The sequence below is a fragment of the Kocuria salsicia genome (assembly GCF_007681555.1).
In the GTDB taxonomy this organism is placed as follows: Bacteria; Actinomycetota; Actinomycetes; order Actinomycetales; family Micrococcaceae; genus Kocuria; species Kocuria salsicia.
Genome location: NZ_VELE01000005.1, coordinates 57672 through 150020 on the forward strand (window position 1 = coordinate 57672; position 92349 = coordinate 150020).

Below are 92349 nucleotides of genomic sequence, written 5' to 3' on the forward strand. Positions count from 1 at the left end.
CTGCTCTCGGTGCTGGGCGGCTCGGTGGGGGTGCTGCTGCTGGGCGATCCGTGGGTGGTCGTGATCGGTGCCTCGGGCGGCATCTTCGGACTCTTCGGGGCGATGTTCGTGTTCATGCGCCACTTCAAGAGCGACATGACACCGATCGTGGTGCTGATCGTGATCAACCTGGTCTTCGGCTTCGTGGTGGGGGGCGTCGCCTGGCAGGCCCACGTGGGTGGTCTGGTGGTGGGCGGTCTCGTGGCGCTCGCCATGCTCCCGGGGCTGCGGCGCAGCCCCCTCGCCTGACTGTCCACAGGGGTTGTCCACACCTGTTAACAACTTACACACCTGTAATTCCACAGCTGTGAACACCCCTGTGGACAGCGGTATCCCGGGCGTCCTGGCCTCATCCGCACACATGTTAATCGAGATATGCACAATCTTCTCCACACCTGTGGAAAACCTTCGTGCACCGCATGGGGAGAACCGGGTTCGCGTGTGACATCCACAACTCGTGTGCGGGAGCGCGAATAAACTGTGCGGCGGGGGCGTTCCATGGATTCAGGCCCCAGGCCAGTCACGCCTCGACGACGCGGCACCCCGGAACCCACTCCTCCCCGACATCCAGCCGGCACGGCAGTGCCGCAGGAGGGCCCAGGCTCCGGTCGGCGTGCACTGCTCAGCCCCTTCCTCAGTGCGCGCCCAGTCCCGATCCCCGCGGCGTCCCGATCGCCCGGGTCACCTCGAGAACCCCGGAAAGGCCGCGTCTCCATGACCCAGCTGACTCCTGCCCGCCGCCGACTCGCCCTCTTCGCCCTCGCACTGGGCGGCTTCGGCATCGGCTGCACGGAATTCGCCTCCATGGGCCTGCTCCCGCAGATCGCCCAGAACCTCCTGCCCGACCTCTACGGATCCTCCCCCGAGACCGGCATTGCCCACGCCGGATGGCTCGTGAGCGCGTACGCCGTGGGCGTGGTGGTGGGTGCCCCCGTGATCTCCTTCCTGGGGGCGAAGTCCTCCCGCACCGTGATGCTGCTCGTGATGGCCTCCGCCCTGCTGGCGGGCAGCCTGGCCTCCGCGCTCGCGCCGTCCTTCGCGGGGCTGCTGGTGATCCGCTTCCTCGCGGGACTGCCCCACGGGGCGTACTTCGGCCTCGCGTCCCTCGTCGCGGCCACCGTGATGGGCCCGGGCAACCAGGCCAAGGGTGTGGCGCTGGCACTGTCGGGCCTCACGGTCGCCAACGTGGTGGGCGTGCCCGTGATGACGGCGATCGGCCAGGCCTACGGCTGGCGCGCCGCGTACGGGGTGGTGAGCGTGGTCTTCGCCGTGACCGTGATCGGCCTGTGGCTGACGGTCCCGCGGCAGGCCCCGCTGCCCGGTGCCACCCGCCGCGGTGAGCTGAAGGCCTTCACCCTCCCCCAGGTCTGGATCGTCATGGGCGTGGCCGGTGTGGGCTTCGGCGGCTTCTTCGCGATCTACAGCTACCTCTCCCAGATGGGCCGCGAGCTCGCGGGACTGCCCGCGGGTGCCATCCCGTGGCTGCTGGCCGTGGTGGGCGTGGGCATGACGATCGGCAACATCGTGGGCGGCATCAGCGCCGACCGCAGCGCCCGCCGCACGATGGCCGTGGGGTTCCCGGCGCTCGCCGTGGTGCTGCTGCTGATGGGCGCGCTGGGCGGCTCGCCCGTGGGGATCTTCGTGGCGGGGTTCCTGATGTCCCTGGTCAACTCCTACATCATGCCGAGCATCCAGAGCTGGCTGATCACCGCCGCACGCGGCGCGCAGCTGATGGGTGCGTCCCTGAACCACGCGGCGTTCAACGTGGCCAACTCGATCGGCGCGCTGCTCGGCGGCGCCGTGATCTCGGCCGGGTTCGGCTACCGCTCCCCGGCGCTCGTCGCGTGCGCGCTGTCGATCGTGGGCGGGCTGCTGGCGCTGGCGGGCGTCCAGCGGCAGAAGCGGGACCGGCGGCGCCGCGTGGAGTCCGGTTTTCCCGTGACCTCCTCGCAGCAAGCGGTCTGAGCAGGTTTGGACGGCGACGCCGCTCGGCCCCCGTGGTCCCGCGCGGCGGGTGACCGGAGGGGCGGGCTACCGCACGGCGGGTGGCCGGAGGGCGGACTTCCGCACGCCGAACGGCGGGTGATCTGACCCCGGGTGGTCGTAGGGGCGGCGGTCGTGTGTGCCCTGGCTGGACGAAGGTCGGCGGCACGCCGGGGGACGGACCAGCGCACGCCGGGCGGCCGCAGGGATAGTGGCCGTGCGCCCGCTGGCCGGACAGAGGGCGGCGGTACGCAGGGGTGACCCCAGGCAGGGTGGCGGCGCGGCGGCGTCGTCGTGACGTGGCTCAGCGGACCAGGAAGTGCCCCGCGAGTAGGTAGGCGCCCGAGTCCAGGGCCATCAGCAGCGCCGCGAGAGCGAGCAGCCACGTGACGAGCAGGTTCACCCACGGGGAGACCGTGTCCCACGCGCGGCGCATGATCCGGGAGAAACGCTCCTGCCTGCCGACCGCCGTGAGCGCCACGAGCAGGGTCAGGGGCAGCTGGCTCAGCAGGGCCCAGACGATCCATCCGACGACTGCCCAGGTGAGCGGACGCGCGGAGGCGACCGCCACGTGGACGTCGAACGGGAGATCGAGGACCACGATGGCCACGAAGACGCACGCCGTGGCGTAGAGGGCCCACAGAGTGGTGGCCGGTTTCTTCTCGGGGGCCGGTGCGCCACGGGCACGACGGCGGGCGAGCGCCCGCCACACGGCGTAGCCACCGACCACGACCGCGAGGCCGAGCTCGATCCTCGCGGAGATGCTGCCCTGCCGGATCAGGTGCCACCAGTCGACCTCCTGCAGCCGCGGGCCCATCACCAGGGTGAGGGTCAGACCCCACGCCGCGGTGCCACCGAGCAGCAGCAGCGAGGACCCCACCATGTGCCGGCGCCGGACACCGGCGCCGAGAGCCGCGGCCATGATCACCATGGGTGCTGGGTCGAAGCCGGCCACGGCGGTTCCGAGGACGGTCAGGGTGTATTCCCACACGGTCATATTCGCGGGCCGCCGGTCAGCTCGCCACCGGTGCGAAGGCCGGGGAGGTCTTGCCCAGCCACGTCAGCCCCGGGTCCAGCTGGGCCTCCCACAGGGCCACGCGGTGCCCTCCGGTCTGCGAGATGTTGCTGGAGAGCCCCGTGGGCGCGGAGACGGAGCCCTCAAAGCCGCGGACCGCCTTCACAGAGATCGAGTCCTCGCCGCCCGAGAAGAACCAGATGCCCACGTCTGGCTTCTCGCGCGCCACGACCTTCGCAAGGTCGTACGAGGCGGGGTTCGCCGTCTTCCACTCCTGGCCCCTGGTGTACATGGGCGCGAAGTATCCCGCGAGGTTCACGCTGCGGGACCAGATCTCCGGGTGGCGCACGGTGAACATGGAGGAGCACCAGCCGCCCGCGCTGTAGCCCAGAGTGGCCCACGCGTCCCGGTCCGTGGAGACCCGCAGATTGCCGCGGATCCAGGAGACGACGTCCGTGCTCACGTAGGTCTCCCACTTGCCGTGGGTGCTGTCCACGCACTCGGTGTCGTTGTTGCCGGGGTAGACGTCCGGGATCACGACGATCGACTCTCGCAGGGTGGAGTCGCCCACGTTCGCCTTGATGTGGTGGGCGATGTCCATGGCCTGGGTGTAGGTCCGCACGTCCCCCGGGAAGCCGGTGAACGCCGTGATCACCGGATAGGTTCGCTGGGGCTCATGCATGTAGGAGGGCGGCAGCCACACCGTGGCGTCCTCGGTGATCCCGGACTGCCTGCCTGCGATCTTCAGGTAGACCCACTGGCCCGAGGTGTTGGAGGGATCCAGCTGGGAACCGAAGGACGCGTTGCGGGTGGGCTGGCTCTGTCCCGTGCTGTAGACCGCGTGCGGGAGCTCCTTGACCGCCTTCACGGCCACCATGGCGGCCCCGGCGTCCGTGGTGGTCACCGGGCCCCCGCCGCTGGAGAGCAGGTCCCCCCAGCTGGAGTACCACTGGTTGTCCATGTTCAGCTTCAGGAAGCAGACTGCGAGCACCAGCAGGCACACGAGCACCAGGCACACGAGCTGCAGGACGTACTTGAGGACCCCGGGGCGGCGCTGGCGTGGCAGCACCAGGACGGTGACGGCCACCAGCACCACCGCGACCGCGGTGACCGTGATGAACAGGGGCCACCCGTTCAGTTCGAAGAACGCCATTGCGAAGTGCTCGTTTCCAGTGGTTTCCCACGTATCTTGTCAGCAGTGCCGAGCCGCCGGACGTACTCAGCGGTGCCGGTTCGGCACACAGCATAGGGACAACCGACCCGGCCGGAACGCTCTGCCGGGCCCTCGAAGGGGAGTTGATGGGTAACACCCAGGTGGTACGCGGCAGGCGCACACGGGACGTCAGGACCGCCACGGCCCGGCAGGAGCGCTGGGCACGAATCCTTATCTGGATCTTCGCGCTGGCCACGGCGGCGGGTGTGGTGCTGCTGCTGCTGCACTGGGTCACCCGGGTCAACCCGCTGCCGAGCATCCTCTTCGGAACCCTCAACCTCCCCGTGGCGCCGTCCCTGGTCTCCGTGGTGGTGCTCGGGCTGCTGACGGGCGCGCTCGTGCGGCGCAAGCGGATCGCCCTGGTACTGGTGGGCACCACCCAGGTGGTGGGTGTCACCTGGTCGGTGCTCATGCTGGTGCTGCGCGCCGTGGTCCCGGACCTGCCGCACCACGGCCCCTTCCCGGTGTGGGTCAGTCCCATGCTCGACGCGGTCGCCGTGGCGGTGGGCATCGCCGCACTGGGCCTGCTGTGGTGGCTGCGCCCCGCGTTCCCTGCCCGCACCGAGTCCCGGGGTGCACTCGCCGCGCTGGCGATGCTGGTGGGCGGCGTGGTCCTCACGGTCGCGGCCACGCACGCGCTGCTGCTCGCGACCACCAGCTCGGCCATCGACGACTGGAACGTCCTGGGGGAGGCGCTCGTGCGCAGCCTCGGGTGGGCGGGCCCGCGACGTCGCTACCTCAGCACCGTGCCACCCTGGCTCCCCGAGCTCACCTCGGCCCTGCTGGCCCTGACCATCGTGCTTGCCGTGCTGATCTTCCTGCGCTCCAGCTCCCGCTCGGCCGCGTGGCGGCCCGAGGACGAGGTGGCGGTGCGCTCGCTGCTGCGCGAGTTCGGGGGTGAGGACTCCCTGGGGTACTTCGCCACGCGGCGGGACAAGTCCGCAGTGTTCTCCGCGGACGGCCGGGCCTGCGTGACGTTCCGGGTAGTCGGGCAGGTCTCGATCGCCTCCGGAGACCCGGTGGGCGATCCCGCGGTGTGGCCGGACGCCATCCGGCGTTGGCTCGACCGTGCCCACCACTACGGTCTGCTGCCCGCGGTCACCTCCGCCTCGGAACGTGCGGCACGGGCATATGCGGAAGCGGGCCTCAGCGTGCTCGTCATGGGGGACGAGGCCGTCCTGCACCCGGACCGCTACTCCCTGGCCAACTCGTCCATGACGCCGGTGCGCCGGGCCGTTCGGCGAGCGCGCCGTGCCGGGCTGGTCACGGAGATCGCCCGCCACCAGGACTTCCCGCCGGAGGAGCTGACGCGGCTGGGTGTGCTCGCGGACCAGTGGCGTGGCGATGAGCCGGACCGCGGGTTCTCCATGGCCCTGAACAGGTGGGGGGATTCGGCTGACGGGCAGTGCCTGCTGGTGGTGGCCCGGGACGAGCACGGGGCCGAGCAGGGGCTGCTCTCCTTCGTGCCGTGGGGCCGCGGCGGGCTGTCCCTGGACGTGATGCGCCGGGCACCGCACACCCCGAACGGCGTCACCGAGCTGATGGTCACGGACCTGATGGAGCACTGCGCATCGCACGGGATCAGACGGGTCTCCCTGAACTTCGCGATGTTCCGCGGGGTCTTCGAGGACTCCGAGAAACTGGGTGCGGGCGTGATCACCCGGTTCAACTCCTCGGTGCTGGGCTACATGGACCGCTTCTTCCAGCTGGAGAGCCTCTACCGCTCCAACGCCAAGTACCTGCCCGAGTGGGTACCGCGCTACGCGTGCTTCGACGGTGTCCTGGCCCTGCCCCGCATGGCCGTGGCGACCGCCCAGGTGGAGGGCTTCCTGCCCGCGGTGTTCGTGCGCACGCCCCCGCAGCCGGAGCTCGACGCGGGGACGCTCGAGCAGATCCTGGAGATCCAGCACGAGCCGGCGCCCATGCGGGTGCTCGCGCCCCGGCGCTCGCAGCAGACGCGCCACCGCATGCGCCACGCCCGTGCCCTGGCCCGCGACGGGGTCAACCCGTACCCCGTGGGGCTGGCCCCTGCGGAGACCGTCGCGCACACGCAGGCCGCGCGCCTGCGAGGCGACGCGGCGTCGTCGTCGGAGGTGCGGACCAGCGGGCGGGTGCGGCGGTTCCGCGACTTCGGCGGCGTGGGCTTCGTGGACCTCACCGACGGCGGCGTGACCGTCCAGGTGCTCGTGGACCGCGCACGCGTGGACTCCACGTGGTCCACGATCCGGCGCAACCTGGACGTGGGGGACCTTCTAGTGGTGGACGGTCGGTGGGGGAACTCTCGCACGGGGACGGAGTCCATTCTCGCGCGGCGCGTGACCGTGGCGGCGAAGGCCCTGCAACCGGTGTCCTACAGCGGTTTCGAGAACCCCGAGCAGCGGCTGCGCAGACGCTCCCTGGACCTGCTGGTGCACCCGCACGGGATGGACCTGCTGCGGCAGCGCTCGCAGGCCGTGGACACCGTCCGCCGGCTGCTGCAGGAGGAGGGGTACCGGGAGGTCGAGACGCCCGTGCTGAACACCGTGCACGGCGGCGCCTCCGCCCGGCCGTTCCGCACGTTCATCAACGCGTACGGCATGGACCTCACACTGCGCATCGCCCCGGAGCTGTACCTGAAGCGGCTGCTCGTGGCGGGAAGCGGGCCGATCTTCGAGGTGGCCCGCAACTTCCGCAACGAGGGCGCGGACGCCACCCACAACCCCGAGTTCACGGCGCTGGAGGCGTACCACCCGTACGCGGACTACACGGTCATGCGGCAGCTGACCGAGCGCCTGGTCAAGGCCGTGGCCACGGCACTGCACGGTGCGCCCGTACTGCCGCTGCGGGACGTCCACGCCCCGGACGCCGAGCCCACCCCCACGGACGTCTCCGGGCCGTGGCCCGTGGTCACCGTGACGGACGCCGTGAGCCGGGCCGTGGGGCGCGAGATCTCGATCCGAACGGACTTCGAGGTGCTGCTGCAGGCGGCGGCGGCGCATGACGTGGAGATCGGCCCGGGCATGGGTCCCGGCGCCGTGCTCGAGGCCCTCTACGAGGAGCTCGTGGAGCCGCTCACGGTGTTCCCCACGTTCTACTGCGACTTCCCCGAGGAGACCTCGCCGCTGACCGCGCCGCACCGCAGCGAGCCGGGGCTCGTGGAGCGCTGGGACCTGGTGGTCAACGGGATGGAGCTGGGCACCGCGTACTCGGAGCTGACCGACCCCGTGGTGCAGCGCCACCGGCTCACGGAGCAGTCCCTCAAGGCCACGGCGGGGGATCCGGAGGCCATGGAGGTGGACGACGACTTCCTGGACGCCCTCGAGGTGGGCATGCCACCCGCCGGCGGGCTGGGGATCGGACTAGACCGGCTGGTCATGCTCATGACGGCCACCTCCATCCGGGAGGTGCTGGGGTTCCCGTTCGTGAAGCCGCAGAAGAACTGAGGGATCCTGCGTGCGGGGGCGACTCACCCGCACGGCCCGGCGAGGGAAGGCATACTAGGACACCATGACCCCTGAACTGATGCACACGGCGGGGCTGCTCACCCCGGAACTGCTCCCCCTGGGGGATCCAGCCCAGCTGCTCGAACAACTGGGCCCGTGGGCGCTCGCGGGGACTGCCCTGATGGTGTTCATCGAGTCCGGCCTGCTGTTCCCCTTCCTGCCCGGCGACTCGCTGCTCTTCGCGTGCGGGCTGCTGCACCAGGCGCTGCACATCCCGCTGTGGCTCATGATCCTCGTGCCGTTCCTCGCGGCCGTGGCCGGTGACCAGGTGGGCTACTACCTGGGCCACAGGTTCGGACGGCGGTTCTTCTCCGACGACGCCCGGTTCCTGAAGACCAAGTACCTCACCCAGACCGAGGACTTCTTCCTGAAGTACGGCGGCCGGGCGATCGTGCTCGCGCGCTTCGTGCCGATCGTGCGCACGTACGTCCCCCTGGTGGCCGGCACCGCGCGGCACCCGTACCGCCAGTTCGTGGGGTGGAACATCCTGGGAGGCTTCCTGTGGGTGACCATCATGGTGGTGGCCGGCTCCCTGCTGGGCGGCATCCCCTTCATCCGGGACAACGTGGACCTGATCGCCGTGCTGATCGTGGCGCTGTCCCTGATCCCGGTGGGGCTGCAGATCCTCACGAGCCTGCGGGAACGGCGTCGGGAGCAGGACGCTACGGAGTGATCGTGAACTTCACGTTCCCGTCACCGCCGCGCTCCGCGATCCGCAGCACCTGGCCCGTCTCCTCGAGGGTGTGCACGGGGCCCAGGCAGTAGTCCACGTCCACCTCGCCGTCCCGGATGCGGCGCACGGCCTCGTGGAAGGACACCAGTCCGGGCTCGGACTGAGCCGCGACCGAGCCCTGCAGGCGCACGCACTTGCGGAAGACCTCGTAGATGGGGACGGGGGCGGGATCGAAGTTCTCGTACAGCCCGAACCACCCCACGATGCCGCGGTGGGCAACGACCTCCACAGCCTCCGCCCGCAGCGCGTCCGACCCTACGGCCTCGATCACGAGGTCCGCCCCCGCGTTGCCAGTGAGCTCGGAGACGACCTCCGGCAGGCTCTCGTCCGGCACCAGGACCGTGCGGGCGCCGAGTCGGCGGGCGATGTCCAGGCGGTGCTGCTGGGTGTCCGAGACGATCACCTGCTCGAAGCCGCGCAGCAGGGCGTCCTGCAGGAAGAAGAGGCCGGCCGAGCCCGCGCCCATGATCACGCACGTGCCCGCGTGGCGCTCGGGGACCTCGCGGGGCCAGTAGAGGTTCATCGCGTAGAGGCACGTGCCCATCTGCTGCGCCATCATGTACCGGCGCATGGTGGTGAGGTCCTCCGGGTCCACCTCCGGGGGCAGCGCGACCGCGTGGTCCTCGTCCAGCAGGATGAACTCGGCGAATGTGCCGCCCAGCTCACCCGGCGGCACGCACAGCACCGGTGTGCCCACGGGGAACTTCTCCGAACGGGAGGACACGACCACGCCCACCCCTTCGTGGCCGGGATAGCCCGCGAGCTCCGGGCCGCGGGGGTGCAGCGTCCCGTGCAGGGCGGAGTGCAGGTCCGAGCCGCACACAGAGGCCGCCACCACGCGGGCCACGAACTCTCCGTCCCGCGTGGCCTCCGGTTCGGGCCACTGTTCGACGTTGACAATCCCGGTGGCCGGGACATGGGTTGCGCGCACGGTGTGCTCCTCGGGGCAGTGGGGCGGGTTCTCGGTCCCACGGTAGGCCATGGTGTGGGCCCTGCCCACGAGGTGCCGCGCCCGGCCGGTAGCCTGTGACGGTGCCTCTGCCCCGAGCCCTCAGACCATTCTCCTCCCGGGCCTACACCGTGCTGGTGCTGGCCATGTGCGTGAGCGTCTTCGGCTCCGGGCTCTGGGCCGTGGCACTCGTGGCCCGCGTGATGGCCCTCGGGGGCTCGGCGGTGGACCTCTCCGTCGTCACCTCGGCCGGTGCGGTCGGTGCGGTGGTCTTCGTGCTCGTGGGCGGGGTGGCCGCGGACCGCTTCCCGCTGCCCGTGATCCTGCGCTGCGTGGAGCTCGCCAACCTCACCACCGCCCTGGCCATCGTCGTGCTGACCTGGACTGACACCCTCGCCCTGTGGCACCTGGCGCTCGCCGCGTTCGTGTTCTCGGGCGCCGTGGGCTTCTTCTACCCCGCCTACTCGGCCGCCCTTCCCCGCGTCCTGCCCCCGGAGCAGCTGCTCGCGGCCAACGGTGTGGAGGGCACAGCCCGCCCGCTGCTGCAGCTCGCCGCTGGCCCCGCGGTGGGCGGAGTCCTCACGGGGCTCGCCCTGCCGGGTGCCCCGGTGCTGGCGATCGCGGTGGCCCACGGGATCGCACTCTTCTTCATGCTGCGGCTGCGGCTCCCGGAGCGCGACGTCGCTCCCGTGGACGACGGCGCGCCCGCCCGGTCCTCCGCCCTGCGGGACCTCGTGGAGGGGTTCCGCTACTGCCTGCGCACGCCCTGGCTGCTGTGGACGCTGCTGTGGGCCATGAGCGCCGTGTTCCTCTTCACGGGCCCCCTGGAGGTGCTCGTGCCGTTCCTGGTGGTGGATCGCCTGGGCGGCACGGTGGCGGGCTACGGTGCGATGCTCGGGCTCTACGGGGTCTCCACGGCCGTGGGCGCGAGCATCATGGCGTCCTTCCAGCTGCCGCGCAAGTACCTGACCACCATGATCTGGCTCTGGGGCTTCGGCACGCTGCCGTTCGGACTCGTGGGCAGCACGCACTCGTGGTGGGTCATGGCACTCGCGCTGTGCGTGTTCGGGGCCACCGGTGGAGCGGGCCAGGTGATCTGGGGGACACTGCTGCAGCGCCGGGTTCCGGGGCACATGCTGGGTCGAATCTCCTCCCTGGACTTCTTCGTCTCGCTCTCCCTCATGCCGGTCTCCATGGCCTTGGCCGGCCCGGTGTCCCAGGTGCTGCCGCCCGAGGCGGTGTTCTGGGGCGTCGCGGTGCTCACCCCCGCGCTGGGTGTTGCCGCGGTGCTGGTGGGGCGCATGCATCGGGACCAGCTCGAGCACCCCCTGCGCTGAGGCCGCGCCCCTTCCCAGGGACGACGACATCGCGGTGCCCCTCCCGTCGAAGGGGGCGCCGCGGCGGCGTCATCGTCCGGGATGAACCCAACACGAACAGTCAGTATGCTTTGCGGCGCTGCTCCACAATGAGGTGGATCAGGGCGAAGATGTGCTCCTCGTCGATCGCGCGGCAGGCCTGCTCGAGGGCCGCGGGGATCTCCGACTCCCGCTCCACGCGCACCCCGAAGCCGTGGAAGGCGCGGGCCATGGCTGCGAAGTCCGGGTTCTTCAGCTGCGTGCCGGAGACGTGCCCCGGGTACTGCACCTCCTGGTGGGTGCGGATGGTGCCGTACTCCTGGTTGTCCATCACGATCACGAGCGGGGTGGCACCGTACTGCGCGGCGGTAGCGATCTCCTGGCCGTTCATCAGGAACTCCCCGTCCCCGGCGATCGAGACCACCCGGCGCCCGGGGTGGTTGAGGGAGGCGGCGACTGCGGAGGGTATCGAGTAGCCCATGGAACCATTGCGGGCCGAGATCATCGACGCGTAACCGTTGGTGGGGAAGTAGCGGTGCGCCCAGTTGGTGTGCTCACCTGCCCCGAACGTGACCATGGCATCCTCGGGAAGCGTGGCCACGAGGTTCGCCATCATGGTGTCCATCCTGGCCGGGCCGTCCTCGGGGTGGGTCTCGGTGGGCGCGGAGAACTTCTCCTGCTGGCGCCGCATACGGGAGCACCAGTCCCGCCACACGTCCTTGACCGGCAGCTCCATGCGCACGAGGTCTCGCACGAAGACATCCGGTTTGGCCACGATCTGGTAGGTCACGGGCCCGGACCGGCCGCGCATGGAGGGGTCCATGGTCACGATGAAGTTGTGCTTGGACCAGTCCTGGCGCACCAGGAAGCCGTTCGTGATCACGTCGCCGGGGACGGTTCCCACGAAGACCAGCAGGTCCGTCTCCTCCAGGAGGTCCACGGTGGGCTTGGGGCGCCCGTAGCCGATCGGCCCCACGTAGGAGGGGGAGCCGAACGGCACGGTCCCCTCGCAGCGCCACTCCGCGGCAGCCGGGATGTGGTGCTGCTCCAGCCAACCGGTGAACTTCTCCGCGCCCTCCGTGGTCCAGTCGTTGCCGCCGAAGACGAACAGCGGCTTGCTGGACTCCTGGAGGGCCGTCTCCAGGGCCTTCCAGTCCTCCACGGTCATGCCCCCGCCCGCCACGGGGATCTCGGGGTGCAGCGCAGGGTCGATCTTCCGCGTGATGATGTCCTCCGGCAGCCCCACCACCACGGGTCCGGGGCGTCCGGAGCGCGCCGCGAACATGGCCTCCGCCACGTACTCGGACGCGCGCTCCGCGTGGTCCAGGACCATCACCCGCTTGGCGCCGGACGCGAACCACGAGTGGGGGTCGAATTCCTGGAAGGCCTCCTTCTCCCGGTGCTCGAACGGGATGAGACCCACGAAGAGCACCATGGGGGTGGAGTCCTGCCACGCCGTGTGCAGCCCCACATGCGCGTTGGCCGCACCCGGGCCGCGGGTCACCATGGCCACGCCCGGCACGGTGTTCATCTTCCCGTCCGCCTCCGCCATGTACGCGGCACCGCCCTCCTGGCGGCACACCACTGTCTCGATGGGTGAATTGTGCAGCCCGTCCAGCACGTCCAGATAGCTCTCGCCCGGGACCACGTAGGCCCGTTGCACCCCGTGGGCTGCGAGGGAGTCGACGATCACGTGGCCCGCGGACTTGCGGTCCGTGGAACGTGTGGCTGTGGGATGCGTCATGGGATGCTCTCTTTTCGCCGTTGAAGTTCGAGTGATCACCACGGGGGCGATCCCTGTGAGGTGTGTCTCATGAGATGTGTCTCGAAAATACCCGAACCCGGCGGTAACTACGTCATTGTGGCGCCGCCCATGACGATGCCCCGGTCCGCGTGGCGGATCCGGGGCATCGTGGTGGTGCTGGGGAAGGGGATCAGGCCCGCATGTCCTCGAGCTCCACGTTGTTGGTCTCCCGCACCATCTTCACGGTGAAGACCAGGGACACCAGCGCGAAGAACGCGTAGATGCCGTAGGTCAGGCCCAGCGAGTAGTTGGACAGGGACGGGAAGGAGACAGTGACGCCCCAGTTGGCGATCCACTGCACGGCCCCGGCGACCGCCAGGGCGGCACCGCGGATGTGGTTGGGGAACATCTCGCCCAGCAGGACCCACATGAGCGGACCCCACGAGACGCCGAAGAACACCACGAAGAGGTTGGCGGCGATCAGCGCGAGCGGGCCGGCCACGGGGCCGAGGTCCGGGGTGAGCTGGCCGTCCACCATGACCTTGTTGGCCGTGGCGAAGACGACCGCGAGGACCGCCAGGGAGGCGGTCATCCCGGCCGAGCCCACGAGCAGCAGGGGACGGCGGCCGATGCGGTCGACCAGGAAGATGGCCACGATCGTGACCAGCACGTTGACCACGGAGGTGGCCACCGAGATGGTGAAGGAGTCCGACTCCTTGAAGCCCACGGACTCCCACAGCACGTTGGAGTAGTAGAAGATCACGTTGATGCCCACGAACTGCTGCAGCGCGGCGAGGCCGATGCCCACCCACACCACGGGCTTGAGCCCGGCCAGGGAACCGCGCAGGTCCGCGAAGCGGGGCTTGCGCTCGTTGTTGACGGTGCTCTCGATCTTCGCCACTCGGGAGTCCACGGCCTCGTCGCCGTGGATGCGGGAGAGAACGGCGCGCGCCTCGTCCGGGCGGCCCGCGGAGACCAGGTACCGCGGGGACTCGGGGATCATGAACGCACCCACGCCGTAGCCGACGGCGGGCACGGCCATGACGAGGAACATCCATCGCCAGGCTGCGAGACCGAACCACAGCTCCTGGGCGGCGCCGCCCGCCCAGTTGGCGAGCAGGGCGTCGATCAACAGGGACAGAAAGATGCCGAGCACGATGCCCATCTGCTGCAGCGAGCCGAGTCGCCCGCGCAGGTGGGCCGGTGCGACTTCCGCGATGTACGCCGGGGCGATCACCGAAGCCACGCCCACGCCGATGCCGCCCACCACTCGCCAGAAGACGAGCCACTCGATGGACTGGGTGAGGGCGCAGCCGATCGCGGAGAGCAGGAACAGCAGCGCCGCGACCTTCATGATCGGGATGCGCCCCGTGCGGTCTGCGATGCGCGAGCCGAAGAACGCGCCGACCGCCGCACCAAGCAGCGCCGCGGCAACCGCAAAGCCGAGGGGGCCGGGGCCGACGTCGAACGTGGACTGGATGGAGGAGACCGCGCCGTTGATCACGGCGGAGTCGTACCCGAAGAGGAGACCACCGAAGGCGGCCACGGTCGTGATGCGGATGACCGCGCCGGTGTTCGTCTGATGACGTTCCGGCTGATGTGCTTGCCCTGGATGACTCATCCCGCAGCTCCCTTGCTGTGCAGTGTCGAACCCTCATGAGAGTCCCACGCCCGGGAAGACGCCGTGCCTCCGGAGAGTCACCGGGGGCGAGGGCGCGTCGCTGCGGGTCTCCCGGGCCTGATCGGCCCGGATGGAGCGGCTGCCGGGGAAGGACAGTGTCCCAAGAGTAGGACGGGCACAGGGGAAAGTAAACAAACCCCGCAGTGGGCTCCTGCCGTGGCGCACACAGCATGCGTGATGCGTGGCCGGAAAACATTCTGGCTGTAGAATAAAAACTCTATAAATTGTTTATTAATCACGTGTTTCACGTGAAACATCATGTTCCGTCATGTTTTTGTTCCCTGCTCGTCACGACACGCCGTGATCAGGGTTCACTCGGTGTCCCGTGTCACCATTGGGTCATGACCAATCCGGCGCAGTACACTTCCCCCTCGCCGGGCGGGTCCCCGTGGCAGTTGCCGCAGTTGCGACACCGCGTGGCCGTACCTCTCGTCACCGTGCTTCTGACGGCGACGATCGGTCGGTTGCTGGTGTTGTCACCGCAGGTCACCGACGGGGAGACCGCGTTGCTCGAGGGGCTGTCCCAGCATCGCAACGTCCTCTTGGACACCCTGGCCACGGCGGTGACGTTCGCACTGTCCAACGGTGCAGTGGTGCTCATCGTGGCCGCCGTCATCGGGTGGCTCGCGGTCGTCCGACGACGCCCCCTGGACGCCACGGGTTTCGGCATCCTCGCCCTCGCGGGCTGGGGTGCGGTGGGCCTCGTGAAGGTCCTCGTGGAGCGCCCCCGCCCCACCTTCCTCACGGGCGACCCCCTGAGTCCCGTGACCGGCTCCCTGTCCTTCCCGTCCTCGCACACGGGCGCGGCGGTGGCCACCGTCCTCGCGCTGAGCCTGGTGGCGTCGAGTCGGCGCGCCCGTCGCAACCTCCTGCTGTGGGGTGGTCTCACCACGGCGCTCGTGGCCGCGGCCCGGGTGTACTCCGGGGCGCACTACCCCCTGGACGTCCTTGCGGCGCTGCCCGTGGCCGCCGCGGGTGTGATGGTCGGCGCCTCCGTGGCCAACACCGTGGTTCCCGCGCTCGCCTTCGGCTTCTCCTGGCAGCAGGCCGGGGTCACCCCGCGGCTGCCCGCCACGGCGCGCACTGCGGCCCGGCCCGCCGTGGCCACGGCTCGCGCAGGTGCTGAACCTCAGCGGGGCACCCGTTACACGGAGCAGCAGCCGGTGGTCACCGCAGCTCGCACGGCTCCATACGACGCCTCCGCCCACACCGGGCACCGATCGGACCGCGCGGCCTGAGACGCCTCCCACCATCCCCATCCACGAACGACGGCGGGCCGGACCTCGAAAGGTCCGGCCCGCCGTCGTTCGTGGGGTCTGTCGTCGTTGGCAGCCCCGGGGCTGCGTGCTCAGTCGGAGCCGTACCCGGCCTTGACGCACAGGACGGGGCAGCCCGCTTCGAGCAGCAGGCGCTGCGTGGTGGGTGCCATGATCAGCTTCCCCACGGGGGTGCGCCTGCGTGTGCCGATCACGAGAAGCTGGGTGTGGGTGCGGTCCGTGACGTCGAGGATGATGTCCGCAGGATCGGCGTCGTCCGCCACGGGCACGAGCTCGTACTTGAGGCCGCTCTCCTCCAGCGCCGCGCGGTCCTCGCGCAGTGCCGTCTCGGTCTCCTCGGGGCTGGTGTGGCGGCCCCAGCGCTTGGTGTGGTGCGCCTGGACCACCACGAGCTCCGCGGAGCGCAGGGTGGCCTCTGCCATGGCTGCGCGCAGGGCGGCTCGGCCGGCGGGGGTGGGAAGGTAGCCGACGACGATCTTCATGGCGTCTCCTGGTCGTGAGGGGTGTTCTGCGGGGGCACTTGCGCTCACCGGTCGATGTCCTCGAGGTGCGCGATGTCCTCCGGGTGCTGGAACCGCGTGCGGCGCCCGGTGACCAGGCGGCCGTAGAGGAAGTTCACGAGCCACAGCACCACGCCGAGTGCCAGCAGCACGACAGCGATCTGGTACTCGATGGTGTCCTGTGCCCACGGCCCGAGCAGGAACGCGCACGTGACGGCGCCGAGATAGGGCAGGATGCGCGGGGCGTGGAAGTACTCGTGGCCCTCCTGGGAGTGGTCACGGCGCAGGATGATCGCGGCGATGTTGACCACCGTGAAAACCCCCAGCAGCAGCAGCGCGGTGGTGCCACCGAGGGCGGAGGCCGTGCCCTTGCCCATGGCGTTGTTCACCAGAATGATCAGCACCATCCCGAGCGCGGTGGTGAAGATGATGGCCGTCCACGGGGTCCGGCGGCGCGGGAGGACCTTGCCCAGGAACCCGGGGATCACACCCTGCTTGGCCATGCCGTACAGCAGTCGGGAGGCCATGAGCATGTTGATCAGCGCCGTGTTCGCCACCGCGAAGATGGTGAGGAACGGGTAGATGGTGTCGATGGGAACGCCCGGCGCACCGATCTTCACCACGTCGAGCAGCGGGGTGGTGGACTCGCCGAGCTCACCGATGGGGACGATCGCCACGGTGAACAGGGACACCAGCACGTAGATGACGCCGGTGATGCACAGGCCCGTGAGCATGACGCGCGGGAAGTTGCGGGTGGGGTCCTTGGTCTCCTCGACCATGTTGACGGAGTCCTCGAAGCCCACGAAGGAGAAGAACGCCAGGGAGGTCACAGCGGTCAGGGCCATGAACATTCCCTTGTCGTCAGAGGTCTCGAACACCACCGTGCGGCTGAAGTCCGCGTTGCCCTGGAACGCGGCCCAGAAACCCACGAGGATCACGATGAGCAGGCCGGTGAGCTCGATGACCGTGAGCACCACGTTGAGCTTCACGGACTCGGAAACCCCGCGCAGGTTGATCAGCGCCAGCAGCGCCATGAAGCTCACGGCCACCACGGTGATGCCCAGGGGGCTCATGTCCAGGTGGAAGCCCTTGGCGAAGTTGGACGCCACGGTGCTGGAGGCGGTGGCAGCGGACGTCAGCCCGGAGCACAGCACGGCGAAGGTCACCAGGAACGTGAGGAAGTGCAGACCGAAGGCCTTGTGCGTGTAGAGCGCCGCACCGGAAGCCCCGGGGTACTTGGTCACCAGCTCCAGGTAGGAGAAGGCGGTGATCGTGGCGACGACGAAGGCCACGAGGATCGGGGCCCACGCAGCACCGCCGATCTCCCCGGCGATGTTTCCCGTGAGGGCATACACGCCCGTGCCCAGGATGTCCCCCACGATGAACAGCAGCAGCAGTCCCGGGCCCATGACCCGCTTGAGCTCGTGGCTCTGCCCACCGGAGTCGGTGCTGTCTCCCGCGGGTGCGGGGGTCGTGTCCCTCGACGCTGACGCCGAGGTGGCGCCCCGCGATGATGATGGATCGCTCATGGTCTCCTCCACGAAGGGACCCTGTGGGATCCACTCCGGATGTTTGGTCCGATCACACCGGGGTGTGACCTGCGGCTCATTCTTACAGGCAACCATAAGGGATGGGGAGTAGGGGCGGGGGTACCGGCGTGGAGCCGGGGGTGCGGTGTCATCGCCCCGGAGGAGGAGTGGCGTCCCCCAGGGAGTGAAGCGGTGCCGTCGTCCGGGACGTGAGCGGGCGTCGTCGGCGAGGAGAGAGACGCGCCCCGCGCCGTGGAAGCGGCGCGGGGCGCGGTGGTGCGGGAAGGGGTTCTCAGCGGATGCCGCGCATCAGCTTCAGGATGGGCTTGGACGCCAGGAGCATCACGACGCCGAGCACGATGGTGATCGCGCCCATGGTGCCGAAGTACCCCACCTCGTTGTCCGCGGAGTAGAACTCCGCGAGCGAGCCCGACAGCGCGGTGCCGAGGGCCACGGAGAGGTTGTACAGCGCGATCATCTGTACGGGGAACTTCCGCGGGGCGAGCTTGGTGGCCAGGGACAGGCCCACCGGGGAGAGGAACAGCTCGCCCAGGGTGGCGAAGAACAGCACGAGCACGATCCACCCGATGAACACGGACGGCGTGTGTGCCTGCGTCACGAAGGTGAGGAACGCCACGCCGATCAGCAGCAGCGCCACGCCGAACTTCACGGGGGTGCTCGGCTGGCGGGTGCCCAGCTTGGTCCACGCTGCCGCGAACACCATGCCCAGCAGGACGATGAAGACAGGGTTGATGGACTGGGTCAGCGAGGGCTTGAAATCGAAGCCCCACAGGTTGAGGTTCAGCCGGGTGTCCGCGTAGATGGCGAGCACGGTGAACTGCTGCTGGAACAGCGAGAAGAATGCCGCGGTGGCAATGAACAGGGGGATGAACGCGATCACCCGGGAGTGCTCGTCCGGGGAGAGCTCCTTGTCACGCAGCATGGTCACGAACAGCGCCACGGCGGAGACCACCACCACGAGGATCACGGCGTTGGAGAGGTTCGCGGGGTTGAGGACTCCGGTGAGCAGCAGCACCACCACGAGCACCACGGCCGCCAGGACGATGCCGATCCACTTGCCGTACTGCGAGCGGGGCAGCGGGTTGGCCACGGTGTGCACCGTGGCGGGCAGGCCCTTGCGGGTGAGGGTGTACTGCACCAGGCCGAAGGCCATGAAGATCGCGGCGAGACCGAAGCCCATGTGGAAGCCCCACTTGGCCCAGGCGAAGCCGGTGAGCAGGGGGCCGAACAGGCCGCCGATGTTCACACCCATGTAGTAGATGGAGAAGCCCGCGTCACGGCGGGGGTCGTCACGCTCGTAGAGGGTTCCCACGAGGTTCACGCACGTGGTCTTCAGACCGCCGGAGCCCACGGCGATGCACAGCAGGCCGATGGTCAGGCCGATCACACTCGGAATGAGGGCCAGGGCGATGTGGCCCGCCATGATGAGCACCGCCGAGGCGAGCATGGTGCGCTCGGAGCCCAGCAGCCGGTCCGCGATCCAGCCGCCCAGGATGGAGCACAGGTACACGGTGCCGCCGTAGGCACCCACGATCCCGGCGGCCACGCCCTTGTCGATGCCCAGACCGCCGTCCGAGACGGCGTAGTACATGTAGTACAGGACCAGAGCCTGCATGCCGTAGAAGGAGAAGCGCTCCCACATCTCCACCGAGAAGAGGTTGGCCAGCATTCCGGGCTGGCCGAAGAAGGTTTTCCTGCCCGCTGGGTTGTGCGGGTCGATGGCTGGCTGGGGTGTGGCCGCCGCGGTGTGCGCGTGGCTGCCGTCCGGGCTGTTCTGACTCATAACAGTCCATGATGCACCCCCGGGCTGGGTGCCCGGGCCTGCGACGCACCACGGGAACGGCCCCGGGGTCCTCCTGTGAGGGTCCCGGGGCCATCATTCCGCGCCGAACGGCGTGGTCGGCGCGTCAGGCGCGAGCGCCGGACGGGGGTGCCGACGGCGCCGCGTCACCTCGGGTGGGCGGCGGCTGGGCCGTGGGTGGTCACCCGGTCAGTCGTTGAAGTCGGCCGGGTCCGAGCCCAGTCGACCGTCCTCGCGGGTGAGACCGTTGATCTCCTCGATCTCCTCCGCTGTGAGGGTGACCTGCTGGGCGTCCCAGTTCTGCTGGATGCGCTCCGGGGTCACGGACTTGGGGAAGACCACGTTGCCGATGGCAAGGTGCCACGCGATGATGACCTGCGCGGGGGTGGCCCTGTGCGCCTCGGCGATCCGGCCGATGGTCTCGTCCTGCAGCTCCTCCTTGCCCTGTCCCAGCGGGGACCACGCCTCTGTGAGAATGCCGTTGCGGGCATCCATCTCGCGCATGTGCTGCTGGTTGAAGGAGGGGTGCAGCTCGATCTGGTGCACGGCGGGGACCACCCCGGTGTCCACGACGTCCTGCAGGGCCTTCGGCGTGAAGTTGGAGACGCCGATGGAGCGTGCCTTGCCGGAGTCCTTGATCTCCTGGAACGCCTTCCAGGTCTCCAGGTACTTGCCCTTATCCGGCTGCGACCAGTGGATGAGGTAGAGGTCCACGTAGTCCAGGCCGAGGCGTTCGAGGGACGCGTCGATGGCATGGAGGGCGGAGTCGTGGCCCTGGTTGTCGTTCCACAGCTTGGTGGTCACGAAGAGCTGCTCGCGGGGGATGCCGCTCTTGGCGATCGCGCGACCCACGCCCTCCTCGTTGCCGTAGATCTCGGCGGTGTCGATGTGGCGGAAGCCCACCTGCAGGGCCTTGGCCACCACGTCCTCCGCGACATCGGACTCCACCTGCCACACGCCGAAGCCGAGCTGCGGGATGGAGTGGCCGTCGTTGAGCTGAAGTGTCTGGTTCTTGGACATCCTGGTGGATCCTTTCTGTGACAACTACTCCCAGTGAACTGCTGTGCCGCGGATCTGACAAGCCGTTAAGTTCTCGGTGAAGTCCCTGGCCGGGGCCGGATCCAGCGCGGGGCGCCGGGGGAAACATGATCAAATAGGGGACATGAAGTTCAACTTCCGACGTGCCAAGACCCCCGCTTATCTCACGTCCCTCGTGCTCATCGTGCTCGGCCTGGTGTTCGCCGTGGCCTCGGTGGCCGCGCTCGCCTGGCTCCTCACCATCCTGGGCGTCGCGCTCAACGTGATGGCCGTGAGCATCACGGCGATCAACGAGGCCCCCTCCCGTGCCCGGGGCACCGGGACGCGCGTGGTCGAGGAGCCGGAGGCGGACACCGAGCAGCACGACGTCGTTCCCGCCGCCGGTTCTCGCCGGGTGGGCTCCTCCCCGCTGCGTCCCGCGGAGGGACGTCGTTCGGAGGAACGCGGTTCCGGGGCGCGGAAGCCCGTGGGAGACCGGGCGCGTTCGCCCCGCGAGTCCTCCATCGGCTGAGCAGCAACCACCGGACGACGACGCCGACGCGTGCCGAGAGCTCCGCTGCGGGGCCTCGTAGGGAATAAGGGGCTGGTCAGTTCATGGCCGCCGCGCGGTAGATCTGCTGGACCCGCTGCTCGTCCAGCCGGGTCTCGATGCTCACGGTGTGCTCCGGATCCGAGCGCAGGTAGCGCACCGGCCCGTGCGATCCCACGGTGAGCTTCTCGGCGTCAGCCAGTGCGTAGACCGCGTCCAGCACGGCGGTGAACGCCGGGCCCTGCGTGGGGTTCACGCGCAGGGTGAGGTGGGCGGTCACGGTGTCCGAGACGCCGTTCTCGTCGAAGGGGGACTCCACGTCCAGCTCGCGCACGATGCCCACACCGTGGCCGACGACGCCCGGCAGTCGTACGGACAGGTGGCGCTGGGCCCTGGCGAAACTGCGCCGCAGCACGGACACCCAGGACAGCGCGGCCAGCACGAGCACCACCGCGATGAGGCCCAGCCACCACCCGTTGTGGGCGTCCGCGAAGCGCAGGGCGCTGAGCACCACCACGAGCGCGGAGATCAGGGGGATCACGAGCAGCAGGGAGGCCGTGAGCTTCTCGCGCAGGGTGGGCCGGCCCGCGGCGGTGCGCTCCCCGGTGCCCGCGGGGTCCCGGGCGGGAACGGCGGCGGCGTCACCAGCGCCGGCGGAGTCCTGCGGAGCGGAGGCGTCCTGGAAACCGGGCCCGGCCACCTCGGGGGAGCCGACCGCCCGCTCCTCCGCCGGGGCTGCGGCGGGCTTCCTGCCCAGCTGACGCAGCACCGCGGCGTCGAACCCGCGGTCGTCGGAGGTCACGGGCGCGGGCCAGATGTCGAGGGAGTCCATGGCCCCATTATGGTGGCAGGACGTCGTCGAAAGGTGGTTGACCGGTGACCGCTGTCCGTGCCAGCACGCCTCCCTCAACGGTCGGGAGGGGCCCCCGAGCCGGACTGCTGCTGCTGGGGGTGCTCCTGCTGGGCGCCAACCTCCGGGCGGGCATCACCGCGGTGGGGCCTGTGCTGCCGCAGATCGAGGAGCAGGTGGGGCTCAGCGCGTTCCAGGCGTCCCTGCTCGTGAGCCTGCCGCTCGTGGCGTTCGCCGCGGTTTCCCCTTTCGCACCTCGGCTCGCGGAGAGGTGCGGACTCGAACGCACCCTGGGCAGCGCGCTCGCCGTCCTGGCCGTGGGCATCGTGCTGCGCTCCATCTCCGGGCCCGGACTGATCTGGGTGGGGACACTGCTGCTCGGCGCCGCGATCGCCGTCCTCAACGTGCTCATCCCGTCCCTCATCAAGCGCGACTGGCCGCAGCGCATCGGCCCTATGACCGGTCTCTACCAGTCCGTCACGGCGCTGGCCGCAGCCCTCGCCTCCGGACTGGTGGTGCCCATCGCCGGCGTGGTGCCCTCCGGGTGGCGCTTCGCCCTGGGCATCTGGGCGGGCCTCGCGGTGATCGGCGTGGCCACCCTGCTCCCCTGGATCCTGGGCACCGCTTCCGTCCGTGCGGCGACCCCGACGGCGACCGCACACGCATCCGGTCCCGACGCCGCGGCGTCGCCCTCCGCACCCGTGGCCCGCCCCGAACGCGCCCGGCTGCCCCTGCGTTCACCGCTCGCGTGGCAGGTGAGCCTGTTCATGGGGCTGCAGTCCACCATCTACTACACGATGATCACGTGGCTGCCAGCCATCCAGATCGCCAACGGGGCGAGTGCGGTGCAGGCCGGCTGGTTCCACTTCGCCTTCCAGGCGTGCGGGCTGGTGGGCACCTTGTTCTCCGCGTTCGTGATCCCCCGGCTGCGGGCCCAGTCAGGACTGGGGATCGTGCTCGCGGGCGCAGGGCTGGTGGGGGTGCTGGGAATGCTGCTCCTGCCCGGGCTGTCCCTGCTCTGGGCTCTGTGCGCGGGCTTCTGCACGGGCGGGGCGATCGTGCTGGCAATGGCCCTGTTCGGGCTGCGCACCGTCGACTACCACCAGGCGGCGGGACTGTCATCCATGGCACAGAGCCTGGGCTACGTGCTCGCGGCGCTCGGTCCGGTGGTGATCGGTCTGGTCAAGGACGCGACCGGCTCGTGGACTCTGCCGCTGCTGCTGCTCGCGGGGGTCGCGGTGGCGCAGGGGGTCTTCGTGGCGCTCGCCGGACGGCCGCGCACCATCGGCGGCTGAGGCGCGGCGCTCGGGGCGGTGTTCGCCCAGGGGCGGAAACATTTGCCGCGTAAATATATGCTGACTACACTGTTGGGCATGAGTGAGACGAACTGGCTGTCATCCGAGGAGCGGGAGGCCTGGCTCGCGCTCGTGTCCATCATGTTCAGGCTGCCGGGCGCCGTCGAGGGGCAGCTGCGCTCCGAGGAAGACATGTCCCTGGCGGAATACCTTGTGCTGGCCATGTTGAGCGAGGCTCCGGACCACCGGCACAAGATGTCCGCCCTGGCCACCGCCACCAACACCTCGCAGTCGCGGCTCTCGCGCATCGTCGCGCGAATGGAGAAGGACGGACTGGTCACTCGCGAGGGCCGCCAGGACGACCGCCGCGTGGTGATCGCGGAGATCACCCCCGCCGGGCTGCGGCGCGTGGAGGAGGCCGCACCGGCCCACGTTCGCCACGTCCGTGAGATCGTCTTCGACCGCCTCAGCGACGAGCAAGTGGGCCAGCTGCGGGAGATCGGCAGGGCGCTGAACTGCGGCTCCAGTGCCAAGGCCGCCCTGGGGGTGGACTACCCCGTCTGACGCACCGACCCCGGTGTCCGCCCCTGTGAGGGTCTGACGCCGGGTCTACAGTGACGGGCGTGAGTATGCAGAGCGCCCACATGGCCATGTGGCGGACTATGAAGGGCCAGGAGAACAAGGGGCGGAAGATCAGCCGGGACACCGTCCGGCGGATCCTGGACTTCGCACGGCCCCACCGCGGGGCCATCCTCGCGTTCGTCCTGGTCTCCGTGGTCCTTGCCGTGCTGGGCGTGATCACTCCGGTGCTCGCCGGGCGCGTGGTCAATGCGATCACCGGCGGCCACGACGTCGCGGTGGTGGTCTGGCTCGCCCTCGCCATCGCGGCGGTGGCCGTGGTGGACGCGGGGCTCTCCCTGCTGAACCGGTGGCAGTCCTCGCGGATCGGCGAGGGGCTGATCTACGACCTGCGCACCGCGGTCTACGACCACGTCCAGACCATGCCCCTGGCGTTCTTCACCCGCACCCGCACGGGCGCCCTGGTCTCGCGGCTGAACACGGACGTGATCGGGGCGCAGCGGGCCTTCGCGGGAACGCTCTCCGGGGTGGTCTCCAACCTGGTCTCGCTGCTGCTGACCGTAGGCGTGATGGCCACCATCTCGTGGCAGGTCACGGCGCTCTCCCTGCTCCTCCTGCCGATCTTCCTGATCCCAGCACGCGCCATGGGAGGCAGGCTGGCCGCACTGCAGCACCGCTCCGCGCAGTACAACGCGCAGATGTCCACGCGCATGACCGAGCGCTTCTCCGCCGGCGGCGCCACCCTGGTCAAGCTCTACGGGGACCCGGTCCAGGAGTCCCGGGAGTTCGCCGCCCGGGCGGACGACGTGCGCGGCGTCGGCATCCGCGCCACCATGCTCCAGACCACGTTCGTCACCGCCCTGACCCTGGTCTCCGCACTGGCGCTGGCCCTGGTCTACGGGGTGGGCGGCACACAGGCGCTGCTCGGCCACCTGGACGCCGGGTCCGTGGTGGCGCTGGGCATGCTCCTCACGCGGCTCTACACGCCCCTGACCATGCTGGCCAACGCCCACATGGACATCATGAGCGCGGTGGTGAGCTTCGAGCGGGTCTTCGAGGTGCTGGACATCAAGCCCCTGATCGTCGAGAGCACCACCGCCCGTGCCCTGCCGAATGGCCCCGTGGCCGTGGAGTTCGAGCACGTGGACTTCTCCTACCCCTCGGCGGAGCAGGTCTCGCTCGCGTCCCTGGAGGACGTCGCGGTGCTGGACTCCCGGGGCGGGGAACAGGTGCTGCACGACATCGACTTCCGGGCCGAGCCCGGACACACGGTGGCGCTGGTGGGCTCCTCCGGTGCGGGCAAGTCCACGATCGCGCAGCTCGTGGCGCGGCTGTACGACGTCGACTCCGGCGCCGTGCGCATCGGCGGGCAGGACGTGCGCGAGACCACCTTCGAGTCCCTGCGCCACACGGTGGGCATGGTCATGCAGGACGGCCACCTCTTCCACGACACCATCCGCGCGAACCTGGGCGTGGCGCGGGAGGGCGTCACGGACACCGAGCTGTGGGACGCCCTGGAGCGCTCCCGCCTGCGGCACGTGATCGAGTCCCTGCCGGACGGGCTGGACACCGTGGTGGGCGAGCGCGGCTACCGGCTCTCGGGCGGGGAGCGCCAGCGCCTGACCATCGCGCGGCTGCTGATCGCCCACCCGCGCGTGGTGATCCTGGACGAGGCCACCTCCGCCCTCGACTCCACCAACGAGGCGCACGTGCAGGCCGCCCTGGACGAGGCCATGAACGGGCGCACCGCCGTGGTGATCGCCCACCGCCTGTCCACCATCCGCCGGGCGGACCAGATCCTGGTGATCGAGGCCGGGCGGATCGTGGAGCGCGGAACCCATGCGGAGCTGCTGGCTCGCGGCGGGCGGTACGCGGAGCTGCACGAGACGCAGTTCGCTCCCCACGAGACGCCATCGGTGACGACGCCGTCGGCCGGGTCCTGCGACGCGTGCGGGCATCTCGATGCCCGGGGTGAGCGGGAGGACGGAGGCGATCCCACGGGGTGGGGGCCGGAGCGGACGGAAGCGGGGCGGGCCGCCGACCGCGGAGCGGAAGGTCACGCGTGAGCGGGTGGGAGGAGCTGTGGTCCGAGCTGGGCATCAGCGCGCCGCACGCCCTGGCCGTGGTGCTCTCCGCGGTGGGCATCTACCTGGTCTTCCTGGTCTTCGTGCGGCTGCTCGGCCAGCGGGTGCTCTCGGCCATGTCCACGTTCGACGTGGTGATCACGGTGATGCTGGGCGCCGTGGCGGGGCGCGTGATTCTGGGCCACCCGCCCACGTTCGCGAGCGGCGTCGTGGGCCTGAGCACCCTGTTCCTGCTGGAGGTGGTCTTCGGAAGCCTGGGGGCCCGGGACCGCTGGCGGAGAGTGCTCAACGCGCCAGCGCGCGTGCTCATGGCCGGTGACAGGGTGGATCCGAAGGCCCTGCGGCGGGCCCACATCACCCGCTCGGAGCTCAACGGCGCCCTGCGCAGGGCGGGGGTGCGCTCAGTGTCCGAGGTCGCGTGCGTGGTGCACGAGTCCGGCGGCGGGCTGAGCGTGCTGCGGCGGGGCGTCCCCATCGACCCTGAGCTGCTGTGGGACGTGGCGGGGGCGGAGGACATCCCGGCGGAGTTCCTGGCGGCACCGGAGGCAGCCGAGCGGGATCCGCACGGTGCGTCCCCGGACGAGGGCCCGTCACGCGACGAAAGAAAGCGCGCTCACTGATAGTTGCGGACGGCTAGAATATTCCCACGCCAACGAAGGGACTCGGACGCATGACCGACATGGCCATCCTGTACCGCGGAGTCAGCAAGGTCTACCCGGACGGCACCACGGCCGTGGACCACCTGGACCTGGACATCCCGGCGGGCTCCCTCACGGTCTTCGTGGGCCCCTCCGGTTGCGGCAAGACCACCTCCCTGCGCATGCTCAACCGCATGGTGGAACCCACGTCCGGCACGGTGGAGATCAACGGTCAGGACGTCTCGAGCATCCCCGCCGCCAAGCTGCGGCGCTCCATGGGCTACGTGATGCAGCAGTCCGGTCTGCTGCCGCACCGGACGGTCGAGGACAACATCGCCACCGTGCCGCGCCTGAACGGTGTTTCCAAGCGCACCGCCCGCGCGGACGCCCGCCAGCTGCTCGCCTCCGTGGGCCTGGACGAGTCCCTCGCCACCCGCTACCCGGCCCAGCTCTCCGGCGGTCAGCAGCAACGCGTGGGCGTGGCCCGGGCGCTCGCCGCAGACCCCCCGATCCTCCTCATGGACGAGCCGTTCTCGGCCGTGGACCCGGTGGTGCGCCAGGACCTGCAGCGGGAGCTGCTGGACCTGCAGAAGCGGCTGCACCGCACCATCGTCTTCGTCACCCACGACATCGACGAGGCCGTCCTGCTGGGCAACCGCGTGGCGGTCTTCGCGCGCGGCGGTCGACTGGCCCAGTACACGACCCCGGAGGAGCTGCTGCGCGCCCCGGCGGACGACTTCGTGGCGGACTTCATCGGCCGTGACCGCGGCTTCCGCTCCCTGGGCTTCGACAGCGCCACCGTGGCCCTGCAGCCCGTGGCGGCGATCGTCTCCGGCACGGGGGAGCGCATCCTGCTGGGGCCGGGCATGCGGGACGGCGCCACGGGCGACGGCGGCACGGACGACGGCGGCGCGGCGGCCGGTCGGGTGGCCCCGTGGCAATCCGCCGCAGCCACGGACCCGGACTGGCTGCTGGTGGTGGACGAGCGCCGCCACCCCCTGGGCTGGCTGCCGGTCTCTGCAACGGGAGAGCCCGCTCCCAGCGACCAGCTGCGCGTGGGCGGCACCCTCTGGCACGACGGCGACTCGCTGCGCACCGCGCTCGACGCCGCCCTCTCCTCACCCTCGGGGCAGGCCGTGGCCGTCAACGGGGACGGCTCCGTGGCCGGAGTGGTGCCCGGCGGGGACGTCATGCGCGCCATCGAGGAGCAGCGCTCCGCGCGCTACGACCGCCCGGAGCACCCGTGAACTGGCTGACGAACAACTGGCACACCGTCCTGGACCTCGCCGGGGCGCACCTCGTGCAGTCCGTGCTCCCCGTGGTGCTGGGGCTGCTGGTCAGCGTGCCCCTGGCCCGGCTGGCGGCGGGCAGCCGCTGGCTGCGCCCGCTGCTCGTCACGGGCTCCTCGCTGCTGTACACGATCCCCTCGCTGACCCTTTTCGTGGTGCTTCCCCTGGTCCTGGGGACCAGGATGACCTCGGTGGTCAACGTGATCGTGGCGCTGACCCTGTACGTGGTCGCCATCCTCGTGCGCTCGTGCGTGGACGCCTTCGAGTCCCTGGACCGGGACGTCCTGCAGGCCGCCACGGCCATGGGGTACCGGCCCGCGCGGCGCTTCTTCGGGGTGGAGCTGCCCCTGGCGGTGCCCGTGATGGTCGCCGGCCTGCGGGTGGCCACCGTCTCGAACATCTCCATGGTCTCGGTGGGCGCGGTGATCGGCATCCAGTCGCTGGGCACCCTGTTCACGGACGGGCTGCGCCGCTCGATCGTCGCGGAGATCCTCGTGGGCATCGTGGCCACCGTGCTGATCGCCGTGGTGCTGGACCAGCTGCTGCGGCTGCTGGGACAGGTGCTCACCCGCTGGCAGCGCCCGGGGACGGGCGCGCGGGAGGCCGGCGGGCGGCGTCGTCGTGACACCCGCGGCCCCGGCCGCACTGCGGGCGGCGCGCGTGATGCGACCGGAGCACTGGCCGCCGTGGAGTCCGGGGGTGCCCGCGCATGAGTCTCGTTGCCGACGCCGCACAGTTCCTTACGGACCCCGCCAGCTGGAGTGGGCCCTCCGGCATCCCCCAGCGCCTGCTCGAGCACGTGGGCTACAGCGCGCTGACCATGGTGATCGCGCTGGCCGTGGCCGTGCCGCTGGGCCTGTGGGTGGGGCACACCCGCCGCGGGGGCGGCGTGGTCGTGGGTCTGGCAGGTGCCCTGCGCGCTCTGCCCACGCTGGGCCTGCTGACCCTGTTCACGCTGCTCATGGGCCTGGGGCTGCTGCCGCCGATCCTCGCGCTGGTGCTGCTGGCCGTGCCGCCCATCCTCTCGGGGACGTACTCGGGGATCGCGGCGGTCTCGCCAGCGCTCGTGGACGCGGCCCGGTCCATGGGGATGACGGAGCGCCAGGTCCTCACGCGCGTCGAGATTCCCGTGGCGCTGCCCGTGATCCTGGGCGGGATCCGCAACGCCGCGCTGCAGGTGCTGGCCACGGTGACCATCGTGGCGTACATCAACCTGGGCGGCCTCGGCCGCTACCTGATCGACGGGCTCGCGGTGCGCGACTACGCGCGCATGCTCGGGTCCGTGGTGCTCGTGGCCGTGCTCGCACTGGCCGCGGACGCAGTGCTCGCCCTCGTACAACGCCTGGTGACGTCACCGGGTCTCGCAACGGCAGGAGATCGACCATGACCACCCCCACCTCCACCCGCCACGCAACCTGGCGCCCCGCAGCATGGGTCGCCGTGGCCTCCACGGCACTGCTCGCCCTCACCGCGTGCGGCGGCTCGGACCCCCTGGGCGGGGGCGACGACGCCGCGAGCGGCTCCTCCGACACCGTCACCGTGGGTTCGGCCGACTTCCCGGAGTCTCAGATCGTGGCGGAGCTCTACGCCGGCGTGCTGCGGGACGCCGGGGTCTCCGTGGAGACCAAGCCGGGCATCGGGGCCCGCGAGGCCTACGTGGGAGCGGTCAAGGACGGCTCCGTGGACGTTGTCCCGGACTACTCCGGCAACCTGCTGCTCTTCGCGGACAAGAACGCCACGGCCGCCTCCGCCGAGGACATCGTGAAGGCGCTGCCGGCAGCGCTCGAGGACCAGAAGCTCTCCGTGCTGGACGCCTCGAAGGCCGAGGACAAGGACGCCCTCGTGATCACGCAGGCCACCGCGGACAAGTACGGCCTGAAGAGCATCGAGGACCTCTCCTCGGTGTGCGGGGAGCTGGTCATGGCGGGGCCCCCGGAGTTCCAGGAGCGCGCCTACGGTACGAGCGGGCTCAAGAAGAAGTACGACTGCTCCTTCAAGTCCTTCCAGCCCATCAACGACGGCGGCGGGCCGCTCACCGTCCAGGCACTGACCAAGGGCGACGCCCAGGTGGCGGACATCTTCACCACCACCCCGGCCATCAAGGACCAGAAGCTCGTGGTGCTGGAGGACCCCAAGGACAACTTCATTGCCCAGCAGGTGCTACCGCTCACCGCCCCGGACCGGCTGCCGCAGAAGGCGGTGGACGCGCTCAACGAGTTCTCGTCCAAGCTGACCACGGAGGACCTCATCGACCTCAACCGCAAGGTCAGCGGGGACGAGCAGCAGAACCCCGCGGACGCCGCCAAGCAGTGGCTGGGCGACCACGGGTACGACAAGGCCTCCTGACCCGACCTCCCCTCTCGCGCCGTTCACGTACCACCGGGTACGTGGACGGGGCGGACCTGGTGGGAGGAGTTCTGCACAGGGTTGTCCACATACGGTGAGGATTTTCCCCACCGGCCTCTGACCTGCGGTGACACTGGTGTTTCCCCCGGTGGGGGCACCGGGGACACGCCGTGGTTTCCACACCTGTGGATAACTCTGTGCACAACCTGTGGGGTTAACGCCCGGTGCCGCCCGGGTCATCTGGCGGTCACCTCCAGGTCACCGCACTGCGCGTGTCTATGCTTGACGGGATCGTCCGCCGCCGCGCGGTGGCGGTCGGACAGAGCCCGGCATCAAGGGGGATCCCGGGCACCATGACTCCCCACGGTCGTGATGCGTGCCAACCGAGGAGGCCCCCACATGCAGCATGAGAACTCGATCCCCCAGGGCCTCGACGGTCAGGAGCAGGTGCTCCAGTTCGTCAGGGAGCACCTTCTGCGGGACACCCGGGTGGACCCCGAGGACCGCGCCGTGTTCACGGGCCGCCTCACCACCCACGTGCACCGCTTGGTCACCTCCCTCTACGCCGTCTACGGCTCGGGGCCGGGGTTCTGGGACACCGTGGCCCAGGCAGTGCTGACCGCGTGGGAGGCGTTCGTGGCCCGCCCTCGGGACCTCAAGGATCTCGACCGGCGCCGCGAGGACGCCCAGCCGTGGTTCACCTCCCGGGACGCCGTGGGCGGGGTCTGCTACGTGGACCGCTTCGGCGGGGACCTTGCCGGGCTGCGGGAGCGGATCCCGTACTTCAGGGAGCTCGGGCTCACCTACCTGCACCTGATGCCCCTCTACAAGGCCCCGGAAGGCAACTCGGACGGCGGGTACGCGGTCTCCTCCTACCGGCACGTGGACCCCGCACTGGGGACCATGGCGGAGCTCGCAGAGTTCGCCGCCCTGCTGCGGGCGCAGGGGATCGCGCTGGTGCTGGACTTCGTCTTCAACCACACGTCCAACGAGCACGCATGGGCCCGGGCTGCCGCCGCGGGGGACCCGTTCTACGAGCGCTTCTACTGGATCTACCCGGACCGCACCATGCCGGACGAGTTCGAGCTCACCGCGCGCGAGATCTTCCCGGACGACCACCCGGGGGTGTTCACCCGTGTGGACAGTACCGAGGTGGGTCGCACGCTGAGCCCGCTGCACCCGGATCCCCGCTGGGTGTGGACCACGTTCCACCGTTTCCAGTGGGACCTGAACTACTCCAACCCCCACGTCTTCCACGCGATGGCCGCGGAGATGCTCTTCCTGGCCAACCACGGCGCCCAGGTGCTGCGCCTGGATGCCGTCGCCTTCATCTGGAAGCAGCTGGGCACCTCCTGCGAGTCGCAGCCCCAGGTGCACGACCTGCTGCGCGCGTTCAACGTCGTCATGGCACTGGCCGCGCCCGCGGTGGAGTTCAAGTCCGAGGCCATCGTGCACCCGGACGAGGTCATCCGCTACATCCAGCCGGACCAGTGCGCCCTGTCCTACAACCCGCTGCAGATGGCGCTCACCTGGGATGCCCTGGCCACGCGGGACGTGCGGATGCTCTCAGCAGCGCTCGCGGAGCGCCACGCCACTCCGGAGGGCACCGCCTGGGTGAACTACGTGCGCAGCCACGACGACATCGGCTGGACCTTCTCGGACGAGGACGCCGCGCGGCTGGGGATCGCCGGCCACGACCACCGCCGCTTCCTCAACGCCTTCTACACCGGCCGCCACCCGGGCAGCTTCGCCCACGGCGTCGCCTTCCAGGACAACCCCCGCACCGGCGACTGCCGCATCTGCGGGACCACGGCGTCCCTGCTGGGCCTGGAGACCGAGCCTGGCCCAGCGGTGGACCGGATTTTGCTGGCCTACTCCCTGGCCATGAGCACGGGTGGCCTGCCGCTGATCTACCTGGGGGACGAGGTGGGCCAGCTCAACGACGCCCACTGGCAGGAGAACCCGGACAATGCGCACGATGCCCGGTGGGTGCACCGACCCCTGTACTCGGAGGCGGACTACGAGCGCCGTCACGACCTCTTCTCCGTCCAGGGGCGGATCTTCGGCGGGATCCGGGGGATGATCACGGTCCGTCGCAGCACCCCGGAGTTCGACGGCACCACCCTGATCCCGTTCGACACGCACAACGACCACGTGCTGGGCTACCAGCGCCCCGGTGGGCACAGCGTGGTGCTGTGCCTGGCCAACGTGAGCGACTGGTCCCAGTTCGTCACGGGCGAGACGCTGAGCGGGTTCCTGCCCACGGCCACGTCCCTGGGCGACGACGAACGGGTGGACCTGCGCGCCGGGATCCTCCTGGAGGCCCATGGCTTCCGGTGGCTGCGAGTGCTCCCCGCGGTCTAGGAACCGGTCCGGAAACGCCCCTCCACCCCTGTCCCCCCAAAAGGGGGTAGGTCTCCGCAGATGGGTGGACAACGCCGGTTATCCACATGATTTGTCCACAGCGTGGATAAGTCACACGAGTGGGATTCGAGCCGCTGTCCATACGTTTATCTGGTATCTCCCCTGGTGAGAGCGGGGTGCATCCCTGGGATGCGGCAGGGTGGCTCAGGACGTCGAAAACCTGTTCGAAAAACCCACAGCTTTTTCCACCCCTGTGGACAACTTTTATCCACCCCTGTGCACGCGTCATATGACCCCGCAGAGGGTGACGTGTCCACAAGTTTGCATCAGACTGGAAGTGCCTGGTCATCCAGGCGCACTGTCACAAGCGTGTGTCGCTGCTCGGTGGGACGAGCGGCGTGGGGAGGCGCACGCACCAAGGGGGAAACATGTCTGCACACATCACGCGCCTGGAGAAGGACGCGCACGGATTCACCATGCTGGCCGAGCAGGACGTCCCCGTGGAGGGCGACGTCGTGGACGAGGCGCTCAGCCGGCCGGCCGCACTGGGCAGGTGGTTCGATGTCCACTACGAGTGGCCAACGAGCATCGACGAGCCCCTGAACGTGGGGGCGGCACTGGAGTTCACCGCGGCCGTCGGGCCGCTGCGCTACGAGTTCATCATGATCGTGGCGGACCGCGTACCCGGGGAGTCGCTCATGCTGCGCACCACCAAGGGTCCGACCGACGCCACCGTGGAGATCACGTGGACAGAGGCCGACGGCGGTGTCCACGTGATCTTCGAGGGTGACTTCCGGCTGCGGGGTTCCCTGTGGTGGAAGTCGCCGTGGTCCCAGATGCTGGCCAGGCGCGCCGTGACCCGTGGTCTGGAGCGGATGCGGAAGGACCTGCTCTCGCATGCGCAGACACCCACGCCCGCCCTCCTCGGAAGGGCCGGCGGTGCTGCGGCCACGCCGCCGGCGGCGCAGGGCGGGTGCGTGGGGCGTGGCCGCGCGGCGCACAGGAAGCCGAGCGGGCGTCGTCGGGCGCAGAGCGTCTGAGGACACGAGCCGAGAGGCTCAGGGCAGCGGGCGTTCCATGCGCTGGACCGTGACCCAGAAGTCCGGGCCGGGCACGTGGAACGTGGCGGTGCCGCGCGGGGTGTACCCGAGGCCGGAGTAGAAGCGCTTGAGCGCGGGGTTGTTGTCGTCGCAGTCCAGGCGCGAGATGCGCCGGCCCGACGCCGCGATCACGGTCTCAGCCGCATGCAGCAGGCGTGTGCCCGTGCCGGTGCCGGTGAGGCTGCGGTCCACCGCCACGCCGTGGATGTACCCGGCGGGTTCGGGCTGCTCGCCCCAGATCTCCAGGTCCTCCCAGATCACGCGCACGCTGCCGAGCACCTCGCCGGGACGACTCTCGGGCTCCACCACCCACCACTGTCCCGCGGCGATCTCCTGTTCAACCTGCGCGGGGGTGAACTCGCCCTCCCGCCACTGGTCGATGCCGCGGGTCTGCATCCACCGGGCCAGCTCGTCCCTCAGCGCCACGATTCCCGGGGCGTGTGCGGGGGCGGCGGGAAGAACGTCTGTCATGGAGGAGACAGAGGGAACGGGTGTGGCGGACGTGCTGTGCGTGCGGGACATGACCCCAGCGTAGGGCGGTCCGTCACGGACGTACGCTGGTGGCTGAACGTCCTTGACCCCTCTCCGGTGCCGGACGGACAGTTGAAGCATCACGAATCCCCAGAAAGGATGATTTACCGTGGCTGAAAAGTTCACTCTCCCCGATCTTCCGTACGACTATGCAGCGCTCGAGCCGCACATCTCGGCGCAGATCATGCAGCTGCACCACGACAAGCACCACAACACGTACGTGACCGGTGCGAACACCGCGCTCGAGAAGATGGAGGAGGCCCGCGCCAACGGTGACGCCGCCGGTGCGGCGAAGCTCTCCAAGGACCTCCAGTTCAACCTGGGTGGCCACGTCAACCACTCCATCTTCTGGAAGAACATGTCCCCGGACGGCGGCGACAAGCCCACCGGCGAGCTCGCCGCGGCGATCGACGAGTTCTTCGGCTCGTTCGACAACTTCCGTGACCAGTTCACGGCCGTTGCCACCACCATTCAGGGTTCCGGCTGGGCCATCCTGGCCTACGAGCCGATCGCCGGGAACCTCGTCATCGAGCAGATGTACGACCAGCAGAACGGTGTCCCCGTGGCCACCATCCCGCTGCTGCAGCTCGACATGTGGGAGCACGCCTTCTACCTCGACTACCAGAACGTGAAGGCGGACTACGTCAAGGCGTTCTGGAACATCGTGAACTGGGCGGATGTCGCCGAGCGCTTCGGGAAGGCTCGCGCCGGGGGCAAGTCCATCATCTGATCCACCCGTGACGCGCTGCTCCGCGGCGCCCACGTCCCGCGAAACCCCGCTCGGTCCGCGCCGCGCGGGGTTTCGTGCTTCACAGTCACCCACGACCACGACCACGACCACGACAACGACGCCGCCGCCGTGCCCGCCTGTGTGCCGCGCCGTCCCTTTGCGGTTGGTTGCCTGCCGAGCCCCCTGCTGCCGCGCGGTGTCGCCCGCGCCCCACGCCCCGAGGAGTTGGTCCATGAGCACGCCCCGTTTTCTGGTGACCCAGGAGATCCCCGAGCCCGGTCCGAGCATCCTGCGCGAGGCCGGTGAGGTGGACGTGCGGCAGGGCATGAGCGCCCAAGAACTGGCAGCGGCGGTCACGAGCGGGGACTACGACGTCGTGCTGGCGCAGGTCTCCGACCGCTTCGACGCCCAGCTGCTCGCCGATGCCCGGATCAGGGGGATCGCCAACTACGGGGTGGGCTACAACAACGTGGACGTGCCCGCCGCAGCCGAGCACGGAATCGCGGTGGGCAACACCCCGGACGTGCTCAACGACGCCACCGCGAACGTGGCCATGCTGCTGCTCCTGGGCGCTGCCCGGCGGGCGCACGAGGGGTCCGCGTACCTGCGGGAGGGGCGATTCACGGGTCTGCAACCGAACCTGCTCGTGGGCCAGGACGTCACGGGCGCCACCCTCGGAATCGCCGGGATGGGGCGGATCGGCAAGGCTGTGGCCCACAGGGCACTCGGCTTTGGGATGCGCGTGGTGTTCACGCAGCGCCCGCCGCACGACCGCGAGGTCCCCCGGGATGAGCTCGGGGACCTGGCCGGAAGGGTGACCCAGGTGCCGTGGGACGAGCTCGTGGAGACGAGCGACTTCCTGTCCCTGCACGTGCCGCTCACCGAGGAGACCACCCACCTGGTGGATGCGGAGGTGCTGCGCCGCATGAAGTCCACGGCGGTGCTCGTGAACACGGCCCGCGGGCCCGTGGTGGACGAGAAGGCCCTGGCTCACGCCCTGCACGAGGACGAGATCTTCGCGGCCGGCCTGGACGTCTTCGAGAACGAGCCCGCCGTGGAGCCCGAGCTGCTCGAGCTGCCCAACGCGTTTCTGCTACCGCACGTGGGCTCGGCGGAGGTCGGCACCCGCGCCGGGATGGCGCAGATGGCGGCGGAGAACGCCGTCGCCATGGCCCGCGGAGAGAAGCCGCCGTACCCGGTGGAGGCGTAGGGGCGGGAGAACCGCGGGACCGACGACGTCGTCCTCGGCCTGTCGTTCAGACGCCGTCCAGCAGTGCGCCAACCACCTCTGCGGTCGCGAGCACGGCAGTGCCCACGGACTGCTCCGTCGTGTCCCTGCCCAGGCTGAAGCGCACCGCCGTGCCCGCGACCTCTGGGGAGAGTCCGAGGGCCGTGAGCACGTGGGACGGCTCCGTGGAGCCCGCCGAGCACGCGGAGCCGGAGGAGACCAGCACCCCCCGATTCTCCAGGTCCACGAGCACCGTCTCCCCGTTGACCCCGGGGAAGCAGAAGCTGGCGTTCGTGGCCAGCCTGTTCCCACCGCCTCTCGGATCCGGACCCGTGAGCAGGGCACCCGGAACGCGGCCGCGGATGCCCTCGATGAGCCTGTCCCGGAGGTCGACGGCGCGGCGCACGTAGTCCTCGCGCTCCGCCTCAGCGCGTTCCAGGGCCACGGCCAGGCCCACCGCGCCGGCCACGGTGGATGTTCCCGAACGGCGGCCGCGCTCGTGCCCCCCTCCGCTGAACAGAGGGCGCAGCGGCGTGCCGCGACGGAGCCACAGCAGCCCGATGCCGGGCGGCGTCCCGATCTTGTGCCCCGCGAGACTCAGCGCGCTCACCCCGAGGGCCCGCACGTCCAGGGGCAGCGTCCCCGCAGCCTGGACCGCGTCGGTGTGGAGGGGGACGTTGTACTCCGCGGCCATCTCCGCCAGGGTGGCCACGTCCTGTACCGATCCGACCTCGTTGTTCGCGAGCATCACGGAGGCCACGGCGACGTCGTCGTCACCGCTGAGGGCCGTCCGGAAGGCGTCCGGGGTGACTGTGCCGCTCGGATCCACCGGGACCTGCTGCGCGGTGAAGCCGTCGTAGCGGGCGAGGTCCGCGGCGGAGTCCAGCACGGCGTGGTGCTCGATGGCGCTCGTGACCACCCGGGTCCGCGATGCGCGGCGCTCGCGGCGGGCCAGGGCGATCCCCTTGACCGCGAGGTTGTCCGCCTCCGTGCCGCCTGACGTGAAGACGACCTCCCCGGGGCGGGCACGCAGCACGGCGGCCACGCGCTCGCGGGCGTCCTCCAGGGCCGCAGCGGCGCGGCGCCCGCGTTCATGGTGGCTGGACGCGTTGCCGAACTCGGAGGTCAGCCACGGCCACATGGCCTCGATGACCTCCCGCCGGGGAGCGGCGGTGGCCGCGTGGTCCAGGTAGATCATGGGGTGCCTTTCATAGCGGAACGGGAGGGCGGGATCAGCCGGTGGCGATGTCCAGTCCCAGGTCCAGCGCGCGTACCGAGTGGGTGAGGGCGCCCACGGAGATCACGTCCACGCCGGTGGCTGCCACCTCCCCTATGGTCTCCAGGGTGATGCCGCCGGAGGCTTCCACGGCGGCGCGGCCGTCGATCATGGCCACACCGCTGACAAGGTCCGCGCGGGAGAAGTTGTCCAGCATGACTACGTCCGCACCCCCGGTGAGGACGTCCTCGATCTGGTCCAGGCGGTCCACCTCCACCTCCATGCATGCCGTGTGGGGCATCTTCCGGCGGAGCTCCCGCAGGGCGTGGGGCAGGGAGACCCCGCTGGCCGTGAGGACGGCCAGGTGGTTGTCCTTGAGCATCACGGCGTCCGAGAGCCCGAAGCGGTGGTTGTGGCCGCCGCCGCAGGTCACGGCGTGCTTCTCGAGAGCTCGCAGCCCCGGGGTGGTCTTGCGGGTGTCGCACACGCGGGTCCGGGTGATGGTCCCGGCGGGGAGCTTGTTGGCCCGTTCGACCTCGGCGACCGACTTCTCCACCTCCGCGACGTAGCGCGCGGTGGTCGTCGCGATCCCGGACATGCGCTGCACCAGGTTCAGCACGGTGCGCTCGGCGCTCAGCAGGGGCCGGGCGGGTCCGGAGACCGTGGCCACCACCGTCCCGGGTTCGACGGCGTCCCCATCCGCCACGTGCAGCTGGACCGTGAGCCCGGGATCGGCGACGGCGAAGCCCGTGCGGATCACCTTCTCCCCGGCGAACACGCCGCTCTCGCGGGAGGTCATGGTGGCGGTGGCGTGCGCTTCCGCGGGAAGGGCGAGGTCCGAGGTGAGGTCACCCCACGGGGCATCCTCCGCCAGTCCGGCGCGGATCACGGCCTCAACGGCTGAGCGGTGCAGCATGCGCTGTCCTTTCGTGGTGGTCCTCGAGTGCCGATGCGGGTGCGGCTCCGGGCGTTGCGTCGTGTGCTTCCGCGCGATCCGCCCGATGGTGCGCGCCGCAGGACTCGGTGCGCAGCCGTGAGGCACGAACCACTTCTCGGGCCACGGCCAACAGGTTGCGGTCCTCGTACTCGGCCAGTGTGGCCGGGCGTTCGTCGCGGGGGCGAGCGGCGGCGCCGGAATCCTTCGCCCCTACCGTTGCCTCAGCCTCAGCCTCAGCCTCAGCCTCAGCCTCAGCCTCAGCCTCTGCCGCTCCCGTTGCGGCCGTTGACGACGGCGCCGCGAGCCACTGCTCCAGCAGTCGCTGGGTTCTTGCCAGCTCGGCCCCGGTGCGGACCACTCCCGCTCCGAGCCACAGGGTGGCCTGCAGGGCGGCACGACTGAAGGGAATGCCGAGCGTCCCGTGCATTCCGTGGGGGACATGCGCGGGGTCGGTGTCGTGCAGGGCCGAGGCCGTGCTGACCTCGACCGGCCACAAGGGGACGGGGTCCTGTGCGACGAGACGTCCAACGCGCTGGCCGAACACCACCGCCTCCAGCAGGGAGTTGGAAGCCAGCCGGTTGGCGCCGTGCAGCCCCGTGGCGGCGCACTCTCCGGCCGCCCACAGTCCAGGGACGCTCGTGCGCCCAGAGGCGTCCGTGGCGATTCCGCCCATGAGGTAGTGGGCCGCAGGGCCCACGGGCACGAGCTCGCGGGACCACTCGATCCCGTGCTCCCGCAGGGCGGCGTCGATGGTGGGGAAACGCCGGGCCAGGAAACTGGCCCGGTCCTCGCCGTCCGGCACGGGGATCTCAGAGCAGTCGAGGAAGACCCCGGCCCCGGGTTCGGCGGAGCGCTCGGCGGCGATGGCGCGGGCCACGACGTCGCGGGGAGCAAGCTCGGCGCGCGGGTCCGCGCGGAGCATGAAGCGCTCACCCCGGTGGTTGCGCAGCACGGCACCCTCGCCCCGCACGGCCTCGGAGATCAGGAAGGATCCCGGGGCGGTCAGCGCGGTGGGGTGGAACTGGACGAACTCCATCCCCCGCACCTCCGCTCCGGCCCGCAGGCCGAGGGCGATGCCGTCCCCGGTGGCCACCGCGGGATTCGTGGTGAACGGGTACAGTTGGCCCACGCCACCGGTGGCGAGCACCACGTGGTCGGCGGGGAGGTCAGAGGGTTCCCCGAGGAGACCGTTGGCATCGACGGGCCGCACCGTGACGCCGGTGATCCGACCGTCCCGCAGCCGCAGGTCGGTGGCCAGCATGTATTCCAACAGGGTGATGCTTTTTCGGGCGGCGGACTCCGTGACCCGCGCGGTCAGCGCCGCCTGGATCGCGTGGCCGGTGGCATCACCTCCCGCGTGCAGGATGCGGGGAACGCTGTGGGCGCCCTCCAGGCCCTGCACCCAGTCCGAAGCGGGCCCGGCCACCCGGTCGAAGCGGACCCCTGCGCCGGTGAGCGCGGTGACGGCCTCGGGGGAGTCCGCGACGACGCCGTGCACCACCTCCACGTCGCAGCACCCCGCCCCCGCGGCGAGGGTGTCGTGGACGTGCAGCTCAGCAGTGTCCCGCGGCTGGCCGCCGGGCAGGTCCCGGGTCATCGCGGCGATCCCGCCCTGGGCGCGGTCCGTGGCGGTGTGGGCGGCCGCGGACTTCGTGATCACGGTGACCCGGGCGCCGTCCGCCGCCGCACGCAGCGCGGCGGTGAGCCCCGCGGCACCGGAACCCACGATGAGGACGCGCGGTGCGGCGTCGTCGTGCCCGGGGATGGGCGGCGGCGCGTCACGCACGCGGCACCGCGGTGAGCATCCGTTCGAGGGCCACGGAGGCGTCCTCGGCCACGTCGGACGGCACGCTCACCTGGTTCACCACGCGACCCTCGACCAGCTCCTCCAGGACCCACGCGAGATAGCCCGGGTGGATCCGGTACATCGTGGAGCACGGGCAGATCACGGGGTCCAGGCAGAAGATGGTGTGCTCGGGGTACTCGGCGGCCAGCCGGTTGACCATGTTGATCTCGGTGCCGATCGCGAAGGTCTGCCCGGGCTCCGCTGCGGCCACGGCCTTGCGGATGTGGTCCGTGGACCCGGCAGAGTCCGCCGCGTCCACCACCTCCATGGGGCACTCCGGGTGAACGACGACGGTGCAGCCGGGGTGCTCGGCGCGCGCCTGGTCGATCTGCGCAACGGTGAAGCGGCGGTGCACGGAGCAGAAGCCGTGCCACAGGATCACGCGCGCATCCCGCAGCAGCTCGGGGGAGTTGCCGCCCAGGGGCCTGCGGGGGTTCCACAGGGGCATCTGCGTGAGCGGCACGCCCATGGCCTTGGCGGTGTTGCGCCCCAGGTGCTGGTCCGGGAAGAAGAGCACGCGCTGCCCGCGCGCGAAGGCCCACTCCAGGACCGTGGCGGCGTTCGAGGACGTGCACACGATCCCGCCGTTGCGTCCGCAGAACGCCTTCAGTGCCGCCGAGGAGTTCATGTAGGTCACGGGAACGACGGATGCGAGGGGCTCGCCGCGCTCGTCCGTGAGCACGGTGCCGTCCTCGGCCGTGGCATGCGGACCGAGGGCATCCACAAGGTCCGCCCAGCACTCCTCGACCGAGTCCTCGTCCGCCATGTCCGCCATGGAGCAGCCGGCGGCGGGGTTGGGCAGGATCACGGCCTGATCGGCGGTGGAGAGGATGTCCGCGGTCTCCGCCATGAAGTGCACGCCGCAGAACACGATGGCTTCCGCCTGCGGATGGGCCTTCGCCTGCTGCGCGAGCTGGAACGAGTCCCCGATGAAGTCCGCGTGCGCCACGATCTCGTCCCGCTGGTAGAAGTGGCCCATCACCACCGCGCGCTCGCCGAGGCTCTGCTTCGCCGCGCGGATCATGGCGTCCAGCTGCTCGGGGGTGGCATCCCGATAGCGCTGTGGGATGGTGGGCTGCGCGGGGGATCCGGCCGGCACGGTGTCATCCTGGGAGGCGCCGGGGCCGTAGCCCTGCGCGAGCGGGGCGGGGAAGTCCCACGGCTGCTCGGCCAGCGCCGAGCTGCACGAGGAACCCTGCGGTGATGACGTCGCGGCGTCCGGTCGGGAGGCCAGCAGGGTCAGGCGGGTGGCGACGGAGGTCATGGTGTCTCCTCGGTGGAGCGGGATCGGAAGAACTCGGGTGCGTCTTCGGTGGTGAAGTGGTACAGGGCCGGCGGGCGGTGCGGGGTGCCGGCCACGCGCTGGCCGGTGTCCTCCAGGCGTCCCGAGCGCAGCACGTGGCGGCGGAAGTTCGGGGGGTCCACCTTGTGGCCGAGGATCGCCTCGTGGACCTCCCGCAGCTGGGCGACGGTGAACGCGGCGGGCAGGAAGGAGCGGGCGACGGTGGGGTCCGCGATCCGGTCCCGCAGGCGCGCCAGGGCGTGGGAGACGATCAGTGAGTGGTCGAAGGCCAGCGGCGGGAGGTCGGTGGCCGGCAGCCAGGTGACGTTGAGGTCGCCGTCACCGGACGCGGCGTCGTGCGTGGGCAGGGCGGCCCAGTAGACCACGGTGACCACGCGCTCGTCGGCACCCTCGGAACGGGTGAGGCCCCCGAAGGTGGCGATCTGCTCGAGGTGCGCGGCGGTGAGTCCCGTGGTCAGGTGCAGGTAGCTCGCGGCCGCCGTCTCGAGGTCCTGGTCCTGGCCCAGTGGACCACCCGGCAGCGCCCACATCTGGCGGTAGGGCTCGCGGACCCGGCGCACCAGCGGCAACCACAACTCGTGGCTGCCGTCTGGGCCGGTGGGGCGCACCGTGAAGATCACCGTGGACACAGCGATGCTCGTGCACGCAGTGCCCATGGCCGCCGCCCATCGCCGAGGAGTCCGGGGGGATCCCCCGTAAGTGTCATGGAGACTCTAACACGTTAGTGTCAGAATGACACTAAGTGGCGGGGCGCCGTCACCCCCCGGAACCCGGTCCGCGGGAAACCTGCCCCGTGCGGACCCGGCCCCTCGCAGGCTGGACCGAACGCGCGGCCCCGCGACACGACGTCGTGCCCCCGAACCGCGCGCCACAATCGTCGCCCGCCCGTGTCCTCACCACTGCCGGCCCGCAGGTTGCGTACCTTGGGCTGAACCCTGCTCCGCCGGCAGAACGGAACACGCCATGTCCTCGAACGCGCCCAGCGCCCGCCCGCACGGCACCGAGAAGAGGGGAACCGGCGCCCTGCTCCGGGTCCTGAACTGGATCGAGTGGGTGGGCAACAAGCTTCCCGACCCGTTCTGGCTGTTCCTGCTGCTCGCCGGGATCGTGATCCTGCTCAGCTGGATCCTCTCCGCGGTGGGGCTCAGCGCTGTGAACCCGGCCACCGGGGAGACCGTTGCGGTCACCAGCCTTCTGGCCCCGGACGGTCTGCGCAAGATCGTGGCCGAGGCCGTGACCAACTTCGTGGAGTTCCCGCCGCTCGGGCTGGTGGTCGTGATCCTGCTCGGCGTGGCCGTGGCCGAGCAGTCCGGGATGCTCTCGGCGGCGCTGCGCGGCTCCGTGGCGCGGGTGGGGCCCAAGTGGCTCACCTTCGTGCTGGCACTGACCGGCATCACCGGCTCCATCGCCTCGGACGCCATGTACGTGGTGCTGATCCCCCTGGGCGCGCTCGCGTTCAAGGCCGCGGGGCGCTCGCCTGTGGTGGGGCTCATCGTGGCGTTCTGCTCCGTGGCGGCCGGGTTCAACGCGTCCCTGCTGCCCACGGCGTCGGACGCGCTGCTCGGCGGCATCACCACGGCGGCGGCCGGTCTGATCGACAAGAGCGTGCTCGTCACCCCGGTGTCCAACTACTTCTTCACGTTCGTCTCCTCGCTGGTACTTGCGGGCATCATCACCGTGGTCACGGAGACGGTGCTCGCCAAGCGCGGCGAGGCCATCGAGGAGGACACCGACACCAAGCAGCAGAACATGGGCGACTTCGAGGACATGCGCCTGAAGCCCCGCGAGAAGCGCGGCCTGCGCAACGCCGGGATCGCTTTCGCGCTCATGATGGTGGTCTACCTCCTGGCCCTGCTCATTCCCGGCTCTCCGCTGCGCGCGGAGGACGGCACCGTGCTGATGTCCCCGCTGCTGATCAACGTGGGCATCGTGATCGCGGTGATGTTCGCCGTCGTCGGCCGGGTCTACGGCCGCGCCGCCGGGACCATGACCCGCGCCCGTCAGGTGCCCGAGGCCATGGCCGAGGGCCTCACCAGCGTGACCCCGGTGCTCGTCCTCTTCTTCGCCGCCGCCCAGTTCACCGCGTACTTCCAGTGGTCCGGGATCGGCCCCGTGCTCGCCGTCTACGGCGCGGACTTCATCGGCTCCCTGGGACTGCCGCCGGTGGCGACCTTCACCGGGATCGTGCTGATCGTGGCAGTGATGAACCTGCTCATCACCTCCGGCTCCGCCCAGTGGACGCTGCTCGCGCCGGTGATGGTGCCCATGCTCATGCTGCTCAACGTGTCCCCGGAGATGACCCAGGCGCTGTTCCGCATCGGCGACTCGCCCACCAACGTGATCAGCCCCGTCAGCCCCTACTTCGCGCTCGTGCTCGGCTACCTGCGGCGCTACCAGAAGAACGCCGGGGTGGGCACGTTGATCTCGCTGGTGCTCCCGCTGTCCATCGCAATGCTCGTGGGCTGGTTCCTGCTCTTCATCGCCTGGTACCTCCTCGGCCTGCCGCTGGGTCCGCAGGACCTCTGAACGCGGCGGGGTTCGCCGGGGACGACGACGCCGCGCTGCCGCCCTCGCCCGGCACGCCGCCCCTCGCGGGGCGTGCAGCTCTGGGGTGGCCGGCCAAGGACCGCGAGCCCCCCACTGGAAACGACGAACGCCCCTCTCCGCCCGGTGACCAGGTCACTGAGCGGGGAGGGGCGTTCTCACCGTCCTCCGGTACCGGAAGCTGGCACCGGCGTCCGTCACCGGGGGAGCGGGTCAGTCGTTGGAGTCCACGGTGATCTTGTCCCCGGACACCGTCACGGTGCCGGAGGTGGAGATGCTCGTGGTGGTGTCCTCGTCGGACCAGTCGGCGGGCTCGTCGTCGTCGTACTCCTCGTTGTGCTGGTAGTTCAGACGCGCCTCCCCGGACTTGCTCGTGGAGAAGGAGATCTCACCGCTGCCGAACGGGGAGCGGGACACCGAATAGGTGGGGTAGCGCTCGATGCTCCACACCGGGTTCCGGTAGTCCTTCTCGTCCCCGAAGATCGAGTACCCGAAGGGGCAGCCGTCCGGCTCGAACTCGCCGGACTTGGCGCACGTGTCCAGCTTGGCGTTGAGCTGCTTGGTGAGGTCCTGCTCCAGCGCCGGGGTGAAGGACTGGCTGAAGGACATGCCCGAGTCCATCGACTCCGCCCCGGCGCGGATCTGCGCCACCTGGTTGCCGCCGTAGGTCACGTACTTGCTCGCGGAGGACACGCCCACGGCGTAGTCGCCCGGGAGCACGGTGAATTCCTGGGCGTGGGGGTCGTTCTGCTTGTCCACCGTGACCTTCTGGTCGTTCACGGTCAGCTCGTCCACACCCGCGGGAACCTCCACGCTGAACGTCTGGTAGAGCGAGGACCCGGCTGCGGTCTCGTCCACGCGCCAGGACTTGAACAGTCCGGCGCGCGAGTCGCTGACCATGGGCAGCGAGACCGGGGTGGTCACGCCGTCCTGGGTCACGGTGGCGTTGACCGTGGCGTGGTCGCCGTCGATCTGCGTGTCCTTGACCTCGTACGAGGACACCCGGTTCTCGGCGGCTCCGTAGATCTCGTCCGTGAGCAGCGCGCGCTCGCCGGTGGCCACGTTCGGGTCCGCGACCTTCGCCACGGCGGACGCCTTGCCGTCCTGCACGGACTGCAGCAGCTCCCCGGCCTGGTTGTCCGGGCCGAAGACAGTGCGGCTGAGCACCGAGAACACGATCACCGCGGCCACGGCCAGCAGCACCAGGGCGCCCACGATGATCGCGATCAACCGGATCCGCTTCTTCTTGGCCGGGTCCATGGGCGTGCGCTCGGGCTGCGCGGCGGCTGCCGGGCGGGCGTCGTCGTAGCTGGGCAGCACGCGGGTCTGCTCACCCGGGGTGAGCCCGGCGGTGTCACCGCGCTGGGCGGTCACCGTGTCCTCGGTGGGGCAGGCCGCGGGGGACGACGTCGCCGCGGGGGTCGCGGACGTCGTCGTGCCCGGTGCGGTGGCAGCGTGGTGCCCGGCGGTAGCCACCGCGCCACCGGCTCCACCCACTGCGGCGGCGGAGGCCACCACGGCGGCGCGGCCGCGGGAGCGCTCGGAACCGCGCAGACCGCGGGTGACCCCGGCGGGCAGGGAGTTCATGAACGCGGGTACCACGAAGCGGGCGAGCAGCTCGATCACCGCACCCCACAGCAGGAGCACCAGGCACGTCCACCCGGCGGGGCGCAGGCTGAAGCCCGCCCCCTGGGTCCGGCTGCCCGCCTCCGCGGCGAAACCGCTGACGTTGAGCAGCCACATGAGCAGGATGCCGAGCACGAAGTACGCGAGGGGCAGCACGGCCCACGCGAAGGGGTTGCGCGCCACGCGCTGGTCCATGGGACGCACGTGCCCCCAGGCGGTGGCCGCGCACAGCACGGAGACCAGCGCCAGCAGGATGCACAGCACCACAGCCCAGCCGGGCACGGTACCCTCGCTCCACAGGTAGAACGCGTGGGAGTTGCCGGTCAGGTCCGTGTAGGAGATCGCCGCGCCACCCGCGGTCAGCGCGGAGAGCAGGGAGAGCACGAACAGCCAGCCCACGGCCACGGGCAGCCAGAACAGGGCGGAGAAGCCCGCCACGGCGCCGTACTTCACGAAGGCCCAGATCAGAAGTCCCAGGCCCGCCACCACGGCGAACACGGTGAACTGAACAACGATGGGACGCAGCACCTGAAGCGCACCCGGCAGGGAGCGCTCGGCGCCGATCACCACGCGGCCCGGAGCGGCCTGGGTGGAGCGCACGTTCAGTGCGGAGGCGATGCTCAGCAGACCCACCACCAGGAGCACGGCGAACAGGCCCGGCCCCACGGCGGTGATGCGCAGCTGGAGGGTGGAGTAGAACACGGAGAGGTCCATGCGCAGCACGGTCACCGCGGTGACGATCAGCGCCAGCGCGCCCCACACCACGCCGCCCACGGCGGCCATGACCCACTGCACGGCGCGCGTCTCCACGCGCAGACCCGCCGAGAGCTTGCGCGCCACGAACCACGCGGCGGCGATGCCGCACGCCAGGGCGAAGTGCTGCGGCACGGTGATGCCCGCGGTGCCGCCCTCGCCACCGACGCTCGCGATCACGCGCAGCGGCACCAGCGCGGCCATGGCGGCCAGCTGGAACGGCACGGACAGGAACCATGCGGCGCCGGAGAGGTCGGGGGCCTCACCGGTGAAGGTGCCGATCTGGTTGTCCACCTGATCCGTGAGACTCCCGCTGGAGTCCCCCGCGATGGCTGCGCCCAGGAGCGTGAGCAGCATGGCGAGCACGGTGCCCAGCACCATGCCCACGTAGCCGGCCGCCCCGGCCACGGCGGGAACCCACCAGTGGCGCGGGGTCATCGTGGACAGAGCCGCTGGCGGAGAGTAGGCGTAAGGCTGCTGGCCGGGGGCGGTGGCCGCCCCGGCGCTCGCCGCACCATGGCTGGCGGCACCGGCTGCTGCCGCGCCGTGGCCCTCGTGGCCTGCGGCGGGGACGGCTTCGGTCTTCTCCCCGTTCCGATCCCGGGACTCGCCCGCCGGGCCGTGCGCCGATGATGGCATGTGGTTCTCCCCTGTCACGCGTTGAAGGTCCAGCGGATTGCCTGGACTTTCCCTGGATACCAGAGGAGGACACGCCCCCGGGTCATGCCCCGCCGTGAAAGGGACGTGTGTATGAATAAGTCTCTATTTGACGCGCGGGCCCGCCGATCCTGCGGGGTACTCCTGCAGGGGGGCGCAGGTGTCGTAGGCGTTCTGGATGAGGTCGATGATCCGCCACCCCTCCTCCGTGGCGTCCGCGCGCACGGTGAAGGTGGGGTCCCCGTCCAGGATCCAGCGCATCACGGAGCCGTAGGCCGTGAGCCCCGGCTCCGGGACGCCGCTGGAGAGGGTGAGACGGTTCATGCCGCGGGAGTCGAAGGGGCTGCCCACGTTGGTCTCGAGCTGCACGTGCTCCTCCTCGAAGCCCACGCTGAGTACGTCCGGGGCCAGGGGGTGCGGCCAGCCCTTGTACTCGTGGGGCGGGCGGCGGAAGGTCACGCGGATGTGCTGGGCGGGGTTGCCGATCGCCTTGCCGGAGCGCAGGGTCACCGGCACCCCGTTCCAACGCCAGGTGTCCACCTCCAGGGTGACCTGCACGAACGTCTCGGTCTCCCGCTGCGGGTCCACGTCCTTCTCCTCCGCGTAGTCCGGGACGTCGTGCCCGCCCGTGGTTCCCGCGGTGTAGCGGCCGCGGACCACCGGGGTGATCCCGGGGTGCTCGGCGGCGTGCATGGTGGACTCCTCGTCCCACAGCCGGGTGGCGCGCAGGATGTGCGCGGTGTTGGCGGGGACCTCCACGGCGTCGAATCGGGAAGGCGGGTCCATCATCGTCAGCGCCATGACCTGCAGCAGGTGGGACTGCAGCATGTCCCGGGCGGCACCCGTGCTGTCGTAGAACTCCCCGCGGCCCTCCAGGGCGAGCGTCTCGTCGAAGACGATCTCGATGGACTCCACGTGCCGCCGGTCCCACAGCGGCTCGAACAGTCGGTTGGCGAAGCGCAGGCCCACGATGTCCAGCACGCCGGGCATGCCCAGGAAGTGGTCCACGCGGAACGTGTGCTGCTCGTCCACCAGCTGCCCCACCTGCGCGTTCAGCGCCCGCGCGGAGGCCAGGTCCGTGCCCACGGGCTTCTCGAGCGCCAGGTACAGGTCCTCGGGCAGCGAGTCCAGCTCGGCCAGCGCTGCGCACGCCTTCTTGGTGATGGCGGGAGCCAGCGCGAAGTACAGGCACACGGGGCCGACGACGTCGCCGAGCAGCTTCTCGAGGTCCGCAGCCTCGGTGACGTCGCACGAGACCCAGTGCGTCTCCCGCTGCGCTCGCTCCACGGCGGGGCCGGTGGCGCCCACGGACGCGAACGCCTTGGCGACCGTCTCCTCCCAGGTCCCCGCACGCACGTCGTCGTCCGGACCCAGTGGACCCGGGAAGTCGTCCCGGGCGGAGCCGACGATCGTGATCTCCCGCTCCGGCTGCAGGTCCAGCAGCGAACCGAGCCCCGGCAGGAGCAGTCGCGCGGTGAGGTCGCCGGAGGCGCCGAGAATCACAAGGGTCCTGATGTTGTCCATGGGATCAGGGTAGGGGGTGGACAGAGGCTCGGGCTGCGCTGCCGCACCCCGGGGGACGGCCAGCGGGCGGCGTCGGGGTTCGTGCCAGCGGCTGAGGCTGGAAACGAGACCGGGACGCAGGAGGCCGGGCACGGGAACGGCGCGACGGCGCCTGTTGGTGCGCGGGTGGCCGGCGGCGGCCTGGACGACTGGGTCTTAGCGGTGGGCTGCGGGGGCGGCCACGACGAGATCGTCACCCCCTCCCTGCCGGTGCTGCGCGCCCTGACCCACCCGGAGACCGGCGGGATCGTCGCGGCGCCCACCACGTCCCTGCCGGAGGACTTCGTGGGGGCGCAACTGGGACTACCGCTGCACCTGGCTGCGGGATGCGGCCCTGAGCATTCAGGTGCTCGTGAACCAGGGCCACCAGGACGGTGCGCTGCTGCGGCGGGACCGGCTGCCGTGCGCCGTCGCCGGGCAGGCGGACGTGGCCGCGGTGCCCTCGGTGGCGGCGGGCAACGCGGCGTCGCACGGCGTCGGCCTGGGTCAGATGAACCTGTCCGGGTACCTGGCCCCGCAGCGCATCCACTACGGCAGCGAGAAGAGCGACGACTTCACGAACGCCCTCTACCCGCAGCACTCGATCACCTCGCTCGCCTGCCGGAAGGACCCGACCGCGCGCCTGCGTCCGGTGAACTGGAACCGGGTGCCGGACGGCAAGGACCTGGAGGTGTGGAACCGGTTCACCGCCAACTTCTGGCTCCCGGAGAAGGTTCCGCTGTCCACCGACATTCCCGCGTGGCAACGGATGCGCCCGGAGGAGCGGACGCTGACCACGCGGGTGTTCACGGGCCTGACCATGCTGGACACCGTGCAGGCCACGGTGGGGGGATCTGCCGGATCCAGGGCACCCGCACGCAGCACGAGGAGGCGGCGTACACGAACGCTGCCTTCATGCAGTCCGTGCACGCGCGCAGATTCAGGAGTTGACGTTCGAGCCGCTGGAGACGCTCTCGGAGCTCGGGCTGCGGCACTCGGGGCGCTCTACGAACCGCTGGGGCTGATGGAGGACGTGGCGGTCTTCGTGCGGTACAACAATGCGAACAAGGCGCTCATGAACCTGGGCTACCCCGAGCGGTTCCCGGCCGAGAAAACGCGGGTGAACCCCGAGATCCTGGCGGCGCTGTCCCCGGGCAGCGACAAGAACCACGACTTCTTCAGCAGCCCCGGCTCCAGCTACGTGATGGGCAAGGGAGAGGACACCACCGACGCGGACTGGGAGTTCTGAGCCCTCCGGCGGAGCCCGCCGTGGCCCGGCCACTCCCGCGGTGAAGGCCCGGCTCCCCTCCCAGGGTGCCGGGCCGCGGGTGGTCGCGTGCGGCGCCGTCGGCCACCGAGCCTGCGAGGCTTGCCCGCCATGTGGGACCCACGTACGGTGTAGCCGATCCGTGCGGAGCCTTCCGCGCCGCGCGGCCGCCCGGCCCCGCACGGCACCATCCACGCCGCGCCCGAGGGCCTGACAGTGGGGAGAAACGCAACGTGGCGCTCAGTGTTCTGGATCTGTTCTCGGTGGGGATCGGGCCCTCGTCCTCCCACACGGTGGGCCCCATGCGGGCCGCCCGGCTCTTCGTGAAGGGCCTCGCCGACGACGCCCTGCTGGGGTCCGTGGCGCGCGTGCACTCCCAGCTCTTCGGCTCTCTGGGGGCCACCGGGTGGGGCCACGGCTCGGACAAGGCCGTGATCCTGGGGCTCATGGGCGAGGACCCGGAGACCGTGGACACCAACACCGCGGACGCCACGGTGGCCCACGCGAGCGAGACCGGTCAGCTGCTGCTGGACGGCCTGCACCCGGTGGCCTTCGACCGCTCCCAGGACGTGGTGATGCACCGCCGCAAGTCCCTGCCCACCCACCCCAACGGCATGAGCTTCACCGCGTACGACACCGCCGGCACCGTCCTGCGCGACAGCGTCTACTACTCGGTGGGCGGCGGGTTCGTGGTGGACGACTCCAAGAGCAGCGCGGACAAGATCGTCGAGGACGACACCCCCGTGAAGTACCCGTTCAGCACGGGGGACGAGCTGCTCGCCATCTGCGAGTTCGAGAACCTGAGCGTCGCGCAGGTGATGGCCGCCAACGAGCTCTCGTGGCGCCCGGCCGAGGAGACCCGCGCGCAGCTGCTGCACATCTGGTCCGTCATGCAGGAGTGCGTGGAGAACGGCTGCACCCGCGAGGAGAAGACCCTGCCCGGGGGACTGAAGGTGCGCCGTCGTGCCCCGGAGATGCGCAAGCGTCTGCTCACCAAGGAGCGCGGGGACGACCCCCTGTACGGGATGGACTGGGTCAACCTCTACGCGCTCGCGGTGAACGAGGAGAACGCGTCCGGCGGGCGCATCGTCACGGCCCCCACCAACGGTGCGGCAGGGATCATTCCCGCCGTGCTGCACTTCTACACGCGGTTCATGACGGACGCGTGCGACGACAATGCCGTGGACTTCCTGCTCACCGCGGCGGCGATCGGCATCGTGATCAAGGAGAACGCGTCCATCTCCGGCGCTGAGGTGGGCTGCCAGGGCGAGGTGGGCTCCGCGTGCTCCATGGCCGCGGCGGGCCTGTGCGCGGTGCTGGGCGGTAGCCCCCGGCAGGTCGAGTGCGCCGCGGAGATGGGCATCGAGCACAACCTGGGACTGACGTGCGACCCGGTGGGCGGGCTCGTGCAGATCCCGTGCATCGAGCGCAACGCGATTGCCAGCGTGAAGGCCATCAACGCCGCGCGGCTGTCCATGCAGGGGGACGGCATCCACAAGGTCTCCCTGGACCAGGTGGTCAAGACCATGCGGGAGACCGGTGCGGACATGAAGATCAAGTACAAGGAGACCTCCCGCGGGGGGCTCGCCGTGAACGTCATCGAGTGCTGAGACTGCTCGGCTCATGCGAGCCCTCCATGCGGAGGACCTGGTGGTCGTGACCCCTCCCCGTCCACCCGGTCTGACGAGACGCCCTCGGTGCTGTGGGAGATGTCCTTCCTTGACCGCTGGGGGTCTACCTGCAGGGGCTGCCCGGGTGGCTCGGCCTGCCCGTCACGTCCGCGGAGTTCTCCGTGGGCACCATCGTGGTGCTCTTCGCCCTGCAGGGGGACGCCATCACCTCCCAGCCGTGGAACGTGGTCCGGATCGCGTTGCCACGGCCGTGCTGCTTCGCCATCATGTTCGCCCCGGGGACGTTCAGCTCCCGAGCCGCCCGGCTGGGCTACGCCAGATCCGCCACTGTGGCGTTCACCGCGGCGGGCAACAACTTCGAGCTGTGGCCATCGGCACGTTCGGGGTCACCTCGGGCCAGGCGCTCGCCGGGGTGGTGGGCCCGCTGATCGAGGTACCGGTGCTCGTGGCACTGGTCTACGTCTCGGTCTGGCTGGGCCCGCGTGTCTTCCCCTGCGACCCCACGGTTCCCGCGCGCTGATGACCGCGCGAGAATGAAGCCATGACCACGTCGCTGCTGCTGCTCGCGGACACCCACCTTCCCAAGCGCGCCAAGGACCTGCCCGCCCAGGTGTGGGACGAGGTGGAGGCCGTGGACGTCGTCGTGCACGCCGGTGACTGGGTGGACCTGACCACGTTCGAGGCGCTGCGGGAGCGCTCACGCCGCCTGGTGTGCGTGTGGGGCAACAACGACGGCCCCGAGCTGCGCGCCGAGATGCCGGAGACCGCCCGGTGGGAGCTGGAGGGCCTGCAGTGGGCCATGACCCATGAGACCGGCGCGAAACAGGGCCGGGAGAAGCGCATGGACGCAGCGTTCCGGGACACGGACGTGCTGGTGTTCGGCCACAGCCACATCCCGTGGGACACCACCGCGCCCTCCGGGATGCGGCTGCTGAACCCCGGATCCCCCACGGACCGCCGGCGGCAGCCGCACTGCACGTACATGCGGGTCACGGCGGACGCGGGGACGCTCACGGACGTGGAGCTGGTGGCGCTGCCGGGGCGGCACCGGGTGCGCGACCCGTCAGTGGTTGCTGGTTGCAGCACTCGTTGACGGGGGTCAGTCGTCTCTGCCCACGATGAACCGCGAGAGCCATGCGGCCAGTACGCCCAGCAGCCCGCTGACGGCCAGCATGGCAGTGACCATGCACAGCATCCCCAGCCCGATGGGCACGCCGCCGGAAGGATCGACGGCATCCACCTGGAGCCGTGTGAAGAAGACGGCAAAGCCGATCCGGCCCACGGCGGTGAGCGTCAGGAGGATCTTCACGGCGGGTTGCACGACGGCTCCGCGCGGTGGGGGTGCCATTCAGGGTAGTCCTCCGGCGGCGGCACTCCTACAGTGGACGCATGAGGCTCTTCGCCGCCGCGTACCCTCCCCGCGCAGCTCGCGAGCACCTGGTCCGTGCCCTGAGCGAGGTGCGCGCCATGACGGGCACCTCCCTGCGCTGGGGCGATCCCGAGCAGTGGCACGTCACGCTCGCTTTCTACGGCGACCAGCCGGAGGGTGCGGTGCCCGATCTCGAGGAGCACCTGCACGCCGTTGCCAGCCCGTCCCCGCCGCTTCGGGTCGGCCTGCGCGGCGCCGGCTCGTTCGGAGGCACCACGCTCTGGATGGGGCTGGGCGGGGAGACCACCGGCCTGGCGGACCTCATGCGCGTCTGCTCCCTGGACCCGGACGAACGGGCCCGGCAACGCGCACACCTCACGGTGGCGCGGCTGTCCCGCACGGAGCGCTCACGCCGGGCCGCGCAACGGCGCCGCGGCTCACGCGTCTTCGCACGCGGCGGGCCGGAGCTCGCAGACGTGGTCCGGGCACTGTCCGTGTACGACGGCCCCGAGTGGACCGTGGGCGAGGTCCGCCTGATGTCCTCCGCGCTCGGAGAAGGACGCTCGGGCGGGGCGCTGCACAGAGAGATCGCGCGCTGCCCGCTGGGTGGTCCCGCGGCCCCGGGCCCGCCCGGTCAGGGGCACCCCCGGCCCCGTTAGTGTGGACCACATGTCCGCGACCGCTCCTGCCTCCCGCTCGGGCGCATGGCTGTGGGTCCTGGTGGGCTCAGCGGTACTCACGCAGTCGGGTGCGAACCTCCTGCGCCCGATCACCTCCTACAAGCTTCTGGGGCTGCACGCGGACCCGGTGGTCATCGGCCTCACCACCGCCGCCTACGCGCTGATTCCTCTGGTCACGGCCGTCTGGCTGGGACGGGTCTCGGACCGCATTCCGCAGCTGCGGCTGCTGATCCTCACCGGAGTCGGTCTGCTCGCCCTGGCAGGTGTTGGACTGGCGGTCGCCGGCTCGGTGTGGCTCATCCTCGTGGCGAGCGCCGTGCTGGGCGTGGGGCACCTGTGCTTCACGATCGGTGGCCAGACGGCGATCGCGCGCTATGCGGCGGACCGGGATCTGGACAAGGGGTTCGGGTGGTTCACCGCAGCGTTCTCTGCGGGCCAGATGATCGGGCCCGCACTCGGGGGGTGGATCGTGGGCCACGGCACCGACGTGGCCTCCGCGGAGCGGATGGCCGCGGTGAACGAGAGCCTGTGGATCGGTGTCGCGGTGACCGTCCTGGCGGTGCCGCTGTTCCTGACCAGGTCCTCCCTGCCCGCTGGCGTTCCGGACGGGGCGGGCGACGCCGCGGTGTCACCCCCGGACGCGGACCACGCCGCCGGTGGCCCCCGGGAACCGGCGCAGGGCCGCGCCACGACACTCGGGATCCTGCGCGTCCCCGGCATCGTCTCGCACATGGTGGCGGCGATGTCCCTGCTGGCGATGCTGGACATCCTCACCGCGTTCCTCCCCCTGGTGGGTGAGGAGGTGGGGGTCGCACCGTCCGTGGTGGGTGTCCTGCTCGGGGTCCGCGGCCTGGCCTCGATCGCCTCGCGTCTGCTGCTGCCGCGGCTGTCCGGAAGGTTTTCCCGGGAGAGGCTGCTCGTGGTGAGCCTGATCGCCTCGGGCGTGACCCTCATCGTTCCGCCCCTGTTCCTGGACCGTTTCTTGTGGGCGGCACTGCTCCTGGCCGTGGGCGGCTTCTTCCTCGGACTGGGCCAGCCGCTGACGATGACCATGATCTCCACGTCCGTGCCGGACGCCTGGCGCGGCTCGGCGCTCGCCGTGCGCCTCATGGGCAACAGGGTGGGGCAGGTGCTGCTGCCTGTGGCAGCAGGAGCCGTTGCCGCTCCCCTCGGCCCGGGCGGGGCAATCTGGCTGACCTGCGCCCTGCTGCTGGGCAGCGGGCTGGAGAAAGCGGTGCACCGGCGGAGGGGCGCACGGCGGGGCGCGTGAGCGTGCCGTCGTAGCATGGCCCCACCACCACCACCACGGGCGGGGTCGCCGCCCCACCCCGAGATGCTCCGGGAGGCACCCTCATGACTCAGCACAGCAACTCCGACTTCTTGGACGCGTTCGCGCAGATGTCCCGCAACGGCGGGCTGGAGTCCGGCGGCGTGGAGCGGCAGGCGGCCACCGAGGCGGACGGGCTGAACCGGCAGTGGTTTGCCGGCTGGCTCACGGCGCGCGGCGCCACGGTGCACTACGACGCGGTCGGCAACCAGTTCGGCCTGTTCGAGCACACCCCCGGGGCGCCCTACGTGCTGGTGGGCTCGCACCTGGACTCGCAGCCGCGGGCAGGCCGGTTCGACGGCGCGTACGGCGTACTGGCCGGGGCCCACGCGTGCGCGCAGCTCCACCTCGCCGCGCTGGGCGGGGAGATGGAGCTGAGCCGCAACTTGTGCGTTGTGAACTGGTTCAACGAGGAGGGCTGCCGCTTCAAGCCGTCCATGATGGGCAGCTCCGTGTACACCGGCAAGCGCGACCTGGAGGAGACGCTCGCGATTCGGGACACCGCAGGGGTGAGCGTGCGCGAGGCGCTGGACGCCCTAGGGCAGCGCGGTGAGGACGTCATCCCGGAGGCCACCGCCTACGTGGAGCTGCACATCCAGCAGGGGAAGTCCATGGAGGAGGACGGCTTCACCATCGGGTTGGTGGAGGCCACGTGGGGTGTGCGGAAGTACGAGCTGCGGGTGCTCGGGGAGCAGGCCCACACGGGGTCCACGCTCATCGAGGACCGTAAGGACGCTCTGCTCGGGGCGTCGTTGCTGATCGCCTCGGCGCGGAAGGTCGCGCTGGAGCACGACGTCATCACGTCCTGCGGGGAGCTGCTGATCGAGCCCAACTCGCCGGTGGCCGTGGCCCGGGAGGCGCGCCTGGTGATCGACCTGCGCAGCCCGGACGCCGAACGCCTGACCGCCGCGGACGAGCACTTCGCCCGGGAGGTCGAGGATGCTGCGCGGGCCGCGAACGTGGAGATCCAGACCGTGAACCGCCACGCGTGGGACGTGCTGGAGTACGCCCCGGAGGGCCTGGCACTCGCCCAGGAGGTCGTGACGGAGCTGGACCTGCCCCACACCCGGATCATGACGCTCGCCGGGCACGACTCCACCAACGTGAAGGACGTGCTGCCCACCGTGATGCTGTTCGTGCCCTCCCACCGCGGCATCACGCACAACGAGTACGAGTTCACCTCGGACGAGGACATGCTCGCCGGTCTGGAGATGCTCACCGCCACCCTGCGGCGGGTGGCGCAGGGTGAGCTGGGCTGACGTCCACGGCACCCACCGGGTGGGGGCGCGGGGGTGTCTGGACGGTCGCACGCGACCGGGTATGGACGTCTCACCCACACCCCAGTGTGTCTCCGGTCATAGAGTAGGGAGGAAGTCCCGACCCGAGGAGGACCCCGTGACCGATCCACTGCCCCTGGACGGCGTGCTCGTCGCCGACTTCTCCCGCGTGCTCGCCGGGCCGCTGTGCACCATGACCCTCGCGGACCTCGGCGCGCGGGTGGTCAAGGTGGAGCGGCCCGGCAGTGGGGACGACACCCGGCACTGGGGCCCGCCGTTCTCGGAGACCGGGCCCACGTACTACGAGTCCGTGAACCGCAACAAGGAGTCCGTCTGCCTGGACCTGCACACGGACGAGGGTCGCGGGCTCGCGCGTGAACTGGCTCTGCGCGCGGACGTGGTCGTGGAGAACTTCAAGCCCGGCGGCATGGCCAGGCTGGGGCTGGGCTACGAGGAGATCTCGGTGGAGAACCCCGGCGTGGTGTTCGTGTCCGTCTCTGGTTTCGGCACGGCGGGCGGTGCGCACCTGGCCGGCTACGACTTCCTGGTGCAGGCCGTGGGCGGGCTCATGAGCATCACCGGCCGCGCGGACGGCGAGCCCACCAAGGCGGGCGTCGCGCTCGTGGACGTGCTCACCGCCAAGGACGCCACGATCGGCACGCTCGCCGCGCTCGAACAACGACGTCGCACGGGCCGCGGCGCGCACATCGACGTCAGTCTGCTGTCCAGCCTGCAGGGCGCGCTGGTGAACCAGGGGCAGGCCTACCTGGGCGCGGGGAAGGTCCCGCAGCGGATGGGCAACGACCACCCGTCGATCGTCCCGTACCAGCTGCTGCAGTGCTCGGACGCGCCCCTGGCCGTGACGGTGGGCAACGACCACCAGTTCCGGAAGTTCACCGAGGTGCTCGGCATCCCCGAGGCGGCCGATGACGAGCGCTACGTGAGCAACGGGGTCCGCGTGGACCACCGCGAGGAGCTCACGGCGCTGCTCGAGGAGGCCCTGGCCGCGAGGACCGCGTCCGAGTGGCAGGAGTCCCTGACCGAGGTGGGAGTGCCCGCGGGCAAGGTGGGCGGTATCGACGAGGGCGTGGCCCTGGCCGAGGAGCTCGGGCTGGAACCCACGGTGGACGTCCAGGACCGCACGGGCGCGACCGTGGGCCGCCAGTTCCGTCACCCTGCGCAGTGGACCCCGCCGTTGGCGTCCCCCACGCAGGCCCCGCCGCAGCTGGGGGAGGACACGGATACCGTGGTGCAGTGGCTGCGGGAACCCCGGGACAAGTAGAAGTGGGAAATCAGGCTCCGCACCCGGCTACGCGCGGTGTGTCCGCAGTCATACAGTGGACCCATGAGTGAACTGAAACCCGTGGACGTCATGGACCTGGTGAGCTTCGACTCCCTGCTGTCCGAAGAAGAGATCGCGCTGCGCGCGAAGGTGCGCGAGTTCGTGGATGCCACCATCAAGCCGAACATCGCCGAGTGGTACGACAACGCCGTTTTCCCGCTCGAGATCGTGCCGGAGATGGCCAAGCTGGGCCTGCTGGGCATGCACCTGAAGGGCTACGGCTGTGCTGGACGCACCGCAGTGGAGTACGGTCTGGCCGGTGCGGAGCTGGAGGCCGGGGACTCCGGGCTACGCACGTTCGTGTCCGTGCAGGGCTCGCTGGCCATGAGCGCCATCTACAAGTGGGGTTCTGAGGAGCAGAAGCAGGAGTGGCTGCCGCAGATGGCCGCCGGTGAGGCCATCGGCTGCTTTGGCCTGACCGAGCCCACCGCAGGCTCTGACCCCTCCTCCATGAAGACCTTCGCCCGCAAGGATGGCGAGAACTGGCTCATCAACGGCGCCAAGCGCTGGATCGGGCTGGCCAGCGTGGCCAAGGTGGCCGTGATCTGGGCGCAGACCGATGAGGGGATCCGCGGCTTCGTGGTCCCCACCGACACCCCGGGCTTCAAGGCCACGCCCATCACGGCCAAGCTGTCCATGCGCGCGTCCATCCAGTGCGACATCGAGCTCACGGACGTCCGCCTCCCCGCCTCCGCGATGCTGCCGGAGGCCAAGGGTCTGCGCGGCCCGTTCTCGTGCCTCAACGAGGCCCGCTACGGCATCATCTGGGGTGCCATGGGTGCCGCGCGTGACTCCTTCGAGGCCGCTCTGGCCTACTCGCAGGAGCGCCTGCAGTTCGACCGCCCGCTCTCCGGCTACCAGCTCACGCAGCAGAAGCTCGTGAACATGGCCCTGGAGATCGACAAGGGTTTCCTGCTCGCCCTGCAGCTCGGCCGGCTCAAAGACGCCGGCACGCTGCAGAACCACCAGATCTCGGTGGGCAAGCTCAACAACTGCCGCGAGGCCATCAAGATCGCCCGCGAGGCCCGCACCATCCTGGGCGGCAACGGTGTCACCCTGGACTACTCGCCCCTGCGCCACGCCAACAACCTGGAGTCCGTGCGCACCTACGAGGGCACGGACGAGGTGCACTCCCTGATCCTGGGTCAGCAGCTCACGGGGGTGGGCGCGTTCCGCTGAGTCCGTGCGTCCCGAACCGGGTGCCTCCCTCGGGAGGCACCCGGTTTTTTTATGCGCATGCATCGTCCTAGACGGGCGACGACGCCGGGCCGCCCGTTCCCGTGGCCTCATCACGCGTCGCGGTCTTGGTGGGTCCGGACGGGGCCACGGGTCTCAGCCTTGCACGGTCAGCCCGGGGCGCAGCGGGCCAGCAGAGGGGCTCCCAGGACTGGTTCGCGGTCCAGGAGCGTCACGGACAGGCCCTGCTCCCGCAGCAACGCGGCCACGTGCAGGCCCACCGCGGACCCTGTGAGCCCGCCGCCCACGACCACGGGAAGCGGCTCGGCCATGGCGCCTGCCACGGTGAGCACGAGCTCCGCCAGGTGCTCCGCGGCCACCGCCGCCAGCTCGGACGCCACGGCGTCCCCGGAGGCGGCCAGCTCGCACACGGGCTGCGCGAGCCCTGCCCAGTGGGGCCGGTCCGGATGGTTGTGGAACGCGCCGATCAGGTCGGCGGGCTCGGTCACTCCGGCGTGCTCTAGCACCACTCGGGTGAGCGCTTCTCCCGCATTCCCGGCAGCAGGCTGCTGGGACCGACGCAGCACCCGGCGCACGGCCTCCCGGCCGATCCAGTAGCCGCTGCCCTCGTCGCCGAGGAGATACCCCCAGCCGCCGGCGCGTACCTCGCGGCCGGAAGTGTCCACGCCCCAGGCCACCGAGCCGGTTCCTGCGATGAGCGCGATCCCGGACGTGTGAGCGCCGGCGGCGAGGATCAGGCGGGTGTCGTGCACGGCCGTCACACTCGCGGACGGGCCGAGGCAACCGGCGGAACGGATGAGACCGGCCAGTCGAGCGGCGTCGTGCGCGGTGTCCACGCCGCCGGATCCCGCAACCACGGGCGTGCCGGGCGCCGCGTGCAACTGCGACAGGACGGAGCGCAGGCATGCGTGCGCCTGCTCCGCGGGGACATTCTGCACGTTCGCGGACCCGGCGCGCGCCTCGCGCACGGGTGTCCCCCCGTGGAAGAGGATGCCACGCGTGTGGGAGCCGCCGATGTCCAGGCCGACGAGGAACTCGCCCGCGCTGCGCGAGTCACCGGGGCCCGGTCCCGCGGGCTCTGCGCTCACTGCGGCGGCCGGGTCAGTTCGAGACCTGCACCTCGCCCATCTCCTCCCAGCCGTCCCCCTCGACCTGGCGGGAGATGATGCGCGGGGTCTTCACCAGGTACTGCGGGAACTGCTCGGTCATCTTCTGGAAGTGCTCCGAGTTCACGTGGGCCTCCGCGGCGTCCTCCTCGAAGGCCTCCACCAGCACGAACTCGTTGGGGTTCTCCAGGCTGCGGGACCACTCGAACCACTTGTTCCCGGGCTCCCGGCGGGTGGCCTCGGTGAACTCGGCCACGAGCTCCGGCCAACGCTCCACGTACTCGTCCTTGGCCTCGAACTTGACTACGATAAAGATCATTCTCTGCTCCTGGTGCTGCGTGTCTCGAAGGGTGCGTTGTCGCAGTCCAGTATAGGAGCGCCCCCGGTGTCATGCGGCGTCACGGGTCGCTCAGCGCGTGCGGACCGTGGGCTAGCGTGCAGACATGAGCAGCCCAGCAACCCAGGATTCCGCGACCCCCGGGCAGCGCCGCACTGCGCGTCGCGCGGTGGTGGCGTCCTCGATCGGAAACGCGCTCGAGTGGTTCGACATCATCGTCTACTCGTCCTTGGCCGTGGTGATCTCCCACCTGTTCTTCGAGTCCGAGGGCATGGGTCAGGTCACCGGCACACTGCTGACGTTCGGCACCTTCGCGGTGTCCTATCTGATCCGCCCGGTGGGTGCACTGGTCCTGGGTTCCTATGCGGACCGCCACGGGCGCCGCCCCGCGCTCACCATCACCATCGCGCTGATGATGCTGGGCACGCTCATCATGCTCGTGGCCCCCACCTCCGCTCTCATTGGCCCCGCAGCGGCGCTGGTGATCCTGCTCGCGCGCCTGGTCCAGGGCTTCTCCGCGGGTGGCGAGTTCGGAACGGCCACCGCGTTCCTCATCGAGAACGCTCCGGACAAGCGTGCCTACTACGGCTCCTGGCAGGTGTCCACGCAGGGCATCGCCATCTTCATGGCCTCCGGTTTCGGCTTCGCCCTGAACACCCTGCTCAGCCACGACGCCCTCTACTCGTGGGGCTGGCGCGTTCCTTACCTCTTCGGGCTGCTCATCGGCCCCGTGGGCCTGTTCATCCGCCTGCGTATGGACGAGACGCCGGACTTCCAGGCGCTGCAGGGCGAACGCGAGCGGGCGGCGTCGTCCCCCGGCGCCCGGGGCGGGGACACGACCGAGAGAACGAAGACGCCGCGCCCCGCCCTGTGGCGCGGCCCCCTCGCACAGACCATCGTGCACTCCGCGGGACGGTGGCTCACGGCCTCCGGTGTGGTGGGTCTGGCCTCCATGTCCGTGTACACGATCCTGTTCATGCCCACGTTCTCCATCCAGAATCTGGACCTGCCCTCGTGGGCCGCGTACCTGGGCGGCGTGGTGGCCGGGCTCGTGACCCTGGTGGGTTCACCACTCGTGGGACACCTGGCGGACCGCGTGGGTCCCGGCAAGGTCATGCTGGTCGCGGCCGTGGTGGGCATGCTGGCGGTCTACCCACTGTTCCTCTGGCTCGTGGGTGCCTCCACCGTGGCCGCCTTGACGGCCGTGCAGGCGGTGCTGGGCGCGATCATGGCACTGTACTTCGGACCCATGCCCGCGCTGCTGAGCGAAATGTTCCCCACCGCCATCCGCACCACGGGCATGTCCATCGCGTACAACGTGGGGGTCACCGTGTTCGGCGGCTTCGCCCCGCTGGTGCTCGCGTGGTTGATCTCCGCGACAGGTTCCCTGACCTCTCCGAGCATCTACTACGCCGCGGTGGCGGCGCTGTCCCTGGTGAGCCTTCTGATCGCCCGCCGCCGGTACGGGGTGCGCTGAGCGAGCCGGGCATGCGAAAGGCCCCCGTCGTGACGACGAGGGCCTTCCGATTGAAAGGTTGCGGGTGCGGAGCTCAGCCCAGCCCGTCCTTGAGGTTCTTGCCAGCGTCCTTGACGTTCTCCACGGACTGCTTGGCGCCACCGGACATCTTGTCCGCAGCGCCTTCAGCCTGCAGATCGCGGTTGTCCGTGGCGTCGCCGACCTTCTCCTTGGCGGCACCGGTTGCCTTCTCCGCAGCATTGCTGATCTTGTCACCGAGTCCCATAGACACTTCCTTCCGTGGAGCGAACAGGTGCTCACAATGTAGTCCCGCGCGGAATCGATGGGAAGGCATGGACGGGGGATTTCCTCCGGGGGCGAACTGCGCTCGTTCCGAGGCCCCGCCCTGCGGTCACTGGTAGGAGACGAACCAGGGCTTGGGGGTGACCCCGAACGTCTGCTGCGGGGTGTACATGGGTGTGTCCTCGTCGTAGAAGTTCTTCCACGCCATGCGGATGCCCTTCGGCAGCCCCTCCTGCAGAGCGTTCCACGTACCCGTCTTGAGGTCCGGGGTGCCGTGGCCGTCCGCGTGGAGCACGAACGCCAGCTCGGGGTGCTGGGTGTTGATCGCCTCGCGGTTCTCGATCATGGACATCGAGAACTGGTGCAGGAGCATCGTCTTCTGCGGCAGCCGGTTGTCCCGGGTGAGCGTGGCCAGCCAGTCCGAGGTCTTGTTGATCTCCGCGGCGTCCACGGAACCGATCTGCTGCAGAGGCAGCTGCCCCGGGGCCAGGCGCCACTCGGGGTCCAGGGCCAGACCCACGTTCGGGTGCTTGAGCAGCTCCTCGTACTGCGTGGCCTGCGTGAGGAAGTCCGCCTGCCCGGGCTGCAGGTCCAGCACTACGTAGACGTCGTTCCTCTCCGCGGCCTCCACATAGGGCTTGAGCTGGTCGACGGTGGACTCGGTGGAGTAGTTGCCGTCCGGGCCCGGTTCCGAGGACGCCGTGGTGGCGATGATCTCGAATGCGGGGATGACCTTCTCCTCGCTGTAGGGCTCGTAGCTCTTAGCCAGTTCCTTGACCCGCGTCACGGACTCCTCGGGCCCCTGCTCGCCCAGCGCCCCCAGTCCAGGGGTGCCCGGGTGCCCGTACAGCGCAACGAAACGGCGGTCCGGGAACAGCTGCGTGCCCCCGCCGATCAGCTCCTCAGGCTGCGTGGGCGAGGGCGTCGCGCTGGGCTCCGCACTCCGGGACGACGACGCCGCGGCGCCACCGTCCGCGGCGTCGTCGCCATCCGGTGCGCCGCCACCGCAGCCCGAGAGCAGCAGGAGCGCGCAGAGCGTGGACGCGAGGGGGACGGAACGGGATCGCATGGGGGACACCTCGATCGTGGTGGTGGGGGATTCACGACTGGGAACCACGGTACGCGCTCGAGGTGCGCGGGTCGGGGAGGTGTCGTACCGGGCGGGACGGCGCCTGCCTGGCAGGATGAGCACAACACTTCACGGCACCGTGTGGTCATGGCAGCGTCTGCAGGAGGGCGATGTCCCCGAGAGCGCAAGGTCTCCGTGAGTGCTACGCCCCCACGAGCGCAACATCCCCCTGAGCGCGAGGTGCCCATGAGTACCGCATCCGGCCCCACTCCCCCCGAACCACCCGAGGGCCGTCCCCCTGAGTCGAACAACCATGAGTCGAGCGCCCCCGATTCGCAGGATCCCACCGGGGCCTGGCGTCCGGAGGAGTACACGCCCAAGCCGGGAGCGACCCACCCCGGGACGCGGGGACAGGGCCGCCCGGAGGGTTCGCAGGCCAGGTCCCCGTCCTGGAACACCGGTGCTCCGGCGCGGGAGGGGGTGTCCGTGGGGTTCGTGGTGACGCTCGCCGCGGCGGGCGGCCTCGTGCTCCTGCTGGTGATCGCGCTGCTCGCGTACCTGGCGGTCAGGACCTTCGACCTCGGGGGAGCGGGCGAGCCTGGGCCCACGGGCGGTGCGGAACAGGCGTCGGAGTCGACGCAGGGAACAGCGGACGCAACGGGGCAGGAACCGCGCGGCGCGGCGGCGTCGAACCAGGAGGCTGCCACATCCGCCCCTGCGACGGCGGAGGCCACGTCCGCGCCCGCTCCGGTGGCGGTCAAGGGCGCTCAGGAGGTCGGGGTGCCGAGCGGCAAGCCCCTGTTCCGCAAGACCGGGACGCTCGAGAAGAGCACGGTCACCGACGAGGAGAAGAACGCCATCCTCGTCCCCGCGCACGACGGGCCCATCCTCGTGGTCTGGAGCTCCACGGGCTCCGACGGAGGGCGGTTCTACGTGAACGGCCACGAGAAGCAGGGGGGCAAGCTCTCGGCTTCCCTGCCGATGGTGCGCCCGGGCACTTCCGGGTCGGCGCTGATCAACACCGGGGGCTACACGACGAGCACGGGTGTCCTCTACGCCCAGGGCGGCAAGGGCGCGCAGTGGGAGGTCCGGGGCTACGCGCTCTCGGCCGTCCCGGAGGTCGAGCGGGGCAAGCCCCTGACCGGCAAGGGCACCCGCGTCTTCCGCGTGCCCGCAGGCGCCGAGACGCCGTACCGGTTGACCGTCGGCGACGAGGAGGACGGCGACTATCCCGTGGTCGAGGTCTACCCCGCGGACGACCTCACCCTCTCCGAGCAGTACGAGTCGGGGCAGGCACCCGCAGACCTGGACGTCACTGTGGGCAGCGGGGAGAAGATCGTGGTCGTGGATTCGCAGCAGCAGTGGAGCTTCACCGCGCGCTGAGCGGGCGGGCTGCGCTCCTGCGGGGTCCACGGTGCCCGGGCCCGGCGGGGCGGCGCTGCGTCGATGCCACGGTTTCGATGCCACGGTGGCGCACCGGGGGGGATGAACCGACGGGCGAGTAGCGGCCCGGCGGTGGGGACTCAGTCCGAGAGGATCTTCTGCAGGACCGTGGCCTGGCTGATGTCCACGGCCTTGGACGCGGTGAGCAGGGTCAGGCGCTTGCCCTTGACCGCGTCCCGCAGCTTCTGCAGACCCTCCTTGCCGTCACCCGACTCCAGCTCCTTGCGGTAGCGCTTGGAGAACTCCTCGAACTTCTCCGGATCGTGCCCGTACCACTTGCGCAGCTCGGTGGACGGCGCGACCTCCTTGTTCCAGTCGTCCAGCTCCGCCTCCTCCTTGCTCACGCCCCGGGGCCACACGCGGTCCACCAGCACGCGGGTGCCGTCGTTCTGGGCGGGCTCGTCATAGATTCGCTTCACGACAACGTTCATGCTTCCGGTATACACCCGCCGCGCTCCTCGGAGATGCGTCTGCTCCGTCAGTGCACTTTGGGGGCGTCAGAAGTGCACTTGCTCCGCAAATGCACGGGGTGTGGCCCTGGTCGGGAACGGGTCCTGGCCGTTAGCGTGAAGGCCCACGCACCACTCAGCGCCATGGAGGTCATCATGCCGAAGGTCCAGCCCGAGCCCGTCCGCGATCCGCAGGGCGATCACCTGCTCACCCCGCAGAACAGCGCCATCGTCTTCATCGACTTCCAGCCCGGCCAGTAGGCGACGATCGGCTCCACCACCAGGGAGGAGATCAACCTGGGGGCGGTCACCCTGGCGAAGCTCGCCCGGGCCTACGACGTCCCCACCGTGGTCTCCACCGTGGGTGTGGACATGGGTGTCAACGAGGGCACGATCCCCGAGCTGCTCGCCGAGCTGGAGGGCATCGAGGAGATCGACCGCACCGGCGTGAACTCGTGGGAGGACGAGGACTTCCGTGCCGCGATCCGGGCCACGGGGCGCCGCAAGATCATCATGGCGGGACTGTGGACCGAGGTCTGTCTCACATTCCCCACCCTGGACATGCTGCGCGAGGGCTACGAGGTGTGCCCCGTGATCGACGCCGTGGGCGGGGTCTCCACCGTGTCCCACGAGTCCGCGATCACCCGCATGGTGCAGGCCGGCGCGCACCCCACCACCTCGGTGGCGCTGGGCAGCGAGTTCATGCGCAACTGGGCGCGGGAGGACGCGGACAAGTTCCGCGCGATCATCAACGACTACTTCGACCGCAGCCGCGAACTCCACGGCAAGGGCGGGAACATCACGGACCGCTGAGCCCCGCCCGGGTTCCCGGCTCCCCCGTTACAAGTGCAGCTTTCGACGTTTTCACCCGTGAAAACGTCGAAAGCTGCACTTTTTGCGTGTTCCGGCTCCCCGGTCTCAGCCCCGCAGCGCCGCCAGGTGGTCGGTCGTCGGCTTGACCGTGTACTGCTCGTACTCGGGGTGCTTCTGGATCCAGGACGTGATGTACGGGCAGAAGACCACCAGCTGGTAGCCGTCCGCGATGGTGGTGTCCAGGGCCTGGCGCACCAGGGTGGAGGCGAGCCCGTGGCCGCCGAACGCGTCGTCGACCTCGGTGTGCGGGAAGATGCGCTGCTTGGTGCCGGCGGCGTCGTGGTCGATGGCCACGGTGAATCCCACGGGGTCCGCGGGGTCGCCCACGCGGATCTCGAAGCGCTGCGTGCCCTGCTCGTCGGTGCCCAGGGAGACCTGGGGGTTGTCGATGGTCGGGGTGTCGGTCATGGTGTCCTCCTCGGACGGTTCGTGGATGGAACGGGTCACCCTCTCGCGCGCAGGGTGGTGTTCGGGAGCTCCGGTGCGGGCAGGGGTGCCGGCTGCCCGGGCGGGAAGGTGCCGAACTGCGGGAAGGGGCGGCCGTCGTCGTACGCGGTGCCGAGCAGCCCGTCGATCTCGAACCTGCCGGTCGCGGGGCCCCCGACGTCGCTGCGGCTGTCCGCGGGCAACGGCGAGTCCCCGCCGGGTTCGGTGAAGCCCATCTCCTCCATGTAGGCGCGCCGCCACGTCTCGATCTCGTCGTGGGAGCGGCCCACGAAGTTCCACCACATCACGATCTGTTCGTTGAGCGGCTGCCCGCCGATGAGCACCGCGAGGACCGGCTCGGCCCCGGCGGATACGCGCACGCGGGTGCGGCCCGTTCCGGTGAACCCGATCGCGTGCCGGGGGACCTCCACGCCGTCCACGCTGAGGGTCCCCGTCACGCTCAGGACACCGTGCTCGTGCTCCGCGGGGACCTCGATCTCCAGGGAAGCGCCCGGGTCCAGGTGCAGCTCGACCCCCGTGAGCGGGATCCGCGTGGCCACCGGGGAGGTGGTGCCCAGCAGCGAGCCGATGAACACGCGGGCGGAGAACCCCTCTCCCGTGACGGGCTCGGGTCGGTGGGTGTCCAGGCTCGGCTCCCCGAAGCGGTCCGCGTCCGGGAACGCGTACCAGAGCTGGACGCCGTGCAGCACGCTGGTGTCCTCGGTGGAGAACTCTGAGTGGGTGATCCCCCGCCCGGCATTCATGAGGTCCACCTCGCCGGGGCGGACGGTGGCCCAGTTCCCGGCGGAGTCGATGTGGTCGATGTGGCCCTCGAAGAGCCAGGAGACCGTGGCCAGGCCGGTGTGCGGGTGGCGGGCGACCTTCATGCCGCCGGTCGCAGCGACGTCGTCCGGGCCGTACGCGTCCAGGAAGCACCACGCGCCGATCAGCGAGCGTGCCTTCTGCGGCAGCGTCCGCTGGACCGTCATTCCGCGCGGTCCGCCGAGGGGGACGTCCCTCGGCTGGAGGAGTTCCACCGGCCCGTTCTCGCCGTGCATCACGGTGACGCCGTTGCTCAGCCCGCTCTCGGTGGTCCCGCCCGTGCCTGGCCTGTTGCCGCACACCGTGGGCTGCGGGTTCTTCTCGGGATTCGTCACGACCTGTCCTTCTCCCGCCGGACCGGGTGGTGCGACATGATGGAGATGCGGTTGGTCGTGTTGATGGTGATGGCGAGCCACTGCACCGCCGAATACTGCTCGTCCGACAGTGCGCCGTGGCTGACCACCTGGCATGCGTCACGGTCTTCCGGGCCGGGCAGCAGGGTGACGGTCTCGGCCAGGGCCAGTGCGGCCTTCTCCTTCTCGGAGTAGACGGCCGCATCCCGCCACGCAGAGACCAGACCGCGGCGCTGGTCGCTCAGGCCGGCGGCCGCGGCCCGCTTGGTGTGGACGTCCAGGCAGTACGAGCAGCCGTTGATCTGCGACACCCGGAGCATGACGAGCTCCACGAGCTGCGAATCCAGCCCGGAATCCAGCGCCTGGGTGCGCGCGGCGTCGGAGAGTGCCCCGATGGCCTTCCACGCCGGCCGGTTCGATTTGTCCAGATAGAAGTGCAGCGGGTCCTGGGGTGCGTCGGTGCTCATGAAGCGCATGATTTCACGTCCGCCCGAAACGGGTCACACAAGACGGAACCGGTGCGGATCGAACCCCGCGGGTCGCGGCGGGCCTGCGGAGCTCGCGGACCCGAGTTCCGCAGGCCCGCAACCCCGTAGGCCCGGGGCCCTGCAAGCCTCCGTGCCCGGCTGCGCCCAGGAGCGCCCGAGGGGATCAGTCCGTGCACTGCGCGACCCGCTGCTGGAACACCGTAGTCGTGGGCGACGAGCTTGGGCGCCTTGTCTTCCATGATCACGGACCCCGCGCAACCGCAGCGCAGCAGGTCCAGGAGCTGTGCCAGGTCCAGCCCGGCACGCTCGGCCACCACCGAGGCCTCGGACAGCGCGACGATCTCCGCCGCGCAGATCAGCTGGTTGCAGGCCTGGGCCACCTGTCCCGCACCCAGGGGCCCCCTCGGCCACGCCCTCAGCCAGGCGCGGCACGAGTGCGTCGATCTCCTCGGTGCCCGGAACCATCAGAATCACGAGGTCCGTCTGGCGCGCCATGTGCCGAGGCTCGTCGACGGGGCGGGCGCCCTCCGCCTTGAGGCTTGAGGAGGCTGTGCCGCAGCACGACCACGTCGTGGCCGGCGGCGACCATGTGCCCGGTCATGGGCCGCCCCATGGCACCGAGACCAGTGACCCCCACGGTGCGGGGTGTGGCTCTCATGGTCGTTCCATGCTCTCGAGGACTGCTGATGGGCTCCATTGTGTCCCCGGAGGGTGCGGGGGTGAGGGCCCCTCCGGCGACGGTGCCCGGGAACCTTCCCGGGCACCGTCGCCGTGTCCTGGGTGTGATGGACGACGGGCCGCAATCTTTGTCGGGAGGGTTCATATATGAACGGCGATCATTTAGGGTGATCTAAACTACACGTGACTCGCGCGGCTTGGATGTCCCCACGGGCCATGTGTTCCATCGATACGTCCCTCTGTAAGGAGACCTTCATGGCCGAGACACTGCAGAACTACATCAACGGGCGGTTCGTGGCCGCCCACGCTCAGGACACCATCGAGATCGTGAACCCGTTCAACGGGAAAGTGGTTGCCACCTCCCCGGTCTCGGACGAGCGGGACGTCGACGCCGCCTTCGAGGCCGCGTCTACCGCCGCCACCACCTGGAACAAGGCCACGCCGGCCGAGCGCCAGGAGGCCCTGCTGAAGCTCGCGGACGCCCTGCAGGCGCACAAGGACGAGCTGGTGGACGCCCAGCACCGCAACACGGGCCAGCCCCGCGCGCAGATCGCCTCGGAGGAGGTGGACGCCGGCACCGACAACCTGCGCTTCTTCGCCGGTGCCGCCCGCACGCTCGAGGGCCGCGCCGCCACCGAGTACATGTCCGAGCACACCTCCTACATCCGCCGCGAGCCGGTCGGTGTGGTGGCGCAGGTGGCGCCCTGGAACTACCCGCTGCTGATGGGCATCTGGAAGATCGGCCCCGCGCTGGCGGCCGGCAACACGATCGTGCTCAAGCCGAGCGACACCACGCCGGAGTCCACCCTGGTGCTCGCGCGCATCGCCGGGGAGGTACTGCCCGCCGGTGTCCTCAACGTGGTGCTGGGCGACGCCCAGACGGGTGAGCTGCTGACCACCCACCACGTGCCGGGCATGGTCTCCATCACGGGTTCAGTGCGGGCAGGCCAGGCCGTGGCACGCAGTGCCGCGCAGGGCCTCAAGCGCACCCACCTGGAACTGGGAGGAAAGGCCCCGGCCCTGGTCTTCGCGGACGCGGACCTCGAGCGTGCCGCCGAGCAGCTCGTGCAGTACGGCACGTTCAACGCCGGCCAGGACTGCACCGCGGTGACCCGTGTGCTGGTGGAGGAGAGCGCGCACGATGAGTTCGTGAAGCTGCTGGCCGAGCAGGCCAAGAAGACCGTGACCGGTGACGCGGACGAGTCCAAGAACGACTTCGGCCCGCTGAACAACGTCCGCCACTACGAGGACGTGCGCAAGAAGCTGGAGAGCATCCCGGCGCACGCCACGGTGGTGGCGGGCGGCAAGCCAGTGGAAGGCACGGACGGCTTCTTCGTGGAACCCACCGTGATCACCGGAATGCACCAGGACGACGCCCTCGTGCAGGAGGAGACCTTCGGGCCGGTGCTCACGGTCCAGACCTTCCGCGACGAGGAGGAGGCCGTCCGGATGGCAAACGACGTCGCCTACGCCCTAGCCTCCAGCGTGTGGACCTCCGACCACGGCACCGCCATGCGGGTCAGCCGGGACCTGGACTTCGGCTGCGTGTGGGTCAACACCCACATGCTGCTCGTCTCGGAGATGCCCCACGGCGGGTTCAAGCACTCCGGCTACGGCAAAGACCTCTCGCTGTACTCCGTGGAGGAGTACACCCGGGTCAAACACGTGATGCATTCGTTGGAGGTCTGACGGCGTGGGGCTCTGCATCAGGGTGCGACGCCCTGCCGCAGGGTCCTGAGTTCCTCCCTGAACCCGGCGAGCAGGCAGCGCAGTCCCAGGTCGAACGCCGCGTCTGCGCCGCTGCGGGCCTCCTCCCCGTCCTCGTCGGTCACGAGCATCAGGTTCCGGCGTGCCACGGCGGCCGCAAATATTGGTGCGAGTTCGTTGAGAGCCCCGGGATCGAAGATGTCGCCAGGGGCAGTGGCGTCGTAGGCCGAACCGAAGACCAGGGATTCCACGGCCGTCACCGCATTGACCACCAAGGGCTCCGGCCAACCGGCTTTCATGAGCCCCGCGGTCACCACTTCGTACATCACGAGCGTGTGGGGGGAATTTGCTACCGGCAGCACAGCGATGACGGGTATCAGGGGGATGTTCCGGGAGTAGACCTCCCGGTAGGAACGGGCCCAGTTCTCCAGGGCCACGTCCCACTCCTCGCTCTCGAACCCGGAGCAGTCGATCTCTTCGTTGACCCTGTCCTGCACCAGGATCATGATGTCCCGTTTGGAGCCCACGTGGTTGTACAGAGCAGAAGCAGACACCCCGAGCTGGTTTGCCAGCGCGGACATCGTCAGCGACCGGTAGCCGGAATTCTGGATCAGGTCCATCGCCGCGGTGGTGATCCTGCGCCGGGTGAGAATCGGCGTTCGGGGCCTGCCACGGCCTCGTTCGGGGGGAATCTGATCCACCACTCCTCCTGGGTCGTCCGGGAAACGGTCTTGACCGGTGCAAACGCATTGGTGCCCCCACTTTAGGGGCATTCGGGTCCTCCCACGTTGTAAAAATTAACGCTATCCACATTTTCTGAAAGGAAAAGCAATGTCTGAACAACGAGTATTCGGATCCCAGCAGGCCATCGAGCGCGACGTCGTGATCGTGGGTGCCGGTCCCGCGGGACTGATGGCGGCCCGCCGGCTTCGCGAGGCCGGCAAGTCCGTGGCCGTCCTCGAGGCCCGTGACCGCGTGGGCGGTCGCACCTGGTCGAACGTGATCGACGGCGCCTTCCTGGAGCTCGGCGGCCAGTGGATCTCACCGGACCAGACCGTGCTGCTCTCCCTCGTGGACGAGCTTGGCCTGGAGACCTTCGACCGCTACCGCGAGGGCGAGTCCGTCTACATCGCCCCGGACGGCACCCGCCACACCTACTCCGGGCACATGTTCCCCGCCTCTGAGGAGACCCAGCGGGAGATGGACAAGCTCATCGCCCTTCTGAACAAGCTCGCCGCCGAGGTCGGCGCGGCCGAGCCCTGGGCCGCCGAGAAGGCCCGCGAGCTCGACACCGTGTCCTTCCACGCCTGGCTGCGCCAGAACAGCTCGGACGAGGAAGCCTGCAACAACATCGGCATCTACGTGGCCGGTGGCATGCTGACCAAGCCGGCGCACTCGTTCTCCGCCCTGCAGGCGGTGCTCATGGCGGCCTCGGCCGGCTCGTTCTCCAACCTGGTGGACGAAGACTTCATCCTGGACAAGCGCGTGGTCGGCGGCATGCAGTCCGTGTCCGTGACCATGGCCGAACAGCTGGGTGTGGACGACGGAACCCAGGTCCTGGAGAGTGACACGGACACCGTCGTCTTCCTCAACTCCCCGGTGCGCACCATCCAGTGGGCTGGCCAGGGCGAGACCTACGAGGAGCACGACCCGGACTTCACCGTGCGCGTGTTCTCGGACCGCCTGACCGTCAAGGCCAAGGACGTCGTCGTGGCGGTTCCTCCGAACCTGTACTCGCGGATCTCCTTCGAGCCCCCGCTGCCCCGCTTCCAGCACCAGATGCACCAGCACCAGTCCCTGGGAATCGTCATCAAGGTGCACGCCGTCTACGAGACCCCGTTCTGGCGCGAGAAGGGCCTGTCCGGCACCGGCTTCGGCGCGTACGAACTCTCCCAGGAGGTCTACGACAACACCAACCACGGGGACGAGCGCGGCACCCTGGTGGGCTTCGTCTCTGACGAGAAGGCTGACGAGGTCTTCCGCCTGCCGGCCGAGGAGCGCAAGCGTCTCATCCTCAAGTCCCTCGCGCACTACCTGGGTGACGAGGCGCTCGAGCCGGTCGTGTACTACGAGTCCGACTTCGGCTCGGAGGAGTGGACCCGCGGCGCCTACGCCGCCTCCTACGACCTCGGCGGCCTCTCCCGCTACGGTGCCATCCAGTCCGAGCCGGTGGGTCCCATCCGCTGGGCCTGTTCGGACCTCGCGGCCGAGGGCTACCAGCACGTGGACGGCGCGCTGCGCCAGGGCGAGCTGGCCGCGTCGCAGATCGTGGACGCGAGGAAGGCCTGATGACCGGGCCGGCCACGCCCGCCGGAGACCGCGAGACCCCGGCCACCTCGACGACCGCCGGGCAGGGCGGTACCTTCCGCTACGTTATCGGCTACAACGGTGACAAGCGCAGCAAGGACGCCCTGCGGCTGGGGATCGCCCTCGCCAAGGCGTTCAACGCCGAGCTGGAGATCGTCTGCATCCTGCGCTCGGACGAGCCGTACCTACCGGTGTACCCACCCGTGGGGGACGTCACGCCCATGCTGCGGCGCCAGGCCAACAACTGGCTGCATGAGGCGCTGGACACGGTGCCCGACGATGTCGTGGCCCGCGGTCACGTGCGCACGTCCCTCTCCGTGGCCGCGGGTCTGCTCGCGGCCGTCGCGGAGTTCGAGGCCACCCTCGTGGTGGTGGGCGCGGCGAGCGGCAAGTACACGGCCAAGTTCTCCGTGGGCCCGGTGACGGACGCGCTGCTGCACCGTGCGGGCGTCCCCGTGGCGCTCGCACCGCGCGGCTACAAGGGCGTGACCGCCATCAAGCGGCTGTATGCCGGTATCGGAATGCGACCGGGGGCCCACCGCATCATGCGGGAGGCCCGCGAGGCCGCGTACCGAAGCGGGCTGGAACTGGACCTCGTGAGCTTCCTGCCCCTGGACCACGTCCAGGGCGAGGCGACCGAGGCCATCGCCCAGGTGGAGCGGAACCTGCAGAGCTCGGCCAAGGAGATCGGAGAGCACGTCCCGGTGTCCGTGCAGGTGGTGCGTGGCAAGACCCTCAAGAAGGCCGTGGCCGAGATGGACTGGCAGCCGGACGCCGTCTTGCTGGTGGGTTCCTCCCGCCTGGCGGGGGAGCGCCAGATCTTCCTGGGCACCACCACGAGCCGGATCCTGCGGCACCTGCCGATTCCCATGATCGTGCTGCCCCTGGGAACGTCCGAGAAGGAGACGGAGTCATGAGCGTCGAGACCGAGGCCGAGGGCGGCACGGACAAGGGACTGAGCTCCGGATCGGTGGGCCTGCTCGGTGCAGTGGTCATCGGCATGTCTTGCATCGCCCCCGCCTACACGCTCTCCGGCGCGCTGGGCCCTACCGCCGCCGCGGTGGACACCCACCTGCCGGCCATCTTCCTGGTGGGGTTCATTCCCATGCTGCTCGTGGCCGTGGGCTACCGGCAGCTGAACCGGGCCATGCCGGACTCCGGCACCACGTTCACGTGGACGTCCAAGGCCTTCGGGCCATGGGTCGGGTGGATGGGCGGCTGGGGCCTGCTGGCGGCCACGATCCTCGTGCTCTCCAACCTGGCCGGCATCGCGGTGGAGTTCTTCTACCTGATGATCGCCCAGGTCACCGGGCGCCCGGAGGTCGCGGACCTGGCGAGCAACGTGCCGGTCAACATCCTCACATGCCTGGTCTTCATGGCCGGCGCGTGCTGGATCTCCTACCGCGGCGTGGAGACCACCGAGAAGGTGCAGTGGGTCCTGGTCGCGTTCCAGATCATCATCCTGCTCTGGTTCTCGGTGGCAGCCTTCGTGCACGTGGCCAACGGCACCGCCGAGGGCGGCATGCACATCCAGGCCGAGTGGTTCAACCCGCTGGGTGTGGGATCGCTGTCCGCGTTCGCGGCGGGCGTCTCGCTCTCCGTGTTCATCTACTGGGGCTGGGACGTGGTGCTGACCATCAACGAGGAGACGAAGGGGGCCGCCACCACACCGGGGCGCGCGGCCCTCGCCACGATCTTCTCGATCGTGGTCCTCTACATGGTCGTGGGTCTGGCCGTACTGAGCTTCGCGGGTCTGGGCGACACCGGGGTGGGGCTGAACAACCCCGAGATCCAGGAGAACGTCTTCGCGGCACTCGCCGGTCCCGTCATGGGTCCGGCGGCGCTGCTGCTGTCCCTGGCGGTGCTGTCCTCCTCAGCGGCGTCGCTGCAGTCCACGTTCGTGTCCCCGGCCCGCACCCTGCTGGCCATGGGGTACTACGGGGCTCTGCCGCGTCGTTTCGGGCGCATCACGCCGCGTTTCCAGTCCCCCGGCTTCGCGACCGTGGCCGCCGCCGTGGTCTCCTCGCTGTTCTACACCTTCATGCGCATCGTGAGCGAGGACGTCCTGTGGGACACCATCACCGCCCTGGGCATGATGGTGTGCTTCTACTACGGCGTCACGGCCCTGGCGTGCGTGTGGTACTTCCGCCGGTCCTGGTTCAAGTCCGTGAAGAGCTTCCTCAACAACCTCTTCGCGCCCCTGCTGGGTGGTCTTCTGCTGCTGATGTTCTTCGTGCAGACCTCCGTAGACTCCATGGACCCCGCCTACGGCTCGGGTTCGCAGATCGGGGGAGTGGGCCTGGTGTTCATCCTGGGCATCGGGATCCTGCTGCTGGGTGTCGTGGTGATGGTCACCCAGTACTTCAGGAACCGTTCGTTCTTCCAGGAGCGCTTCGAGACCACCGAGCTGCCCGTGCTCGACTGATCCCGCAGTCACCGTCCGTCGGATGACGACGCCGCCGTCCCCCGGGGGGTCCTGACCGCCCGGGGGACGGTGCGTTCCGGGTCCACCCGCGGGCCTCTCCTGCGGAGCGCCCACCTCGGTCCACCCCTGCGGCCCGCCTGAGTCTTCCCGAGGGGTGGGCGCGGCCGGGTAGCGTGAGGGCATGCCTTCCTCCAGCAACGATCCCGCCACCGCGCGCCTGGACGTGTGGCTGTGGTCCGTCCGGCTGTTCAAGACCCGCTCCTCGGCCACCCAGGCGTGCCGCGCGGGCCATGTGAGACTCAACGGCGCCCCCGTCAAGGCCGCCCAGCAGGTGCGGGTGGGGGACAAGGTGAGCGTGAAGCGCCCGGGGTGGCAGCAGGAGTTCAGGATCACCCGCCTGATCCCCAAACGCGTGGGAGCACCCGTGGCGGTCACCTGCTACGAGGACAACTCCCCGCCGCGGCCCGCGGAGCTGAGCGTCCCGGTGGCACGGCGGGACCGCGGGGCCGGGCGCCCCACCAAGAAAGACCGCCGGGAACTTGAAAGGCTGCGGGGAGACCGCTGAACCCCGTCAGTGTCGGTGCCGGATTCGTGTGTGGCGACGGGCACCGCTAAACACTGCCCCGGGCGTCCTCGCGGCGGTGCGCCACGGGATCGGGGCCCCGGGCGGCGCCGTCGTCAGCGTTGCGGTGCCACGAGTTCCGTGGATTCCCATGCCGGCCCGGGCCCGAACCAGCCCCGCCACCCGCCGTGAGTGAGCAGCGTGCGGGTGCGCGGGTCGATCAGTGCCAGGTAGAGCGTGAAGGCCACGGTGATCGCGAAGGCCACCTGGGAGACGCTGACGCTGAGGCTGATGAACGGCCAGACCGAGAGCTGGTCCTGGGCGCCGAACACCACGAAGAACGTGATCACCACGTAGATGACGCGGATCTGCCAGTTGTCCTTGATGCCGGTGGCCGCGAGCAGGGGCAGCAGCCACAGGATGTACCAGGGCTGGATGATGGGCGAGAGCAGCACGAGGGCCGCGAACGCAATGGCCATGCGCCGGACAATCTTCCGGTCCCCGCCCACGAACATGAGCACGAGCACGATGCCGATGGCGGCGAGCTGCAGCAGACGGCGGAAGCGGCCGGCTAGGGCACCGCCGTCCAGCCCCAGGAAGTCTCCGATCCGCCCGACCTGCTGGCCCAGGAAGCCCGAGGGGGAGTAGCCGGTGTAGCCGGGGGTGGGGTCCAGCAGCGCCCAGGCCCACCCGAGGCCGAGCCCGTCCACCACACCGCTCAGTGCCAGCACCCCGAAGCTGATGGTCGCGGTGGCCGCCCAGATCACGAAGCGTCTCGGCCAGGAGGCGCCCTTGCCCGCCCACAGCAGCCCGACGAACGGCAGCAACAGGATGGTGATGGGCTTGATCCCGATGGATCCGGTGACCAGAAGTATGCCCAGAATGGGATGTCTCGTGGCGGCGAAGTACACGCCGGCCACCGCAAGCCCCACCATGAGGGCGTCGTTGTGCGCACTGGCCACGAAGCTGATGAGGAACAGCGGGTTGGCCACGGAGATCCACAGGGCACGGGCGCCGTTGACGTTGTGCAGCCGTGCGAGCTTGGGGACGTAGACCATGCACAACGCCACACCCGCGTAGGCGGCCAGCCGGAACAGCATCACGGAGGCGTCAGGCTGCGCGTTGGTCAGCTTCACCACTGCGGCGGCGATCCACAGGAAGTAGGGACCATAGGGGGTGCGCGCCTCCGCCCACTCGGGGTCCGCGCCCAGCATGAACCAGTTGTCCAGGGATGAGATGCCCTCCACGTACGGGTCCTTGCCGGCGAGGATGAGACGCCCCTGGCCGATGTAGGCGTAGACGTCCCGCGAGTAGATGGGGACCGCGAAGAGCAGCGGCACGGACCACGCGATCACGGCGGTGCGCACGGTGCGCAGGGAACCCGGCGGCCAGCCCCGCAGCCGTTGCCCCAGTCGCAGCCACGAGCGGATGAGGAGCATGGCGCCCACCGTGAGCAGCACGGTGCACGTGTACACGCCCCACACGTTGACCCGCAGCTCGATCACCAGGGGGTGGCGGACCATGGGGGAGCCGTTCGCGATCCACCCGGTTCCCACGGAGCCCACGAGCATCATCAGGGAGCCGATCACGCCCTGGATCACCGCCACGTGCGCCCGGGAGTCGCCTTTGGCGGTGGAGCCGGTGTGCGTGGAGGGGGAGCCCGTTGCGGTCATGAGATCTGCACAGCCCCCTCAGCCGACCAGTGGTGGGCGAGCCGAGGTGTCCAGCGGCTCAGATTCCCGACTTTACAGGACGGCCGCCGGCCGGACGGGCAATCCCGCGGCCGCCCACGGGACGTCGAACGAGGAGCAGCGCGAGGCGTCGAACGGAACGCCGGAGGGGCAGGAGGGGCAGCTGAGCGGGGCGCCGGACAGCGAGCTGGGTGAGCGACTGGGCGGTGCGTCGGGCGCGGTGCGGGCCACGCCCCATAGAATCGGGGGAGCGCGACCTCGCCCTGCACTGCGCGGGCACAGCGCACCACCGTTCCAGGACCGCACCGCGGGCATCCCGGCCACGGCCGCGTCCAAGCCGCACCGGGTCCCGCGCAGACGCACCGCACACCCACGGCGCACTCGCAGAAGGACCCCATCCGTGCTCACAGACAGATCATTCGCGACCCTGACCCGGTTCCGTGATGCCGTGCTCCCCCGCCGCTGGCGGGAGCGTCTGATGACGCCCCACGCGCTGCTGGTGGGCTTCCTGCTGGTGCACCTGGGATTCCTGCTCTTCGCGCTGATCGTGTCCCTGCAGGGCAACGCGTTCAGCGACACGAACATCTACCGCGCGTGGGCCGAGGCCGGTTTCGACGAGCGCAACATCCCCTCCGGGCCGAGCCCGTGGGTGTACCCGGTGCTCGCGCAGGTGCCCATGTGGCTCGCGGGCCTCGCGGGTCCGGGCCCGTTCTTCTTCCTGTGGGTCCTGGTGATCTCCGTGCTGAACGCGGTGGCGATGGCCAAGCTCACCGACCGGGGGCGCAACCGTGAGGCTCTCGTGGCCGGCTGGTGGTGGCTCGGGTTCATCCTCCTGATGGGGTGGCTCGGCTTCGCGCGCATGGATGGGTTCACGGCGCCGATCGTGCTGATCGGCCTGGTCTACGGCGTGGCCCACCCGTTCGTCGCCTCCCTGCTGCTGAGCCTCGCCACGTGGGTGAAGGTCTGGCCCGCGGCGGTGGTGCTGGCGCTGCTGAGCGCGGCACGACGCCGCGGTGCCGTCCTGCTCGCCGGCGTCCTGGCCACGCTGGTCGCGGTGGGCGTGGCGGCGGCGTCGGGCTCGCTGCACAAGATCGCGGACTTCGCGACCCAGCAGGGGGACCGCGGCATGCAGCTCGAGGCCACGTTCACCACGCCGTGGCTGTGGCTGTCCGTGCTCCACATCGGCGACTCGCACATGTACATGAACACGGACATCAACTCCATGCAGGTGGACGGCCCCGGCTCGGACGTGATGTCCAAGCTCATGCAGCCGCTGTTCCTGGTGGCGGCCGTGGTGGTCGTGGCGCTGATCGTGCGGGGGCTGCGCAACGGCCTGCGCGCGGGCGCCCTGGACCGCACCGCCCTGTTCCTGGCCGGGTCCCTGACGATGGTCACCGCGTTCATCGTCTTCAACAAGGTGGGCTCGCCGCAGTTCATGGTGTGGCTGGGCCCGGTGATCGCGGTGGGTCTGGTCCACGACCGGCGCGCCTGGCGCACCCCCGCCCTGCTGGCCGTGCTGATCGGGATCGCCACGTTCTTCATCTACCCCCTCTTCTACACGGCGCTGAGCCACAACAACCCGGCCATGGCGCTCGTGCTGACCATCCGCAACGTCCTGCTCGTGGTCATGATGTGGTGGTCCGCGCGCGGGCTGCACCGCCTCGGCTCCGCCCCGAAGGGAGCCCCGGTTGCTGCCCCGCAGGCCTGACGACGCCGCCGCCACGGCTGCCTCCGCGGCGCCCGACCCCGGCGCGAGCGACGGGGGGAACGCCGTCGTGCGCCGTCCGGTGCGGGAGTGGCTGCTGACGCCCGCGGCCGTGTGGTGCGGCTTCGCGGTGGTGCACGTCTACTTCCTGTGCTGGATGGCCTCCTTCTTCCTGCACGGCTGGGCGTTCAGCGACACCGAGCAGTACCGCGAGTGGGCGATGGCCGGGTACAACGCGCCCGTGACTGACGCCGTGAGCCCGTGGGTCTACCCCGTGCTCGCGCAGGTCCCGATCATGCTGCCCCGGATCGCCGGTCACGACCTCTACCTGCTGGCGTGGACGCTGATGATCACGGTGCTGGACGCGGTGGCCATGTGGTTCCTGCTGCACCGCGCCCACCGTCCCGCGCGTGGCGAGCTGCCCGAGCTGGTCGGTGGCACTCCCGATGACGACGCCGCGGGGTCCCGTTCCGGCCTAAGCCCACGCGGTCCGGTGGCCGGGGGCGCACCGGATGACGTGGAGGCAGGGCCTGCGCCCGGCGCCGCCTCGAACGGTCCCGGCGCGGCCCACGGCAGCTCGGCGGTGCAGAGCCGTCGACGCTCGGCCGTGGTGGCCGGCTGGTGGTGGGTCGTGTTCACCGTCTTCCTGGGCTACCTCAGCTTCGCCCGCGTGGAGGGCGTGGCGGCACCGATCGTGCTCATCGGTCTGCTCTACGCGGTGCGCCGCCCCGTGGTGGGCTCCGCGCTGCTGAGCGTGGCCACGTGGATCAAGGTGTGGCCGGCCGCCGCGGTCCTCGCCATGGTGATCGCGCTGCGCCAGCGTGCGCGCATCGTGCTCACCGGCATCGTGGTGAGTGCTGCGGTGGTCGGTGGGGTGCTGGTACTGGGCGGGATCGAGCACATCGCAGCCTTCGCCCTGAACCAGGGCTCGCGCGGGATGCAGCTGGAGGCCACGTTCTCCACGCCGTGGGTGTGGGCCGCGGTGCTGGGTCTCTGGGACTCGCGGATCGCGGACAACACGGCAATCAACTCCACCGAGGTCTACGGGCCGGGAGTGGACGTCATGGCCTCGTTCATGCAGCCGCTGCTGCTGCTCGCGGTGGCTGGCGCCGCCGCGCTGCTGATCCGTGCCCTGCGCCGCGGGGCGGACCGCGGGCGCCTGGTCTACGCGGGCACCCTGCTGCTGACCACCGTGCTGATCGTGTTCAACAAGGTGGGCTCGCCCCAGTTCATGGTGTGGCTCGCCCCCGTGGTGGTGGTGGGTCTGCTGCACGACCGCGTCCGCTGGCTCGCCCCCGCCCTGCTGGTGCTGGGGACCGCAGCCGCGACCTTCGTGATCTACCCGCTGTTCTACACGCCGCTGATCCACGCCAATCCCGTGATGGCCGCGGTGCTCACGGTGCGCAACGTGCTCCTCGTGTCACTGCTGGTGTGGACCGGCCGGCGGATCTGGGAGCTCGGCAGCCGGACAGCCGTGAACTGACCCGGCCGAGCGGCCGCAGTACGGGCGCGGCACGGGCGTCATGACCGGAATCACCGGAATCCTGGTGGGCATTGCGGCTCTCATCCACCCCTTCGCCCGCGCGGGCCTCACGGCACGCTCCTACCGCAAGAAGCCGGAGCAGGCCGACGCCGCTGCCGCGTGCCGGTGACCTTCCCTCCTCCTGATCCTGCCCCCGCCTGACGAGGAGACCGGCCGTGCTGCGCACCACCGCACTGACACCCTGCCCCCCCTGGGCACTGCCGTGGGTCTCGCGGGCCACGCGCCGACCAGCCGGCGGCGCAGGACCCGCGTCTTCGTCTCGATCTCGTCGATCGCGGAACGGTACGTCACCACGAAGCGATCCCGCTCCTCCGCGTGGCATGGAGACCCCTCAGTGCCACCGAGCACTGGCTTCGTGGTGCGTCGTGCGTGGTGCGTGGTGCGTGGTGCGTGGTGCGTGGTGTCCCGCGTGCGGCGCGGTCGTCCCCGGGTGGTGCCCCGCGGGTGCGGTCCTACCGACCGTCCCCGCGGCGCTTGAACCGGTTCATCGCGTAGCCGATCAGGGAGGGCGCCTCCTCCGGTTCGCGGGCCTCGGCGCGCCGCAGCCGGTCCTCGCGCTTCTCGCGGTGGCGCTGCATGTGGTCCTCGTAGCGCATCTGGTTCTGCCGCTGCTGCTCCTGCTCCGCGGCCTCGGTGGCGGGATCGGTGGTGGTGCGCCCGTCTGCCGCGGTCATCCGGGAGATGGGTGCGGTGGCGTCCGTGTCCGCCCGCTCCGCCTGCACCACGCGGGGCAGCCGCCGCCGGACAGCCTCCCGCTCGGCGCGCTCCGCCAGGCGCCGCTGGGAGGCACTCTGCCGGCGGGGCTCGGCGTAGCGGTCCCGGATCTGCTCGACCACCGGCAGCTCGTCGGTGGTCTCGTAGGCCTCCTCCGGATCGTCGTGGTCAGCGTGGTACGCCGACGCCGACGCCGCCCACTCGCGGTCACGCCGCGCCGGTGCTGCGGCGTCGTCGTCCTCCGCGAACGCCGACCGGTGGCCGCGCTGCCGGGGGAACTCGTCCTCCCGCAGCGGGGTGACCCGGGGGACCGGACCGGTGTCCACGTCCGTCTCCACGGGCACTTCCCAGCGGGTCCCCGCGAACGCGCGGTGGCTGCGCCAGCCGCGGAAGAGCTTCCAGCCCAGGTAGAGCATGCCGAGCAGCAGCACGGTGGCGGGCTCCGCGTAGCCGGTGGAGTAGTAGATGGTGGCCACGAGCAGCACCACGAGCCCTACACCCAGCGGTGCCAGGGCCACGGGAGACTGGATGGCGAGCAGGCCCAGCAGGTCCCGGGAGTAGCGCGAGTCGTACTGGCGTCCGTGCAGCGCGTGGGCGCGGATCTTCACTCCCGGGGGTGTGTGCTCGGAGAGCCGCTGGTCGGTGACGGGAGCCCCGTCGGTGTCGTCCGGGTTCAGCACCACCGTGCGGGCCCGGCCCGCGGCCAGCGCGGCACGGTTGGTGGCCGTGGCGCCGGCGAAGACCAGGTACACGCCCATGGTGGCGAGCACGAACGGGAGCAGCACTGCCAGGAACAGGGTGACCACGCGCCACACCCACGCGACGTCGCCCGCCGGGAAGTTCTGGAACTTCAGGGGGCCGTGGGTGAACCAGAGCAGCGCCGATCCGATCAGCAGCGCCCCCACCCCGTTGAGAACGGCGTGCACACGTAGCCGGGGCCAGCCGCGGGCGGACCGCGCGGCCCAGCGTTGTTCGCGTGTGCGCATGGATGCTCCTGAGGTCCCGGGGGAAGAAGGGGATGGTCTCAGGGTAAGCCGTGCCCGCAGCCGCACGCACCGCGCCCGAGGGGTCTGTCCCACCCGGCCCGGCGCACCCCGGCCCGAGCCCACGACGTCACGCCCTCCTGCACCTAGGATCTACCCGTGGCCCGTTTCCTCCTGGACATCACTCCCCTGCGAGAAATTCCCGCGTTCCGTCGGCTCTGGATAGGCTCCACGCTGTCCATGCTGGGCAGCCAGTTCACGGTGATCGCAATCAGCCTGGAGGTCTTCGAGCTCACGCGCTCCACGTTCGCGGTGGGGCTCGTGGGGGTCTTCGCGCTCGTGCCGCTGATTGTCGCAGGACTCTACGGCGGTTCGATCGGGGACACCACGGACCGTCGCCTGGCCGGGTTGTGGACCACGGTGGGGCTGTTCGCGATGACCGTGGCGCTCGCCGCCCACGCGTGGCTGGACGTCCGCAGCGTGGGGGTCCTCTACTCCGTCGTGGCGCTGCACTCCTTCGCGCAGGGCCTGAACCAGCCCGTGCGCGGGGCGATCGTCCCCCGGGTGGTCCCCATGCGTCAGCTGCCCGCGGCCAACGCCCTGTTCCAGCTCACCATGGGCTCCTGTCTGATGATCGGCCCGCTCCTCGGCGCGTTAACGGTGGCCACCCTGGGGTTCCAGTGGGCCTACACGCTGGACGCCATGAGCTTCGGGGTGAGCCTGTGGGCCATGTACAAGCTGCCGTCCCTGCCTCCGGAGCCGGGGGAGCACGGCGCGGCCAGGAGGGCGGGGTTCCGCTCCGTTGTGGAGGGGTTCGCGTTCCTGGCCACCCGACCCAACCTGCGCATGACCTTTCTGCTGGACCTCGCCGCCATGGTCTTCGCGATGCCGCGTGCCCTGTTCCCGGTGCTCGGGGCGTCCGTGCTGGGCGGGGACCAGTTCACGGTGGGACTGCTCACTGCGGCGCTCGCGGCTGGGTCGGTGATCGCGGGCATCTTCTCAGGAACATTCGTACGCATCAATCATCACGGTCGGGCGTGCACTGCCGCGGTGGCCGGATGGGCGGTGTGCATCATGGCCTTCGGCGCCGTGGTGCTGCTCGCCTCGCACGGCTGGGGTGCGGACACCGTGTGGCCCCTGGCCCTGTCCTGCCTCGTGCTCCTGGCGGCCGGCGTCATGGACTCAGTGTCCATGCTCTTCCGCACCACCATCCTGCAGGCCGCCACCCCGGACAACCTGCGGGGGCGGCTGCAGGGCATCTTCATCGTGGTGGTCGCCGGTGGGCCCCGCCTGGGCGACGCCGCCATGGGCACCGGCGGCCAGTGGCTCGGCCCCGGCTGGGCCGCCCTGGGCGGGGCTACCATATGCCTGCTGCTGGTCCTGCTGCTGGTGCGCCTGTTCCCGGCCTTCATGCGCTACGACGCCCGCGACCCGCAGCCCTGACACCCCCGCGGATGACGACGCCGCGCGGCCACCTTCACACACCACCCACCCAGGAGGGACACGACATGGCGATTCTCGAGGACAAGCGGTGGAGCGGAAAGCTCTTCGACGGCGGCTGGACGGACGGGGCGGGTGAGCCGATCGAGGTGCGCAACCCGGCCACGGACGAGGTGATCGCCTGCGTGGGCGGCGCGACCCCGGCGGACGTGCACGAGGCGGCGACAGCGGCCTCGTCGGCCCAGGTGGCGTGGGCGGGCATGAAGCCCACGGAACGCGCGGCCGTGCTGCGCCGCGCGGGGCAGCTGTTCGAGGAGAACACCGCCGAGATCGTCGACTGGGTGGTCCGCGAGACCGGCGCGATCCAGCCCAAGGCGGGCATGGAGGCGCACGTGGCCGCGCAGGAGTGCTTCGAGGCATCGGCGCTGCCCACGCACGTGAAGGGGCAGGTGCTCGCCTCGGACGAGCCGCACTGGTCCCTGGCGCGGCGCGTGCCCTCCGGAGTGGTCTCCGTGATCTCGCCCTTCAACTTCCCGCTGATCCTCTCAATCCGCTCGGTGGCCCCCGCGCTGGCCCTGGGCAACGCGGTGCTGCTCAAGCCGGACCCCCGCACCCCCGTGAGCGGCGGTGTGCTGATCGCGCGGGTGCTTGAGGAGGCCGGTCTGCCGCAGGGCGTGCTGCACGTGCTGCCCGGGGGCGGGGACGCCGGTGCGGCTGCTGTGGACGCGCCCGAGGTGCGCGTCGTGTCCTTCACCGGGTCCACGGCGGCCGGCCGCCACGTGGGAGCGGCCGGTGCCCAGCACCTCAAGCGCACGCACCTGGAGCTGGGCGGGAACAACGCCATGGTGGTGCTCCCCTCCGCGGACCTGGACCTCGCGGTGGGCGTGGGCGCGATGGGCTCGTTCTTCCACCAGGGCCAGGTGTGCATGACCACGGGCCGCCACATCGTCCACCAGAACGTCTACGAGGAGTACGTGGAGCGCCTGGCGGTGAAGGCCGATTCCCTCGTGGTGGGGGACCCGTCCCAGGGGCAGGTGCACCTGGGACCGGTGATCGACGAGAAGCAGCTGAAGGCCGTGGACTCCGTGGTCCAGGAGTCGGTGATCGCCGGTGCGAGCATCAGGGCCGGGGCCACCCACGACGGGCTGTTCTACCGGCCCACGGTGCTGGCGGACCTGGCCCCCCAGATGCCTGCGTGGAACCAGGAGATCTTCGGGCCGGTGGCTCCGGTGATCGCCGTGTCCTCCGTGGACGAGGCCGTGGCCCTGGCCAACGCCTCCGAGTACGCGCTCTCGCTGTCCGTCCTGGGCGAGGTGGGTGAGGCCATGGGGCTCGCGGACCGGATCCACGCCGGCAAGGTCCACGTCAACGAGATGACCGTGATGGACGAGGCCACCGCACCCATGGGTGGCATGAAAGCCTCCGGGACGGGTGCGCACTTCGGCGGCGCGGAGGCGAACATCGAGGCGTTCACCGAGCTGCAGTGGGTCACAATCAGCCCGGAGATCCCGACCTACCCGTTCTGAGCTGCCCGCGCGCGCCGGGTGTCACACGTCCCGGCGCGTGCGACTGGTGACCTTGCTGCGCAGCGTCAGCAGCAGCACGAGGAGCAGGACGCCGTAGAGCACGAGCACGATGGGTCCGGTGAAGAGCACCGCGGGGTCCCCGTCCGCGCTGATGAGGGCGTCGCGCAGGCTCGTCTCCGCGAGGGGGCCGAGCACCATGCCGATGATCAGGGGTGCGAGTGGGTAGTCGTGCATGCGCATCAGGAACCCGACGAGCCCCACGCCGAGCAGCATCAGCAGGTCGAAGGTGGACCCGGAGGTTGCGTAGATGCCGAGCCCGCAGAACACCGTGATCCCCGCGTACAGGTACGGCTGGGGGATCAGCAGCAGCTTGGCCCAGACCATGGCGAAGGGCAGGTTGATGACCAGAAGCACGATCATCGCGATGAAGAAGCTCGCCAGCAGCGCCCACACGAGGTCCGGCGCACGCTCGAACAGCAGCGGACCCGGCTGCAGGCCGTACTGGCGGAACGCCGCGAGCATGATGGCGGCGGTCGCCGAGACCGGCAGGCCCAGCGCGAGCAGGGCGCCCATCGCCATGCCGGTGGTCGCGTTGCCGGCGGCCTCCGGGGCGGCCAGGCCGCGGATGGCGCCCTTGCCGAACTGGGGATCGGGGCGACGACGGTCGAGCTTGCGTTCCGCGCCGAACGCCAGGAACGTGGGGATCTCGGCACCGCCGGCCGGGATCACGCCGAACGGCAGCCCGATCGCTGTGCCGCGCAGCCACGCCGGGGCGGCCTCGCGCAGCTCCGCGCGGCTGAGCCACGGTCGGCCCTTGGACTTCAGCATCTCGCCCTGGCTCTTGAACCGGGCCACGGTGGCGAAGTAGACGACCTCGCCGAGTGCGAGGACCGCCACCGTGACGGTCACGAGCGAGATTCCGTCGAAGAGGTAGGGGGAGTCCATGGTGAACCGCGGGATGCCCGTGACGGAGTCGATGCCCACCACCGCGATGCCCAGGCCGAACGCCAGGGACAGCAGACCCTTCACGGCCGAGTCGGTCACCACCGAGGAGGTGGCCACGAAGGCGAACAGTGCGAGCGCGAAGTACTCCGCGGGACCGAACTTGGTGGAGAACTCCGCGAGGAACGGTGCGAAGAAGACGACCACCACCGACGCCACGAAGCCGCCGATGAACGCACCGATGGCGGCGGTGGCCAGGGCCTGCGGGGCCCTCCCGTTCTGGGCCATCTTGTGGCCCTCGAACGTGGAGGCGATCGCGGAGGCCTGCCCCGGTGTGTTCATGAGGATGCCCATGGTGGAGTCCCCGAACAGCCCGCCAAAGTACACGCCGGAGAACATGATGAACGCGGCCGTGGGATCCAGGGCGAAGGTGACCGGCAGCAGCAGGGCCACGGCCATCGAGGAACCGAGACCGGGCATCACGCCCACGGCGGTGCCCAGGAAGCAGCCCAGGACCACCCAGAAGATGTTCTGGAACGTGAGGGCTCCGGCGAAGCCCTCCATCAGCAGTGACAGGGTGTCCATCTAGAACCCGCCTCCCAGGATGCCGGAGGGCAGTGAGAGCCCGAGGGCCATGTCGAATGCAATGTACGCGAGCGAGCTGACGGTCAGCCCCACCACCAGGGTGAGCAGCGGCCGGGCGGCACCGAAGCCGCGGGCCACGCACCAGAACAGCAGCGCGGCCCCGATGATCCAGCCCAGGAACTCGAGCAGCAGGGCGAAGACCAGGAACCCGCCGACCACCCAGGCGAAGGAGCGCCACGAGAAGCGGGGAGCGGCGTCGTCCCCGGGGGCTGTGGTGTCCGCCGCGCCGACGGCGGTGCTGCCGGAGGGTGCCTTCCCCGCCTGCTTCTCGTGCGCGGACCCGGCTGCGCGGCGCCGGCGCAGGATTACCAGGACGTCCAGGACCACGAGCCCGTAGACGACGCCTACTACCGTGGCCGGGAAGAAGCGCGGGCCCGGGAAGTCCACAGAGTCGGGAACGCTCATGCTCAGCAGACCCACCAGCAGGTAGGTGGCGAACGCCGTGAACACGAGCGGCATGGTCAGTTCCCCGAGCAGGAACGGGCGCGCGGGGGCGGTCTCTGTGCTCGGCGGTTCCACGGATGCCGAGTCCGCCCCGGCCACCTGCTGTGTCACAGTCCCAACTCCTTGTACAGACCTTGGATCCTGGTCTTTTCCTCGTCCAGGAAGGTGGCGAGCTTCTCACCGGTGACGACGTTCTCGTTCCAGTTGTAGCGTTCGATGGCCTTGCGCCACTGCGGGGTGGTGACGGTCTCCCGCACGATGCTCTCGAGCTCGGACTTCTCCGCGTCCGTGATGCCGCCCGGTGCCACGAGCAGGCGCCAGTTCGCGAGCGTCACGTCGAAGCCCTGCTCCACCGTGGTGGGAATCTCCACGCCCGCCACGGGGTCCTTGGCCACGATCGCGAGCGCCCGCAGCCGGCCTGACTCGATCTGGTCGATGGAGTCCGGGTAGCCGCTGGCGGCCGCGGCGGCCGTGCCGTTGAGCAGCGCCTGCGTGGACTCGCCGCCGCCGTCCGAGGACACGTAGATCATGTCCTTGGGAGACACGCCCGCGCTGATGGCCATCTCCGTGACCACGAGCTGGTCGAAGGAGCCGCCCCCGGTCCAGGGCACCTTGCCGGGGTTCTTGGCCCAGGCGTCCGTGAGCTCCTTGAGGCTCGTGTAGGGGGAGTCCCCGGGGACCACGACGACGTCGTACTCCTCCACGACCACGGCCAGCGGGTTCACGTCCGCGTAGGTGGTGGCCGAGTGGTACTGGATGGTGGCCGCGAGCTGGCCCGTGCCGCCGACCATGAGGTTGTTGGCCTGGCCCTCGAGGATCTCCAGGTTGCCCAGGGCGATCGTGCCGCCGGCACCGGGGATGTTGACCACCTGGGTGTTGTTCACGATGCCGTTGGCCCGCTGGGCCTGCTGCATCTCTCGGGCCACGGTGTCCCACCCGCCACCGGCCGCCGCCGGCGCGATGATGGTCAGCGAGGAGCGGAGGTCGTTGCCCCCGGACGCGGAGACGATGGAGCCGACGGTGGCGGTCCCGATCGCGCCGGCCGCCACGAGTCCACCGAGCCCGCAGGTCAGGAACTGGCGGCGGCTGGGGGAGTGAGTGGGTCTCACGATTCCTCCGGGGGTCGGGGTGCAAAGGATCCCTGGTCCGCCCTCGGAGCCGCAGGAATGTGACCTACCATACACATGTCAGCGGCTCGGGCCCCTCGGCGACGCCCCCGTCCGCGCACCCGTGCCCGTACGCTCGACCACGACCCCCGGGGCGCAGTCGAACGGCCCCGCCACCACCGCTCGAAACGAGGACCAATGGCCATCATTCTCGCCGCCGCAGATTCCCCCGCCGGCCACGCCGCCCGCGACTTCGCCGTGCAGGAGGCCCGCCGCCGCGATGCGGATCTCGTGGTCTTCCCCGTGGACGGCAACGAGCCGGACCTCTCCGCGATCGACTACCAGCGCGTGAGCCTCGAGCACGCGGCCGCCCGCAGCCGCGACGCCGTGGGGGACCTCGTGGACCTCACCAACCGCGAGGATGTCGAGGTCGTGGTGGTGGGCGTGCGCCGCCGCTCCCCGGCCGGCAAGATCTTCCTGGGCTCCTCCGCGCAGCAGATCATCCTGGAGTCCGCGGTCCCCGTGATCTCCGTCAAGCCCGCGCCGGGCCACTGACCCCGCCCGCGCGCACCGCTCCGGGGTGTCGGCGCGCCCGCCTACCCTGGAGCGGTGCCCACCCCTCCCACGAGCTCCGCCCCTGACCAGGACCCCACTGGCGAGCCCACCCCGCCCCGCCCCGCGAGCCTGAACCGGCAGATCCTCGCGCTCGCGGTCCCCGCGTTCGGCGCGCTGATCGCCGAGCCGCTGTTCCTGCTCGCGGACTCCGCGATCATCGGCCACCTGGGCACCGCCCAGCTGGCCGGGGTGGGCATCGCCTCGACCCTCGTGCAGACGGTCGTGGGGCTCATGGTCTTCCTGGCCTACAGCACCACCCCGGCGGTGGCCCGCCACCTCGGAGGGGGCCGGCTCGCCGAGGCGCTGCGGGTGGGCCGGGACGGTCTGTGGACCGCGGCGGGGCTGGGGATCGTGATCGCGACGGTGGGCGCCGTGGCGATGCGGCCGCTGCTGCGCACCATGGGTGCCCACGGCGAGGTGCTGGACCACGCGACGTCGTACGCCCTGTGGTCCCTGCCCGGGCTCGTGGCCATGCTCGTGGTCCTGGCGGCCGTGGGCGTGCTGCGCGGGCTGCAGGACACGCGGACCCCGCTCGTGGTCGCGGCCGCGGGTGCGATGCTGAACGCGGGACTGAACATGGCGCTCGTCTACGGCGTCCACCTGGGCGTGGCGGGTGCGGCGATCGGCACGAGCACCACGCAGTGGGCGATGGCCGTGACCTACCTGGTGATGCTCGGGCGGCGGTTCCGGGCGCAGTCGGTGGGGCTGACGACGTCGTGGCCAGGGGTGCGCTCGCACCTCACCGTGGGCTCGTGGCTCATGCTGCGCACCCTGTCCCTGCGCGTGGCGATCCTGCTCACCGTGGTGGTGGCCACGAACCAGGGCCCCGAGAACCTGGCCGGTTACCAGCTGAGCATGACGATCTTCAACTTCCTCGCCTACGCACTGGACGCCCTCGCGATCGCCGCCCAGGCCCTGCTGGGCAAGGAGCTCGGCGCGCGGGACGTGAACCGTGAGCAGGACCGCGCGGCCGTGCGGCTGCTGATGCGTCGGCTGCTGCGCTGGGGGCTGGGCTTCGGCGTGGTCACGGGGTTCGCGGTGGGGCTGCTCGGCCCGCACCTGGGGTTCCTGTTCACGCGCTCGCCGGAGGTCCAGGCGGTCTTCGGCGCGGCGCTGCTCGTGGTGGCCGTGGGCCAGCCGCTCGCGGCGTACGTCTTCGTGCTCGACGGCGTGCTGATCGGCGCGGGGGACGCCCGGTACCTCGCGCTGGCCGGCGTCATCAACCTCGCGGTGTACCTCCCCCTGCTGTGGGTGGTGTTCACGTGGGGTGGCGCCGGTGTGGTGGGAGCCGTGTGGCTGTGGGTCGCCTACGCGGGCGGCTACACCGGTGCCCGCGCGGCCACCCTGGGGTGGCGGATCCGCGGGCGTCGGTGGATGATCGCGATGGCCTGAGGCACCCCCTGCCAGGCGTGTGGCCCCGGGGGATCCACATGCGGGTTGGACCGCCCGCCGACGGCTGCGGAGGACTATTCTTAAGGCATGAACAAAGACGTTCTGAACACCTCGCCCAACGCTCCCGTCCTGGTGGGCATCGATGGCTCCGACATCGCCCTGCGGGCACTCGACCGCGCCCTGTCGGAGGCTCGTGCCCGCCACGTCCCGGTGCGCCTGATCAGCGCCTACCCCCTCATCGCGGTGGGAGAGCCGTCCCTCGAAGCACGTTTCCACGAGGCCGTGGTCGCGGAGAGCAAGAGCTATCTGGCCGACGCGAGCGAGTACGCCCGCGAGCACGCCCCGGACCTCGAGGTCCAGGACGTCCTGGGAGAGGGTGACGCCGCCCGCGCCGTCCTGGAGGAGGCCAGGAGTGCGTGCCTCGTCGTCCTGGGCAAGCGCGGTCGCGGCGGTGCCCTGCGGGGGCGCCTGGGCTCCGTGTCAGCCGCGGTGGCCGCCCACAGCCCCGTTCCCGTCATCGTGGTCCCGCCCAGCGAGAAGCAGGACGCCTCGGACGCGGAGGTCGTGCGCCAGGAGGCCAGGGCGTCAGAGGACGTCCGCGTCCCGGACGCGAAGGCCAAGGACGACGACCAGCTCTCCGCCTCGCAGACGGACTACACCGGCTCCGTGGTCGTGGGCGTGGACGCCTCCGGGGAGAAGAACCCGGCCGTCGCCCAGGCCGTGGAGTACGCCGTGGCCCACGGCTGCGCGCTGAGCATCGTCTCCGTCAACGGCGCCCTCTCCGGAACGCCCGAGTGGTTCCAGGACCAGTACAACCGGCCCTACTACTTCCAGGAGGCGCTCGAGAAGCTCTCGGAGCTCGCGCAGAGGATCTCCGGGGAGCACCCCAACCTGACCGTCACGCAGCACGCGTTCCTGGGCCGCCCGGGCCGGGTCCTGGTGCAGGCCACGCGGACCGCGGACCTCGTGGTGGTGGGCTCCCGCGGCATCGGCGGCTTCACCGGACTGCTGCTCGGCTCCGTGTCCCAGGCAGTGCTCGGCGCCGCGGCCGGACCCGTGATGGTGGTCCCCAGCGGCCGCTGACTCCCACGCACAGCCCCCCCCCCGACGAGACGAACACGAGACAGGCAGGTACTGCAGAGATGACACAGAACATTGTGGTGGCGTACGACGGCTCCGAGCACAGCGAGCGGGCCCTGGACTGGGGGATCGCGGACTGCCTCGAGCGGCAGCTGCCGTTGAAGATCGTGCTCTCCACGGGGCGTCAGACCGGCCTGGACCAGTCCCTCTACGGCGCCTTCGCGGACGCGCTGCAGGAGGAGTCCGAGCGGCTCGCCAAGCGGGCCGTGGAGAAGGCCAAGACCGCCGGGGTCACGGCCCAGTGCATCATCGAGCGCGGTGACGCGGCCGGCGTGATCGTGTACGAGTCCAAGGACGCCGCCGTGGTGGTCATGGGCAAGCGCGGGCACCACGGCGTCCGCGGCCGGGTGGGCTCCGTCTCCGCGGCCGTGGCCGCCCACTCCTCGGTTCCCGTGGTGATCCTCCCGGAGAGCTGGAAGCCAGACGAGCGGGAAACCCGCCCCGAGGGTGAGACGTTCGCGGGCTGCGTCGTCGTGGGCGTGGACAAGCTCGGCACGGAGAACCCGGCCGTGACCGTGGCGGCGCGCTACGCCGCGGACCACGGGCTCACGCTCGCCGTGGTGAGCGTGGTCCCCACCACCGGCTACCTGCCGGTGAACTCCTACGAGCTCGAGATGGCCGTGCAGGAGCAGCTGAAGGCCCCGGCCCAGCAGCTCACAGAAAGCGTTGCCGAGGAGCTGCGGGGCGAGTTCCCGGGCCTTGAGACCGTCACCCGGGTACTGGAGGGGCGTCCGGCGGACGCCCTCGTGGACGCCTCGCGCACCGCGGACCTGCTCGTCGTGGGCACGCGCGGCTACGGCGGTTTCCGCGGGCTGCTCATGGGCTCCGTCTCGCAGGCCGTCCTTGCGGACGCCGAGTCCCCCGTGATGGTTGTTCCCACCGCGAAGAACTGAGGCTCCCGACGACGCCGTCGCGCACGTCCCCTCCGCGGGCCGGTTTCCCTCCCGGGAGCCGGCCAGTGGCCGAGGGCGGTCGGCAACGCCGGTTCGGGGCGGAGACCGAACCCGCGTCGGCTGCCACGCCGCCGACACGCCCGCCGGGGGCCGGGGTGATGGTTCTGTCCGCGCACGAGCGCACGTAGCCTGGCCCCAGCAACCCCCGCGTGCACAGCGCCGAACCCCGAGACCCCCGGAGGACCCTCGTGACCACCGCCGAAACCGGCTCATCCCAGTCGAGGGTGTAGACGGGGTCTGAACCCGCCGGTCTCGAGCAGGCTCCTGGC

At 70.3% G+C, this 92349-nt stretch carries 79 protein-coding genes and 2 pseudogenes (1 of these 81 cut by a window edge); 46 read left to right on the forward strand and 35 right to left on the reverse strand.

The genetic code is table 11. The features are described from left to right. Both FS770_RS14105 and FS770_RS08875 read left to right on the forward strand, forming a co-directional pair. Positions 1-288, forward strand: partial view of a rhomboid family intramembrane serine protease gene (locus tag FS770_RS14105; RefSeq protein WP_244944845.1) — the 3' end only. Its footprint begins 609 nt before the window's first position; the window shows 288 of its 897 coding nt (coding positions 610-897); its start codon lies beyond the left edge, outside the window; its stop codon occupies positions 286-288. Positions 289-753: 465 nt separating this feature from the next. After that, a complete protein-coding gene (locus tag FS770_RS08875; protein ID WP_055086142.1) occupies positions 754-2004 on the forward strand; it encodes an MFS transporter in 1251 nt (416 codons plus the stop codon). A gap of 322 nt (positions 2005-2326) precedes the next feature. On the opposite strand, the gene FS770_RS08880 is transcribed toward FS770_RS08875, so the two are convergent. Together FS770_RS08880 and FS770_RS08885 are read right to left on the reverse strand one after the other, a co-directional pair. Beyond that, on the reverse strand, positions 2327-3019 hold the full coding sequence (locus FS770_RS08880) for a hypothetical protein (RefSeq protein ID WP_145011235.1): 693 nt from the start codon (positions 3017-3019) through the stop codon (positions 2327-2329). A 16-nt stretch (positions 3020-3035) separates the two neighbouring features. Beyond that, positions 3036-4190 carry an alpha/beta hydrolase gene (locus tag FS770_RS08885; protein WP_055086146.1) on the reverse strand — a complete coding sequence of 385 codons (1155 nt, stop codon included), beginning with the start codon at positions 4188-4190 and terminating at the stop codon, positions 3036-3038. Positions 4191-4336: 146 nt separating this feature from the next. Here FS770_RS08885 and lysX point away from each other — a divergent pair, with 146 nt between their 5' ends. Beyond that, positions 4337-7672 (forward strand): bifunctional lysylphosphatidylglycerol synthetase/lysine--tRNA ligase LysX, encoded by a 3336-nt coding sequence (lysX, locus tag FS770_RS08890; protein WP_145011238.1) that lies wholly within the window; start codon positions 4337-4339, stop codon positions 7670-7672. 64 nt (positions 7673-7736) lie between these two features. Next, complete coding sequence (locus tag FS770_RS08895; protein WP_232300396.1) at positions 7737-8405, forward strand: DedA family protein; 669 nt, start codon at positions 7737-7739, stop codon at positions 8403-8405. Here FS770_RS08895 and FS770_RS08900 read toward each other — a convergent pair. After that, positions 8395-9396 (reverse strand): zinc-binding dehydrogenase, encoded by a 1002-nt coding sequence (locus tag FS770_RS08900; protein ID WP_126874185.1) that lies wholly within the window; start codon positions 9394-9396, stop codon positions 8395-8397. The two genes, FS770_RS08895 and FS770_RS08900, sit on opposite strands and share 11 nt — an antisense overlap. Positions 9397-9497: 101 nt before the next feature. Here FS770_RS08900 and FS770_RS08905 point away from each other — a divergent pair, with 101 nt between their 5' ends. Beyond that, positions 9498-10751, forward strand: a complete 1254-nt coding sequence (locus FS770_RS08905; RefSeq protein ID WP_144941521.1) for an MFS transporter — start codon at positions 9498-9500, stop codon at positions 10749-10751. Positions 10752-10851: 100 nt separating this feature from the next. Here the strand turns inward: FS770_RS08905 and FS770_RS08910 are convergent, their stop codons facing one another. After that, positions 10852-12513: a thiamine pyrophosphate-dependent enzyme gene (locus FS770_RS08910; RefSeq protein WP_126874187.1), complete on the reverse strand. Its 1662-nt coding sequence runs from the start codon at positions 12511-12513 to the stop codon at positions 10852-10854. A gap of 190 nt (positions 12514-12703) precedes the next feature. Then, positions 12704-14134 (reverse strand): sugar porter family MFS transporter, encoded by a 1431-nt coding sequence (locus tag FS770_RS08915; protein WP_144941519.1) that lies wholly within the window; start codon positions 14132-14134, stop codon positions 12704-12706. A gap of 401 nt (positions 14135-14535) precedes the next feature. Here FS770_RS08915 and FS770_RS08920 point away from each other — a divergent pair, with 401 nt between their 5' ends. Beyond that, positions 14536-15432 carry a phosphatase PAP2 family protein gene (locus tag FS770_RS08920; protein ID WP_145011241.1) on the forward strand — a complete coding sequence of 299 codons (897 nt, stop codon included), beginning with the start codon at positions 14536-14538 and terminating at the stop codon, positions 15430-15432. Positions 15433-15542: 110 nt separating this feature from the next. Here the strand turns inward: FS770_RS08920 and FS770_RS08925 are convergent, their stop codons facing one another. The 4 genes from FS770_RS08925 to FS770_RS08940 form a co-directional block, all read right to left on the reverse strand. Next, the gene (locus tag FS770_RS08925; RefSeq protein WP_145011244.1) at positions 15543-15953 is read right to left on the reverse strand and encodes a universal stress protein; all 411 of its coding nucleotides are present in this window, start codon (positions 15951-15953) and stop codon (positions 15543-15545) included. A gap of 44 nt (positions 15954-15997) precedes the next feature. Further along, positions 15998-17500, reverse strand: coding sequence for an APC family permease (locus tag FS770_RS08930; protein WP_144941513.1), 1503 nt, complete (start codon positions 17498-17500; stop codon positions 15998-16000). Positions 17501-17792: 292 nt separating this feature from the next. Beyond that, entirely contained in the window at positions 17793-19304 is a 1512-nt protein-coding gene (locus FS770_RS08935) for a peptide MFS transporter (protein WP_145011247.1), read from the reverse strand. A 207-nt stretch (positions 19305-19511) separates the two neighbouring features. Next, positions 19512-20342 carry an aldo/keto reductase gene (locus FS770_RS08940; RefSeq protein ID WP_145011250.1) on the reverse strand — a complete coding sequence of 277 codons (831 nt, stop codon included), beginning with the start codon at positions 20340-20342 and terminating at the stop codon, positions 19512-19514. A gap of 142 nt (positions 20343-20484) precedes the next feature. Here FS770_RS08940 and FS770_RS08945 point away from each other — a divergent pair, with 142 nt between their 5' ends. Next, positions 20485-20871, forward strand: coding sequence for a hypothetical protein (locus FS770_RS08945; RefSeq protein WP_144941507.1), 387 nt, complete (start codon positions 20485-20487; stop codon positions 20869-20871). A 76-nt stretch (positions 20872-20947) separates the two neighbouring features. Here FS770_RS08945 and FS770_RS08950 read toward each other — a convergent pair whose 3' ends face one another. Then, the gene (locus FS770_RS08950) at positions 20948-21721 is read right to left on the reverse strand and encodes a hypothetical protein (RefSeq protein WP_144941505.1); all 774 of its coding nucleotides are present in this window, start codon (positions 21719-21721) and stop codon (positions 20948-20950) included. Between the two features lie 44 nt (positions 21722-21765). On the opposite strand from FS770_RS08950, the gene FS770_RS08955 reads away from it, so the two are divergent. The 10 genes from FS770_RS08955 to FS770_RS09000 all read left to right on the forward strand — a co-directional run bounded on the left by FS770_RS08955 (position 21766) and on the right by FS770_RS09000 (position 33374). Next, positions 21766-23034, forward strand: a complete 1269-nt coding sequence (locus tag FS770_RS08955) for an MFS transporter (RefSeq protein ID WP_145011253.1) — start codon at positions 21766-21768, stop codon at positions 23032-23034. Positions 23035-23112: 78 nt separating this feature from the next. Further along, positions 23113-23598 (forward strand): MarR family winged helix-turn-helix transcriptional regulator, encoded by a 486-nt coding sequence (locus FS770_RS08960; RefSeq protein ID WP_144941502.1) that lies wholly within the window; start codon positions 23113-23115, stop codon positions 23596-23598. A gap of 59 nt (positions 23599-23657) precedes the next feature. Further along, positions 23658-25679 (forward strand): ABC transporter ATP-binding protein, encoded by a 2022-nt coding sequence (locus tag FS770_RS08965; RefSeq protein ID WP_425323832.1) that lies wholly within the window; start codon positions 23658-23660, stop codon positions 25677-25679. Beyond that, positions 25676-26317, forward strand: a complete 642-nt coding sequence (locus FS770_RS08970; protein WP_126874192.1) for a DUF421 domain-containing protein — start codon at positions 25676-25678, stop codon at positions 26315-26317. The genes FS770_RS08965 and FS770_RS08970 overlap by 4 nt, the downstream gene beginning before the upstream one ends. A 50-nt stretch (positions 26318-26367) precedes the next feature. Continuing rightward, a complete protein-coding gene (locus FS770_RS08975) occupies positions 26368-27582 on the forward strand; it encodes an ABC transporter ATP-binding protein (RefSeq protein ID WP_144941500.1) in 1215 nt (404 codons plus the stop codon). Beyond that, positions 27579-28337 carry an ABC transporter permease gene (locus FS770_RS08980; RefSeq protein ID WP_145011256.1) on the forward strand — a complete coding sequence of 253 codons (759 nt, stop codon included), beginning with the start codon at positions 27579-27581 and terminating at the stop codon, positions 28335-28337. The genes FS770_RS08975 and FS770_RS08980 overlap by 4 nt, the downstream gene beginning before the upstream one ends. Next, positions 28334-29011, forward strand: a complete 678-nt coding sequence (locus tag FS770_RS08985) for an ABC transporter permease (RefSeq protein WP_144941496.1) — start codon at positions 28334-28336, stop codon at positions 29009-29011. The genes FS770_RS08980 and FS770_RS08985 overlap by 4 nt, the downstream gene beginning before the upstream one ends. Beyond that, positions 29008-29970 (forward strand): ABC transporter substrate-binding protein, encoded by a 963-nt coding sequence (locus tag FS770_RS08990; protein ID WP_126874193.1) that lies wholly within the window; start codon positions 29008-29010, stop codon positions 29968-29970. The genes FS770_RS08985 and FS770_RS08990 overlap by 4 nt, the downstream gene beginning before the upstream one ends. A 399-nt stretch (positions 29971-30369) precedes the next feature. Further along, on the forward strand, positions 30370-32334 hold the full coding sequence (locus tag FS770_RS08995) for an alpha-amylase family protein (protein WP_145011259.1): 1965 nt from the start codon (positions 30370-30372) through the stop codon (positions 32332-32334). 428 nt (positions 32335-32762) lie between these two features. Next, positions 32763-33374 (forward strand): SRPBCC family protein, encoded by a 612-nt coding sequence (locus FS770_RS09000; RefSeq protein WP_055083285.1) that lies wholly within the window; start codon positions 32763-32765, stop codon positions 33372-33374. An 18-nt stretch (positions 33375-33392) separates the two neighbouring features. Here FS770_RS09000 and FS770_RS09005 read toward each other — a convergent pair whose 3' ends face one another. After that, a complete protein-coding gene (locus FS770_RS09005; RefSeq protein WP_244944847.1) occupies positions 33393-33956 on the reverse strand; it encodes a GNAT family N-acetyltransferase in 564 nt (187 codons plus the stop codon). 118 nt (positions 33957-34074) lie between these two features. Between FS770_RS09005 and FS770_RS09010 the strand changes: the two genes are divergently transcribed. Continuing rightward, positions 34075-34695: a superoxide dismutase gene (locus tag FS770_RS09010; RefSeq protein WP_144941490.1), complete on the forward strand. Its 621-nt coding sequence runs from the start codon at positions 34075-34077 to the stop codon at positions 34693-34695. A gap of 232 nt (positions 34696-34927) precedes the next feature. Beyond that, on the forward strand, positions 34928-35905 hold the full coding sequence (locus FS770_RS09015) for a 2-hydroxyacid dehydrogenase (RefSeq protein ID WP_145011265.1): 978 nt from the start codon (positions 34928-34930) through the stop codon (positions 35903-35905). A 46-nt stretch (positions 35906-35951) separates the two neighbouring features. Here the strand turns inward: FS770_RS09015 and FS770_RS09020 are convergent, their stop codons facing one another. From FS770_RS09020 to FS770_RS09040, 5 genes are read right to left on the reverse strand one after another with little or no spacing between them, the layout of a single operon-like run. Beyond that, the gene (locus FS770_RS09020; RefSeq protein WP_145011268.1) at positions 35952-37121 is read right to left on the reverse strand and encodes a cysteine desulfurase family protein; all 1170 of its coding nucleotides are present in this window, start codon (positions 37119-37121) and stop codon (positions 35952-35954) included. Between the two features lie 34 nt (positions 37122-37155). Then, entirely contained in the window at positions 37156-38055 is a 900-nt protein-coding gene (gene nadC / locus FS770_RS09025; RefSeq protein WP_144941485.1) for a carboxylating nicotinate-nucleotide diphosphorylase, read from the reverse strand. Further along, positions 38033-39862, reverse strand: a complete 1830-nt coding sequence (nadB, locus tag FS770_RS09030; protein WP_244944848.1) for an L-aspartate oxidase — start codon at positions 39860-39862, stop codon at positions 38033-38035. Before nadB ends, nadC begins: the two co-directional genes overlap by 23 nt. After that, entirely contained in the window at positions 39855-41186 is a 1332-nt protein-coding gene (gene nadA, locus FS770_RS09035) for a quinolinate synthase NadA (RefSeq protein WP_145011271.1), read from the reverse strand. The genes nadB and nadA overlap by 8 nt, the downstream gene beginning before the upstream one ends. After that, a complete protein-coding gene (locus FS770_RS09040) occupies positions 41183-41881 on the reverse strand; it encodes an NUDIX hydrolase (RefSeq protein ID WP_144941482.1) in 699 nt (232 codons plus the stop codon). The genes nadA and FS770_RS09040 overlap by 4 nt, the downstream gene beginning before the upstream one ends. Positions 41882-42188: 307 nt before the next feature. Here FS770_RS09040 and FS770_RS09045 point away from each other — a divergent pair, with 307 nt between their 5' ends. Beyond that, positions 42189-43751, forward strand: coding sequence for an AbgT family transporter (locus FS770_RS09045; protein WP_145011274.1), 1563 nt, complete (start codon positions 42189-42191; stop codon positions 43749-43751). Positions 43752-43982: 231 nt separating this feature from the next. Here the strand turns inward: FS770_RS09045 and FS770_RS09050 are convergent, their stop codons facing one another. After that, positions 43983-46787: a DUF2339 domain-containing protein gene (locus tag FS770_RS09050; RefSeq protein WP_145011276.1), complete on the reverse strand. Its 2805-nt coding sequence runs from the start codon at positions 46785-46787 to the stop codon at positions 43983-43985. A 123-nt stretch (positions 46788-46910) separates the two neighbouring features. Further along, positions 46911-48329, reverse strand: a complete 1419-nt coding sequence (locus FS770_RS09055; protein WP_094393236.1) for a glucose-6-phosphate dehydrogenase — start codon at positions 48327-48329, stop codon at positions 46911-46913. A gap of 622 nt (positions 48330-48951) precedes the next feature. Between FS770_RS09055 and FS770_RS09065 the strand changes: the two are divergent. The 4 genes and pseudogenes from FS770_RS09065 (at position 48952) to FS770_RS09080 (ending at position 52338) form a co-directional block, all read left to right on the forward strand. After that, positions 48952-49596, forward strand: a pseudogene (locus tag FS770_RS09065) (ribonucleotide-diphosphate reductase subunit beta). Between the two features lie 251 nt (positions 49597-49847). Then, on the forward strand, positions 49848-51224 hold the full coding sequence (locus FS770_RS09070) for an L-serine ammonia-lyase (protein ID WP_145011279.1): 1377 nt from the start codon (positions 49848-49850) through the stop codon (positions 51222-51224). Between the two features lie 125 nt (positions 51225-51349). Continuing rightward, positions 51350-51765: pseudogene (locus FS770_RS09075) on the forward strand (arsenic resistance protein); the annotation flags it as partial. Positions 51766-51786: 21 nt separating this feature from the next. Continuing rightward, a complete protein-coding gene (locus FS770_RS09080; protein WP_145011282.1) occupies positions 51787-52338 on the forward strand; it encodes a metallophosphoesterase family protein in 552 nt (183 codons plus the stop codon). Between the two features lie 6 nt (positions 52339-52344). Here FS770_RS09080 and FS770_RS09085 read toward each other — a convergent pair whose 3' ends face one another. Then, positions 52345-52593, reverse strand: coding sequence for a hypothetical protein (locus tag FS770_RS09085; RefSeq protein WP_244944849.1), 249 nt, complete (start codon positions 52591-52593; stop codon positions 52345-52347). 41 nt (positions 52594-52634) lie between these two features. Here FS770_RS09085 and thpR point away from each other — a divergent pair, with 41 nt between their 5' ends. The 5 genes from thpR (at position 52635) to FS770_RS09110 (ending at position 58419) form a co-directional block, all read left to right on the forward strand. Next, positions 52635-53273: an RNA 2',3'-cyclic phosphodiesterase gene (thpR, locus tag FS770_RS09090; RefSeq protein ID WP_145011285.1), complete on the forward strand. Its 639-nt coding sequence runs from the start codon at positions 52635-52637 to the stop codon at positions 53271-53273. Between the two features lie 10 nt (positions 53274-53283). Further along, the gene (locus FS770_RS09095; RefSeq protein WP_145011288.1) at positions 53284-54564 is read left to right on the forward strand and encodes an MFS transporter; all 1281 of its coding nucleotides are present in this window, start codon (positions 53284-53286) and stop codon (positions 54562-54564) included. 83 nt (positions 54565-54647) lie between these two features. Then, on the forward strand, positions 54648-55880 hold the full coding sequence (locus FS770_RS09100; protein WP_144941466.1) for a M20 family metallo-hydrolase: 1233 nt from the start codon (positions 54648-54650) through the stop codon (positions 55878-55880). Between the two features lie 136 nt (positions 55881-56016). Further along, positions 56017-57180 (forward strand): CaiB/BaiF CoA transferase family protein, encoded by a 1164-nt coding sequence (locus tag FS770_RS09105; protein WP_145011291.1) that lies wholly within the window; start codon positions 56017-56019, stop codon positions 57178-57180. Positions 57181-57243: 63 nt separating this feature from the next. Next, complete coding sequence (locus tag FS770_RS09110) at positions 57244-58419, forward strand: acyl-CoA dehydrogenase family protein (protein WP_174233403.1); 1176 nt, start codon at positions 57244-57246, stop codon at positions 58417-58419. Between the two features lie 167 nt (positions 58420-58586). Here the strand turns inward: FS770_RS09110 and FS770_RS09115 are convergent, their stop codons facing one another. Further along, a complete protein-coding gene (locus FS770_RS09115; protein ID WP_144941462.1) occupies positions 58587-59525 on the reverse strand; it encodes an N-acetylglucosamine kinase in 939 nt (312 codons plus the stop codon). A 13-nt stretch (positions 59526-59538) separates the two neighbouring features. Continuing rightward, positions 59539-59862, reverse strand: a complete 324-nt coding sequence (locus FS770_RS09120; protein WP_144941460.1) for a putative quinol monooxygenase — start codon at positions 59860-59862, stop codon at positions 59539-59541. Between the two features lie 124 nt (positions 59863-59986). On the opposite strand from FS770_RS09120, the gene FS770_RS09125 reads away from it, so the two are divergent. Then, entirely contained in the window at positions 59987-61357 is a 1371-nt protein-coding gene (locus FS770_RS09125; RefSeq protein ID WP_145011293.1) for an MFS transporter, read from the forward strand. 73 nt (positions 61358-61430) lie between these two features. Here the strand turns inward: FS770_RS09125 and FS770_RS09130 are convergent, their stop codons facing one another. Continuing rightward, a complete protein-coding gene (locus tag FS770_RS09130) occupies positions 61431-61622 on the reverse strand; it encodes a CsbD family protein (RefSeq protein WP_012397150.1) in 192 nt (63 codons plus the stop codon). A 126-nt stretch (positions 61623-61748) separates the two neighbouring features. Then, positions 61749-62708: a DEAD/DEAH box helicase family protein gene (locus FS770_RS09135; protein ID WP_145011295.1), complete on the reverse strand. Its 960-nt coding sequence runs from the start codon at positions 62706-62708 to the stop codon at positions 61749-61751. Between the two features lie 246 nt (positions 62709-62954). Here FS770_RS09135 and FS770_RS09140 point away from each other — a divergent pair, with 246 nt between their 5' ends. Continuing rightward, a complete protein-coding gene (locus FS770_RS09140) occupies positions 62955-64091 on the forward strand; it encodes a hypothetical protein (RefSeq protein ID WP_144941454.1) in 1137 nt (378 codons plus the stop codon). A gap of 140 nt (positions 64092-64231) precedes the next feature. On the opposite strand, the gene FS770_RS09145 is transcribed toward FS770_RS09140, so the two are convergent. After that, a complete protein-coding gene (locus FS770_RS09145) occupies positions 64232-64582 on the reverse strand; it encodes a DUF488 domain-containing protein (RefSeq protein WP_144941451.1) in 351 nt (116 codons plus the stop codon). Between the two features lie 315 nt (positions 64583-64897). Here FS770_RS09145 and FS770_RS09150 point away from each other — a divergent pair, with 315 nt between their 5' ends. After that, positions 64898-65413, forward strand: coding sequence for an isochorismatase family protein (locus FS770_RS09150; RefSeq protein ID WP_342353663.1), 516 nt, complete (start codon positions 64898-64900; stop codon positions 65411-65413). Positions 65414-65518: 105 nt separating this feature from the next. Here FS770_RS09150 and FS770_RS09155 read toward each other — a convergent pair whose 3' ends face one another. The 5 genes from FS770_RS09155 to FS770_RS14315 are packed head-to-tail and all read right to left on the reverse strand — an operon-like array spanning position 65519 to position 68385. After that, positions 65519-65881, reverse strand: a complete 363-nt coding sequence (locus FS770_RS09155; protein ID WP_144941450.1) for a GNAT family N-acetyltransferase — start codon at positions 65879-65881, stop codon at positions 65519-65521. Positions 65882-65916: 35 nt separating this feature from the next. Next, complete coding sequence (locus FS770_RS09160) at positions 65917-67056, reverse strand: pirin family protein (RefSeq protein WP_222126505.1); 1140 nt, start codon at positions 67054-67056, stop codon at positions 65917-65919. Further along, the gene (locus tag FS770_RS09165; RefSeq protein ID WP_144941448.1) at positions 67053-67541 is read right to left on the reverse strand and encodes a carboxymuconolactone decarboxylase family protein; all 489 of its coding nucleotides are present in this window, start codon (positions 67539-67541) and stop codon (positions 67053-67055) included. Before FS770_RS09165 ends, FS770_RS09160 begins: the two co-directional genes overlap by 4 nt. Further along, entirely contained in the window at positions 67538-67942 is a 405-nt protein-coding gene (locus tag FS770_RS14115) for an NAD-binding protein (RefSeq protein ID WP_244944851.1), read from the reverse strand. The genes FS770_RS09165 and FS770_RS14115 overlap by 4 nt, the downstream gene beginning before the upstream one ends. Positions 67943-67977: 35 nt before the next feature. Next, positions 67978-68385 (reverse strand): NAD(P)-binding domain-containing protein, encoded by a 408-nt coding sequence (locus tag FS770_RS14315; RefSeq protein ID WP_425323833.1) that lies wholly within the window; start codon positions 68383-68385, stop codon positions 67978-67980. A gap of 110 nt (positions 68386-68495) precedes the next feature. Here FS770_RS14315 and FS770_RS09175 point away from each other — a divergent pair, with 110 nt between their 5' ends. Then, entirely contained in the window at positions 68496-69929 is a 1434-nt protein-coding gene (locus tag FS770_RS09175; RefSeq protein ID WP_144941446.1) for a gamma-aminobutyraldehyde dehydrogenase, read from the forward strand. 17 nt (positions 69930-69946) lie between these two features. Here FS770_RS09175 and FS770_RS09180 read toward each other — a convergent pair whose 3' ends face one another. Further along, entirely contained in the window at positions 69947-70720 is a 774-nt protein-coding gene (locus FS770_RS09180) for a TetR/AcrR family transcriptional regulator (RefSeq protein ID WP_144941443.1), read from the reverse strand. A 58-nt stretch (positions 70721-70778) separates the two neighbouring features. Here FS770_RS09180 and FS770_RS09185 point away from each other — a divergent pair, with 58 nt between their 5' ends. The 4 genes from FS770_RS09185 (at position 70779) to FS770_RS09200 (ending at position 75244) form a co-directional block, all read left to right on the forward strand. Then, positions 70779-72236, forward strand: a complete 1458-nt coding sequence (locus tag FS770_RS09185; RefSeq protein ID WP_144941441.1) for a flavin monoamine oxidase family protein — start codon at positions 70779-70781, stop codon at positions 72234-72236. Further along, positions 72236-73171 carry a universal stress protein gene (locus FS770_RS09190; protein ID WP_144941440.1) on the forward strand — a complete coding sequence of 312 codons (936 nt, stop codon included), beginning with the start codon at positions 72236-72238 and terminating at the stop codon, positions 73169-73171. Before FS770_RS09185 ends, FS770_RS09190 begins: the two co-directional genes overlap by 1 nt. Continuing rightward, complete coding sequence (locus tag FS770_RS09195; protein ID WP_144941438.1) at positions 73168-74679, forward strand: APC family permease; 1512 nt, start codon at positions 73168-73170, stop codon at positions 74677-74679. Before FS770_RS09190 ends, FS770_RS09195 begins: the two co-directional genes overlap by 4 nt. Positions 74680-74860: 181 nt before the next feature. Further along, positions 74861-75244, forward strand: coding sequence for an RNA-binding S4 domain-containing protein (locus FS770_RS09200; RefSeq protein WP_144941436.1), 384 nt, complete (start codon positions 74861-74863; stop codon positions 75242-75244). Between the two features lie 113 nt (positions 75245-75357). On the opposite strand, the gene mptB is transcribed toward FS770_RS09200, so the two are convergent. Next, positions 75358-76914: a polyprenol phosphomannose-dependent alpha 1,6 mannosyltransferase MptB gene (gene mptB, locus FS770_RS09205; protein WP_144941434.1), complete on the reverse strand. Its 1557-nt coding sequence runs from the start codon at positions 76912-76914 to the stop codon at positions 75358-75360. Positions 76915-77332: 418 nt separating this feature from the next. Here mptB and FS770_RS09210 point away from each other — a divergent pair, with 418 nt between their 5' ends. The 3 genes from FS770_RS09210 (at position 77333) to FS770_RS14225 (ending at position 80289) form a co-directional block, all read left to right on the forward strand. Further along, complete coding sequence (locus tag FS770_RS09210) at positions 77333-78640, forward strand: glycosyltransferase family 87 protein (RefSeq protein ID WP_186366739.1); 1308 nt, start codon at positions 77333-77335, stop codon at positions 78638-78640. A gap of 79 nt (positions 78641-78719) precedes the next feature. Continuing rightward, complete coding sequence (locus tag FS770_RS09215; RefSeq protein ID WP_425323834.1) at positions 78720-80120, forward strand: hypothetical protein; 1401 nt, start codon at positions 78720-78722, stop codon at positions 80118-80120. Positions 80121-80160: 40 nt separating this feature from the next. Then, positions 80161-80289, forward strand: coding sequence for a hypothetical protein (locus FS770_RS14225; protein ID WP_260983288.1), 129 nt, complete (start codon positions 80161-80163; stop codon positions 80287-80289). Positions 80290-80632: 343 nt separating this feature from the next. Here the strand turns inward: FS770_RS14225 and FS770_RS09225 are convergent, their stop codons facing one another. Continuing rightward, the gene (locus FS770_RS09225) at positions 80633-81880 is read right to left on the reverse strand and encodes a hypothetical protein (protein ID WP_144941430.1); all 1248 of its coding nucleotides are present in this window, start codon (positions 81878-81880) and stop codon (positions 80633-80635) included. Positions 81881-82036: 156 nt separating this feature from the next. Between FS770_RS09225 and FS770_RS09230 the strand changes: the two genes are divergently transcribed. Together FS770_RS09230 and FS770_RS09235 are read left to right on the forward strand one after the other, a co-directional pair. After that, positions 82037-83320: an MFS transporter gene (locus FS770_RS09230; RefSeq protein ID WP_144941428.1), complete on the forward strand. Its 1284-nt coding sequence runs from the start codon at positions 82037-82039 to the stop codon at positions 83318-83320. Positions 83321-83385: 65 nt separating this feature from the next. Next, positions 83386-84843 carry a benzaldehyde dehydrogenase gene (locus FS770_RS09235; protein WP_144941426.1) on the forward strand — a complete coding sequence of 486 codons (1458 nt, stop codon included), beginning with the start codon at positions 83386-83388 and terminating at the stop codon, positions 84841-84843. A 21-nt stretch (positions 84844-84864) separates the two neighbouring features. On the opposite strand, the gene FS770_RS09240 is transcribed toward FS770_RS09235, so the two are convergent. From FS770_RS09240 to FS770_RS09250, 3 genes are read right to left on the reverse strand one after another with little or no spacing between them, the layout of a single operon-like run. Next, complete coding sequence (locus FS770_RS09240; RefSeq protein ID WP_144941424.1) at positions 84865-86370, reverse strand: tripartite tricarboxylate transporter permease; 1506 nt, start codon at positions 86368-86370, stop codon at positions 84865-84867. Further along, positions 86371-86985, reverse strand: a complete 615-nt coding sequence (locus FS770_RS09245; protein ID WP_144941422.1) for a tripartite tricarboxylate transporter TctB family protein — start codon at positions 86983-86985, stop codon at positions 86371-86373. It lies immediately after the preceding gene. Next, entirely contained in the window at positions 86982-87983 is a 1002-nt protein-coding gene (locus FS770_RS09250) for a tripartite tricarboxylate transporter substrate binding protein (RefSeq protein ID WP_186366740.1), read from the reverse strand. The genes FS770_RS09245 and FS770_RS09250 overlap by 4 nt, the downstream gene beginning before the upstream one ends. Before the next feature lie 195 nt (positions 87984-88178). On the opposite strand from FS770_RS09250, the gene FS770_RS09255 reads away from it, so the two are divergent. From FS770_RS09255 to FS770_RS09270, 4 genes are all read left to right on the forward strand, one after another. Next, positions 88179-88535: a universal stress protein gene (locus tag FS770_RS09255; protein ID WP_144941418.1), complete on the forward strand. Its 357-nt coding sequence runs from the start codon at positions 88179-88181 to the stop codon at positions 88533-88535. 54 nt (positions 88536-88589) lie between these two features. After that, positions 88590-89987 carry an MATE family efflux transporter gene (locus FS770_RS09260; protein ID WP_144941416.1) on the forward strand — a complete coding sequence of 466 codons (1398 nt, stop codon included), beginning with the start codon at positions 88590-88592 and terminating at the stop codon, positions 89985-89987. 87 nt (positions 89988-90074) lie between these two features. After that, positions 90075-91070 carry a universal stress protein gene (locus FS770_RS09265; RefSeq protein WP_144941414.1) on the forward strand — a complete coding sequence of 332 codons (996 nt, stop codon included), beginning with the start codon at positions 90075-90077 and terminating at the stop codon, positions 91068-91070. Positions 91071-91129: 59 nt separating this feature from the next. Then, a complete protein-coding gene (locus FS770_RS09270; protein WP_144941412.1) occupies positions 91130-92020 on the forward strand; it encodes a universal stress protein in 891 nt (296 codons plus the stop codon). Positions 92021-92349 lie beyond the last annotated feature (329 nt).

What these genes read in the sequence shown, in the direction of transcription:
- FS770_RS08875 (WP_055086142.1), top strand. Translation starts at nt 754, where the DNA reads ATGACCCAGCTGACTCCTGCCCGCCGCCGACTCGCCCTCTTCGCCCTC.
- FS770_RS08880 (WP_145011235.1), bottom strand. Translation starts at nt 3,019, where the DNA reads ATGACCGTGTGGGAATACACCCTGACCGTCCTCGGAACCGCCGTGGCC.
- FS770_RS08885 (WP_055086146.1), bottom strand. Translation starts at nt 4,190, where the DNA reads ATGGCGTTCTTCGAACTGAACGGGTGGCCCCTGTTCATCACGGTCACC.
- lysX (WP_145011238.1), top strand. Translation starts at nt 4,337, where the DNA reads ATGGGTAACACCCAGGTGGTACGCGGCAGGCGCACACGGGACGTCAGG.
- FS770_RS08895 (WP_232300396.1), top strand. Translation starts at nt 7,737, where the DNA reads ATGACCCCTGAACTGATGCACACGGCGGGGCTGCTCACCCCGGAACTG.
- FS770_RS08910 (WP_126874187.1), bottom strand. Translation starts at nt 12,513, where the DNA reads ATGACGCATCCCACAGCCACACGTTCCACGGACCGCAAGTCCGCGGGC.
- FS770_RS08915 (WP_144941519.1), bottom strand. Translation starts at nt 14,134, where the DNA reads ATGAGTCATCCAGGGCAAGCACATCAGCCGGAACGTCATCAGACGAAC.
- FS770_RS08920 (WP_145011241.1), top strand. Translation starts at nt 14,536, where the DNA reads ATGACCAATCCGGCGCAGTACACTTCCCCCTCGCCGGGCGGGTCCCCG.
- FS770_RS08925 (WP_145011244.1), bottom strand. Translation starts at nt 15,953, where the DNA reads ATGAAGATCGTCGTCGGCTACCTTCCCACCCCCGCCGGCCGAGCCGCC.
- FS770_RS08930 (WP_144941513.1), bottom strand. Translation starts at nt 17,500, where the DNA reads ATGAGCGATCCATCATCATCGCGGGGCGCCACCTCGGCGTCAGCGTCG.
- FS770_RS08935 (WP_145011247.1), bottom strand. Translation starts at nt 19,304, where the DNA reads ATGAGTCAGAACAGCCCGGACGGCAGCCACGCGCACACCGCGGCGGCC.
- FS770_RS08940 (WP_145011250.1), bottom strand. Translation starts at nt 20,342, where the DNA reads ATGTCCAAGAACCAGACACTTCAGCTCAACGACGGCCACTCCATCCCG.
- FS770_RS08945 (WP_144941507.1), top strand. Translation starts at nt 20,485, where the DNA reads ATGAAGTTCAACTTCCGACGTGCCAAGACCCCCGCTTATCTCACGTCC.
- FS770_RS08950 (WP_144941505.1), bottom strand. Translation starts at nt 21,721, where the DNA reads ATGGACTCCCTCGACATCTGGCCCGCGCCCGTGACCTCCGACGACCGC.
- FS770_RS08960 (WP_144941502.1), top strand. Translation starts at nt 23,113, where the DNA reads ATGAGTGAGACGAACTGGCTGTCATCCGAGGAGCGGGAGGCCTGGCTC.
- FS770_RS08975 (WP_144941500.1), top strand. Translation starts at nt 26,368, where the DNA reads ATGACCGACATGGCCATCCTGTACCGCGGAGTCAGCAAGGTCTACCCG.
- FS770_RS08985 (WP_144941496.1), top strand. Translation starts at nt 28,334, where the DNA reads ATGAGTCTCGTTGCCGACGCCGCACAGTTCCTTACGGACCCCGCCAGC.
- FS770_RS08990 (WP_126874193.1), top strand. Translation starts at nt 29,008, where the DNA reads ATGACCACCCCCACCTCCACCCGCCACGCAACCTGGCGCCCCGCAGCA.
- FS770_RS08995 (WP_145011259.1), top strand. Translation starts at nt 30,370, where the DNA reads ATGCAGCATGAGAACTCGATCCCCCAGGGCCTCGACGGTCAGGAGCAG.
- FS770_RS09000 (WP_055083285.1), top strand. Translation starts at nt 32,763, where the DNA reads ATGTCTGCACACATCACGCGCCTGGAGAAGGACGCGCACGGATTCACC.
- FS770_RS09005 (WP_244944847.1), bottom strand. Translation starts at nt 33,956, where the DNA reads ATGTCCCGCACGCACAGCACGTCCGCCACACCCGTTCCCTCTGTCTCC.
- FS770_RS09015 (WP_145011265.1), top strand. Translation starts at nt 34,928, where the DNA reads ATGAGCACGCCCCGTTTTCTGGTGACCCAGGAGATCCCCGAGCCCGGT.
- FS770_RS09020 (WP_145011268.1), bottom strand. Translation starts at nt 37,121, where the DNA reads ATGATCTACCTGGACCACGCGGCCACCGCCGCTCCCCGGCGGGAGGTC.
- nadC (WP_144941485.1), bottom strand. Translation starts at nt 38,055, where the DNA reads ATGCTGCACCGCTCAGCCGTTGAGGCCGTGATCCGCGCCGGACTGGCG.
- nadA (WP_145011271.1), bottom strand. Translation starts at nt 41,186, where the DNA reads ATGACCTCCGTCGCCACCCGCCTGACCCTGCTGGCCTCCCGACCGGAC.
- FS770_RS09040 (WP_144941482.1), bottom strand. Translation starts at nt 41,881, where the DNA reads ATGGGCACTGCGTGCACGAGCATCGCTGTGTCCACGGTGATCTTCACG.
- FS770_RS09045 (WP_145011274.1), top strand. Translation starts at nt 42,189, where the DNA reads ATGTCCTCGAACGCGCCCAGCGCCCGCCCGCACGGCACCGAGAAGAGG.
- FS770_RS09050 (WP_145011276.1), bottom strand. Translation starts at nt 46,787, where the DNA reads ATGCCATCATCGGCGCACGGCCCGGCGGGCGAGTCCCGGGATCGGAAC.
- FS770_RS09055 (WP_094393236.1), bottom strand. Translation starts at nt 48,329, where the DNA reads ATGGACAACATCAGGACCCTTGTGATTCTCGGCGCCTCCGGCGACCTC.
- FS770_RS09080 (WP_145011282.1), top strand. Translation starts at nt 51,787, where the DNA reads ATGACCACGTCGCTGCTGCTGCTCGCGGACACCCACCTTCCCAAGCGC.
- FS770_RS09085 (WP_244944849.1), bottom strand. Translation starts at nt 52,593, where the DNA reads ATGGCACCCCCACCGCGCGGAGCCGTCGTGCAACCCGCCGTGAAGATC.
- thpR (WP_145011285.1), top strand. Translation starts at nt 52,635, where the DNA reads ATGAGGCTCTTCGCCGCCGCGTACCCTCCCCGCGCAGCTCGCGAGCAC.
- FS770_RS09095 (WP_145011288.1), top strand. Translation starts at nt 53,284, where the DNA reads ATGTCCGCGACCGCTCCTGCCTCCCGCTCGGGCGCATGGCTGTGGGTC.
- FS770_RS09100 (WP_144941466.1), top strand. Translation starts at nt 54,648, where the DNA reads ATGACTCAGCACAGCAACTCCGACTTCTTGGACGCGTTCGCGCAGATG.
- FS770_RS09110 (WP_174233403.1), top strand. Translation starts at nt 57,244, where the DNA reads ATGAGTGAACTGAAACCCGTGGACGTCATGGACCTGGTGAGCTTCGAC.
- FS770_RS09120 (WP_144941460.1), bottom strand. Translation starts at nt 59,862, where the DNA reads ATGATCTTTATCGTAGTCAAGTTCGAGGCCAAGGACGAGTACGTGGAG.
- FS770_RS09125 (WP_145011293.1), top strand. Translation starts at nt 59,987, where the DNA reads ATGAGCAGCCCAGCAACCCAGGATTCCGCGACCCCCGGGCAGCGCCGC.
- FS770_RS09130 (WP_012397150.1), bottom strand. Translation starts at nt 61,622, where the DNA reads ATGGGACTCGGTGACAAGATCAGCAATGCTGCGGAGAAGGCAACCGGT.
- FS770_RS09135 (WP_145011295.1), bottom strand. Translation starts at nt 62,708, where the DNA reads ATGCGATCCCGTTCCGTCCCCCTCGCGTCCACGCTCTGCGCGCTCCTG.
- FS770_RS09140 (WP_144941454.1), top strand. Translation starts at nt 62,955, where the DNA reads ATGAGTACCGCATCCGGCCCCACTCCCCCCGAACCACCCGAGGGCCGT.
- FS770_RS09145 (WP_144941451.1), bottom strand. Translation starts at nt 64,582, where the DNA reads ATGAACGTTGTCGTGAAGCGAATCTATGACGAGCCCGCCCAGAACGAC.
- FS770_RS09155 (WP_144941450.1), bottom strand. Translation starts at nt 65,881, where the DNA reads ATGACCGACACCCCGACCATCGACAACCCCCAGGTCTCCCTGGGCACC.
- FS770_RS09165 (WP_144941448.1), bottom strand. Translation starts at nt 67,541, where the DNA reads ATGAGCACCGACGCACCCCAGGACCCGCTGCACTTCTATCTGGACAAA.
- FS770_RS14315 (WP_425323833.1), bottom strand. Translation starts at nt 68,385, where the DNA reads ATGAACCCTCCCGACAAAGATTGCGGCCCGTCGTCCATCACACCCAGG.
- FS770_RS09175 (WP_144941446.1), top strand. Translation starts at nt 68,496, where the DNA reads ATGGCCGAGACACTGCAGAACTACATCAACGGGCGGTTCGTGGCCGCC.
- FS770_RS09180 (WP_144941443.1), bottom strand. Translation starts at nt 70,720, where the DNA reads ATGCCCCTAAAGTGGGGGCACCAATGCGTTTGCACCGGTCAAGACCGT.
- FS770_RS09185 (WP_144941441.1), top strand. Translation starts at nt 70,779, where the DNA reads ATGTCTGAACAACGAGTATTCGGATCCCAGCAGGCCATCGAGCGCGAC.
- FS770_RS09190 (WP_144941440.1), top strand. Translation starts at nt 72,236, where the DNA reads ATGACCGGGCCGGCCACGCCCGCCGGAGACCGCGAGACCCCGGCCACC.
- FS770_RS09195 (WP_144941438.1), top strand. Translation starts at nt 73,168, where the DNA reads ATGAGCGTCGAGACCGAGGCCGAGGGCGGCACGGACAAGGGACTGAGC.
- FS770_RS09200 (WP_144941436.1), top strand. Translation starts at nt 74,861, where the DNA reads ATGCCTTCCTCCAGCAACGATCCCGCCACCGCGCGCCTGGACGTGTGG.
- mptB (WP_144941434.1), bottom strand. Translation starts at nt 76,914, where the DNA reads ATGACCGCAACGGGCTCCCCCTCCACGCACACCGGCTCCACCGCCAAA.
- FS770_RS14225 (WP_260983288.1), top strand. Translation starts at nt 80,161, where the DNA reads ATGACCGGAATCACCGGAATCCTGGTGGGCATTGCGGCTCTCATCCAC.
- FS770_RS09225 (WP_144941430.1), bottom strand. Translation starts at nt 81,880, where the DNA reads ATGCGCACACGCGAACAACGCTGGGCCGCGCGGTCCGCCCGCGGCTGG.
- FS770_RS09235 (WP_144941426.1), top strand. Translation starts at nt 83,386, where the DNA reads ATGGCGATTCTCGAGGACAAGCGGTGGAGCGGAAAGCTCTTCGACGGC.
- FS770_RS09240 (WP_144941424.1), bottom strand. Translation starts at nt 86,370, where the DNA reads ATGGACACCCTGTCACTGCTGATGGAGGGCTTCGCCGGAGCCCTCACG.
- FS770_RS09255 (WP_144941418.1), top strand. Translation starts at nt 88,179, where the DNA reads ATGGCCATCATTCTCGCCGCCGCAGATTCCCCCGCCGGCCACGCCGCC.
- FS770_RS09265 (WP_144941414.1), top strand. Translation starts at nt 90,075, where the DNA reads ATGAACAAAGACGTTCTGAACACCTCGCCCAACGCTCCCGTCCTGGTG.
- FS770_RS09270 (WP_144941412.1), top strand. Translation starts at nt 91,130, where the DNA reads ATGACACAGAACATTGTGGTGGCGTACGACGGCTCCGAGCACAGCGAG.